Below are 113,500 nucleotides of genomic sequence, written 5' to 3'. Positions count from 1 at the left end.
AACGCCGACCGTAGATGAGCTCCGACGAGTCGAGCAGCCACGGTACGAGAGTGATCGACACCCCGTGCACGAGCATCAGCTGGTTCGCGAGGCGACGCGAGCGACGGTTGTGCAGGAAGGTCTCCCACCAGTGCCCCACGATGTATTGCGGCAGGTAGACGGTGACGACCGATGAGCCGTGCTTCTCGCGGTACTGCTTGATGAACTGCGACACCGGCTGAGCGAACGACCGGTACGGAGACTCGACGATCACGAGCGGGATCGGCACGAGGTGGTCGGCCCAGTCCTTCTGCAGCTGGGTGGCATCGTCGGATGCGACGGCGACGTGCACCGCGAGCGTCTTGCCGTGCTTCGCGGCGATCGCGTAGTCGATCGCCTTGATGACCGGCTTCTGCAGTCGGTTGACGAGCACGATCGCGAGGTCGCCGGTGGCGCCGAACCTGGTGGTGTCATCGATCGCGATCTCGTGCTCCACGTCGCGGTAGTACCGCTTGACGCCCATCATCAGGAAGGCGAGCACGGGGATCGCGAAGAACACCAGGTACGCGCCGTGGGTGAACTTGGTGATCGTCACGATCAGCAGCACCGTGACGGTCATCGCCGCCCCGACCGAGTTGATGACCAGACCCATCTTCGCCGAGCGGCGATCGGATGCCGAGGCGCCGTCGGTGCCCGATCCCGAGGTCGTGCCGACCGGGCCGCGGAGCAGGCGCCGCCAGTGCCGCACCATGCCGATCTGCCCCAGTGAGAACGACACGAAGACGCCGATGATGTACAGCTGGATCAGCGTCGTGAGCTTCGCCTGGAAGATCACCAGCACGGCGATCGCGGCGATGCCGAGCACGATCATGCCGTTCGAGAACACCAGGCGGTCGCCGCGGGTGTTCAGCGACTTCGGTGCGTAGCCGTCGCGAGCGAGCACAGACCCGAGCAGCGGGAATCCGTTGAAGGCGGTGTTCGCCGCGAGCAGCAGCACGCACGCGGTCGCCGCCTGGATGATGAAGAACAGGATGCTGCCGCCGCCGAACGTCGCCGAGGCGATCTGCGCCATCAGGCTCGGCTGCGGGTTGGAGCAGTCGAAGCCGATCAGGTCGCACGGGTTCTCGGCGTAGTGCACGCCGGTGATCAGGGCGAGTGCCGTGAGGCCGGCGAACAGGCAGGCCGCGATCGAGCCCATCAGTACGAGGGTGGTCTGGGCGTTGCGGACCTTGGGCGTGCGGAAGGCGGGCACGCCGTTCGACACGGCCTCGACGCCGGTGAGGGCGGAGCATCCGCTCGAGAAGGCGCGGAGGATCAGAAGGATCACGGCGGCCTGGCCGAGATCTTCGGAGTGCACTGCGAACTCGGCGCTCGACGCCACCGGGGCATCGCCGAGGAACGTGCGGAACAGTCCGGTCACGATCATGAAGCCGACCGAGGCGATGAAGACGTAGGTGGGGATCGCGAAGACGAGCGAGGCCTCGCGCACGCCGCGCAGGTTCACGATGATGATGAGGATCACGAAGCCGACAGCCAGCTCGACGCGCAGCGGATCGAGGCCCGGGACCGCCGAGATGATGTTGTCGACACCGGATGCCACCGACACGGCGACCGTCAGTACGTAGTCGACGAGCAGGGCCGCAGCCACGATGACGCCGGGGATCTCGCCGAGGTTCTTCGACGCGACCTCGTAGTCGCCGCCGCCCGACGGATAGGCCTTGATGAGCTGGCGGTAGCTGAGCACCACGACGATCAGCAGCACGACGACCGCGACGGCCACGAGCGGGGTGAACGACAGGAACGTCAGACCGCCGATCAGCAGGATCATCACGAGCTCCTGCGGCGCGTAGGCGACAGAGCTCAGTGCGTCCGACGCGAAGATCGGCAGTGCCATCTTCTTCGGGAGCAGCTGGTCGTCGACCTGCGCACTCGTCAGCGGGTCGCCGATGAGGATGCGCTTGGCGCGAGGAGGGGCGTCCGTGTTGTCGCGGGTTTCATCTGACACGTCGGGCGACACTACGCCCGCGAACGCCTTCCTCACGCGTTCCTCACGGAATCCCTACGGGGCGTATGCGCTGTCCTCACGCAATCCTTACGGCCTCGGCCGGTCTCCGTCAGCCCTCGTGCGGACGCGGCATGTACCACTCGGTGAACTCGGTCGCCCGCCCCTCATCATCCAGGCGCACGATCCAGAGGTTGAGGTAGTCGCGTTCGGAGGGATACTTCGTCCGCCCCTCGATCGCCACGAAACCGGCATCCTCCCGGACGATCCACCACTCGAAGGACCACGTATCCGGGTCGTCGAGATCCTCCAGCCAGCCGGCCACGATGTCGGCTCGACCGACGCGAGGCTCGGAATCGGGGCTCGTCAGGTACTTCGCATCGTCACTGAAGAGTGCCGCGATCTGCTGAGGATCGTTCGACTTCCAGGCTTCGACGTATGCCTCGGTCCACTTCTCTCCTGCGCTGGTCATGTCCTCCGTTCTAGACCTGGGCTCCGACATGGTCAACGGGGGTGCGACTCGATTTCTCATCGGCGATCCACAGCCGCTTCCGATCACGGACGCGTAACGTCGGATGCATGACGTCCCTCCAGGTCACCGACGACGCCATCCAGCAGACTCGGGAACTCCGCGATGAGTTCCAGCGCTTCCTGCGCGAATACGAGTTCGGGATGCGGGAGGTCGAGACGAAGATCTCGATCCTTCGTGACGAGTTCACCCACCACCACGCGTACAACCCGATCGAGCACGTCAAGAGCCGGCTGAAGACTCCAGACAGCATCGTCGAGAAGATCGCCCGCAAGGGCATCGCCGAGCCGGACTTCGAGCGCATCCGCGCCGAGATCACCGACATCGCCGGCGTGCGCGTGACCTGCAGCTTCGTCGCCGACGTCTACCGTCTGTTCGATCTGCTCACCGCGCAGGACGACGTGACCGTGGTCACCGTCAAGGACTACATCGCGACCCCGAAGGACAACGGCTACAAGAGCCTGCACGCCATCATCGAGGTGCCGGTGTTCTTGTCGACCGGTGCCCTGTCGGTGCCGGTCGAGGTGCAGTTCCGCACCATCGCGATGGACTTCTGGGCCAGCCTCGAGCACAAGATCTACTACAAGTTCTCGAACCAGGTGCCCTCGCACCTCGTCGAGAGCCTGACCGATGCCGCCGAGGCCGCAGCCGAGCTCGACAGCCGCATGGAGCGCCTGCACCGCGAGGCCCACGGTGTGCCCCAGCGCCAGCTCGCCCCGCCGCCGCCCCCGCACGTCGTGCAGGTCTGACGCGCCACCCGGCGCGGTGTTGCGCGGGGACGCGTGACCCTGGAGCATAGGCAGGTGGTGAAGACGCAGCAGCCCCCGGTCTCGGACAACGAGCGCACCCTCGTCGAACTCCCCGGGATCGACCGAGGCCGCCAGCTGTGCGAGTGCGACCACGGCGACGACGAGGCGTATGCCGCCTGTGGCCGCAAGGCCAAGTGGCGTGTGTCGGTCGACTGCGTGTGCGGCGAGAACCACCCGCGGCGCGTCGAGATCCTCTGCTCGAGGTGCCTGCGCACGTTGCGCGAACTGCAGGACCGCGACACCATCACCGCGCGCCGCCTCTGATCGCTGCGACTCTGATCGCCGCGCGGTGATCGCGCCGCATCCGATGCCGCGACCATCCGTTCGCGCGTCTGCTCCGAACAACCCGAGACCACACCGTCCTCGGTGCGAAGGAGCAGACCATGGCACAGCGCAGCACCGCAGAAGAGCGCGGCACGGGCACACGGCAGAGCAGGGGCAGGAGGTTCTTCTTCTGGGCGGCCCTCTCGGGCGTCATCAGCGGGCTCGTCTTCCTTGCGACCGCCGAGCTGTTCGCGCTGATCTTCGCGCGCTCGGCCAGCCCCATCCTCGCCGTCGGCGGATTCGTGATCGACATCGTGCCCCAGCCGTTCAAGGAGTTCGCGATCGCGACTTTCGGTGAGTACGACAAGATCGCCCTGCTGGTCGGTCTCGGTCTCGCGGTGGTCATCGCGTCGGCGATCGCCGGCATCCTGCAGCTGCTCCGTCCCCCGCTCGGCGTCATCGCCCTGGTGGTCGCGGGCGCGCTCTCCACCGCGGCGATCGTGACCAGAGCCGGTGTCACGCCGCTCGCCTTCCTGCCTCCCGTGCTCGGAACCATCGTCGGGTCCGTCATCCTCGTGTTGCTCACCCGTCGCCTTGTGGCGTGGAGGGCATCCGCGGTTCCCGCCGCGATGGTCGACCGCAAGGGCGAGACCGCCGAGATCGCGGATGCCGAGGCCGACACCGTCGACGGGAAGCCCGCGAAGGCGCTGGGTCGTCGACAGTTCTTCATCCTCGCCGGCATCGCCAGCGTCGCCGCGGTCGTGGTGGGCATCGCCTCGCGCACCGTGAGCATGACGGTCGCATCGGTCGCGTCGATCCGTGACGCCCTCAAGCTCCCGTCGCCGAAGTCGACGGTGACCGTCCCGAAGGGGGCCGAGCTCGACATCCCGGGCCTCACCAAGCTCATCACGCCGAACAAGGACTTCTACCGCGTCGACACCGCACTGACCGTGCCGACGATCGACCCCAGCACGTGGCGTCTCGTGATCGACGGCATGGTCGATCAGCGCGTCGAGATGAGCTTCCAGGACATCCTCGACATGGGCCTCGACGAGTACGCGGTCACGCTCACGTGCGTCTCGAACGAGGTCGGCGGCGGTCTTGTCGGCAACGCCGTGTGGCTGGGCGTTCCGCTGCGCGATGTGCTGAAGAAGGCCGGAGTGAAGTCCGGTGCCGACATGGTGCTGTCGAAGAGCGTCGACGGCTACACCGCCAGCACGCCGCTGTCGGCGCTGACCGATGACAACCTCGACGCGATCCTCGCCGTGGGCATGAACGGCGAGCCGCTGCCCCTCGAGCACGGCTTCCCGGTGCGCATGGTGGTGCCGGGGCTCTACGGCTACGTCTCGGCGACCAAGTGGCTCACCGAGCTCAAGGTCACCACGTTCGACAAGGACGAGGCCTACTGGACTCCGCGCGGATACAGCGCAGAGGCTCCGATCAAGTTCGCGTCGCGCGTCGACACCCCCAAGGTCGGACAGGCTGTCGATGCCGGTCGCATCCCGATCGCCGGTGTCGCGTGGGCGCAGACGGTGGGAATCGAGCGCGTCGAGGTGCGCATCGACGAGGGTGACTGGATGCCGGCGACGCTCTCGGCCCCGATCAACGAGAACACCTGGGTGCAGTGGTTCATGGAGTGGGATGCCACACCGGGAACGCACTACGTGGCCGTGCGCGCGATCAACAAGAACGGCGACATGCAGATCGAGGAGCGCGCGCCGATCGCACCGAACGGATCGTCGGGCTGGCAGCGTTCGCTCATCCGCGTCTCGTGATGCCTGTGCGTCGCTGCGGGGCACCACCTAGGGTGGAGCCATGACGTCGCTCCCCGCCTGCGTGATCACCGTCTCGGACCGCTCGTTCGCCGGGGAACGCGAAGACAGGGGCGGGCCGATCGCGGTCGGTCTGCTGCGGGAAGCCGGGTGGCATTGTCCTGATGCCGAGGTCATCCCCGACGGGGCGGCCTCCGTCGCCGATGCACTGCGCCGAGCGGTCGCGCGCGGTGTGCGGCTGATCGTGACGACGGGCGGCACAGGAGTCAGCCCCCGAGATGAGACCCCCGAGGGCACCCGTCAGGTGATCACCCGCGAGGTGCCGGGAATCGCCGAGGAGCTGCGTCGCAGCGGCCTCTCCGACACCCCGCTGTCGGTGCTCTCCCGCGGACTCGCCGGTGTCGTCGACCCGGCCGGAGCGCTCGTCGTGAACCTGCCGGGATCCACGCGTGCCGTGGCATCCGGAGTCCCCGTGGTGCTGACTGTCGCGAGACACGTGGTCGACCAGGTCGAGGGCGGTGACCACGCATGAACGAGGTGCGGATCGCCGCGATCTCCGACCGGCGTCTCGACGTCGACGCTCATCTCACCGCCGTCGAGGACCCTGCGCTGGGCGGCGTGACGACCTTCATCGGCCGGGTGCGCGACAACGACCCCGATGCCGAGACGCCTGTCGTCGGGCTCGAGTACAGCTCGCACCCCGACGCCGAGGCCACGCTGCGGCGAATCGCGGAGGAGGCGGCAGCGGATGCCGTCGGCGACGCCCGCGTGGCGGTCGCAGTGACCCATCGCATCGGACGGCTCGACGTGGGCGATGCGGCCGTCGTGATCGCGGTCGCCGCCGAGCATCGCGCCGAGGCCTTCGAGGTGTGCCGCGCGATCATCGAGGACATCAAGACCTCGCTGCCCGTGTGGAAGCGTCAGGTCGAGTCCGACGGATCGACGTCGTGGAAGGGCATCGGCGGCTGAGCCGACCTGCGGCCTAGCCTCCGGCGAACGGCGGGAGTACGTCGATCAGCTGAGCACCGTCGAGCGATCGGTCGTCGTCGCTGCGGACGCCGTCGACCATGACCGCGCAGCGCGGCAGGATGTCGGCGAGTGCCGGGTGCTCGGCCACGACCGCCGCGCGGAGCTGCTCGAGCGAACCTTCGCCGCGTTCCTCGGAGTCGGTGCCCGCAGCCTCTGCGGCGGCCGCGAAGTAGCGCACGCGGACGGTCGTCGTCAGCGGCGCGGTCATCGGATCTCGCCTTCGCGCACCCAATCGCCCGAGCGTCCGCCCGACTTCGCGACGATGCGCACGTCTTCGATGACGACCGAGCGGTCGAGTCCCTTGATCATGTCGACGATCGCGAGAGCGCTCACCGAGACGGCCGTCAGAGCTTCCATCTCGACGCCGGTGCGGTCGGCGGTGCCGACGGTCGCCTCGACGTGCACGCCGTCGTCGACGATGTCGAGCTCGACGTTCGCGCGGTGCACGCCGATCACGTGGGCGAGGGGCAGCAGGGCAGGAGTCGACTTCGCGGCCTGGATGCCGGCGATGCGGGCGACCGCGAGCACGTCGCCCTTGGGGGCGGTGCCGTCGCGCAGCGCCGCGATGACCTCGGGGCTGCAGCGCACGAAGCCGCGGGCGGTGGCTGTGCGGACGGTCGGCTGCTTGGCGGTCACATCGACCATGTGCGCATGACCGGCCGAGTCGAGGTGCGTGAAACTCATTCGACCAGCATGACATCGATCGCGTCGCCCACGGCGACGGCCTCGACCTCGGCGGGCACGATCGCGAACGCGCGTGCCCGGGCGAGGCCGCCGGCCAGGTGCGACCCGGATCCTCCGGCGGTCGCGGGGCGAACCGTCCGGTTCGCGAGGTCTACGACGGCGGGGAGGTACTGGCGGCGCCCGGGCGGGGGGGTCCACGCGGCATCCGCCGTGAAGGATGCGCGAGCGCGATGGATCTCGGAGCGACCCTGCAGCGCGAGCAGCGCTGGCCGCACGAAGACCTCGAACGAGACCGCGACGCTGACCGGGTTGCCGGGCAGCCCGAACACGAGCGTGCCGGAGTCGAGCGCGCCGAAAGCCTGCGGTTTGCCCGGTTGCATCGCGACGCTCGCGAATTCGACGGCACCCTGTCCGTCGAAGGCGCCGCGCACCGGCTCGTAGGCTCCGGCGCTGACGCCGCCCGTGAACACGATCACGTCGGCACCGCGTTCGACGGCGGTCGCGGTGACGGTGCGCACGGCGTCGGCGTCGTCCGTGACGCGCGCCACGAGAACGACCTCGGCATCGGCATCCGCGACGAGGAGTTCGAGCAGGGGGCCGTTCGAGTCGGGGATGCGACCACGGGCGGCGGGCTCTCCGGGCGACAGCAGCTCGCTGCCCGTCGAGACCACGGCCACTCGTGGCGCACGGGTCACCGAGACGGTCTCCACGCCGGCGGCGACGGCGGCCGCGAGCCGGAACGCTCCGAGGCGCTCGCCGGCGAGCACGACGACATCGCCCGCGTGCAGGTCGGCGCCGTGGCGGCGGATGAAGGCACCCGGTGTGGCCGGCGCTCGCAGCACCCGCACCTCGCCCAGCGAGTCGGCGAGTCCTCCGGCGGTGTCCTCGAAGGGCACGATCGCATCGGCGGCGCTCGGCGTCGGTGACCCGGTCATGATCCGCGCGGCCTCGCCGGCATTCAGAGGCGGGTCGTCGGACACCCCGGCGGGCAGATCGGCGACCACGCGCAGCACCACCGGGTTGTCGGCGGATGCTGCGGCGACGTCGGCCGCTCGCACCGCGAAGCCATCCATCGCCGAGTTGTCGAAGAGGGGGATGTCGTGGGCCGCCGTCGCGGGCTCCGCGAGGGTGCGATGGGCGGCGTCGCGAATGGCGCGACTCTCGGTCGGGAGGACGCGCACGGCGTCGAGAACGAGAGCGAGCTGCTCCTCGACCGTGCGGCGACTGCCGTTCGCGGCGCTCATGCCGACACCGCCGAACGGATCGCGATCTCGTGCTGCCTCGAGTTGAGGGCGTCGATCATGGCGAGGCGTCCGAGCAGCGGCTCGCCCGCGCCGGTGATGAGCTTCACGACCTCCCCCGCCAGCATCCCGCCCACCTGCACGCACAGGGCGCCGAGCACGCCGACCTGAGCGCAGCTGGGCGGCTCGCCCTCGGTGCCGAGGGGGAACAGGTCCGCGAGCACGACCGGCGCGTGTCCCTCGGGCGGATCCGACCAGAACACGGTCGCCTGCGCGTGCCACTCCTGCACGGCTCCCCAGACGAGGGGGATGCCGAGGGCTTCGGCAGCGGCGGCCACATCGCGTCGTGTGGCGAAGGAGTCGCTCGTGTCGACCACGATGTCGGCGCCGGCGAACAGGCGCTCGGCGTTCTCGGAATCGAGTCGCTCCGCCGCCGTCACGACCTCTGCCCCTGGCGACAGAGCGGTGATCGCGCGCGCCGCCGAAGCGGTCTTCGGTCTGCCGATGTCTTCGACGCGGTGGGCGAGCTGGCGCTGCAGATTCGTCAGTTCCACGATGTCGTCATCGATCACGGTGATGCTGCCGACTCCGGCCGCAGCCAGTGCGAGAAGCACGGGGGAGCCGATGCCGCCGGCCCCGACCACGGTGACGTGGGCTGCGGCGAGGCGGCGCTGCCCCTCTTCTCCGATGCCCGCGAGCACCGCGTGCCTGGCGGTGCGGACGAGTTCTGCCGGGTCGAGAGCGGGCGCGGGGGCGACGAGCGGCTGCATGTCCCCAGGCTATGCCCGGACGTGCGGGGGCGGGGCTGCGGTCACGATCCCGCACTCGCGTTCACGATTCAGCACCGGGGAGCGGGTTCCGGCGTCACAGCGGAGAGATGGGGGACGTTCCCGGGTGTCCGTGCTGAAGAGTGCACAGCGCCGTCGGGCGCCCCGCGGGCGGGTCACGACATGTTTTCCGCGGATGCGGATCTTTTTCGTCTCAGTATCCGCTCCTGCGGTAACGTTCACGCATGCAGACCTTTCGGATCTCCCGCGCCGCCCAGTTGCTGGGGGTGAGCGACGACACCGTGCGGCGCTGGGTCGATCAGGGCCTGCTGCCGACGACCGACGCTGTGCCTGCCGAGATCCCCGGAGACGCTCTCGCCGCCCGCGCTATGCAGCTCACCGAGGAGGTGCAGGAGGCGAATCACGCGCTCTCGAGCGCCCGCAACCGCTTCGTCGGCATCGTGACCCGCGTGCAGATCGACGGAGTCATGGCGCAGGTCGACCTGCAGTCCGGGCCCCACCGCGTCGTCTCGCTCATGTCGGCCGAGGCTGCCCGCGAGCTGAACCTCGAGGTGGGCTCGCTCGCCACCGCTTCCGTGAAGGCCACCAACGTCGTCGTCGAAGTGCCGAAGGGCTGACCCATGAGCCGCACTCTCCGCCGCGCCGTGTCGGTCGTCGTGACCGCCGCAGCGCTCGCCCTCACGGGGTGCGCCGCCGGTGCCGAGTCGCCGACCGCCACCGGCGAGGCATCCGGGAGCGCCGTGGGCGGTGAGCTCACGGTGTATGCGGCGGCCTCGCTCTCTGGCGCGTTCGATGAGATCGGTGCGGCGTTCACCGAGGCGAACCCCGACGTGGAGGTCAGCGGCGTGTACGACGGCTCTTCGACGCTGGTCACCCAGCTGCTCGAGGGTGCCCCGGCCGATGTGTTCGCCTCCGCCGACGAGGCGAACATGGACAAGCTCGAGGATGCCGCGGTCGACCCGACGCTGTTCGCGTCGAACACTCTGGTGATCGCGGTGCCGACCGGCAACCCCGGCGGCGTCGAGACCCTCGCCGACCTGGCCGACGTCACCACCGTGCTGTGCGCCCCCGAGGTGCCGTGCGGTGCTGCATCCGCCACCCTGATTTCGAACGCGGGCGTCACGGTCGAGGCGGCCAGCCTCGAGCAGAACGTGACCGCTGTGCTCACCAAGGTCGCAGCCGGCGAGGCCGACGCCGGACTCGTGTACGCGACCGATGCGATCGGACGAGACGACGTCGAGGTGATCGTGCCCGACGGGGCCGACGAGGTCGTCAACCACTATCCGATCGCGGCGCTGTCCGAGGCCCCGAACTCCGCGGCCGCCAAGGCGTTCGTCGCCTTCGTGCTGTCAGACAAGGGGCAGCGCATCCTGGCCGACTTCGGGTTCGGAGCGCCGTGAGTGCGGCCGGAGCGCGCGGATACGCGCCGCGTGCACTGGCCATCCCCGCGCTGATCGGTCTCGCGTTCCTCATCCTCCCGCTCGCGGCTCTGGTAGCCCGAGTGGAGTGGTCGACCTTCCTCGCCGACGTCACGTCGGAGGCCGCGCGCTCGGCGCTGCTGCTGTCGCTGGGCACCGGTCTCATCGCCACACTGCTGTGCATCGTGATCGGCGTTCCGCTGGCGCTGACGATCGCTCGTTCGGGGCCGCGCCTGGCTGCCGTGCTGCGTGCGGCGGTCACGGTTCCGCTCGTGCTGCCGCCCATGGTCGGCGGCGTCGCTCTGCTCTACCTCTTCGGCCGGGCGGGATGGTTCGGCGGGCTCGGGCTCTCGTTCAGCACGCCGGCCGTCGTCCTCGCACAGACCTTCGTGGCGCTGCCCTTCCTCGTGCTGGCCGTCGAAGGCGCCGTGCGCACCTCGGGGGTCGAGTACGAGCGCACCGCCGCCGCGCTCGGCGCCGGCCGTTGGACGATCCTGCGCCGCATCACCCTGCCCCTTGCCGCCCCCGGAATCGTGGCCGGCGTGGTGCTGTGCTTCGCGCGGGCGATCGGGGAGTTCGGTGCCACCGCGCTCTTCGCGGGCAACCGCCCCGGCGTCACGCAGACGATGCCCTTGGCGATCTACACCGCCTTCAACGGCGCCGGGGTGACCCAGGGGGCCGCGGTCGCTCTCGCGCTGCTGCTGCTCGCCACCGCGATCCTCGTGCTGCTGCTGGTGCGCGGGTGGCGTCCGGGGGCTGCGCGATGAGCGCCGTCGGCGGCCTGCACGCTCATGTGGTCGTGCCGCGGGAGCACTTCACGGTCGATGTCTCACTGCAGGTGGAGCCGGGTGAGACGGTCGCGGTGATGGGGCCGAGCGGTGCCGGAAAGTCGACGCTGCTGCAGGCGCTCGCCGGGCTCGAGCCGCTGGCTGGGGGAGAGATCGCCGTCGAGGGTCGCGTCGTCGACCGGGTCTCCAAGCCACGGGTGCGGACCGAGCCGATGCGCCGCGGTGTCGTGCTGCTCGGGCAGGAGCCCCGGCTGTTCCCCCATCTGTCGGCGCGCGAGAACGTGGCGTTCGGGCCGCGTGCGGCGGGCGTCGAAGCTCGTGCTGCGCGAGCAGGTGCCGACGACTGGCTCGCGCGGGTCGGGCTCCCCGGCTCCGGTGAGCGGATGCCGCACGAGCTGTCCGGCGGTGAGCAGCAGCGGGTCGCGGTCGCGCGTGCCCTCGCGGCATCCCCTCGCGTCGTGCTGCTCGACGAACCTCTCGTCGCCCTCGACCCCGAAACGGCAGGAGACATCAGGCGGATGCTGCGCGACCAGCTCGTCTCGACCACGACCGTCGCCGTCACGCACGATGCTGCGGATGCCGTCGCGCTCGCCGACCGGCTGATCGTCGTCGAGGCGGGCCGGGTGACGCAGGAGGGGCCGGTGCGCGAGGTGCTCGCCTCACCCGCATCCGGTTTCGTCGCCTCGATCGCCGGGGTCAATCGCCTGGTGGGCGTCGCGAGTGGCGGATCGTGGCGCAGCGGCGAGGTGCTGCTGACCAGTGACGATCCGGCCTCGCGTGCTCTCGCAGCGACGGATGGTGTCGCGCTCGCCGCGGTCTTCCGCCCGGGCGATGTGCAGGTTGCCGAGGCAGGCCCGGAGTCGTGGCCGGCTGTGGTCGCGCGCATCGAGCCCACGCTGGGAGGCATGCGCGCGCACACCGATGTCGGGGCGGTCGACCTGTCGCTGGATGCTGCCGGAGGGGTCGCGGTCGGTGACCGGATTCGGCTGCGGGTGGACCCGGCCCTGGTGCGGTTCGTCGCGGTGCCCTGAGCTGCGCCCAGCTTTCGTGATCAAGCATCGAATTCTCCGCTGACAGCGCTTCATATCGATATGCGTCGCGGTGGGTGTGGAGGAAGAAGGCTCGTTGCCGTCAGAGTTTCATTCGGACGCGGCCGATAAGACCAGAACTCGTCTCCGCACGGTAGCGATGGGACCTTGGGAGGGTCTTGCACCAGCGTCGGTGCGAGGAAAAGGAGATGGTGACGATGTCAGACACTTCGAGAGGGGCGACAGTGGGGGACACGGTTGCAGCCCGCGGACTCGTCCGCCACGACGAACACGACTCGTGGTTGATTCCGGTGGTCTCGCTGTCACCCGAGACCCGCCTTGCTATGGACGATGCCAGGATTCACCTGGAAGCATCTTCGGATCTCGATCGCTTGACCCACGGCTACGTCGAGGCGCGAGGAGTGTGGGTTCGCGAGGGAGCAGTCGCAGTTCGGGACATCATTCCGGTAGCTGAGAATGCCGCAGTCCTTGCGCCGCCGCCGTCATTGGGTACGCAGGCTCTTCTGTCTTTGCCTTCTGCTGCTGGCAGCCGGGCCGGGATCGATCTCTCCCTCGCTCGGTCGGTCGCTGGCGAGCTGGTCGAGAAAGAAGCAGCATTGCATTTCGTCGTGGTGGACGACGCCGAGCATTTCGCAGTCGTTGTCGCGGCCACTGATGTCGATCGCGTCGAGTCTGAGCTGGGGCCGCTTCTGGGCGCTTGCCTGGTCGTTGTCCACTCTCAGAACACCACGGCCATGCTCCGACGCGCGGACGAGATTCTCGCCAATGAGGACCGGGACAACAACCTCCTCATGGCAGGAGAGGCGATGAGTCCGAATGGTGACTACCGCGTCGTCGGCATCGTCAAACACTGGACACCGGCGCTGAGTGCGGCGCCTGCAAGCGCGCTCGAAGTGCGGGCGTGGATCCACCCATTTGAGTCAAAGGAGATCTCATGAACAAGAAGATGGCAGCGCTTGCGGTGCCAGCAGCCGCAATGCTGGGAATCGATTCTTCGACCCCAGCTCTTCTGGCTTTCACGGCCCCACAGCGACCGCAGCAGTAGACGGCGTCGCCGACAGGTGCGCGGCGACAATCACACGGGGACGAGTCGAAACCGTTGAGCACCCGCACTGGAGGTCTGCGACCTGGCAATATGCCGGTCGTCGTCGCCGCGCGGGCCTTGGCGCCGGAGTCGCGGGTAGTCTCGGAACATGTCGGGGAGAGGGATCGAGCGATGACGGCTGTGCCGGTCGTGATCGGGATGCGGGCGCCGAGCGCCGCGGTCATCGATGCCGCCGCGCCCGCGTCGCACGGACTCGTCGACACGCACGGTCGCGTGCACCGTGACCTGCGCATCTCGCTGACCGACCGCTGCTCGCTGCGCTGCACGTATTGCATGCCCGAGCAGGGCAACGAATGGCTCGCGCGCACGAGCATCCTCTCGACCGACGAGATCGTCGAGGTGGCGCAGGTCGCGGCCTCGCTCGGCATCCGCACCTTCCGGCTCACGGGCGGTGAACCGCTGCTGCGCGCCGACATCGTCGAGGTCGTTCGCCGCGTCTCCGCGATCCAGGGCGACGAGGGCCCCGTCGAGGTCGCCATGACCACCAACGGCATCACGCTCGCGAAGCACCTGCCCGCGCTGATCGACGCCGGGCTCACACGTTTGAACATCAGCATCGACACGGTCGACCGTCAGCGCTTCGCCGACCTCACTCGCCGGGATCGCATCGACGACGTGTTCGAGGGCATCGCGGCAGCGGCGGCATCCGAACTCCGCCCGCTCAAGCTCAACACCGTCGCCATGCGCGGTGTGAACGACGACGAGCTGCCCGACCTGGTCGCGTTCGCGATGGAGGTCGGAGCGCAGCTGCGCTTCATCGAGCAGATGCCGCTCGACGCCGGGCACACCTGGGATCGCGCCTCGATGGTCACGCGCGAGGAGATCCTTGAGAAGCTCAGCGCAAGATGGAGCCTCGAGCCCGTTCCCGGTCGCGGCGGTGCACCCGCCGAGAAGTGGCGCATCGACGGAGGGCCGCACGAGGTCGGTGTCATCGCCTCGGTCACCGCACCCTTCTGCGGCGCGTGCGACCGCCTGCGCCTGACCGCCGACGGACAGCTGCGCAACTGCCTGTTCTCCAACGCCGAGTACGACCTGATCGGCGTGCTGCGCGGCGACGGGGCATCCGACTCCGCCCGGCGTGCCGGCGGGATCGCCGACATGCTCCGCTCCTGCGTGCACGGCAAGCTGCCGGGACACGCGATCAACGACCCGTCATTCCTGCAGCCCGCCCGCGGCATGAACGCCATCGGCGGCTGAGTCAGCCCCGCTTCGCGTTCACAACGCAGCAGAGAACGCGCGTTCCGCTCTCGCGGGACACGAATCCGATCCGAGCCGACGCGTTCTTCCTGAATTGTGAACGGCGGCGCTGCCTGACGGCGGCGGCGTCGTGTCGGCTGTTACCGTGAGCTCGTGAGCAGCCCACCATCCGACGACTCGCGCCACGCCGGCAGTGACCGCCTCGCTCCGGCGCGCTCGCCTGCATCTGCCCGCGCGACCGGCGTCGTCATCATCGCCATGAGCATCGCGGTCTGGTGGCCGGCGTTCACACTGGGCGCGTGGGGGACCTTCTTCTTCGATCAGCTGCTCACTGTGTGGGCGGCATCGGTCGGTGCGCTGATCGTGGTGCTCTTCCAGCCTCGGGGGAGGCCGCGGGTTCTCAAGGCGCTCGCTCTGCTGGTGCCGTCCCTCTGGCTGGTGCTGTCGTTCGTGCCCCTGGACTCCGACGATGTGCTGACGGTCGTGATCGACCTCCTGGCCGTCTTCGTGGCGTTGCTGAGCGTGCCTGCCACGATCTGGGTGCTCGCCCGCGTCATGTGGCCGGAGTTCGGCGAGGACATCAGTCGAGGCCGGCGATTCCTCGTGGTGATCGCGGTCGTCGTGGTCGGCGTGGCCTCGTTCGCGCTCGGCGCGAACCAGGAGCATTTCCTGACCTGCGGCGACTTCGTCGTCAGCGGCAACTCCGAACCGCAGGGCTGCGTGCCGGGACCGCCGAGCTAGCGGAACAGCCTCAGTCGAGGAACTCGCGCGCCGCCGCCGACAGTGCCGTGACGCCGACCTCGATCGTCGGGTGGATCTCGGGCGCGAAGAACGGCGAGTGGTTGGTCGGGATGTCCTTGTCGAGGGTGCCGGCCGCCGCTGACTCAGCGAACTTCGCCGCATCGACGCCACCCCAGAACCAGAACACGAGCGGCGCTCCGGTGTCACGGGCGAACCACGAGACGTCTTCACTGCCGGTGAACATGCCGGGGTCGATCACCGACGCCTCGCCCAGCGCGCGCTGCAGCGCCGACGTGACGCGTGCCGTGGCATCGGCGTCGTTGATCGTGGGCGGCAGGGTGTGGTCGGTGCGGATCTCGGGCTCGCGCTCGGCGCCGGATGCCGCAGCCTCGGCGCGCACGATGCGCTCGACGCTCGCGAGCACCTTGTCGCGCATCTCGTCGTTCGGGTAGCGGAGGCTGAGCTCGAGCTTCGCCTCGGCAGGGATGATGTTGTTCTTGAGGCCCGCGTGGATCGATCCCACGGTCACGACGGCGACGTCGCGCGGGTCGACCTCGCGGGAGGCGATGGTCTGCAGGCGCATGACGGTCGCTGCGGCCATCACGACGGGGTCGATGGTCGAGTGCGGGCGCGAGCCGTGTCCGCCGCGTCCGTGAAGGGTGACGGTCAGGCCGTCGGATGCCGCCATCTGCGTGCCGGGACGCACGCCGATGGTTCCGGCGGGCAGGGGAGTGACGTGCTGGCCGAGCACGACGTCGGGATGCGGCACGAGGTCGCGCAGACCGTCGTCGAGCATCGCGCGGGAGCCGGCGCCGTACTCCTCAGCAGGCTGGATCAGCACGACCACGGTTCCCGACCAGTCCGCCTTCTCGGCGACGAGCTTCTCGACGGCGCCAATCATCGCGGTGACGTGCATGTCGTGACCGCAGGCGTGCATGACGGGAACCGTGTTGCCTGCGGGGTCGATGCCGGTCGCCGTGCTCGCATAGGCGAGTCCGGTCTCCTCGCCGACGGGCAGCGCGTCCATGTCGGCGCGCACCCACACGACCGGACCGTCGCCGTTCTTCAGAACTCCGACGACTCCCGTGACACCGATTCCCTCGTGCACCTCGAGCCCGAGATCCCGCAGGTGGCCGGCGGCGATGCCGGCGGTGCGCGTCTCCTGGAACGAGAGCTCAGGGTGCTGGTGCAGGTCGATGTAGAGCGCTTCGAGGTCGATCGTCATGGCCCCGAGCCTAGTCGCGGCGGTAGGACTCCAGTGTGGGTCCGGGGTGCAGCACGCCGTTCACGATGGCGCGGATCGCGAACTCGCTCGCCTCACCCAGGTCGACGACGTCGCGGTGCAGCAGCCACTGCAGCTGCAACCCGTCCATCACGGCGAGGATGCCGGCGGCTGCGGCAGCGACCGTCTCGGGCTCGCTGACGCCCTCCTGCGCGCACAGCAGATGGAATGCGTCGGTCACCTCGCGGCGCAGCGTCGTGTAGCGCTCTTCGAAGTACTCGCGACCGGGATGGTTGTCGGTCACGGATTCGGAGGACAGGACCGTGTACGCCTGCACGATGCCGGGGCGCCGCTCGTTGGCGATCGCCGTGCGCACCAGGTGCAGGAAGAGCTCGGGGCCACCGGGGATGTGCTTCTCGGCGAGCTCGGCCACGTCGGCCTGGTCGCGGTAGGCGAGCACCTCGAGCAGCAGCTTCTGCTTCGAGCCGAAGTGGTGCAGCACGCCCGCGTGGGTGATGCCGACCTGCTCGGCGACATCGGCGAGAGTGCCATTGGTCGAGCCCTTGTTGCCGAAGATCTCGACGGCTGCCTTGAGGATCTGCTCCCGCTTCTCGCGGGTGGCAGGCCGGACGGACGTGTGGGCGACAGCATCCTTCGACATGGTCCATCCTCTTCTGCACAGAATCCTGCACTGGATCGTACTTGCCAACTCTACTTACCAACGAGTAACCTCGCACCAGCTTACTTTCTCGCCAGTAAGCAAAGACAGGTCGGATGCCCGAGCACCGACAGCAACACAGCACAACGACCCGTGCCCAAGGAGAAGCAATGAAGCTCAGAAAGTCCCTGATCGCTGTCGCGGCGATCTCCGCCCTCAGCATCTCGGCCCTCGCCGGCTGCGCCGCCGGCGGATCGAACGACAGCGGCTCCGGAGACGGCGCCGCTCTGACGATCGCCAAGCCAGACGGCGCGATCACCACCGAGTCGAACAACCCGTACGTCGGCGACTCGTCGGCCTCGAAGTACGGCTACGGCAAGGTCATCTTCGAGACGCTGGGCCTCGTGAACCAGACCGGTGACCGCGAGGTCACGCCCTGGCTCGCCGAGAGCATCGAGTGGAACGACGACTACACCGCGGTCACGGTCGTGCCTCGCAAGGACGTCACCTGGAGCGACGGCGAGCCGTTCACCGCCGACGACATCGTCTTCACCTACGAGCTCGTCTCGACGCCGGAGCTCGACACCGCCGGCCTCAAGTTCGAGGGCGCGACCGTCGAGGGCGACGCCGTCACGCTCACCTTCGGGGAGTCGAAGTACGTCAACCAGGCCCGCGTGCTGCACGTGCCCATCGTGCCGAAGCACATCTGGGAGAAGTTCGACGAGCCCGCGACCGACCCGGTCAAGGGCGACGACCTGGTCGGCACCGGTCCCTACGCGCTGTCGAACTGGTCGACCGAGTCGGTCACGCTCGAGGCCCGCGACGACTACTGGGGCGGCGACCTCGCCGTGCCCGAGCTGCACTACGTCTCGTACGGCGACAACACGGCACTCACCACCGCGCTCGCGCAGGGCGAGGCCGACTGGGCGCAGGCGTTCATCCCGCAGATCCAGGAGCAGTTCCTCGACGCGGACCCCGAGCACAACAAGTTCTACGTGGCCCCGACCACCGGCTCCGCGACGCTGTTCATGAACCTGCAGCAGAAGCCGTTCGACGACGTCGCGTTCCGCAAGGCGCTCGCCTGGGTGATCGACCGCGACGCCTACGTCGACATCGCCCGTGAGGGTGCCAGCGAGCCGGTCTGGTCCGTCACCGGTCTGTCCTCGATCCTCGAAGACGAGATCCAGCCCGAGTTCGAAGGCCAGGACTACTCGGTCGATGCCGAGAAGGCGCGCGGGATCCTCGAGGATGCCGGTTACACCTGGAAGGACGACGCACTGGTCGACCCCGAAGGCACGCCCGTCTCGTTCACCCTCTCGGTCCCCTCGGGATGGAGCGACTGGAACACCGCGCAGGAGCTCATCGCCGAGGACATCACCGAGGCGATCGGCGCCGAGGTCAAGATCGACATGCCCGACTGGGGCGGCTGGGCCGGTCCCCGCGACGAGGGCACCTTCTCGGCGATCATCCACTGGCTCGAGGACAGCGGCACGGCCTACGGCCTCTACACCTCGACCATGGACCCGCGCTGGATCTCGCCCGAGGGCATCGCAGGATTCAACTTCGGACGCTTCGAGGACCCGGCGGCCACCGAGGCGCTGAACACCTACGCGAACGCGTCGTCCGACGAGGAGCGCACCGCGGCGATCACCACTCTCGAGCAGATCTTCGTCGACCAGGTGCCGGCGATCCCGCTCGGAGCGCACCCGCTGCTCGGCGAGTACAACACCCGCAACTACGTGGGATGGCCGTCCGAGGACGACCCCTACGCCTCGGGTGACCCGACGCAGCAGAACATCGTGATGATCCTCACGAAGCTGAAGCCGGCCGAGTAAGCAGTCCCGGCGGCGCGTTTCGTCTCGTCGCTTTGCTCCTCGCTCAACGACCGGCATCTCCCGGTCGTTGAGCGAGCGGAGCGAGACGAAACGCGCCGCTCCCGACCGACGAAGGACAACCCATGTCAGAACCCCTGCTCAGCGTGCGCGACTTCTCGGTCGTGTACGACGTCGATCCGCCCGTCGAGGCGGTGAAGAACGTGACCCTCGAACTGCAGCGAGGCGAGATCCTCGGCCTCGCGGGAGAGAGCGGATGCGGCAAGACCACGCTCGCCTACGGGGTGCAGCGCCTGCTGCGTGCCCCCGCGGTGATCGCCGGCGGCAGCGTGACGTTCCACGATGCATCCGGCGTGGACGTCGACATCAACGCCCTCGACGTCGATGCGATGCAGAAGTTCCGGTGGGACAAGGTGTCGATGGTGTTCCAGGGGGCGATGAACGCGCTCAACCCCGTCGCCACGATCGGGTCGCAGCTCGAGGACGTCTTCGAGATCCACCGCCCCGACATGACGCGTCGGCAGCGTCGCGCCGAGGCCGAAGAGCTGCTCGAGATCGTCAAAGTGGGGCGCCAGCGCACCCGCTCGTTCCCGCACGAGCTCTCGGGCGGCATGCGCCAGCGCGTCATGATCGCCATGGCCCTCGCCCTCCGCCCGCAGCTGATGGTCATGGACGAGCCGACCACCGCGCTCGACGTGCTGGTGCAGCGAGAGATCCTCAAGCAGATCTCGCAGCTGCGCCACGAGTTCGGCTTCTCGGTGATCTTCATCACCCATGACCTCCCCCTGCTGCTCGAGATCAGCGACCGCATCGCGATCATGCGCGAGGGCGAGATCGTCGAGCTCGCGCCCGCCGAGCAGATCTGGACGAATCCGCAGAACGACTACACGAAGACGCTGCTGTCGTCGTTCCCCCGTCTCACCGGTGCGCGAGGAGTGCTGACCCGATGACCACTCTCGAGTTCTCCCACGTCACCAAGACCTATAACGTCCGCGGAGCCGGTCAGCTCAAGGCGCTCGACGACGTCAGCTTCACCCTGACCTCAGGGCAGACCATCGGTCTGGTCGGACAGTCCGGCAGCGGCAAGTCGACCATCGCCAAGATCCTCACCCAGCTCGAGACGCCCACGACCGGAGAGGTGCGCCTCGACGGCAAGCCGATCCCCCGACGCGGCAAGGGACTGCGAAGGTACCGTCAGCAGCTGCGGATGGTGTTCCAGGATCCGTTCGCCTCGCTCAATCCGTACCACTCGATCAGGTACCACATCGAGCGCCCGATCCGCCTCGACGACGTCGTGCCGAAGAAAGAGACCGAGGCCGAGGTGCGCCGACTGCTCGAGCGCGTGCGGCTCGACGCGGATGCCGTGATCGACCGCCGCCCGCACGAGCTCTCCGGCGGTCAGCGCCAGCGCGTGGCCATCGCCCGCGCGCTCGCATCCCGCCCCTCGCTGCTCGTCGCCGACGAGCCGGTGTCGATGCTCGACGTGTCGATCCGCCTCGGGGTGCTGAACCTGCTCGCCGACCTGCAGCGCGAAGAGGGTCTCGGCGTTCTGTACATCACCCACGACCTCGCCACCGCCCGCCACTTCAGCGACAAGATCATGGTGCTCAACCAGGGTCGGGTCGTCGAGTACGGCGACGCCGACGACGTCATCCTCAACCCTCAGGATCCCTATACGCGCGAACTGCGAGCGGCGTCTCCCGACCCCGACAAGCACTTCGCGACGGCCGGCTCGCACGGAGGTGCACAGTGACCACCGCATCCCCCGATCTCGGTCAGATCGACCAGGAGAGCCGCGACGCGCTCGAGGTCGGCACGACGGCGACCACCGCGCAGAAGGGTCGCACGCTCGTGCCGTGGCGGTTCTTCGCCGGGCGGGCGGGCTTCTACCTGTTCACGCTGTGGGCCGCCATCACGATCAACTTCTTCCTGCCGCGGTTCATGAAGGGCGACGCGGTCAGCTCCTACCTCGCCCGCAACCGCAACATCAGCCCGGAGGCGGCGGACTCGCTGCGCGCTCTGCTCGGCATCGACACCGACAAGTCGATGTGGCAGCAGTACCTCGACTACTGGGCGATGCTGTTCCGCGGCGACCTCGGCATCTCGACTCTGCACGGTCTGCGGCCGGTGTCGGAGGTGCTGGCATCCGCCCTCCCGTGGACGCTGGGTCTCGTCGGTCTCGCGACGATCATCTCGTTCATGCTCGGCACGGTGGGCGGCGCGATCGTCGGCTGGAAGCGCGGCAGCAGGCTCGACGCGCTCATCCCGATCACGACGTTCTTCAACACCATCCCGTACTTCTGGCTCGGGCTCATCGCGATCGCGATCTTCTCGTCGACTCTCAAGTGGTTCCCGTCGTCGCACGCCTACGACAAGGGGCAATCGCCCGAGTGGAGCTTCGACTTCATCGGTCAGGTGATCGTGCACGGCACCCTGCCGGCCGTCACGATCATCATCGCGTCGCTCGGCGGCTGGATGCTGGGCATGCGCAACATGATGCTCACGGTGCTCGACGAGGACTACATCACTGTCGCGCAGGCCAAGGGCATGCCGAACAAGCGCGTCCTGTGGGCGTACGCCGCCCGAAATGCCGTGCTGCCGCAGATCCAGAGCTTCGCGCTGTCGATCGGATTCATCGTCGGCGGGACGATCGTCATGGAGATGGTCTTCAGCTACCCGGGCGTCGGCAAGCTGCTGCTCGATGCCACCAACGCGAAGGACTTCGCCCTGATGCAGGGGGTGTTCCTGGTGATCACACTGTCGGTGCTGGTCGCCAACATCCTGGCGGACGTCGTCTACGCGTACCTCGACCCGCGCACGCGCCAGACGGAGGCCTGACATGAGCGTTCCCACTTCGACCGACACCACGGCACCCGACGGCAGCACCATCCCCACCGGGATGCCGGAGACCGCGACGTTCCGCACCGCGAGCGACGTCGCGCCGACACGCAAGACCTTCTGGTCGCAGCTGGTGCAGGCGTTCGCGATGTTCCGCAATCCCAAGTCGATCGCGGGCCTGATCATCCTCGGGGTGTTCGTGCTGATCGCGATCTTCGCGCCGCTGCTCGCGCCGTACGGAGCCACGCAGAAGGACCGCACGGCGCTCCGCCAGCCACCGTCGCTCGACCACTGGCTCGGCACCACGCACATGGGCGAGGACGTGCTGAGCCAGCTCATCTTCGGCACCCGCGGCGTCGTCGTGGTCGGCTTCCTCTCGGCGATAATCGCGACGATCATCGCGATCACGATCGGCGTCATCGCCGGTTACGTCCGTGGGTGGAAGAGCGAGTCGCTGTCGGCGCTCACGAACGTGTTCCTCGTGATCCCCGGCATCCCGCTGATCATCATCGTGGCCTCGCAGTTCGAGAATCCGCCGCTCATCGTGATCGCTGCTGTGCTCGGGCTCACGGGCTGGGCCTGGGGTGCGCGTGTCCTGCGGGCGCAGACCATGTCGCTGCGCAACCGCGACTTCATCCAAGCGGCCCGCGCCAACGGCGAACCACTGCACCGCATCATCACCGTCGAGATGCTGCCGAACCTCATGGCGCTGATCGCATCGAGCTTCGTCGGCACGGTGACTGCGGCGATCCTGGGTCTCACGACGCTCGCCTTCATCGGCGTGATCCCGGTGAGCAACCTCAACTGGGGCACGATCCTTTTCTGGGCGCAGCAGAACGGCGCGTTCCCGCGGCTGTGGTGGTGGTACGTGCCCGCAGGGCTCTGCATCGCGATCATCGGCGTCGCCCTGTCGCTCATCAACTTCGGCATCGACGAGTACGTCAACCCGAGGCTGCGATCGGCGGGTGAGCGCGCCCGCGCGATGCAGAAGAAGGGCCTCAACGTGAACGACCCGGTGACGGCGGTGCGGAGCGTACCGACGACCGACTCGGGTACCGTGCAGAGCGAGGCGACAGCGACGACGACCCATACGAAGACCGATACGAAGACACAGAACGCCGAGTGATGACCTCTCAGACCCTGACCGAATCCCTGCCGTACCTCGACCCCGAACTGCCGATCGCGGCACGCGTCGCCGACCTCCTCGATCGCATGACGGTCGAGGAGAAGGTCGGGCAGATGCTGCAGCTCGACGCCCGCGACGACCTCGATGATCACCTGCTCGGCAAGCACGTCGGATCGATCCTGCACACCTCGCCCGAGCGCATCCTCCGCGCGAACGAGCTGACCTCGCAGACGCGGCTGCGCATCCCGCTGCTCGTCGCCGAGGACTGCATCCACGGCCACTCGTTCTGGCCCGGGGCGACGATCTATCCGACGCAGCTCGGCATGGCCGCGACCTGGGATGCCGAGCTCGTCGAGAAGGTGGCGAGGGCCACCGCGGTCGAGGTCGCGGCCACCGGCATCCACTGGACCTTCTCTCCGGTGCTCTGCATCGCGCGCGACCTGCGGTGGGGCCGTATCGACGAGACGTTCGGTGAAGACCCGTTCCTGATCGGCGAACTCGCCTCGGCCATGGTGCGCGGCTATCAGGGCGACGGTCTCGACGACCCGACCGCCATTCTCGCGACCGCCAAGCACTTCGCCGGATACTCCGAGACCCAGGGCGGCCGCGATGCAAGCGAGGCCGACATCTCGCGGCGCAAGCTGCGCAGCTGGTTCCTGCCGCCGTTCGAGCGCGTGGCCCGCGAGGGATGCCGCACCTTCATGCTCGGCTACCAGACCACCGATGGCGTGCCGATCACGGTCAACGACTGGCTGCTCAGCGACGTCCTGCGCGGCGAGTGGGGCTACACCGGCACACTCATCACCGACTGGGACAACGTCGGCCGCATGGTGTGGGAGCAGCACGTGCAGCCCGACTACGCGCACGCGTCGGCCGCCGCGGTGAGCGCCGGCAACGACATGGTCATGAACACCCCCGGCTTCTTCGAGGGTGCGCTCGAGGCGGTGTCGAACGGTCTCCTCGCGGAGGACGCCTTCGACGACGCCGTCGCGCGCATCCTGACCCTGAAGTTCGAGCTCGGCCTGTTCGAGAACCCGCGACTGCCGCAGGACGAGCTGGATTCCGTGGTCGGCAGCGCCGAGCACGCCGAGCTCAACCTCGAGACGGCTCGCCGCTCGATCGTTCTGCTCGAGAACGACGGTGTGCTGCCGCTCGACGCGTCCGCAGCGCTGAAGGTCGCCGTGGTGGGTCCGCTCGCCGACGACGCCCAGACGCAGCTCGGCGACTGGGCGGGGGGCTCCGGTCAGGCCGGCTGGCTCGACGGACAGCCGCGCGAGATGATCACGACCGTGCTCGACGGCTTCGCGGGCGTCGACGGATGGACGGTCACGCACGCCCGCGGCGCCGCGATCCTCACGCTCGAAGAAGACCCTCGCGGTTCGAAGTTCCCCGACGGGCAGCCTCGGCCCTCGGTCGTCGTGCCGGCGCCGGCCGACGACGTGCTCATCGCCGAGGCTGTGGCCGCGGCTGAGGCGTCCGACGTCGTCGTCGCCGTGCTCGGAGACCGCATCGAGCTCGTCGGTGAAGGGCGATCGACCGCGACCCTCGAGCTGATCGGTGGACAGAACGCCCTGCTCGACGCGCTGATCGCGACGGGGAAGCCCGTGGTGATCGTGCTGCTCGCATCGAAGCCGCTGGTGCTTCCGGCATCCGCCTCGCAGGCCGCCGCCGTCATCTGGGCTGCCAACCCCGGCATGCAGGGTGGTCGGGCGCTCGCCGAGATCATCTCGGGTGCCGTCGAGCCGTCAGGGCGCCTGCCGATCTCTTTCGCCCGCCACGTCGGCCAGCAGCCGACCTATTACAACCAGATCCGCGGACAGCACGGCGACCGCTACGCCGATCTCACCCAGTCTCCGGCCTGGGCGTTCGGCGAGGGGCTGTCGTACTCGACGGTGTCGTACGGCGAGCTGTCACTCGCATCGACGACGCTCGGCCACGACGACACGATCGTCGCCGAGGTGACGGTCACGAACACGGGCTCGCGACCCGCACGCGAAACCGTGCAGGTCTACGTTCGCGACTCCGTCACGAGTGTCAGCTGGGCGGACAAGGAGCTCAAGACGTTCCGCCAGGTCGACGTCGCTCCGGGGGAGTCCGTGCGCGTGCGCCTCGACCTGCCCGTAGCCGACTGCTCGATCGTGGATGCCGCCGGCATCCGCCTCGTGGAGTCGGGTGCGTTCGAGCTGCTCGTGGGCTCGAGCTCGCGTGACGACGCGCTGCTGGGCGCCGCGTTCACCGTCGCCTGAACCGACTCTCGAATCGCGCCGTGATGGGCGTCGTGACGAGGGCGCTCAGGCGTCCTCGTCACGCAGGCGCTGGGGCCCCGCGCCCTGGCTGCCGAGAGCGTCGCCGGGGTTGAGCAGGCCGCAGGCCTTCATCGACAGGCACCCGCAGCCTATGCATCCGGTGAGTTCGCGCTCGAGGCGCTCGATCCCCTCGCGGCGTTTCTCGAGCTCGCGCTTCCAGCGTCTCGACGCGCGCTGCCAGTCGGCGTGGCTCGGAGTCTGGGTCAGGGGAACGTCTGCGAACGCGTGTTGCACGTCGGAGAGGGGGATGCCGAGGCGCTTCGCCACCGTGATCAGCGAGACCCGCCGCAGCATGTGACGCGCGTAACGGCGCTGATTTCCGGCGGTGCGGGTCGACGCGATGAGTCCGAGGCTCTCGTAGAAGTGCAGCGCCGAGGGCGCGACGCCGGTGCGCCTGCTCATCTCGCCGATCGTCAAGGGTTCGTCTGGGCCGTGGACGCCGCGGTCCGCGTCGGTGTCTGCGCTCATCTCACCTCCTCGATTTGACCTCAAGTGTACTTGAGGTCGTACGGTTGCAACCGTGACCCGAACGGAGACCGCCACCCTATGACCTACGTGATCGCCCTTCCCTGCGTCGATGTCAAGGACCGTGCGTGCACACCCGGACGAATGCGTCGACTGCGGCGCGTGCGAACCCGTCTGCCCCGTCGAGGCGATCTACTACGAAGACGACCTGCCCGACGAGTGGCAGGACTATTACAAGGCCAACGTCGAGTTCTTCGACGAGATGGGATCCCCCGGTGGCGCCGCCAAGCTCGGCGTCATCGAGCGCGATCATCCGATCATCACAGCCCTTCCGCCCCAGGAGGCACCCGAATGAGCAGTCAGCCGCACCCCGCAGCCCCCGTCCCCTCCGAGGTCGGTGAAGGGCTCAAAGCCGCGTTCCGCGCGCATCCGGCCGGAGTAGCGATCATCACCGCGATGACCCCTGCGGGGCCGGTCGGGCTCACGGCGTCGAGCGTCGCATCCGTCGCGGTCGACCCCGCCGCGATCGTGTTCTCGGTCACCAGGGCCACCGGCAGTGCAGGGTCGATCCTCAACGCCGAGTCGTTCGTCGTGCACCTGATCGACGACGAGCATTCGGCGCTGGCGCAGAGCTTCGCGGTGAGCGGCGCCGACCGCTTCACCCCCGAGCAGGGGTGGAGCACCCTTCCGACCGGTGAGCCGTACCTCGCCGAGGCGCGCGCCGCGATGCGCGGACACACGATGTCTACGGTCGCGGTCGGCTCATCGACCGTCGTGGTCGCCGAGATCGACGAGGTGCTGCTCGGGCGGCCGGGCCGCCCGCTCGTCTACCTCGACCGCCGATTCCACACACTCCCGCACGACCAGAACGACTGAAAGGAACACGCATGACCACTCCGTACACCCTTCCCGAGCTGCCGTACGACTACTCGGCACTCGCCCCGCACATCTCGGGCAAGATCATGGAGCTGCACCACTCGAAGCACCACCAGGCCTACGTCACCGGCGCCAACACGGCCCTCGAGCAGCTTGCTGCGGCCCGTGGCTCGGGCGACTTCGCCGCGGTGAACAAGCTCGAGAAGGACCTCGCCTTCAACCTCGGCGGACACATCAACCACTCGGTGTTCTGGGAGAACCTGTCGCCGGACGGCGGCGGCAACCCCGAAGGAGAGCTCGAGGCGGCGCTGACCGACGCGTTCGGTTCGATCGACGCCTTCCGCGCGCACTTCACCGCGACCGCGCTCGGCGTGCAGGGCTCGGGCTGGGCCGTTCTCGCCTGGGACAGCGTCGGCGCCCGCCCGGTGATCTTCCAGCTGTTCGACCAGCAGGGCAACGCCCCGCTCGGGGTGACCCCGCTGCTGCAGCTCGACGTCTGGGAGCACGCCTACTACCTCGACTACCTCAACGTGCGCGCCGACTACGTCAAGGCGTTCTGGGAGCTCGTCAACTGGTCCGACGTGCAGCGCCGGTTCCAGGCTGTGCAGGAGAAGACCGCAGGGCTCATCGTCGCCCGCTGACCCACGCGCCTCCCGCTGACCTGCTCGTCGCCTCGGGAGGAGATCACCACTCGGGAGGAGGATGCCACGGCATCCGTCCTCCCGAGGCGCAGTTCTCCTCCCGAGGCGCAGCAGGCACGGCGATCAGATGGGCGACTCGCGGGTCAGCGCAGCTGGGCGAACTTCTCGACCTCACGCGTGGGCCCGACGACCAGGATGACGTCGCCATCGCCCAGCACCGTGGTCGCCTCGGCGTTGCGCCAGTCTCCGTTCATCGCGCGGTAGGCCGCGATCGTGACTCCATAGGTCGAGCGCACCGCGCCGTCGGTGAGGGTGATGCCCTGCAGGTGCGCGGGCGCGACCGTCTTCACGACGGCGTAGCCGCGATCGATCTCGAGGTAGTCGGCCGCGGCGCCGCGTACGAGGTGCGCGACGCGACGACCCATGTCCTTCTCGGGATAGATCACGCGGTGCACACCGAGCTGCTCGAGCACGGCTCCGTGGCGTTCATCGACCGCTTTCGCCCAGATCACCGGAACCCTCATGGTCAGCAGCAGTGAGGCGGTGAGGATCGACGCCGTGATGTCGCTGCCGATCGCGACGACCACCCTGTCGAACTCCCCGATCGCCAGCTGCTCGAGCACGTCGATGCGGGTCGAATCGGCGCGCACCACCTGCGTGAGCTGACCGTTGAGCGATTGCACCAGATCTTCGTCAGCGTCGATTCCGAGCACTTCGGTGCCCGATGCCATCAGCTCGAGAGCGAGCGAGGTGCCGAACCGGCCCAGCCCGATGACCGCCACAGAGTCGGCTTCGGCGATTCGCCGGGCATCCTGCCTGAAGGAGAGAAACCTGGACACGCGGGTCCTTTCGTGGATGGTGAGCGCGGTCGATCAGCCGATCGCGGGACGCTCTTTAGGGAGATCGTAGGCGGTGGGTCTGTCTCGGAAGGCGAGGGCGGAGCCCAGCGTCAGGGGTCCGAGCCTGCCCAGGAACATGAGCGCCACGAGGATCAAGTGCGCGGCCGGCGGCAGATCCGCCGTGATCCCCGCCGACATGCCGACGGTGCCGAAGGCCGACACCACCTCGAACAGCACGCGGTCGAGATCGAAGTCAGTGATCGCCAGGATCGCGATGACCCCAGCCATGACCGCGCCGATCGCGACGATGACGACGGTGATCGCTTCGCGGTGCACGGCGCGTGACAGCCGCTTGCCGAAGATGTTCACCGCCGTGCCGCCGCGGAGCTCCGTCCACATGATGAAGAACAGCACAGCGAAAGTGGTGACCTTGATGCCGCCAGCCGTGCCGGCCGGCCCGCCGCCGATGAACATCAGCACGTCCGTTCCGAGCCAGGTCTCATCGTTCATCTGAGTGATGTCGACGGAGTTGAATCCAGCCGTGCGCGCCTGCACCGAGTGGAAGAACCCGGCGAGGATCCGGTCGCCGGGTGAGAGCGCGCCGAGTGTGCCGGGGTTGTCCCACTCGAACAGCAGCACGTACGCGGTGCCGATCACGAGCAGGGCGATCGTCGCAGACAGCACGATGCGGGTGTTCATCGTCCAGTGCAGCGGGCGGCGGAACTCCCGTCGCAGCTGTCGCAGCACCGGGAATCCGAGGCCGCCGAGAATGATCGCCGCGCAGATGGGCAAACACACCCAGGGGTCGCCGACGAAGCCCATCAGGCTGTCTGTGTAGAGGGCGAATCCCGCGTTGTTGAACGCGGAGACGGCGTGGAACACGGCATGCCATGCCGCGCGCGCGGGGTCGTAGCCATAGCCGGTGAGGAAGCGGATGAACAGGACGAGCGCCACGATCACCTCGATCACGAGGGTGGTGACGAGGATGCCGGTGGCGATGCGCTTCATGCTGCCGCCACCAGAAGACTTCGTCTCGGTGCCGGCGAGGATCCGCGATCGCACCGAGAGTCGTCGAGCGAGCACGAGGCCGACGAGCGCGGCGAAGAGCATGATGCCCAGACCGCCCAGCTGGATCAGCGCCAGGATGATGACCTTGCCGAACGGGCTCCAGAAGACCGCGGTGTCGACCACGATCAGACCTGTCACGCAGACGGCGGAGGTCGCGGTGAACAGCGCGTCGATCGGCGGCGTCCAGGTGCCGTCGCTCGACGAGATCGGCAGCATGAGCAGCAGCGTGCCGATGACGATGACCCCTCCGAAGCCCGCGGCAATCACCTGGGCGGGGGCGAGACTACGACGCCGACCGGCGGTAGGACGGAGCAGGGTCACGGATGGACACTACCGGTATCCGAGGCCTGCGCGGGAGAAACGCCCCGGCTGCGTCAGGCACGTCGCACAGCCATGTCGGATGTTCGGGTCGGTGTCTGATTTGAACGCGGTGGAGTTCCTGTCACTGCTCATGCGAGCGGATGAGCTGGACGCGGGTGCGCAGGCGAGTGGGACGCAGGGGCGTCCGTCATGATTCACCGCGATGCGCGTCTTGACCTGTAGAGGCTGAACGCAGTCCGCGTTCTCCGCGACGACGAGGAGTCGACATGAGCAAGTTCCTGGTTCTGTACCGTTCGACCGTGAGTGCTGCCGACCAGATGGCGACGGCCGACCCTGATTCGGGGGCGGCGTCGATGAAGGCTTGGATGGACTGGGCTCAGCGCGCGGGCGATGCGATCATCGATCTCGGTTCGCCCACGCAGACGGTCGACGGCGGTGAGCCCGGGTCGTTCATCGGCGGGTACTCGATCATGCACGCGAGCGATGCGGAGGCGCTGCAGGACGTGCTCGCCGATCACCCGCACCGCGGGTGGGGTGGGACGATCGAGATCCTGGAGATGCTCGAGATCCCGGGTATGTGAGACGAGAAGCGCACCATCCACCGCGATGACGAGACTGATCCGGCACTCTGACGGGCGCAGTTCTCCTCCCGAGAGGTTGCGATCAGGCGAGCAGCTCGCCCGTCAGCTCCTCGATGCGGCGGCGGATCTCATCGCGGATCGGTCGCACGGAGTCGATGCCCTGGCCGGCCGGGTCGTCGAGCTTCCAGTCCTCGTAGCGCTTGCCGGGGAAGAACGGGCAGGCGTCGCCGCATCCCATCGTGATGACGACGTCGGATGCCTGCACGGCCTCGGTCGTGAGCACCTTGGGCTGCTCGGCGGTGATGTCGATGCCGAGCTCGCCCATCGCCTCGACCGCGATCGGGTTGATCTGGTCGGCGGGCATGGAGCCGGCAGAGCGCACTTCGATGCGGTCTCCGGCGATGTCGCGGAGGAAGCCCGCAGCCATCTGCGAGCGGCCCGCATTGTGCACGCACACGAAGAGGACGGAGGGCTTGGTGGTGGTCGTCATGATGTCTCCAGGGTAAGCGAGCGCGCGGGTTCGGGCGACGTCGACGGAATCCTGCCGATCTGGAGCACGCTCGGTGCGGCGCAGCAGCTTCCGGCATCCGCTTCACCGAAGTCGCCCGATCCGCCGCAGACGCCGGTGTCGGGGAGGGCGAGCTCTTTGCGTGCTGCGGCCTCGTGATCTCCGGCCAGGTGTGCGGCGACGCTGCGCACCTGCTCGTACCCCGTCAACGCGAGGAATGTCGGCGCGCGGCCATACGACTTCGCACCGACGATGAAGAGCCCGGGCTCCGGCTGCGAGAGCTCGCGTGCGCCGGTCGCCGACACCGAGCCGCACGATTGGATGTTGGGGTCGATCTCTGCGGCGATGCCGGCGACGGCCTCGAGGGAGGTGTCGAGGTCGATGCGCAGCTCCCGCAGGATGCCGGTGTCCGGCCGGAAGCCGGTGAGCGCGAACACCTGTCCGACAGCCGCCACCTCGCGGCCGTCCTCAGCGACGATCGTCATGCCGTCGCCCCCAGCGCGGAACTCCGCGACGCGGAATCCCGTGACCAGCTCGACCACGCCCGCGTCGATGACCTTGCGTGCGCGGGAGCCCAGTGCGGCGCGCTCCGGCAGCTCGTCGCCGCTGCCGCCACCGAAGACGTTCGCGGCGCTGCCGCGGCGCAGCAGCCAGGTCACGCGGGTTCCCGGCGCCCGGCGAGCGAGCTCGCTCAGGCGCAGCACTGCATGGGTGGCGGAATGGCCCGCCCCCACGACGACGACGTGCTCGCCCGTGAGCTCCGACACGTCGTCCGGGATGCGATACGAGATGAGGTCGGATGCCGCCCGCTCGCCGACCGCGGGGAAGCCGTCGGCGCCTGCGGGATTCGGCATGCCCCACGTGCCGCTCGCATCGACGACGGCTCGGGCGAGGATGCGGGACTCGATTCCGCCGGCGTCGACGGTGTGCACGACGAACGGCGAACTCTTGCGCCCTGCGTCGACGACCTTGTCGCGCCCCTGGCGGGCGACTCCCGTGACGGTCGTCGCGTAGCGGATCCGGCCTCCCAGCGCGCCCGCGAGCGGCGCCAGGTAGTCGCTGACCCACTCCGCCCCGGTCGGGTAGCCCGACGCAGGAGCGCTCCACCCAGTCGGCTCGAGCAGGCGACGGGCGGCCGAGTCGGTCAGCTCCGGCCATGCCGAGAACAGGCGCACGTGGCCCCACTCGGAGACGGCGCTCGCAGGCTCTCGTCCCCGTTCGACGACCACGAAGTCTTCTCCGCGTTCGACCAGGTGTGCTGCTGCGGCAAGGCCCTGTGGCCCCGCACCGATCACGACGACGGGCAGTTCAGACATCGCATCTCCCTCAGATCGACAAACTTCGATATGAAGACTGTCGTTCATCTATCGATGAATGTCAATGCGTGGCAGACTGAAGCGGTGAGCCTGCCGACCACCATCGAAGCGCGCGCCTGCTGCGTGCCGCGCGTCACATCGTCGTTGACCGTCGATGACGCCGAGCGTGTCGCCCGCGTGTTCAAGGCCCTCGGCGATCCCACGCGTGTGCGCCTGCTGTCGCTCATCGCCGCCGGCGAGGGCGGGGAGGCATGCATCTGTGATCTGACCGAGCCGGTCGGCCTCTCGCAGGGCACGGTGTCGCATCACATGAAGCTTCTCGCCGACGCTGGTCTCGTGACTCGTGAGCAGCGCGGCAAGTGGGCGTACTTTGCTCTCGATCGCGACGCCATGGATGCCGCGGCTGCAGCGCTCCGGCTGAGCTAGGCCAGCGAGAGGAAGAGCTTCTCGAGCTCCGACATCGAGACCTCGCCCTGCGTGCCGTCGGTCGACTCGCCGGGTTCGGCCAGACAGTCTTTCATGGCCGTCGCGATGATCTGGAATCCGGCCCGATCGAGGGCTGAGCTCACGGCAGAGAGCTGAGTGACCACCGTGCGGCAGTCGTCCTCGCGTTCGACCGCGCTGATCACTGCGGCGAGCTGCCCCTGGGCGCGCTTGAGTCGGTTGAGGATCTTCCGCTGCACATCGGGATCTGGGGTCGTCATGGGGGCCTTCCGCTCGACTGGACAGTCTCCACTATACCCCCTAGGGTATAAAGCAAGATACCCGCCGGGGTATACGGAGGAGAGACATCATGTGCCGTTCGGTAACCTGCAGGACCTGCGGAAAGACGACCTGGGCCGGGTGCGGTCAGCACGTGGACTCCGTGCGGCGCACGGTTCCCGCCTCGCAGTGGTGCTCCGGGCACGAGAAGACAGAGAGCAAGAGTGGCTTCTTCTCGAGTCTGTTCCGGCGATGACCGTGACTGAAGCGCTGAAGGTCGTCATCGTGGGTGGGGTCGCCGGAGGGATGTCGGCCGCCACACGGCTGCGGCGGCTCGACGAGCACGCGCAGATCGTCGTGTTCGAGCGCGGACCCGAGGTCTCGTACGCCAACTGCGGTCTGCCGTACTTCGTCGGCGGAGTGATCGCCGATCGCGAATCGCTGCTGCTGCAGACGCCCGAGTCGCTGCACCGTCGGTTCCGGCTCGATGTGCGGGTGCGACACGAGGTCGTGCGCATAGACACGGCCGCGCGCGAGATCGAGGTCATCGATCTGCAGACCGGTGAGAGGGCGACCGAGACGTACGACCGGCTCATCCTTGCCGCAGGGGCCCGCCCGCGGCGTGACGAGCCGACAGGGGGCGTTCTCGTTCGCAGCCTCCGCACCGTCGAGGACGCGGTCGTGATCGACGCGGCACTCTCGCGGCCCGGGGTGCCGGTCGTCGTCGTCGGCGGCGGATACACGGGCCTGGAGGCGGTCGAGAATCTCGTCGCGCGCGACGCAGCGGTCACTCTGGTGCAGCGCGGGCGGCAGCTCCTGTCACCGCTCGACGCCGAGATGGCCGAGCCCGTGCTCGAGGCGGTGCGCGCGCGTGGCGTCGACGTGCGGCTCGGAGTCGAGGTGTCCGCCGTGGGTGACGGCGTCGTAGAGCTCGACGACGGAACCACCGTGGCTGCTGAGCTCATCGTCGACGCGTCGGGGGTGGTCCCCGAGGCCCGTCTCGCCGCGGACGCCGGCATCGCGCTCGGCGAGACGGGAGGCATCCGCGTCGATGCGTCCTGCCGCACGAGTGACCCGCATGTCTTCGCAGTCGGCGACGGGGCGGAGAAGGCGGAGCTGATCGGAGCTGACCCCGCGCTAATCACGATGGCCGGCTTGGCCAACAGGCACGGGCGCATGGTCGCCGATATCATCGCCGGTCGCAGCGAGTCGGCGCGCGGCGCTCTCGGCACGGGCATCGTGGAGGTGTTCGGGCTGGTCGTCGCGAAGACCGGATGGAGCGAGAAGCAGCTGCGTGTCGCAGGACGAGACGTCCGTGTGGTGCATGTGCACCCCGGCTCGCACGCCGGCTACTACCCGGGCGCCGATACGCTGTCGATCAAACTGCTCGCCGATCCGGCATCCGACCGTATCCTCGGCGCGCAGATCATCGGTCGCGACGGCGTCGACAAGCGCATCGACGTGATCGCCACGGCCATGCACGCGGGTCTCCCCGCCGCCGAACTCGCCCACCTCGAACTCGCGTATGCGCCGCAGTTCGGGTCGGCCAAGGACGCCGTCAACATCGTCGGATACGTGGCGGAGAACAGCAGGAACGGCACGACCCCATCGCTGCAGTGGCACGAACTCTCCGAGGCGGTGCGAGAGGGGGCTTCGCTCGTCGATGTGCGATCGTCCGGGGAGTTCGCAGCCGGGGGCATCCCGGGAGCGATCAACATCCCGCTCGATGAGCTGAGGGATCGCCTGCACGAGCTGCCGTCGGGTCCGCTCGTCGTGCACTGCCAGGTCGGTCAGCGCGGGCATGTCGCGACGAGGCTGCTCCTGCAGCGGGGATTCGAGGCGCGCAATCTGGACGGCGGATACCGCACCTGGCAAGACGGTGCGAAGGCGGAATCCCGCTGGGTGTGAGCACCGCCGACGGGTAGGCTCGAACAGTGCCCGAAACACTCATCGCTGCTTCGACGCGCGCTCCGCATGAGCTGCGTTCGGCGACCCCGATGAGGAAGTCGATGCGGGTCGTCATGCACCCGGGCACCAACGGCTGGACCAGCGTCTGGGGCACACTCTCGCACGGTGAGATCGCGGGCTGCCCGCCGCCACGCGACTAGATCACGCCTCGATGGGGTGTGGTCTTCCGCGCCGTTCACCCCTTCTCCCGCGTGAGGTCTCTTCGTGTCCATTTCTTCCACCCGTTCCCGCTTCCGTCTGGCTCCGCATGAGTTGTGGCGCGGCATCCGCAACAACGCCCGCAGCGACGTCCTCGGTGGCTCGCTCCTGCTCGCCGCCACCGTCGCGGCCCTGATCCTCGCCAACACCCCCGCGGTGTTGTGGTACGAGTCCGTGCGCGACTTCACCTTCGGCATTCCCGAGCTGCACCTCGACCTGAGCGTCGGAGCCTGGGCGACCGACGGCCTGCTGGCGATCTTCTTCTTCGTCGTCGGCCTTGAGCTGAAGGAGGAGTTCGTCACCGGGCGCCTCCGCGATCCGCGTCAGGCGGCGCTGCCGATCGCCGCGGCTGTCGGAGGCGTCATCGTTCCCGCCGTCATCTTCGCGCTGATCAACATGGGCGACGGCGACGCGCTGCGCGGCTGGGCGATTCCGACGGCGACGGACATCGCCTTCGCCGTCGCCGTGATCGCCGTTGTCGGCAAGTTCCTCCCTCCCGCCCTCCGTGTCTTCCTGCTGACGCTGGCGATCATCGATGATCTGATCGCCATCACCATCATCGCGACGTTCTACACCGATTCGATCAGCTTTCCGTGGCTCGCTCTCGCGCTGTTGCCGCTCGCCGGGTTCGCGTTCCTCGTGCAGAAGCGCGTGCGTGCCTGGTGGATTCTGCTGCCCCTCGCGATCGCCGTCTGGGTCTGCATTCACGCGGCAGGCATCCATGCGACCGTCGCCGGGGTGCTGCTCGGGTTCGTCGTGCCGGTCGTGCCCACCGAGCGTGCCCGGGTGCCACGAGGAGAGGATGCCGGGGGAGAGCCGCTGTACGACGGCCTCGCGCCGCACTTCGCCGACCGGTGGGGTGTCGTCGCGACGCTGTTCGCCGTTCCGGTCTTCGCGTTCTTCGCCGCAGGCGTGACGATCGGAGGGCTCGAGGGGCTCGGCTCGGCACTCACCGACCCGATCGCGATCGGCATCATCGTCGGCCTCGTCCTGGGCAAGCCGATCGGGATCCTCGCGACCACGTTCCTGTTGAGCCGAGTGCCGGCCCTTCGACTCGACGAGACCCTGCGGTGGCCCGACCTCACGGGCATGGCCTTCGTCGCGGGGATCGGGTTCACCGTCTCCCTGCTCGTCGGTGAGCTCGCCTACGGGTCGAGTTCGGTCGCCGACGAGCACGTCAAGATCGGCGTGCTCCTCGGCTCGCTCATCGCGGCGGTGATCGGTGGTGCGTTGCTCGCGAGGCGCAGCTCGCGAGCCCGCCGAGATCAGCCGGCCGTCTTCTAGCGGCGCCGCGCTCGTTCCTCGCCCTGCACCGGGATCGGGCCGGTGACGCTCAGCTCGTTCTCCCAGCATTGGATACCGGTGACCTCGGGCATGCGAGCTCGGGTGAAGACCGGGTCGAGCCCCGCTCGTCGCTGATCGGAGTAGTCGCGCAAGAGCTTGAAGGCGATCCCGGACAGCAGGGCGATGGCGATGAGGTTCACGATCGCCATCAGACCCATGATGCCGTCGGCGGTGTTCCAGATGATGTCCGCCGAGGCGATCGATCCGAAGAAGATGATCGCGACGACCAGCACGCGGTAGGCGGTGAGGATCGCGGGCCTGTTGCTGATGAACTCGATGTTGGATTCGCCGTAGTAGTAGTTGCCGAGGATCGAGCTGAACGCCAGCAGGAAGATGATGATGCTGAGGAGGATGTTCGACCACTCGCCGAGGTTGCTCACGATCGCGTTCTGCGTGAGTCCGATGCCGCGGGTCGCGTTCGCGAGGTCCGGGGTGGATACGAGGATGATGAACGCCGTGATCGAACACACGAGGAACGTGTCGAAGTAGACGCCGAGCGTCTGGACGAGCCCCTGCTTCACCGGGTGCGTGACGGCTGCACTGGCCCCTGCGTTCGGCGCGGAACCGAGCCCCGCCTCGTTCGAGAACATGCCGCGCTTGACGCCCGTCATGATGATGGTTCCGAGCGCGGCACCGACGACCTCGTTGAATCCGAACGCCTGGGTGTAGATCGAGGCGAAGACCTCGGGAAGCCGTTCGAAGTTCATGCCGACGATCACGAGGCCGAGCAGAAGGTAGCCCAGCGCCATGGCGGGGACCACTGCCTGCGTCACGCTGGCGATGCGGCGGATGCCGCCGAACACGACGAGCGCGGTGAGGACGGCGAGCACGATTCCGACGACCCAGGGGATCCAGCCGACCTCCCCGCCGAAGCTCGACGACACGGTCGCGCTGATCGTGTTCGCCTGCAGGGAGCTGAAAGCGAACGGGAAGCAGACGATGAGGATGACGGCGAAGAGGATGCCCATCCAGCGTGCCTTGAGGCCGTGCTGCATGTAGTACGCGGGTCCGCCGCGGAAGCCGTCTTTGTCGCGGACCTTGAAGGCCTGGCCGAGCGTCGATTCGATGAAGCTCGATGCCCCGCCGATGAACGCCATCGTCCACATCCAGAAGATGGCACCCGGACCGCCGATCGCGATCGCGGTGCCGACACCGGCGATGTTGCCGACACCTACCCGCGACGCCGCCGAGATCGTGAACGCCTGGAAAGCGGAGACGGACTGCGGCTCGCCGTTCTCCTTGCGCGGGGTGCGATCGGTCAGGGTGCGGAACATCTCGGGGATCAGCCGGAACTGCACCACACCCGACCGCGCGGTGAAGTACAGGCCGAGGACCACCAGTATCGGCAGCACCACCCAGGTCCACAGCCCATCGCCGGCAGAGAGCACGAAATCGTTGAGCGCGTCCATCGCCTCAGTATGGCGGCATGTTGCAGCGGGCGGTGATATTCCGCTAGACCAGTCGCGCGGTCGTCCCTCGGACGTTCAGCTCATAGGGGAGTGCCGCAGGGATGCCGGCGGCGTCGCCCTCGGCAAGCTTGGCGAGCACGGCATCCGCCGCCCGCTCGCCCTGCCCGAGGGGGAACTGGTCGACGGTCGTCAGGCGGAAGAACTCGCCGAGCTCGTGGCCGTCGATGCCGACGATCGAGAGGTCTTCCGGCACCGCGAAGCCGAGGTCGCGCGCCGCGAGCAGGGCGCCGATCGCCATCTCGTCCGACGCCGCGAACACGGCGGTCGGGCGAGGGCCGGGGCGACCGAGCAGCTGCTTCGCCGCGCGGTATCCGCCCTCGACCGTGAAGTCGGCAGGCTCGAGGAAGGCGGGGTTCAGCGGGATGCCCGCCTTCGCCAGCGCCTTCTCGAAGCCGAGGCGACGGTTCGTGGGGATGTGGAAGTCGATGTCGAACTCGGGGTTCGCCCCGATGTGCGCGATGTCGTGGTGGCCGAGGCCGATCAGGTGCTCTGTCGCGAGCTGCGCGACCGCGACGTCGTCGACCGTGAGGGTGTCGAGCTTCGGATTCGGTCCGCCGATCGCGATCACCGGCAGCCCGAGGTCGAGCAGGTACTGGGTCTCGTCGTCGTCGAGCTCGATCGACACCGCGATCACCGCATCCACCCGCTGGCGGCGCAGGAACGTGTCGAACACGTGTCGGCGCACATCCTTGTCGGCGGTGATGTTGTAGAGCGTGATGTCGTAGCCCTCGCGCATCAGCGCGGACGACACCCCCGACAGCACGGTGCTGAAGAACCAGCGGTCGAGAAACGGCACGACCACGCCGATGTTGCGGGTGCGGCCGGATGCCAGACTCGACGCCCGGGAGGACACCACGTAGCCGAGCGCGGACGCTGCCTCCTGCACGCGCAGGCGTGCGGACTCCGAGACATGGCCTCGGCCGCTCAGGGCGCGCGAGACCGTGGCCGTCGAGACCCCGGCGAGCCGGGCGACCTCATCGATGCTCGCCATGTGATCCTCTCTGAGCCGCTCCGGTCGCAGTTCGTGCCGTCGGGCAGTGCCGTGGGCGGCGCGAACTGCGACTGGAATGTGATGCGACGTTATGCCTTGGTGTACCAGACCGCGGTGTCGACGGGCACTGCGCCACCGTCGAACGGCTGGCTCTGCAGGATCACGAACGCGTCGGTCGGCAGCGCCACGGGCTTCGTGCCCAGGTTCGCGAGCACGTGCACGTCGCCGCGGCGGAATGCCACCGCATCCGCTCCCGCGTCCTCCCAGACGAGCGATCCGCTGCCGAAGCCGTACTCGCGGCGTCCGGCGAGCAGGCGCTTGTAGAGCGCGAGCGTCGAGGCGGGGTCGACCTCTTCGACGTCCCTCGAGTACGCTGCCCAGTCGGCCGGCTGCGGCAGCCACGACGCGCCGGTCTCGTTGAAGCCGAAGGCCGGAGCGTCCGCCTCCCAGGGCAGCGGCACGCGGCATCCGTCTCGTCCGTACCGCTCGCCGTTCGTGCGGAACCAGGTCGGGTCCTGACGGAACGCGTCGGGGATCTCCATCGCCTCGGGAAGGCCGAGCTCCTCGCCCTGGTACAGGTATGCGGAGCCTGGCAGCGCGAGCATCACCGTCGTCGCCGCGCGGGCGCGGGCGAGACCGATGGCGGTGTCGGGCTTGTTCGGGGTGTTCGGGCCGATGCCCTCACCCTGCGGGTTGTCGTCGGTGAGTGCCAGGCGCGAGGCGTGGCGCACCACATCGTGGTTCGACAGCACCCAGGTGCTGGGGGCGCCGACGGCACCGAACGCGTCGAGCGACTCCCGGATGACATCGCCGAGCGCCTTCGCGTCCCACTCCGTCATCAGGTACGGGAAGTTGAACGTCTGGTGCATCTCGTCGGGGCGCACCCACAGAGCGGTCTGCTTCAGCGTCGGCATCCAGGCCTCGCCGCACAGCGCGCGGTCGCCGTCGTATTCGGCGAGCACCTTGTGCCAGTCGCGGTAGATGTCGTGCACGCCGTCCTGACCCCAGTACGGCACGTTCGCCTCGCCGCCACCCATCGAGTCGGCATCGGCCGGCGGGGTGTAGTCGGGCAGGCCGTCGGCCTTGATCATGCCGTGAGCCACGTCGACGCGGAAGCCGTCGACGCCGCGGTCGAGCCAGAAGCGCAGGATCGAGCGGAACTCCTCACGGACCTCTTCGTTGTTCCAGTCGAAGTCGGGCTGCGTGGGGTCGAAGATGTGCAGGTACCACTGGCCGGGGGTGCCGTCGGCCTCGGTGATGCGTTCCCACATGCCGCCGCCGAAGACGGACTCCCAGTTGTTCGGGGGCAGCTCGCCGTTCTTGCCCTTGCCGTCGCGGAAGATGTAGCGCGCACGCTCGGGGCTGCCGGGGGCGGCCTTGAGCGCCTCCTGGAACCAGGCGTGCTGAGCCGATGAGTGGTTCGGCACCAGGTCGACGACCACGCGGATGCCGCGGGCATGCGCCTCGTTCAGCATGGTGTCGAAATCGTCGAGCGTGCCGAACAGCGGGTCGACGTCGCGGTAGTCGGCGACGTCGTAGCCGGCGTCGCGCTGCGGGCTCGTCATGAACGGGCTCAGCCAGATCGCGTCGACGCCGAGCTCCTTCAGGGAGTCGAGGCGGCTGGTGATACCGGGCAGGTCGCCGATGCCGTCACCCGAGGCGTCGGCGAACGAACGGGGGTAGATCTGGTAGATGACCGCGCTGCGCCACCACTCGGAACCGGGGGCTGCGATCTGCTCAAGCTGTGCCATGGCAACAGATTAGTGCAAACGCTTACATGATTGCCAGAGATGCGTTCGAATCGATTCGGGCGAGAAGTATTCCGCGGCACTCCGCAGTGACTTGCAGGCCGGGAGTATGCTTCGGGCATCCGATGACTGGAGGCTGTCATGGTTCCCGAGATCAACTACTGGGCCGTTCTGCTCGCGACCGCTTCGAGCATGATCGTCGGCACGATCTGGTACTCCCCGAAGGTGTTCGGAACGCGCTGGTCGAAGCTCGCGAACGTCGACATGGACCGGCCGGGCTCGAGCGCGACGATGGCGATCATCACCACAGTGTTCGTGAGCTTCGCGACGGCCTGGGTGCTGGCCGGAGCATCCGCCATCGCCTGGCACTTCTACGACGGGTCGTTCTTCTGGGCCTCCGTCGTCACCGGTGTGCTGCTGTGGGCCGGATTCACCGCGGCCAGGTTCATCACCCACGATGCGTTCGAGGGGCGCCCGACCTCGCTGACCACCATGAACATCGCTCACGAGCTCGTCACGATCGTGGTCATGGCGCTGATCATCGGCGTCTGGCCGCCAGCGCTCGGCTGACTCGTCGCGGGTCTCGCGGGCTTCGTGGCTTCGCGGAGCTCCTGGGGCTGACACGCCGGGAGAGGCGAAGGACTAGACCTTCGCCACTACCGCCAGGTCTTCCTGGTATGCCAGCATTTTGCACGTGACCTCCTGGTCGCCTGCGGTCACCGACCGCGGTTCTGACCGAGGGGGTACTGATGCCGGGTTCATCGCGACGCTCGGCGCCCTGGATGATCGCCGCCGCGCTCGTCGCTGCAGCGCTGGTCGCGGGCGCGACGACCGCCGCATCCGGAGACGGCCCCGTCGACGACCCCACGGCTGCGCCTGACCCCAGCCTGTCGGTCGCACTCGCCTACGAGTTCCTCGACGCCCGTGTCGACGAGTTCTGCGACGCGGCCGGGCACTGCCTGCCCCGCAGCTACCAGGGCGGGTTCTTCACCGACCTCCCGACATGGGACTTCACTCCCTCCTTCGTCTACGACGACGCACTCGTCGTGATCGCGTACACGGCCCGCGGGCTGCCAGACGACATCCGCCGCGCGCAGACCGTCGGCGACACCCTGCTCTTCGTGCAGGAGAACGACCCGATCGGCGACGGGCGCGTTCGCACGTCGTACGAGCCCCACGGCATCCGCCAGGGGCGCGTCGAGATCACCGGCCCCGGCACGTTCACGGGCAACCAGGCATGGGCCGGAATGGCGTTGGCGCGTCTCTTCCATGCGACCGGCGAGTCGAAGTACCTCGATGGAGCGGTGCGGATCGCCGAGTGGATCCAGACCAACACCGCCGACATGGTGCGTGCACCCTTCGGCTACACCGGGGGTCAGCTCGAGAACGGCTCGTCACTGGAATGGAAGTCCACCGAGCACAACAGCGACATCGCCGGCTTCTTCACGCAGCTCGCCCAGCTCACCGGCGACTCCGTATGGGCCGACCGGGCTGCCGTCGCCGCGACCTTCGTGACGGCGATGCAGAGTGCCGACGGTCATGTCGACACGGGCACGCTGCTCGACGGCTCCACGGTCAACACGCGCCCGATACCGCTCGACGCGCAGACGTGGAGCTCGATCGCCACCGGCGACCCGCGCTACGACGTCTCGCTGGACTGGACCCTCGCCAACCTGATCGCCACCGACGGGCAGTACCAGGGGGCGTCGATCAGCGACGCCGACGTGTCGAAGGTGTGGTTCGAGGGATCAGGCCACCTGGCGCTAGCGCTCACACTGCGCGATGCCGTCGGCGACGCCGACCGGGTGGAGTCGCTGTTGAGCAGCATCCGCCGTGCCCAGCGCGATGCGCCCAACGGTGATGGCAAGGGGATCGTCGCGACGTCGACCGATGGTCTCGACTCGGGCTTCGGCGACCTCTACTACGCCAGCCTGCACACCGGCGCGACTGCGTGGTACCTGCTCGCAGCCGCCGGCGACAACCCGTTCAGCCTTCCCGCCGACTGACCGGAGAGAGCGCCGACTTCCGCCGGGCCCGTACGCGTCGTCGAGATGCATCCTCGTCCTGACGCGTCGTCGAACCGCATCCTCGGATCGATGCGGGGCCGATAATGCATCGGATTCGGTCGTTTCCGGTGCGGAGGTGGCCCCGGCTGCGTGTGGGGGTGCGGAAGTGGCCCCGGCCAGGGGTGCGGATGCCGCGTCGACTCGGCCCGGTGCACCGCAGACGGGCGCGCCTGCGCGGCGCAGTCCACGTGCCCTAGGACTGCGGGTGCTGCTTACGCGGCGACGCGGGCGACTGCGGCGATCGCGCTCGTGAAGAAGTCGAGTCCGTCGACGCCCGAGCGCATTGCGGCGGACGTGTCGGGGCCGAAGCCCGCCTCGGTGGCGTGCTCGGGGTGCGGCATGAGCCCCACGACGTTGCCCGCCTCGTTGGTGAGTCCGGCGATGTCGCGCAGCGAGCCGTTCGGGTTGACCCCCGCGTAGCGGAACGCGACCAGGCCTTCGCCCTCGAGGCGGTCGAGCGTCTCCTCGTCGGCGATGTATCCGCCGTCGGCGTTCTTCAGCGGGATCGTGATCTCCTGGCCGGTGCGGAACCGGTTGGTCCAGGCCGTGTCGGAGTTCTCGACGATGAGCTTCTGGTCGCGACGCACGAAGTGCTGGTGGTCGTTGCGGATCAGGCCGCCGGGCAGCAGGTGCGCCTCGACGAGCATCTGGAATCCGTTGCAGATGCCGAGGATCGGCATGCCCTTGGCTGCGGCGTCCTTGACCTCGGCCATGATCGGCGAGAGTGCGGCGATCGCGCCGGCGCGCAGGTAATCGCCGTAGCTGAAGCCGCCGGGCAGGACGAGCGCGTCGACGCCTTCGAGGTCGTGCGAGCCGTGCCAGAGGGCGACGGGCTCGGCGCCGGCGATGCGGACGGCGCGCTGCGCGTCGCGATCGTCGAGCGAACCGGGGAAGGTGATGACGCCGATGCGCGTGGTCCCTGCCCTGGATGTCACCGTGCGACCTCGATGCTGACGACGTCTTCGATCACAGAGTTGGAGAGCACCTCGTCGGCGATGCGGCGGGCCTCGGCAAGGATCTCGTCGGTGACCTCGCCCTCGACGGTGAGCTCGAAGCGCTTGCCGATGCGGACATCGGAGAAGCCCTCGACGCCCAGACGCGCGAATGCGCCGGACACGGCCTTCCCCTGCGGGTCGAGCAGTTCGGGCTTGGGCATGACGTCGACGACGATGGTGGGCATGAACGGCTCCGGAAGTCGCGGGCGGACGGGCGTGCTCAGTCTACCGGCTCGCGGAACGCTCGATTCCCGGGGCGTCGCGCCTCAGGCGTGGAAGACGGTGTGCAGGTCTCCGATGGCGTCGCGGCCGCCGAGCCCGTCGATCTCGAACAGCACCGAGATGCCGACGACGTGGCTGCCGAGGCGCTCGACGAGTTCGCGTCCGGCGGCCAGGGTTCCGCCCGTGGCGAGCACGTCGTCGATGAGCAGCACGCGTGATCCGGCCGGCAGATCGTCGTGCATCTCGATCGTCGCGGTGCCGTACTCGAGGGCGTAGTCGACGGATGCCGCGGGCCGGGGCAGCTTGCCCGCCTTGCGGATCGGGATGAGGCCGACTCCTGCCGCGATCGCTGCGGCCCCGGCGAGGATGAACCCTCGGGCCTCGATGCCGGCGACCACGTCGAACTGGCCGGCGAACGGGGCGATGATCGCCTCGGTGGTGGCCTGGAGCGCCTCGGGGTCGGCGAGGAGCGGAGTGATGTCGCGGAAGATGATCCCCGCCTCCGGGTAGTCCGGGATGCTGCGGATCAGCGATTCGGCACGGACGAGAGCGGGAGAGAGTTCGGTGTCGGGCACCGGACAAGGGTACGCCACCGCCTGAGGTTGACATTCGTGGGAGCGCTCCCATAGAGTCGCTGGACAGTGCGTGGGAGCGCTCCCACGGTGCACCACCACAGGAATCGCCACGCACTGTCCCGACGCACCACCCGCACCACCCGCACCACCACTGCACGACCCACCACAAAGGAGTGAACTGTGAACACACGTGCCCGCAAGCGGATCCTGATCACCGCAGCCGTCGCATCCGTCTCCGCCCTGGCCCTCGCCGGCTGCGCGAGCGGTGGCGGCGACGCCGAGGGAGGCGACGAGAAGATCACGCTGACCGTCACCACGTTCGGCACATTCGGATACGACGACCTCTACGACGAGTATGAGAAGGCGAACCCGAACATCACGATCGAGGCGACCAACATCGATACCGGTGGCAACGCCCGCACCGATGCCTTCACGAAGATCGCCGCTGGCTCGGGCCTGAGCGACGTCGTCGCGATCGAAGAAGGCTGGCTCGGCGCGATCATGGACGTCTCCGACACCTTCGTAGACCTGCGCGATTACGGCATCGAAGACCGCAAGGCCGACTGGGTCGACTGGAAGTACGGGCAGGCGACGGATGCCGAAGGCCGTGTCATCGGCTACGGCACCGACATCGGCCCGAGCGGCATCTGCTACAACGGAGCCGCGTTCGAGGCTGCGGGTCTGCCGAGCGACCGCGAGTCGGTCGCCGAGCTGCTGAACGGCGACTGGGAGAACTACTTCGCGGTCGGCGCCGAGTACACGGCGAAGACCGGGAAGGCCTGGTACGACCACTCAGGCTTCGTCTGGAACGCCATGGTCAACCAGCTCGACGAGGGGTACTACACCTCCGACGGCGAGCTGAACGTCGAAGACAACGCCGAGCTCAAGGAGCGCTTCGAACTGCTCGGAGCCGCGACCGAGGGCGGCCAGTCCGCCGCTCAGACCGCGTGGGACTGGAACGGCGGCAAGTCGTTCGTCGACGGCACCTTCGCCACGTTCGTCTGCCCCGGCTGGATGCTCGGAGTCGTTCAGGGTCAGGTCGAGGCCGGCGGCGGAGACGCCTCCACCGGCTGGGACTTCGCCGACGTGTTCCCCGGCGGCGCAGCCAACTGGGGCGGCGCGTTCCTGTCGATCCCCGAGAGCTCCGAGCACAAGGAAGCCGCGGCCGATCTGGCCGACTGGCTGACGCAGCCCGAGCAGCAGGTCAAGCAGTCCGCCGCCGCGGGCAACTTCCCCTCCACGGTGACGGCACAGGAGACGCTCGCCTCTGACGCGACGCCGAACCCGTTCTTCAACGACGCGCCCACCGGCGCGATCCTCGCCGAGCGCGCGAAGGGTGTCGTGGCGCAGTTCAAGGGCGCCGATGACTCGGTCATCCAGGAGAACGTCTTCGGCCCGGCCCTCAGCGGCCTCGACCGCGGCGACACCGACACCCAGGGTGCCTGGGATGCCGCGGTCAAGCTCCTGAACGAGCTGGTCGACTGACCCGAGACCTCTCCGGTCGTTGAGCGAAAAGGGCTCACCGCGTTTCGTCTCGGTGCTTCGCTCCTCGCTCGACGACCGGGGGTGGCCTCCGCATCCGGTCGTCGAGCGAAGACGACGAAGTCGCCTGAGACGAAACGCGTCACCCGAAGAAGGAACCCTCATGACTCTCACAGTGGAACGCCGCGAGACGGCATCCGAACTGCCGAAGACGGATGCCGCCGGCCGGCGTCCCTGGCGGCACCGCCTCTCGCGGTTCGACCAGAACGCCTCGCCGTACTTCTACATCTCGCCGTTCTTCCTGCTGTTCGGACTGGTCGGCCTGTTCCCGCTGATCTACACGGTGTGGGTCGCCGTGCACGAGTGGGATCTGCTCAAGGGGCAGGGGGAGTTCGTCGGAGCAGGCAACTTCATCGAGATCCTCGGCGATGCGATGTTCTGGAACTCGATCTTCAACACGCTCAGCATCTTCCTGCTGTCGGCGATCCCGCAGCTCGCTGTCGCCCTGGTGATCGCCTACCTGCTCGACCGCGGACTTCGTGCCCCCACCTTCTGGCGCATGAGCATCCTCATCCCCTTCGTGGTCACCCCCGTCGCCGTCGCGATCATCTTCTCCAGCATCTTCAACGAGGCCGACGGCCTGGCCAACAACCTGCTGAACCTTGTCGGCATCGCCGATCAGGAGTGGAAGCACGACACGGCCCTGTCTCACCTCGCGATCGCCATCATGGTGAACTTCCGCTGGACGGGCTACAACGCCCTCATTCTGCTCGCCGCGATGCAGGCGGTGCCGCGCGACCTCTACGAGTCCGCCGCGCTCGACGGTGCGGGAGCCGCCCGCCGCTTCTTCTCGATCACCATCCCCACCATCCGTCCGACGCTGATCTTCGTGATCATCACCGCGACGATCGGGGGTCTGCAGATCTTCGCGGAGCCCCGACTGTTCGACGTCTCGACGGCCGGCGGCATCGGAGGCAGCGATCGACAGTTCCAGACGACGGTGCTGTTCCTGTGGGAGCTCGCCTTCTTCCGGCGCGACCTCGGGGAGGCATCCGCCGTCGCGATCCTGCTGTTCCTGCTCATCGTCGGCATCGGAGTGATCAACTTCCTCATCTCGAGGCGGATCTCGACCGGGGACTCCCCGAAGAGCCGCACCGCCCGCCGCCGCGCACGCACCGCGGGTGCCGCTGCCGCCACCGCTGTCGCGGCCGCCGCCACCACGACGATCGCCACCACGACCGAGGAGAACGCGCGATGACCGCCACCCAGGCACTCAGCGTCCCTGAGAAGATCCGCAGGCGCCGCGGAGCCGTCGGCGGAAACGCCGGAATCGGCAGCCGCCCCGGATTCCTCACCTACGGGCTGCTCGCCGCGTTCATCATCGGCAGCGTCTACCCGCTCTGGTGGTCCGTGGTCGTGGCGAGCGGCACCAACGCGACCCGCGGCGAGACTCTGCCGCTGATCCCCGGCGGCAACTTCTTCGCCAACGCCGCCAAGGTGTTCGACGCGATCCCCTTCTGGCTCGCTCTCGGCAACTCCTTCCTCATCTCGGCGATCATCACGCTGTCGGTGGTGACTTTCTCTACGCTCGCGGGCTACGCGTTCGCCAAGCTGCGCTTCAAGGGCCGCGACGGGCTGATGATCTTCGTGATCGCGACCATGGCGATCCCGACGCAGCTCGGCATCATCCCGCTGTTCATGCTGATGCGCGAGCTCGGCTGGACGGGGTCGATCGGCGCGGTCATCGTGCCGACTCTGGTCACCGCGTTCGGCGTCTTCTTCATGCGCCAGTATCTGGTCGACGTGATTCCCGATGAGCTCATCGAGGCGGCACGCATGGACGGCGCGAACCAGTTCCGCACGTTCCTCACGGTCGGGATCCCGGCGGCGCGGCCCGCGATGGCGATCCTCGGACTCTTCACCTTCATGACGGCCTGGACCGACTATCTCTGGCCGCTGATCGTGCTCTCCCCGCAGAACCCGACTCTGCAGACGGCGCTCAGCCAGCTGCAGTCCGGCTATTACATCGACTACTCGATCGTGCTCGCCGGAGCCGTGCTCGCCACCCTTCCGCTGCTCGTCCTGTTCGTTGTGGCGGGTCGGCAGCTGGTCAGTGGCATCATGGCGGGCGCGGTGAAAGGATGACCCCTATGACCCGAGCCTTCCCCGAGAACTTCCTGTTCGGCGCCGCGACCGCGGCGTACCAGATCGAGGGGGCGGCTTTCGAAGACGGGCGCACCGCATCGATCTGGGATGCCTTCAGCACGGTGCCCGGTGCAGTCATCGGCGGCGACAACGGAGACGTGGCGTGCGACCACTATCACCGCTATCCGCAGGACGTCGCTCTGATGAAAGAGCTCGGACTGCAGACCTACCGATTCTCGACCTCCTGGTCGCGGGTGCGGCCTGACGGCGGGGCCGTGAACGCGAAGGGCGTCGACTTCTACGAGCGCCTGGTCGACGAGCTGCTCGCGAACGACATCCTGCCGTGGCTGACGCTGTACCACTGGGACATGCCGCAGGCGCTGCAGGAGACCGGCGGATGGACCAACCGCGACACCGTGAGTCGGTTCCTCGAGTACGCGGGGACGATGCACGACGCCCTGGGCGACCGGGTGAACGTGTGGACCACCCTGAACGAGCCGTGGTGCTCGTCGTTCCTCTCCTACACCGGCGGCGAGCACGCACCCGGCCACACGAGCGTCGCCGAGGGCCTGCTCGCAGCCCACCACCTCCTGCTCGCACACGGTGAGACGGTGCGCGAGCTGCGTGGGCGCGACGCGAGCCTGAACCTCGGCATCACGCTGAACCACACCGTCGCCGACCCGGCCGATCCCTCGAACCCGGCCGACGTCGACGCCGCCCGCCGCGTCGACGGCCAGTTCAACCGCTGGTTCCTCGACCCGATCTATCGCGGCGTGTACCCGGACGACATCATCAGGGACATCAGGGCGGTGGATGCCGACGCGGTGGCGCGCTTCACGGATGCCGTTCACGACGGCGACCTTGCTGTGATCTCGCAGCCCATCGACACGCAGGGCGTCAACTACTACCACGGCGACTTCCTCTCGGGCACGGCGCCCGAGGTCGCTCCGGTCAGCGGAGGACCCGCGACCGACCGTGTCGGACGCAGCCCCTACCCGTCGAGCGAGGGCATCCACTCGGTCGAGCGCGGTCTGCCGCGCACCGCGCAGAACTGGGAGGTGCAGCCCGAGGGGCTGACCCGCCTGTTGCAGAGGGTGTGGACCGAGTACGCCGAGCCCGCGGGCACCGTGCTCTACATGACCGAGAACGGCGCAGCCTATGACGACGTCGCGGTGGTAGAAGACGGCGAGACGCGCGTGCATGACGACGACCGCACCGAGTTCCTGCGCCTGCACCTCGCGGCGGTTCTCGATGCGGCGGAGGCCGGAGTCGACGTCCGCGGCTACTTCTACTGGTCGATGTTCGACAACTTCGAATGGGCGTGGGGGTATGACAAGCGCTTCGGCATCGTGCGCGTCGATTACGACACCCAGGAGCGGAGTCTGAAGGACTCCGGTCGGGAGTACGCTCGCATCATCGCCGCTCGCGCTCTCTGACGCCGGGCGGCGAACCAGGGAGCATCCGGCTTCGCCGTCGGACGGAGGGAGAGTCGTGTCACTACGAGCGACCATCGAAGAGGTGGCATCGGCCGCCGGAGTCTCGCGATCGACGGTGTCGCGCGTCGTCAACGGGTCGACCGCGGTGAGTCCTGAGGCGCTCGACGCCGTGAAGCGGGCCATCGACGAGCTCAGCTACGTGCCCAACCGCGCGGCGCGCTCGCTCGCCTCGCGGCAGACGCACGCGATCGCCCTGATCGTGCCCGAGGACACCACGCGCTTCTTCGGCGATCCGTTCTTCGCGGCGATCGTCGCGGGCATCACCGGAGCGCTCCGAGGTTCCGACTACCTGCTCAACCTGCTCATCGCGAGTGACGACCCGGGCGACAAGATGACGAGCTTCGTGCGCAACGGCGGCGTCGACGGCGCGCTGATCGTGTCGCACCACACCAGTGACGCGTTCATCGACAGGGTGGCCGACGCGGTGCCGGTGGTCTGGGGCGGCCGACCCGTGCGGATCCGCGAGGGCGACTATGTGGTCGACGTCGACAACGTCGCGGGTGCCCGCACGGCGACCGCGCACCTGATCGAGACGGGACGCACCCGCATCGCCACGATCTCCGGCCCACTGACGATGGTGTCGTCGGTCGATCGTGTGCAGGGGTTCCGCGGGGCGCTCGCCGATGCGGGGCTGTCGCCGTTCGCGGAGGAGGCCGGCGACTACAGCGAGGGAAGCGGAGCGGATGCCGCGCGCCGAATACTCGCGGCCGGTCGCCCCGACGCCATCTTCGTGGCCAGCGACCTCATGGCGCGGGGAGCGCTGACGGCGCTGCGCGCCGCCGGCATCCGTGTTCCCGAAGACGTCGCGCTGGTCGGGTTCGACGATTCGTCCGTCGCGCTGAGCACCGATCCGCAGCTCACGACCATGCGACAGCCGATGTACGCCCAGGGCGAGGCGATGGCCGGAGTCCTGCTGTCCCGCCTCGCGGGGCGCGACCCCGAGCACACCACGATCCTGCCGACCGAGCTGGTGGTGCGCGCCTCGTCGTAGCGACTTGCGGTCGCCGGATATCGCCGGCGGAGGGGGAGATGACACGGACGCGGACCGGACGCCCCTCCAGGTTGGTCCGCATCCGTGATTCCGGGCGGTCAGCCGATCGGGTGTGGCGACCTGAGTTCTATGGGGGCGGGCCAGGGGAGGGTCGCCCAGGGGCCGTGACGTTTCGCCGACGCAGCCTCCTTGAAGTCGTGCCACCCTCCGCCGTACTTCGCGAACGAGTCCTCGTCGAGGGTGCCGTCGCTCCAATGCATGATGCGGCCGGCGAGGTAGCTGAGTCCGAAGTCCGCCCAGGACACGAAGCACGGACGGGCGTCGACGTTTATCCGGTGGATGATCCTGCGGGCCTCGGCGAGGTCTGAGTATCCGAGCGCCACGCCCCAGGTCGTCAGGGCGACGGCCTGGCCCAGCGCATAGGCGTCGAGCGTTCGGACGTACACGTCCGAAGTCACGATGTCATCTCCGACGCGGCGGCGGAGCTCGCGTTCGATGTGCTCGATGCCCGCGACGAACGGATGCGCGTCACGCGCATCACCGCCGTCTGCGGCGATCGCGTCGAGCCACTCCCGTGTTCTCGGCGCGCGGCCCAGCCTGGTGGCGAGGTCGTTGCGCACGGCGAGATGCAGCATCCACGCGTGGCGGCGACGGCGCACCGTCGTCAGGTGCTCGATCATCCCGAGCCAGTCCTGCCGCGAGTGGATTCCCCACTGATCGATCAGAGCCTGCTTCTCGTCGTCACCGAGCTCTGAGGCGGTCGGATCGTTCCACGCACCGGACGGAACCGCACGGATCTGCAGGAACCCGAGCGCGATCTCGTTCGCCGCGGCATCGGAAGTCGCATATTCGCTCGACGCCGGAAATCTGGAGGCGGGCAGGATCCACGAGAGGGGATGCATCGCACTCCTTCCGTCGCTGCACTGCCGACACGCAAAGCTTGAATAGCCGTTCAATCAGTAATATATAGGTTTCGGATCCATTTTCCGAGTCGTCCAATCCTGGGGAGGTGGACTAGACATGACGCGCAACGACGAGCTGAATCGCCTGGCACGGGAGCGCTCCCGCAAAGTCATCCTGGAGGCTGCGATCGAATTGTTCGCAGAGCGCGGTGTCTCGGGTGCGAGCATCGCCGAGATCACTCGCCGCGCGGGCGTCGCGCAGGGTTTGGCGAACTACCATTTCGGTGGCAAGGACCAGCTGATCGCGGCTGTGCTCGACAGCTGGTTCGACGTGCTGTTCGGGATTCCCCAGGTCGAGGGCCCCGCCGATCTGCGTCTGGCCGGCATCATCGATGGCGCTCTCACGGCCACCGGTTATGCACTGCCGGTGCAGCGAGCGGTGTTCGCGATGCAGCAGCAGCCGAGCACCCACCGTCTGTACGCCGAGGCGGAGGAGCGGCATGCGGAGCAGGCGACCCTCTCGGAGAACATCGTGCGGGAGATCTTCCGGGAGCGCGGCGCGACAGACCCCGCACTCGAAGAGGTCATGCTGCGCAGCACCCTCGAAGGCATATTCATGAAGTACGCCGTCTACGGCGACACCTATCCGCTCGAAGACGCGAGGCGCTGGGTGCATCGGCTCTACGGCCTCCCCAGGCCGGACTCGCCCCTGCCGCTGCAGCTCGCTCCGCGCGACCCGGACGTACGAACGCGCGCGTCCGGCGCGCTCCGCTCGGAGGGCTGAGTGCGGAACGGGATCTGTCTCAGATCCTGTGGTTCACCCGGTTCGCTGCCCTGCGGAACAACTCACCCCAACTGCATGCGGGCGAACGCGCCGAGGACGACGCGCTCCGATTGCACGAGGTAGCGCTCGAGCTCGTCGGCTCCGGCCTGGGCCCCTTGCGTGAGGAACGTGTCGAGCACGGCGCGGTTCTTGCGGACGAACGGCTCGTGCAGCGATCGGGGGTCGTCGATCTTCAGGAAGGCCAGTCTCAGTTCTGCCGCCAGATCCCGATAGGTGCGCGCCAGCCGCGGGCTGTCGGCCAGAGCCACCAGAGCGACGTGGAACGCCATGTTCGCGCTCCCGACCGCGCGCCAGGTCTCGGAGTCGTCGAGGACCGCATCCTGGGCGGCCGCCTCTGCGGCGAGCACCGCCTCCTGCATCCGCTGGACCGCCGGATGCTCGGGCTCGGAGTGCAGGAGCGCGGTGCATTCGATGATGCGGCGTGCGCGATAGATGTCGATGACGTCGGCGATCGACGGCGAGGCGACGGAGACGCCGCGGTGCGGGACGTGTTCGAGGAGTCCCTGCTCGGAGAGGGCGCGGAACGCCTCGCGCAGGGTGTTGCGTGAGACGGCGAAGTGCTCGGCGATGGCCGACTCCGACAGCCGTGAACCGGGCGCGAAGGCTCCGTCGATGATCTGCTGTCGGAGCGCATCGGCGAGCATGCCCTGCTGGTTCATGCCTTCATCGTAGGCGGGGGTCGCTACGGATCGTTCGACCGCCGGTCTCGGCCATTACGCGAATGGAACTCCGTCGTAGCACAGCGGAAACAAAGTTGTTGAACAATATTGCTCAATCCGTTCTACACTGGGTGCACTCGACACCCACCAACGACGATGGGAAATCCCCCGCAATGTCTGAGAACACCGCAGCCCCGCTGTCCGCAGAAGACGAAGTCCGGCTCTCCGCCGCCAAGAGGCGCGCCGGCCGCAGTGCCGTGATCGGCGCGATCTTCCTGATGGCCACCAGCGCCATCGGCCCCGGATTCATCACGCAGACCGCCACCTTCACCGCGACGATGGGCGCGGCCTTCGCCTTCGCGATCCTGGTCTCGATCCTCGTCGACATCGCAGTGCAGCTGAACATCTGGCGCATGATCACCTCCTCCGGCATGCGTGCCGGAGAGCTCGCCAACCGTGCCATCCCCTTCTCGGGCCACGTCATCGCCGTGCTCGTCGTGATCGGCGGCCTGGCCTTCAACATCGGCAACATCGCCGGTGGTGGCCTCGGGCTGAACGCGCTGCTCGGCATCGACCCGAAGCTCGGCGGCATGCTCACTGCGGCCCTCGCCATCATCATCTTCCTGATCAAGAAGGCAGGGCCGGTGATGGACATCGTGTTGGTCGTGCTCGGCATCGGCATGATCGTGATGACCGTTGTCGTCGCCGTCATCGCTCAGCCGCCGATCGGCGAGGCGCTGCGGCAGACGTTCGTGCCGGATGAGCTCAACTTCGCCACCATCACCACGATCGTCGGCGGGACAGTCGGCGGATACATCACCTACTCGGGCGCCCACCGGTACCTCGACTCGGGTCACACGGGTCCCGAGCAGGCGGGCCCCGTGATGCGCGCCGCGGCGAACGGCATCCTCGTCACCGGCGTCATGCGCTACGTGCTGTTCCTCGCGATCCTCGGTGTGGTCGCCTCGGGTGTCTCGCTCGATCTCTCGAGCCAGGCGGCGAACCCCGCGGGTCAGGCCTTCGGTGCCGTGCTCGGCGACGCGGGACTGCGCATCTTCGGTGCCATCTTCTGGGCCGCCGCGATCAGCTCGGTCATCGGGGCGGCGTACACGTCGGCGACCTTCCTCTCGACCTTCACGAAGAAGCTCAAGGGCGGCTGGCCGCTGCAGCTCGCGACCGTCGCCTTCATCGTCGTCTCGCTGATCGTCTACCTCTCGATCGGCACCGCGCCGGCTGCGATCCTCGTCTTCGTGGGCGGCTTCAACGGATTGATCCTTCCCATCGGCCTTACGGTCTTCATGTACATCGGCTGGTTCCGCCGTGACCTCCTCGGTTCGAAGAAGTACCCGATGTGGCTGCTCGTCGCCGGTACGCTCGTGACGCTGCTCACCTGGTACATGGGCATCGTCTCGGTGGGCCCCATCTTCGCCTTCCTCGGAATCGGAGCGTGACCCCATGACATCGATCGACCTGAACTCCGACCTCGGAGAGAACGTCCCCGATCGGGTGGTCAGCGACGACGAGAGCATGCTGCGCCTCGTCACGAGTGCCAATGTGGCGTGCGGCTTCCATGCGGGCAGCCCGGAGGGCATCCGCGAGACCCTCGCGAGTGCTGTGGCCGGTGGCGTCGTGATCGGTGCTCACCCCGGATACCGCGACTACGAGAACTTCGGCCGCACGAAGGTCGAGATCGATTCGGCGTCGCTGCAGGCGCATGTCGAGTACCAGCTCGGAGCCCTGATCGGTCTCGCCTCAGCCGTCGGCGGTCGGGTCGCCTACGTCAAGCCGCACGGAGCGCTCTACAACACGATCGCCCGTGATGAGCGGCAGTCGAAGGATGTGGTGGCGGCCATCCGCGCGATCGATCCGAGCCTCGTGCTGCTGGGGCTGGCCGGAGGCGTCGTGCTCGACGTGGCCGAGCGCGCGGGCCTGCAGATCGCGGCCGAGGCCTTCGCCGACCGGGCGTATCAGCCCGACGGTCAGCTCGTCTCGCGCACCGAGCCGGGCTCCGTGCTGCACGATCCCACGGCCGTCGCCGAGCGCATGGTGCGCCTCGCCGGCGAGGGAGTGATCCGCGCGATCGACGGCACCGACGTCCCCGTCACCGCGCAGTCGATCTGCGTGCACGGCGACAGCCCGGGCTCGGTGGCGATGGCCGCGGAGACCAAGCGGATGCTGCAGGATGCCGGCATCACGATCGCACCGTTCGCGGGAGTCTGACGTGAGCGTTGTCGCCACCGCCGGGCAGCTCGCCGACGCACGGGCGGCGCGTGCCGCGATCCGTGCGGGGCACGCCGAGCCGACGAGCGGTGTCGCGGTCGGGCTGACGCAGGCGAACCTGATCTCCGTGCCGGCCGACTGGGCCTTCGAGACGTTGCTCTTCGCGCAGCGGAACCCGAAGCCGTGCCCCGTGCTCGAGGTCATCGAACAGGGCGAGGTCGAGTCGAAGCTCGCGCCCGGCAGCGACATCCGCACCGACATCGGTCGGTATCGCATCTGGCGCGACGGCGAACTGGCCGAAGAGGTCGCCGATGCGACCGCGGCGTGGGCGGAGCATCCCGACCTCGTCTCGTTCCTCATCGGATGCAGCTTCACGTTCGAGTCCGGTCTCGTTCAGGCGGGGATCCCGATCCGCCACCAGGAGCTCGGGCGCAACGTGCCGATGTACCGCACCGCTGTGCCCTGCACCCCGGCCGGCCGGCTGAGCGGCGAGATGGTCGTGTCGATGCGACCGATTCCCGCGGATCGCGTGGCGGACGCTGTGCAGATCTCCGGTCGAACCCCCGCCGTGCACGGTGCTCCGGTGCACATCGGCGATCCTGCCTCCCTCGGCATCGCCGACCTGGCTCGTCCCGACTTCGGCGATGCTCCCGAGGTGCGTGAGGGCGAGGTGCCGGTGTTCTGGGCCTGCGGCGTCACCCCGCAGGCAGCGATCATGGCCTCGAAGCCTCCCTTCGCCATCACCCACGCGCCCGGCTACATGTTCATCACCGATGTCCCCGATGCGGAGTACCTGGTCTGATGCGCATCCTCACGGCATCCGATCACGCGCTTCTCGTCGAGGCGGCCGACCTCGACGAGGCGATGCGTCTGAACCTCGCCTGGGACGGAGTGCACGGCGTTGTCGAGCGCATTCCCGGTGCCCGCACCGTGCTCGTGCGCTTCGATCCGTTGGCGGTGTCGGCCGCCGACCTCGCGCATGCGCTGGCGGCGACGGAGATCGACACGGCTCATCTGCCCACCACCGGTGAGGTCACGGTGCCGGTGAGATACGACGGGGAAGACCTCGACGAGGCCGCATCCCTGCTGGGCGTGTCTGCCGCTGAGCTCGTGAACCGCCACCTCGCGGCCGACTGGAAGGTCGCCTTCTCGGGCTTCGCCCCGGGCTTCGGCTACGTGGTGAGCAGCGATCCGCTGTTCGACGTGCCCCGCCGCTCGTCGCCCCGCACCCGCGTGCCGGCCGGATCCGTGGCACTCGCCGGACAGTTCACCGGGGTGTACCCGCGCGAGAGCCCTGGCGGATGGCAGCTCATCGGTCGCACGGATGCCCTGATGTGGGACATCGATCGCGACCCTCCCGCATTGCTGTCGCCCGGCACCACCGTCCGGTTCGAGCAGGCGCGGGCGCAGGTCGTGGTGTCGGAGAACGCAGATGAACGCGCCGTCGCACGGCCTGTCGCCGAACGACACGCCGTCGCAGGAGCGCCGGACCCGGGTTCTCCGGATGCCAGCGGGGCCGCGATCGAGATCGTGCGTCCGTCGCTGCAGCTGCTGGTGCAGGATGCCGGTCGCCCCGGCTTCGCGGCACTCGGCGTCTCGGCCTCGGGTGTCGCCGATCGTCGTGCGATGCGCGAGGCGAACCGTGCAGTGGGCAACGCGACCGGCGCCGCCGTGCTCGAGAGCGTCGGAGGTGCCGTGCTGCGCTTCCGCGGTCCGGGGGTCGCCGCCGTCGCGGGGGCCGTCGGCTCTCTCGACCTGATCGACGCCGACGGCGTGACGCGTCGTATCGATCACGGGGCGCCTTTCGCCACGGTCGACGGTGACGAGCTCACTCTGGGACATCCGACCAGCGGGCTGCGCTATGTCATCGCGGTCCGTGGCGGCGTGGCTGTGGAGTCGGCCCTCGACAGTCGTGCGAGCGACACCCTCGCCGGCCTCGGACCGGCGCCCCTGGCTGCAGGCGACGTGGTCTGTGTGGGCGATCGCGCACCGCATCCTGTCGAGCCGATCGCCGCCTCGCGCATGCTCCCCGCGCCCGGTGACCTCGTCGAGCTCGAGATCACCCTCGGGCCCCGCGACGACTGGTTCACGGCGGCGGCCCTCGCTACCCTCACCGGCCAGGAATGGACGGTCACCCCGAGGTCGGACCGCGTCGGCATCAGAATCGAGGGCGCCGTGCCGCTCGAGCGATCCGTCAGCGGCGAGCTGCCCAGCGAAGGGGCGGTGACCGGGGCGATCCAGGTGCCTCCGGACGGCCAGCCCGTGCTGTTCCTTCCCGACCACCCGCTCACCGGCGGATATCCGATCATCGGTGCGCTCACCGACCGCAGCCTCGATCTCGCCGGGCAGCTGCCGCCGGGCGTGCGCGTCCGTTTCACCGTCAAGGAGACCTCATGACCAAGGTGCTGATCGCGAATCGCGGAGAGATCGCCGTGCGCGTCATCCGTGCCTGCGCCGAAGCCGGCTACACGTCGATCGCGGTCTACGCCGATCAGGATGCCGATGCGCTGCACGTGCGGCTCGCCGATGAAGCCCTGGGCCTGGGGGGAGACACCGCGGCGACGACGTACCTCTCGATCGATGCGGTGGTGGACGCGGCTCGGAAGAGCGGCGCGGATGCCGTGCACCCCGGCTACGGATTCCTCTCGGAGAGCGCGGAGTTCGCGCGCGCGGTGGAGGGCGCGGGCCTCATCTGGATCGGCCCCTCGCCCGAGAGCATCGACGCGCTCGGCGACAAGATGACCGCGCGCCGCATCGCGCAGCGCGTCGGGGCGCCGCTGGCCGCCGGCACCGATCAGCCGCTGGCAGGCCCGGAAGAGGCCGTGGCCTTCGCCGAGCAGCACGGGCTCCCGATCGCGATCAAGGCCGCCTTCGGTGGGGGTGGCCGAGGCCTGAAGGTGGTGCGAGAGCTGTCAGAGGTCGCGGATGCCTTCGAGGCCGCGACGCGTGAGGCGATCGCCGCCTTCGGGCGGGGGGAGTGCTTCGTCGAGCGCTTCCTCGAGAGTCCGCGTCATATCGAGGTGCAGGTGCTCGGAGACGGACGCGGCGGCGTCGTGGTCGTCGGCGACCGTGACTGCTCGATGCAGCGCCGCAATCAGAAGCTCATCGAGGAGGCCCCGGCCCCGGGCCTGACGAACGACCAGCGCACGCGGTTCCACGACGCGGCCCGCGCGATCTGCGCCGAGGTGCAGTACCGCGGTGCGGGAACCGTGGAGTTCCTGCTCGCGGCCGACGGCACGATCTCGTTCCTCGAGGTGAACACCCGGCTCCAGGTGGAGCACCCGGTCACGGAAGAGATCACCGGCACCGATCTCGTGCGCGAGCAGTTCCGCATCGCCTTCGGCGAGGGGATCTCGTTCACCGAGACCCCGACGCCGACGGGACATGCCTTCGAGTTCCGCATCAACGCGGAGGACCCGGGGCGCGGCTTCCTGCCGAGCCCCGGCCGCGTCGAGTCACTGCGGATCCCCGGCGGACCCGGCGTGCGTTGGGACAGCGGCATCGAGGCGGGAGACGCCGTGCAGCCCGCCTTCGACTCGATGATCGCGAAGCTCATCGTGCACGCCGACTCTCGTGACTCGGCACTCGTGCGGGCACGGCGGGCACTGCGCGAACTCGCGGTCGAGGGGCCGGCCACGGTGATCCCGTTCGACCTGCTCGCTGTTGACGACGAGGCGTTCGCCACCGAGACCTTCGCGGTGCACACGCAGTGGATCGAGAGCACGCTGTTGCCTCGGCTGGAGCCGCAGCTGCGGCCGGCCCCCGCACCGGATGCGACCCTGCAGCGCTTCCCCGTCGAGATCGACGGACGCCGTGTCGTGCTCGGACTCCCGATCGCCTTGCTCGCAGGGCTCGGCGGGTTGACGGATCCCGGAAGCACGGCGCCCGCATCCGATCCGACCGAGCTGCGTGCGCCGGCACCGGGCACGCTCGTGCGCTGGCTCGCCGACGACGGCGCGAGCGTCGCGGCGGGCGATCCGGTCGCGGTGCTCGACGCGATGAAGATGGAGACCACGGTCACAGCTCACCGAGACGGAACTCTGTCGCACCGGGTGGAGGTCGCCGCCTCGATCGCGCCCGACACGGTGCTCGCACTCATCGCCTGAGAGCGGGTCGATCGCTGAGCACGATCCTCGACTGAACACGATCCTCGACTGAACACGATCCTCGACTGAACACGATCCTCGACTGAACACAGAGATCCCGGATGCCGCAGCGGCAGCATCCGGGATCTCTGTGTTCTCGAGTCGATCGTGATTACGCGGGGTCGCCACCCAGCGGGCCCACGGCCTCGAGTGGCTTCGGGTCGTCGGCGCCGGTCTTGCGTGCGCGGGCGATCGCGTTGCCCACGTGGTAGATCAGGAGAGCTGCGACCGTGCCGAGCACGATGCCGCCGAAGGCGAAGTCGCCGAGCTGCATCGAGAAGCCGGCGATGCCGATCACGAGCGAGACGGCCGCCGTGTACTGGTTGACCGGGCGCGAGAAGTCGACCTTGCTGTCGACCCAGATCTTGATGCCGATGATGCCGATCAGGCCGTAGAGCGCCGTGGTCGCACCGCCGAGCACGCCCGCGGGGATCGAGTTGAAGACCTCGCCGACCTTCGGCGAGAACGCGAGCAGGATCGCGAAGAGACCGGCGACCCAGTAGACCGCGGTCGAGTAGACGCGGGTCGCGGCCATGACGCCGATGTTCTCGCCGTAGGTCGTCGTACCCGAACCACCGAAGCCTCCGGCGATCGTGGTGGCGACACCGTCGGCGATGAGCGCGCGGCCCGTGTGCTTGTTGATCGCGGGGTCTTCCGTCATGGTCGCGACACCGCGCACGTGGCCGACGTTCTCAGCGACGAGCACCAGGACGACGGGCAGGAACATCGCGATGGTCGACCAGGTGCCCGGGGCGACGAAGTCGGGGAGCTGGAACTCGGGAAGGCCGATCCAGGGTGCATCCGCAATGAGTTCTGCCGGCGTCTTGCCCCCGCGCAGCGCGTTGGGAACCTCGAACGAGCCGGTGAAGGCGGCGTAGATGAAGCCCACCGCGACGCCGAGGAAGATCGAGATGCGACCGAGGAACCCGCGGAACAGCACGGCGAACAGGATGATCGCGACGAGCGTGATGGTCGCGGTCACCGGGTCGAGCTGGAAGTTGTTCCACGCGGTCGGCGCGAGGTTGAAGCCGATCAGGGCGACGATCGCACCGGCGACGACCGGGGGCATGAGGGCGTCTACCCAGCGGAGGCCGGCGAACTGCACGACCAGACCGACGACGGTGAGCAGGATGCCGACCGCGACGACGCCGGCCAGAGCCGAGCCGGTGCCGCCCGCGGCGACCGCGGCAGTGATCGGCGCGATGAACGCGAACGACGAGCCGAGGTAGCTGGGCAGCTGGTTCTTGGTGATCAGCAGGAAGATGAGGGTGCCGAGACCGCTGAAGAGCAGCGTGGTCGAGACCGGGAAGCCGGTCAGGGTCGGCACGAGGAACGTGGCGCCGAACATCGCGACGACGTGCTGGGCGCCGATCGCGATCGTGGCAGGCCAGTTCAGGCGCTCATCGGGCTTGACGACGGCGCCGGGTTCGACCGTGCGGCCGTTTCCGTGGGTCTTCCACAGGGGCATGCGGGCTCCTCAGGATCGGGGGAGGGGAGTGCTGGAGCAACACTACCGATTCCTGAATGTTCCCTGGGTGCGCTACGACGCCGCCCGACCTCTCACCGGTCGTTGAGCGAGGCCGGCGGAGCCGCCCGAGACGAAACGTGGCCAGGTAGGCTCGCGACGTTTCGTCTCAGTCGACTTCGTCGTCTTCGCTCAACGACCGGGCGGCTCGTGCTCCTGCTGGTCGTTGAGCGAGGGAGCGCGAGCGACCGAGACGAAACGCGTGCCGCTCAGGCCCCGAGGCGCTCGATCAGCTCGCGGTAGCGGTCGGCGGTGCGCTCTACGATGTCGTCGGGCAGCACGGGCGGCTCGCCCTGCTTGTCCCAGTTCGCGGCCAGCCAGTCGCGCACGATCTGCTTGTCGAAGCTCGCCATGCGCTCCTTCGGCGTCGTGCCGGTGCGCCAGGCCTCGGCATCCCAGTACCGCGACGAGTCGCTCGTGAGCACTTCGTCGGCCAGGTGCAGGATGCCCTCGGCATCCGTCCCGAACTCGAACTTGGTGTCGGCGAGGATCAGGCCCTTCTCCTCAGCGATCGCGGCAGCGCGTGAGTAGAGCGAGAGAGAGACATCGCGCAGCTCGGCCGCACGATCGGCGCCGACGAGCTCGACGGTCTGCTCGAAGGTGATGTTCTCGTCGTGCTCGCCCATCGGCGCCTTGTAGGCGGGGGTGAACAGAGGCTCGGGCAGGCGGTCGCCGTTCTGCAGGCCTTCGGGCAGCGGGATGCCGCACACGGTGCCGCTCTCGGTGTACTCGGCCCAGCCGGAGCCGGTGATGTAGCCGCGCACGACGCACTCGACCGGCAGCATCTCGAGCGACTGCGCGAGCATGGCGCGGTCTGCGACGCTCGCGGGTATCTCTCCCTCAGCGAGGTGGTTCGCGACGTCGTCGAGCTGGCTGAACCACCAGCGGCTCAGACGCGTGAGCAGGGCACCCTTCTGGGGGATGCCCGGCGACAGCACGAAATCGAAGGCGCTCACGCGGTCGGACGCGACCACGAGGATGCGGGTGTCGGCGGCGTCATCCGAGGCGTACAGGTCGCGGACCTTGCCCGAGTAGATGTGGCGCCAGCCGGGGATGGTCTGCGCGTTGCTGTCCGAAGGTGTGCTCACCCGCCCATTATCCCGGTAGACGTCGCCGGTGTCGTGTCAAGGGCTGGTGCGAGCCCCGCGGCATCGGCGGCCCCCGACGGGAGGGATAGGAGGGAACATGTCCGAGGACCTGACTGAGCAGTTGAGCGCACTGCGGTCGAATGGCCCGAGTGTCGGCGGGGCTGTCTAGCGTGGTGATGTGACTGACGACCTCCTCACCGACCGCCTCCGACTGTCGCGGGCTGTTCCCTCGGATCTCGACGCGGTGTTCGCGATCCAGAGCGATCCGCGGGTGTGGACGCACTATCCGAGCCTCCGCCACACGACCCGCGACGACTCGATCCGGATGATGGAGCGGTGGGAGCGCAGCTGGAGCACCGTCGGGCTCGGATCATGGGTCGCTCGGCTGCGAGACACCGGAGAGGTGATCGGCAACGGCGGATGCACGCTGCTCGGGGGCGAAGTCTGGAACGTCGGCTACCGGATCGCCGCCGACCACCACGGGCGCGGTTTCGCGACCGAGCTCGCCCGCGCCGGTGTCGAGCGTGCCCGGGAGATCGACCCCGACCGGCCGGTGATCGCGTACCTCGTCGAACACAACACCGGGTCGGCACGCGTGGCCGAGAAGCTCGGACTCGAACTCGTGCATCGGGCGCCGGACCTCGGCAATCCCGACCGGTCGGTGATGCGGCTCGTGTATGCAGACCGGGCACTCTCGCCGGCGCAGCTCCGGGCCACTCTCCAGTGAGCGGATGGACACCCCCGCGGCGTTGCCGGAGCTCATATCTCGGCGTATAGTCCACATGGACTATACGAAGGGATGCGCGTGACGAACGACACCACCGACCGCCTGACCCCGATGGCCGTCATGATCCTCGCGCTGCTGCGCGAGGGCGACATGCACCCCTACGAGATGGTGCGGCTCATGCGAGCCCGGCGCGACGAGCGCCTGCTCTCCATCACCAACGGCACGCTCTATCACACGGTCGGACGCCTCCAACGGGCAGGCCTCATCGACGAGGTCGGCAGCGATCGTGACGGCAACCGTCCCGAGCGCACGACCTACTCGCTGACGGATGCCGGGCGCGACGCTCTCATCACCTGGCTGCGTCGCGAGCTGTCGATCATCGACCGGCCGACCGAGTTTCGCATCGCGCTCGCCGAAGCCCACAACCTCGAGAGCGCTGACGTGATCGAAGCGCTGCGTCTGCGGCGTGCGGCTCTCGATGAGGGGCACGTTTCGCATCGCGACGGGCTGGTCATTGCGAGACGCACCGGCGTCCCCGAGCAGGTGCTCGTCGAGTTCGAGCGTCAGGAGGTGCTGCTCGACGCCGAGCTGCGCTGGCTCGATTCCCTCATCGACCGACTCGAGGCCGAGGAGTTCCCCTGGGGCCCCAGCACCTTCGAGTACTCAGACCGCTACCGCGCACAGCGAAAGGCCGCACAGCAATGACCGAACCCTCCTCGACAGGGCGCCCGCCCGGGGCATCCTCGTCTTCCGGTCCCTCGACCGGAACCTTCGCCGCAGGTCATCGACCTGCGAGCCCGTGGCCGGCGCTCTGGGCGCTCGTCATCGGCTTCTTCATGATCCTCGTCGACACGACGATCGTCTCGGTTGCGAACCCCGCGATCAAGGCGGCCCTCGACCCGACGACCAACAACCTCGACAACGTCGTATGGGTCACGAGCGCCTATCTGCTCGCATACGCGGTGCCGCTGCTGATCACCGGGCGTCTCGGCGACCGATTCGGGCCGAAGAACATCTACCTCATCGGCCTCGCGATCTTCACGCTCGCGTCGCTCTGGTGCGGGCTCTCGGGCTCGCTCGAGATGCTGATCGCGGCGCGCGCCGTGCAGGGTCTCGGGGCCGCGTTCATGACGCCGCAGACGATGGCCGTGATCACCCGCACGTTCCCGCCCGAGCGCCGCGGCGCGGCCATGGGGCTCTGGGGCGCGACCGCCGGTGTCGCGACGCTGGTGGGTCCGCTCGTCGGCGGACTGCTCGTCGACGGCTTCGGCTGGGAGTGGATCTTCTTCGTGAACATCCCCGTCGGCGTCGTCGCCTTCGTGCTCGCCTGGCGACTGGTGCCGAAGCTGCAGACGAGTCCGCACCGCTTCGACATCCTCGGTGTCATCCTGAGCGCGGCTGCGCTGTTCCTCATCGTCTTCGGGCTGCAAGAGGGCGAGAAGTTCGACTGGGGTGTGATCTGGGGCCCGATCTCGGTGTGGAGCCTCATCATCGCGGGGCTCGTGATCCTCGCGCTGTTCATCGTGCAGCAGGCGCGCACGCGCAGCGAGGCGCTGGTGCCCCTCGCGCTCTTCCGCGACCGCAACTTCTCGGGGGCCAACGTGGCGATCGCCGCCGTCGGCTTCACCGTGACGAGCATGTCGCTGCCGATGATGTTCTTCCTGCAGACCGCGCGAGGCCTCACACCGACGGAAGCTGCGCTGCTGCTGATCCCGATGGCCGTGCTGTCGGGCGTGCTCGCGCCGTTCGCCGGCAAGCTGCTCGACCGCGTCGACCCGCGCATCATCCTCATCCCTGGTCTGCTGTGCGTCGTCGTCGCCCTGATCTGGTACTCGGCGCTCATCAACATGGACACCCCGATCTGGATGTTCCTGCTGCCCTCGGCACTGATGGGCATCGGCAACGCGGGCATGTGGGGGCCGCTCGCGACCACCGCGACGCGCAAGCTGCCTCCTCGCCAGGCCGGTGCCGGCGCGGGCATCTACAACACGACTCGCACCATCGGATCGGTGATCGGCTCGGCATCCATCGCGACCTTCATGCAGTCCCGCCTCGAGGCGAACCTGCCGGGGCTCGCCGATGCGCCCTCGGGGATCAGCGGAGGTTCGCTGCCGCCCGAGGTGGCCGAGGGGTTCGCGGCCGGCATGTCGCAGGCGATCCTGCTGCCGGCGTGCGTGATGGTCGTCGCGCTCGTCGCATCGCTCTTCCTCGGTCGCTACGACAAGGCGGATGCCGCGGCATCCGACTGACGCACCGTTCGGTTGGGCGTTTCGTCTCGCTTCGCTCGCTCAACGACCAGTGTCAGCCCTGACCGGTCGTTGAGCGCGGCCGGCGGAGCCGCCCGAGCCGAAACGCGCTGACCGGTTTTGCGACAGACGGCCCCGGTGTGATCTCATCGTGCGATGACGATCGAGCTCACGAGGCCCACCACCGACCTGTTCGAGTCCTGGGCGGCAGCCGTCGCCGAATTCGGTGACGGGCACGTCGACGGATCGGGTCTCCAGGCGCCCGTCACCCCCGACCGTGCGACGCTCGAAGCCCTCATCGAGAAGTCGGACCTTCTCTCCGACACCACGGCCGAGCTGCCGGAGGATGCGGTGCACAACGACCTGTACTGGGTCGTCGACGACGGCGAGGTCGTCGGGTTCCTCTCGTTCCGGCACGAGCTGAACGCCTACCTGCGCGAGGTGGGCGGTCACATCGGCTACGCGGTACGGGAATCCCGGCGTCGTCAGGGCTATGCGTCCGCGGCGCTGCGGCTCGGACTCGAGCGTGCCCGCGAGATCGGACTGGAGCGCGTGCTGGTCACGTGCGACGACGACAACGTCGGGTCCTACCGCACGATCGAAGGCGCCGGAGGCGTGCTGCAGGACGTCAGCGACCAGTCCGCACGCGGCCACGCGATGCTCCGGCGGTACTGGATCGCCCTCTGACGCTCACCCCGCGAACCGCCCTCGGGACACGGCGACACGCCGTCGCCGGTTAGGGTGGATGGTCGACGACCATCCCGGTGGCAGCATCCTGTCGCCCATCCGATCCGAGGAGCATCCGTCGTGATCCGAAATCCCTCTTCCGCGTCTGCGCGTCTGCGCACGTTCGGACGCACCGTCGGGGCGATGGCGCTCACGGCGTTCATCGCGGCCGGTGCACTGCTCGGCGGCGCGTCCGCGGCCACTGCGGCCGACGACACCGAGACCTATGTCATCGGCACGGACACGACGTTCGCGCCGTTCGAGTTCACCTCGCCCGAGGGCGACCTCGTCGGCATCGACATGGACCTGCTCCGGGCGATCGCCGAAGACCAGGGCTTCGAGGTCGAGATCCGTCAGCTCGGTTTCGACGCCGCTCTGCAGGCTCTGCAGTCGAATCAGGTGGATGCCGTCATGGCCGGCATGTCGATCACCGATGAGCGTCAGCAGATCTTCGACTTCAGCGATCCGTACTTCACCAGCGGCATCCAGCTGGGCGTGCTCGATGCGAGCGACATCGAGTCGCTCGACGACCTCGACGGCGAGACGGTGGCGGTCAAGACCGGCACGCAGGGGCAGACCTTCGCCGAGGAGAACCAGGACGAGTACGGCTTCCGAGTCACGCCGTACTCCGACACGACGGACATGGTCGACGCCGTCAAGGCCGGTCAGGCCGTCGGCTACTTCGAGGACTTCCCGGTGCTCGCCTACGGCATCCAGCAGGGCTCCGGCTTCCGCCTGGTCGGCGATCCCGAGCTCGGTGGCGAGTACGGCTTCGCGGTCAACAAGGGGCAGAATCCCGACCTGATCGAGAAGTTCAACGAGGGACTCGCGAACCTCAAGGCCTCCGGCGAATACGACGAGATCGTCGACACCTACCTCGCCGGTGGCGAGGAGACCACACAGGCGACCGACATCTTCTCGGTCGCCGTGAAGTACTGGCCCGCGCTCATGGAGGGACTGTGGCTGACGATTCTCGCGACGCTCGTCGCCCTCGTCGCCGCGTTCATCCTGGGCATCGTGTTCGGATTCGGGCGCATCTCGAAGTTCCTCCCGTTCCGCTGGCTCGCGACCGCGTACGTGTTCGTCTTCCGCGGCACCCCGATCCTCGTGCAGGCGTTCTTCGTGTTCTTCGCCATCCCGCAGCTGTTCCCCGGGCTCACGTTCAATCCGTTCGTCGCCGGAGCCATCACGCTCTCGCTGAACACGGGTGCGTACATGACCGAGATCATCCGCGGTGGCATCCAGGCCGTCGACCCCGGCCAGAACGAGGCCTCGCGCTCGCTCGGCCTCGGTCACTGGAAGACCATGCAGAAGGTCGTGCTGCCGCAGGCGTTCCGCATCATGATCCCGTCGTTCGTGAACCAGGGCATCATCACCCTCAAGGACACGTCGCTGATCAGCGTCATCGGCCTCGCCGAGCTGACGTTCGTGTCTCGCCAGATCATCGCCTCGACGTACCTGTCGGCTCAGGTGCTGACCATCGTCGCCATCATCTACTTCGTCGTGATCACGCTTCTCACGCTGCTCGCGAACCGCCTGGAGAGGAAGTTCAACGCATGAGCAAGATCGAGGTCAGAGACCTGCACAAGTCGTTCGGCGACAACCATGTGCTCAAGGGCATCGACCTGACGGTCGAGGACGGCGAGGTCGTCGCGGTCATCGGGCCGTCGGGTTCGGGCAAGTCGACTCTGCTGCGCTGCCTCAACAAGCTCGAGGAGCCGACCTCTGGCCACGTCATCGTCGACGGCGTCGACCTGACCGACAAGAGCGTCAAGCTCGACGAGGTGCGCCAGCGCATCGGCATGGTGTTCCAGCACTTCAACCTGTTCCCGCACATGACCGTGCTCGAGAACATCACGCTCGCCCCGATCGAGCTCGGCAAGCTGTCGAAGGCCGCGGCGAAGGAGCGCGCGCTCGCTCTGCTCGACCGCGTGGGTCTCGCCGAGAAGGCGGATGCGAAGCCGGCATCCCTCTCCGGCGGTCAGAAGCAGCGTGTCGCGATCGCCCGTGCGCTCGCGATGGACCCCGAGATCATGCTCTTCGACGAGGCCACCAGTGCCCTCGACCCCGAGATGGTCGGCGAGGTGCTGCAGGTGATCCGCGATCTCGCCTCCGGTGGCATGACGATGGTTCTCGTGACGCACGAGATGGGCTTCGCCCGCGAGGTGTCGGGACGCACCGTCTTCATGGACGGCGGCGTCGTCGTCGAGGAGGCGCCGCCCGCCGAGCTGTTCGGCGCCCCGAAGAACGAGCGCCTGAAGGACTTCCTCTCGAAGGTGCTCTGAGCGGATCTCCGTGTCGAAGGCCCCCATCCGGTTGACGGGTGGGGGCCTTCGGCGTTGGCGGGCGGTGCAGGGTGACGGGCGGTGCTACTCGGCGACGCGGGCGGCGATGTCGGTGCGGAAGTGCGAGCCGTCGAGGCGGATGCGGCCGATGGCGTCATAGGCACGATCGCGGGCCGTGCGGAAGTCCGATGCCACGGCGACGACGTTCAGCACGCGGCCGCCCGTCGCGACGAGCGAGCCTCCAGGGGCGTCAGGGCTGGCGGTCGCAGCATGCACGAGACGGACGCCCTCGACGGCCGCCGCGTCGGCGAGACCCTCGATCGGACGACCGGTCTGCGGCGCCTCGGGGTATCCCTCGCTGGCCAGCACGACGGTGATCGCGACGTCGTCGCTGAAGACGGGCTCGGGCTGGTCTTCGAGCGTGCCGGATGCCGCGGCGAACAGCAGCGCCGACAGCGGTGTGACGAGGCGCGGCAGCACGATCTGCGTCTCGGGGTCGCCGAAGCGGGCGTTGAACTCGATCACGCGAACACCCGCGGGCGTGAGGATGAGGCCGGCGTAGAGCAGGCCGATGAACGGGGTGCCCTCGCTGTCGAGCTGGCGGATGACGGGAAGTGCGACGTCCCGCGTGACCTCCTCGACGAAGGCCTCCTCGCTGCCGAACTGATCGGCGAGCCACGGCAGCGGCGAGTACGCGCCCATGCCGCCGGTGTTGGGTCCCTCGTCGCCGTCGAGTGCGCGCTTGAAGTCCTGCGCGGGGCTGAGCGCGCGCACGGTGTCGCCGTCGCTCAGGAAGAACAGCGAGACCTCGGGGCCCGAGAGGAACTCTTCGATGAGCACGGGGCCGGACGGCAGGTAGTGCTCGGCGTGGGCGAGCGCGCCAGCGCGGTCGGACGTGACGATCACGCCCTTGCCCGCAGCCAGCCCGTCGGCCTTCACCACGTACGGGGCGCCGAGCTCGTCGAACGCGCCCTCGACCTCGGCGGTGGTGGTGGCGCGCACCGCGCGACCGGTGGGTACGCCCGCGGCATCCATGATCCGCTTCGCGAACGACTTGGAGCCCTCGAGCTGAGCCGCAGCCTTGCCCGGGCCGAACACGGGGATTCCGTGCGCGCGCAGCACATCGGCGACCCCGGCGACCAGCGGGGCCTCGGGGCCGACGACCACGAGGTCGATGGCGTGCTCGTTCGCGAACGAGGTCACCGCGGCGCCGTCGAGCATATCGACTGAGACGGGAGTCGCATCCTGCGCGATTCCGGCGTTGCCGGGGGAGACGAAGATCTCGTGCTCCGCCTGCTCTGCTCGCAGAGCGAGGATGATCGCGTGCTCACGGGCACCGGAACCGAGGACGAGAATCTTCACGTATCCAGACTACCGACGCGGGCGCGCGGGTTTCGGCGGGTTGCATTCCGCCCGCACATGCTCAGAGTTCGATCGGCCTCTCGACCGAGGGATCCCACTCCGCCGTCCAGCCGGCTGCGTCGAACAGCGCATCGAGCACCATCGCGGTGAAACCCCAGACGATGGTGCCGTCGATGTCGAAGGCGGGGCCGCGCCAGGTGCGCCCCAGGCGGTGGATGGTCGAGGTGAATCGGCTCGCGGGGTCGAGCAGCTGCGCCACGGGCACGCGGAACACGTCGACCGTCTCGGCGTGGTCGACGGCTGCGACCCGCGACGGTGAGCGCCACCAGGCGAGCACGGGCGTGACGACGTGGTTGCTCGCGGCGAGGGGCAGTTCGGGCAGCGTGGCCAAGATCTCGACGCCTGACGGGTCGAGTCCGGTCTCCTCCTCGGCCTCGCGCAGGGCGGTGGCGACGGCATCCGCATCCTGGTCCTCGCGCCTGCCGCCGGGGAACGACACCTGGCCGGGATGCGACGACAGGGTCGCGGCCCGGCGCTGCAGCAGCACGTCGAGGTCGGCCGCCACAGTCAGTTCGTCGGTCTGAGCGGGGATGCTGTCGAGTCGGCCGAACAGCACGAGCACGGATGCCGGGTGGGCGCTGCCGACGATCGGCGGGAACGGTCGCGCCCAATTCTCGCTGCGCTGCGTCGCGGCGAGCAGCTCGGCCCGCGCGCCGTGCAGGGTATCGGGATTCTGGCTCATCGCCTTGAGCCTATGCCTGTGTGCGACGGGCAGGGCGGGCGGCGTGTACGTCAGCGAAGTAGATTCGCGCTTCGGAAGGCCGAATTAGGGGAATCCGTCCTTTCGAGGCGCGTATTGACTTCGGAAGCGCACGCGAGGCCCGCGGGACGCGCACGGGAAGCGCACGCGAGGCGCACGGGACGCGCACGGGATGCCCGCGAGGAGCGCACGGCGAATGCGCCCGGCGTAGCCTGGTGCTCATGCCCTCCAGGAAGATCGACATCATCGACGGGCGCGCCGCTCTCGATGCGGTGCGTCGCGCGGATGCCGCCGGCGACAAGCCGCAGCGCACCGACCTCGCGACGGCCGTGCGGTACCTGCTGCAGCTGCTCGATGAGAAGGCCCCCGGCAACAGCGTCGAGGTGCGAGTGCCTCCGTTCGGTGCGGTGCAGGTCATCCAGGGGCCTCGGCACACGCGAGGCACGCCGCCGAACGTGGTCGAGATGGATGCGGCGACGTGGATCGCCGTCGCCACCGGCACGGAGCACTGGGCGGATGCCGCGGCATCCGGTCGTGTGAGCGCCTCGGGAACCCGCGCCGACCTCAGCGACGTGCTGCCGCTGCGCCCCTGACCGCGCGGTGCGATTCCGGTCGCACTTCGTGCCGCGTGAACGGTCGGTGGACGGCACGAACTGCGACCGCAGCCGAGGGGCGATTCGTCAGAGGCCGCGGCGTGCGACCACCAGGGGCACACCGGTGACGGGATGCGGGAACACGTCGACCGGCTGACCGTAGACGTCTTCGATCCTCTCGGCCGTGAGCACGTCGGCGGCCGCACCCGTCGCGGCCACCCGGCCCTCCGAGAGCAGCGTCACGCGATCCGCGTGGGCGAGAGCGGCGTTGAGGTCGTGCAGCACGATCGCGACGGCGATGCCGGCATCCGCCTGCCCGCGGATCAGGCGCATCACGTCTTCATGGTGCTTGAGGTCGAGGGCAGCCGTCGGCTCGTCGAGCAGCAGGATGCCGGTGCTCTGGGCGATCACGCGGGCGAGCGCCACACGGGCACGCTCGCCGCCCGACAGTGACGTCACCGCGCGCGTGGACAACGACAGCACCTCGGTCGAAGCCATCGCTGCGGCGACGGTCTCATCGTCGTCCTCCGCGGCCCCGGTGCGTGCCCACGGCGCCCGGCCCATGCGCACGACCTGCTCGGCACTGAACGGGAATGACACCGCGTTCTCCTGCAGCAGCACCGCTCGGGCTCGCGCCATGTCCTGCGCGCGGATGCCGGTGATCGGCGAGCCGTCGAGCAGAACCGCGCCCGCACTCGGGGTGACATCGCCGGCGAGAACTCCGAAGAGAGTCGACTTGCCCGCGCCGTTGGGCCCGACCAGTGCGTGGATCTCGCCCGCTCTGACCTTGATCGACGCGTCGTCGAGGATCGCGCGGTCGTCGCCGACGAGCACGGTGACGCCGCTCGCCTGCAGCCGGGCGGCGGTGTCGACGGCGCTCATGCCCATCCTCCCGCGCGTCGGCGCGTGCGCACGAGCAGCCAGAGGAAGAACGGTCCGCCGACGAGCGAGGTGATCATGCCGATGGGCAGATCGGCCAGTGGCACCGCCGTGCGGGCGACGAGGTCTGCGATCGCGATCAGCAGCGCACCGCCGAACGCGGAGGCGATCATGAGCGGCAGATGCGCGGGGCCGATGATCATGCGCATCAGGTGGGGCACGACGAGACCCGCGAATCCGATGATGCCGGCGAAGGCGACGGCGGCGCAGACCAGCACCGCGACCGTGACGATCACGACCATCCGCAGCAGCTCGACATTGACGCCGAGGTGTCGGGCGGTGCGCTCGCCGAGGGCGAAGAGGTCGAGCTGCGGCGACACGATCAGTGCGACGACCACGCCGATCGCGACGAGCGGAGCGACCAGCGCGACGTTCGACCAGAGGGCGCCGTTGAGTGAACCGAGCTGCCAGAACACGATCTGCTCGCGCGTCGACGTCGTGCCGAGAAAGGTGAGGAAGGCCATGCCCGCGCCCGCGATCGCGTTGATCGCGATGCCGGTCAGGAGGAGTGTCACGACTTCAGTGCGGCCGCCCGATCGGCTGATGAAGTACACGGCGAGCACCGCGATCAGCCCGCCGAGGAAGGCGAACGCGGGGGTGGTCCACATGCCGAACGAGGCGAGGCCCAGCGTGATGCTCGCGGCAGCGCCGAGGGCGGCGCCCGACGAGACGCCCACGACCCCGGCATCCGCGAGCGGGTTGCCGAAGATGGCCTGCATGAGCACGCCCGACACGGCGAGGGCGGCACCGACGAGCAGGCCGAGCACCAGGCGGGGGAGACGCAGGTTGTAGATCACGCCGTAGTCGGTCGCGTCGGTGGGGGCCCAGGCCGTATCGATGCCGATGCCTCGCAGCAGCACTCCGATGAGGTCGGTCGGTGAGAGCGAGTACTGTCCGCTCGTGATCGACGCGATGCAGGTCACGAGCAGGGCGGCGACGAGGCCGATGATGACGAGCGTGAAACGCAGCGCGAGGTGTCTCGACGGCGTGCGGGTGACGACCTCGCCGCTCACTTCGCGGGCTCGGCGGTCGCGGATTCCGACGGGGCATAAAGGGCGCGGGCGATCGCCTCGATCACGTCCGCAGATCGGGGGCCGAAGCTGAGGATCTCGCTGTCGGCCATGTCGATCACGCGACGGTTCGCTCCGGCGGGAGTCTCGGCGATCGCGGGGATGCGCTCGATCAGTCCGTCGATGCCGTCGACGGACTCGAGCCCGTCGGTCATCATCACGAGCACGTCGGGTCGGGCGGCGACGAGCGCCTCGGCGGTCATCGGCTTCATGCCGGTCCATCCGATCTCGGCGGCGACGTCGACCCCGCCGACGGCGTCGATGAGGGAATCGGCTCCTGAGTCCTCGCCGAAGATGTAGTAGATGTTCGCGTTGCCGCGCACGTAGAGGAACAGCATCCGTGCCCGGTCGTCGACCTCGGTCGGCACGACTTCGGCGATCTCGGCCAACGCATCGTCGAGGTCGGCGTCGAGGCGCTCGATCAGGGCCGCTCCGCGCGAGGGCACGCCGAGAGCTGTGGCGATCTCGGTGACCAGCTCGTCGGTGGTGTCGAGTCGGCGGTCACTCGAGATGACGACGATCGTGATCCCGGCGTCGCGCAGCTGCTGGCGGATCTCCTTGGGGCCGATGGTCGTGTCGGTGAGGATGACGGTGGGGGCGAGCTCGAGGATCGCCTCGGCGTTCAGCGTGTGCCCCGTCTTGGTGACCACGGGGAGGTCTTCGGTGCCGGCGAACATGGTCGACGAGTCCCGGCCGACGACCTGGTCGCCGAGGCCCAGGGCGAAGACGGTCGAAGCGATCGTGCCCGAGATGTCGATCGGCAGGATGCGGTCGACATCGGTGATCTCGACTTCGCGGCCCTCGCTGTCGGTCACGGTCACGGGGAGTTCCGGGGCGGTGTCGTCGGCCACCGGCTCGATCGCGTGGCTCGAGAGACAGGCCGTGGATCCGCCGGTCGCGCTGCGCACGTCGTCGACGAGATCCAGCTGGGCAAGCGGGACGGATGCCTGGGGGCAGGTGTCTGCGACGTCGCTCTTCTGCGGTGCGGCGGAGGCCCCAGGGTCTGCGCACCCGGCGAGGCCGATGGCCAGAACGGCAGCGAGAAGGAGGGCTGGAGCGCGGCGCATTAGGCAAGGCTATCCTAAAACTTGACTCGGCCTCGCGGCCGCCTCTATTCTCAGGAATGGAGCTTACTTAGCTAAGCCTAACCAACAATCACCCTCTCGCCCGACTGCATTGCGGCACCGCTGGCGCGCGTCCGTTCCTGCGCGCCCGGAGTCCTGGAGAATCGTGAACGCCACAGCCACAGCCACAGCATCCACGGGGAGCGGCCGCATACGCGTGCTGCTCGCCGCCCTCGTGTCCTTCGTCCTGATCGCGGCGGGCGCGGTGATCGTTCCTCCCGCGCATGCGGCAGGTGGATCCGTCGCCGCCTCGGTGACCTCAGCCGCCACCACCGGCATCACGGTGCAGGTCGACGCATCGGGTCTTCCCGAGGTCGCGAGCGTCTACGCGGCGCTGATCGTGAAGGGCACCGAGAGCGGACTCTCCGGCCCCGGTGGCGGGTACGCCGCGTTCGCGCAGCCGTTCCCGGCGGTGGCCGCGGGAGCGAGCTCGTTCACGCTGACCGCTCCGGCAGGATCCCTCGATCGCGCCAAGGCCTACGAGGTCCTGATCTGGCAGCAGCACTCGGTGCCCAACGCCGAGACGATCTACGCTCGCGGCGATGTCGCCATCTCGGGCGCGCAGTGGGATGCGGTCTTCGGCGCGGAGACGACCGACCCGGGAACGGACCCCGGGACCGACCCGGGAACCGATCCCGGGACTGACCCCGGTACCGACCCCGGGACCGATCCGGGCACTGACCCCGGCACTGACCCCGGGACCGACCCTGGTACCGACCCCGGAACCGACCCGGGAACCGACCCGGGCGAGGTCGAGCCCGCCGCTCCCTCGATCCAGGTGTTCCTCGCCGACGGCACCACGCCTGCCGGCACGACCGCACTGAAAGCGGGCGACAAGGTCGTCGTGAAGGGTTCGGGCTACGACCCGACCGCGAACGTCGGCGGCCGGGGCGTGCCGATCCCGGCGAACCTGCCGCAGGGCACCTACGTGGTCTTCGGCAACTTCGCATCGGCGTGGCAGCCCTCCACAGGAGCCGCGGGAGCGACGCGTTCGGTCGGTTCGCAGGCGTGGGCTCTCTCGGAGACCGTGCTCGACCAGGTCCCGGTTCAGTACCAGGCCGCGATCCGGTCGCAGTGGGTCGACATCGCCGCCGACGGTACGTTCCAGGCGACGCTGACGCTCAAGGACTCCACGGCCACTCCCGGTTCGTACGGTGTCTACACCTACGGCGCCGGCGGTGTCGCCAACGCCGCACAGGAGCAGAGCGTCGCTCTGAACTACACGATTCCGCCGAAGGTCACCGTCGCATCTTCGCTCGCCACGGGCGATCTCGGCATCACCACGAAGGTCACCGGCACCTCGTTCGGTTCGGCGACCGGCGTGTACGCCGCAGTGATCGAAGCGGGCACCGAGGCGAACGTCACGGCGGGCGGTGGATTCGCGGCCATGCAGTTCGTGCGCGGTGTCGCCGGCGGCGCGTTCACCGTCGACCTCACCGCCAAGGCGGCGGATCTCGATCGCACCAAGAACTACGAGGTGATCGTCTGGACGCAGCACACGCTGCCGACCGCCCAGACCATCCTCGCCCGTGCCGCCGTCACGATCAGCGACGCCGACTGGGACGCACTCGAGCCCGCGGCGCCTTCGATCCAGGTGTTCCTCGCCGACGGCACCACGCCTGCCGGCACGACCGCGCTGAAGGCGGGCGACAAGGTCGTCGTGAAGGGCTCGGGCTACGACCCGACCGCGAACGTCGGCGGACGCGGAGTGCCGATCCCTGCGGATCTCCCTCAGGGCACGTACGTCGTGTTCGGCAACTTCGCCTCCACGTGGCAGCCGTCCGCGGGAGCTGCAGGCACCGCCCGCTCGGTCGGCGCGCAGGCATGGGCCCTGTCGGCCGACGTCCTCGCGAAGGTTCCGGCTCAGTACCAGGCGGCGATCCGCTCGCAGTGGGTCGACATCGCCGCGGACGGCACGTTCCAGGCGACGCTGACCCTGAAGGACACACCGGCGACACCCGGCTCGTACGGCGTCTACACCTACGGCGCCGGCGGCGTCATCAACACCGCACAGGAGCAGAGCGTCGCCCTGAACTACGGACTCACGCCTGCGGTCACGTCGACCGTCAAGAGTGCCACCGCGAGCGACGGCCTCACCGTCACGGCTGCCGGATCGAAACTCGGCGACATCGCAGGGGCCTACGTCGCGCTGATCGAGAAGGGCGCCGAGGCCGACGTCACCTCGGGCGGTGGCTTCCTCGGCATGCAGTTCGTGCGCGGCATCACGGGCGGCGCGTTCGGCGTCGACCTGACGGCGGCGACCGACTCGCTCGACCGCACCAAGACCTACGAGGTCATCGTGTGGCAGCAGCACACGCTGCCGAACGCGAGCACGATCTACGCCCGCTCGACGGTCGCGATCACCGAGGCGCAGTGGGATGCGCTGAAGGGCGAGAAGCCCGAGAACCCGAACCCCCCGGTCACCAACCCGACGCCCCCCGCGGTCTCGGTCCCGGGTGGCTCGCTGCGCTGGGGCATCTCGACGTCGTTCACGGAATACGTGATCGGCCCGATCGCCAAGGGTGCGATCGACGTCTCGGGAGGAGCGACCCGATCGGGTGGACTCTTCCAGTTCGGTCAGACGGTCGGCGGCGACTACAGCACGGCGACCGGCCTCGGAAGCGTCGTGTACCGCGGTTCGGTGCGATTCACCGGCCACGGAGGAGTGCTCGACGTCACCGTATCGAACCCGCAGATCAGCGTCACCTCCGCGGGCGCTGCGACCCTGTACGTCACGCACGCCGGTGCCCAGGTGGCGTTCGCGACGCTCGATCTGTCGCGGGCCGTCGTCACCACCGCGAACGGCGCCGTCACCTATTCGGGTGCCCCCGCCTCGCTCACGGCGGACGGACGCAACCGAGTGCTCGCCGGCTTCTCGACGAACCTCGACCCCGTGTCCTTCACTATCGGGTCGGTGGCGGCAGCGCCGTCGGGCACGACCGGCACGGTGGCGGCCGCCGTGGTGAAGGCCAAGACGACTCTCCCGGCGACCCCGCCGGCGACCACGGGCATCGAGATCGACGAGCAGAGCCTGACCGCACTGCAGTCCGGCAAGAGCGCGACGTTCTCGGCATCCGGGTTCCAGCCGAACGAGTCGGGCATCAAGGTCGTCGTGTACTCGACGCCCGTGTTGCTCGACACCATCTCGGCGGATGCCTCCGGCGTCGCGACCTGGACCGGAACCCTGCCGGCGAGCCTCGAGGACGGCGTGCACACGCTGACCCTGCAGGGGTCCGTCGCGCGCGGCCTCGAGTTCACGCTGGCGCGGGAGACCGCAGCGATCGGAGCCTGCACCGTCGACGGCGCCACGCTCAAGTGGGGCTTCAAGGAGTCCTTCCGCACCTACATCGAGGGCATCGCCGCCGGTGGGTGGACGCTCACCGATGTCGTCTACGAGTACCCCGACTACGTGTGGTCGAGCGGCACCGGCTCGTTCGACGACGAGACCCTCACCGGACTCGTGACCTTCGGCGGCAGCATCGACTTCACCGGTCACAGCGGCGCACTGAACACCACGCTCGCGAACGCGCGGGTCGAGCTCGCCGGAGACACGGGCTACCTCGTGTTCGACGTGCTCGGCACCACGCAGGACGGCCAGAGCGTCGACCAGAAGGCGGTCCGCCTCGCGGAGTTCGCTCTGGCAGACGTCGCGGTCGTCGACGGAGTGCTCTCGCTCGAGGCGATTCCGACGACGCTCACCGAGGCGGGTGCCGCAGCATTCGGCACCTACGCCGCAGGCGACGAGCTCGACCCGGTGACCGCGCTGCTCCCGGTCGCGGCCGAGTGCGGTGTCGCGGTCGAGCAGGACGAGCCCGCAGAGTCCGAGGGCACGGCGGCCGCGGCATCCGTCACGACCGTCGTCGACACCGAGGGCGCCCCGGTCTGGCCGTGGATCGTCGGAGGCCTCGTGATCGTCGTGCTCGCCGTCGGCGGCGGCGTGCTGATCGGACGCCGCACCAGGGCGACGGCCGAGAACGCCGAGTCCATCATCGAGGTCTGATCGATCGTGGAACGGCGACGCCCTCCCCGCAGCGGACGCGGGGAGGGCGTCGCTCTGCGCAGGAGGGCGCGACCCACAGCCAACGGTGGGACAATGGATGCATGTCCTCCCACGATTCCTCCCAGACGGTCGAGGCGACCGTCCGACGCGTGCCGCGATTCGGCGTGTTCATGGGCATCGGCGTCGTGCTCGGCATCATCGCCGCAGGCATCCTGACGATGGTGGGCAGTTACGAGCCGTCCGACGCCGTGAACGTCGTCTACCCTCCCGGCCAGGTCTTCGGATTCCTGCTCCTGTGGACGGTGCCGATCGGCTTCGCGCTCGCGAGCATCGTGGCACTCATCCTCGAGCGCGTCGCGCGACGCCACGACCATGTCGTGAAGGTCGAGCACGAGACGATCATCGAGAACGACTGACCGCCGCGGTCTGACCGCCGGTCTTGTGACTGCGGTCTCCCGCCCTACGCCAGCTCGGCGATGATCGGGCGGATGGCGGCGTCGAACGACACCACGTCGCGGCGCAGACCGTCGGTCACCGCCACGGTGAGTGCGCCGATCCACCAGATCCCCCGCTGCGAGAACGGCAGCACCTGCACGTTGAGCTCGAACGAGTGCGCGCGGCGTCCGATCTCGCGTTCGAATTCGGCGATCGCACTCGCGTACGCGCGATAGGCCTCGCCGCCGATCGTGCCGTTGCCCGACCTGCTCGCCATCGAACTGCGGATCGATGCCACGTAGCGGTCGTGGGAGACGCGGGCATAGTGCAGGGCGGACGCCGCGTGCGGCATGATCGCCTCGGACAGCTCCTCGGATCCCGACGCAGGCAGAGCGACGAGCGTGTCGAAGCCTTCGATGAGCTCGAGCGGAACTCCGGACGGATGCGCGCGCGGCTCGACCGTCATGTCCCAGTACTCCCGCCACTGCTTCTCGAGCTCGGCGGTGACCTCGGTGGCGTCGGGCGCCCGGACGGGCAGATCACGCAGGCTCGGGAGGTCTTCGGGGGCGCGGATGCCGAGCGACTGCCGCAGCGCGAGCGCGACGAGCACCGGAACGCTCGCGTCCTCGCGGATCAACCACTGCGGCTTGTCGGCCATGGCCCCATCGTAGGAGATGGAGGGAGGGGAGAGGAGGTCTCCGCGGGCGGTAGGCTGGACGCGTGGCTGCCTCCCCCACCAATCCCTATTCCGAAGCCGGCGTCGATACCGCTGCAGGCGATCTCGCCGTCGAGCTGATGAAGTCCTCCGTGCGCGCGACGCACGGCCCTGAAGTGCTGGGCGGTGTCGGCGGATTCGCCGGACTGTTCGACGCGAGTGCACTGCGCGACTTCCGTCGCCCGCTGCTCGCGACCAGCACCGACGGCGTCGGCACGAAGGTCGCCATCGCGCAGGCCATCGACAAGCACGACACGATCGGCCAGGATCTGGTCGGCATGGTCGTCGACGACATCGTCGTGGTGGGTGCGAAGCCGCTCTTCATGACCGACTACATCGCGTGCGGCAAGGTCTTCCCAGAGCGCATCGCCGACATCGTGCGCGGTATCGCCGAGGCGTGCACCGCCACGGGCACCGCGCTCATCGGCGGTGAGACCGCCGAGCACCCCGGTCTCCTCGGCCCGCGCGACTACGACGTGGCGGGTGCGGCGACCGGTGTCGTCGAGGCCGACGGCATCCTCGGTGCCGACCGCGTGCAGGACGGCGACGTCGTGCTCGCCGTGGAGTCCAGCGGACTGCACTCCAACGGCTACTCGCTCGTGCGTCACATCGTCACGAACGCCGGCATCGGCTACGGCGACAACGCCGCCGATTTCGGCATGACCTGGGGCGAGGCCCTGCTCGAGCCGACGCGTCTCTACACGCTTCCGCTGCTGCGTCTGATCGAGCAGCTCGGCGGTTCGACAGGGGTGGGCGGCGTCCACTCGCTGAGCCACGTCACCGGCGGCGGCATCGCGGCGAACCTCGCCCGCGTGCTTCCGCAGGGCAGCTGGGCCGAGGTCGACCGCAGCACCTGGTCGCCGAGCCCGGTCTTCCGCGTGCTCAGCGACATCGCGGGGTCGACGCTCGAGTCGGCCGAGGGCACCTGGAACCTCGGCATCGGATTCCTCGCGATCATCGCGGCGGACAAGAAGGATGCCGCGATCGCGGCCCTCGCGGCCGAGGGGATGCCGGCATGGCAGGTCGGAACCGTGGGCTTCGGCGCACGCCCGGCAGGAGAGTTCGAACAGGGCGCCAAGGGCGTCGACGGTGGAGCAGTGCGCCTGGTCGGCGCCTACGCGGACGGAGCGAAGTAAGAGCCCATGTGCGGCATCGTCGGAATGGTGGGCTCTGCCCCGGTCAATCAGGACATCTACGACGCACTCCTGCTGCTGCAGCACCGCGGCCAGGATGCGACGGGAATCGCCACAGCTGAGGCGAACGGCGTCATGCACAACGCCAAGGCGCAGGGCATGGTCCGCGAAGCGTTCCGCACCCGCGACATGCGTGGGCTGCTCGGAAACGTCGGACTCGGTCATGTGCGCTACGCGACCAAGGGCACGGCCTCGAACGAAGAGGAGATGCAGCCGTTCTACGTGAACGCGCCATACGGCATCATCCTCATCCACAACGGAAACCTGACGAACACGCGTGAGCTCACGGCTGACATGGCCAAGCGCGACCGCCGTCACCTCAACTCCTCGAGCGACACCGAGCTGCTCCTCAACGTGCTCGCCGGTGAGCTCCAGAACACGACCTCGACGGTCGACCTCGACGCCGAGCGCATCTTCGAGGCCGTCGAGCGCACACACGAGCGCATCGAGGGTGCGTACGCCGTCATCGCGGTGATCGCCGGATACGGTCTGCTCGCCTTCCGCGACCCGTTCGGCATCCGCCCCCTCATCCTCGGCCGTCGTCCCTCCACCGTCCCCGGCGCTGAGGGCCGCGACGAGTGGGTCGTGGCAAGCGAGTCCCTCGTACTCGAGAACGCCGATTACGAGGTCGTCCGCGAGGTCGAGCCCGGTGAGGCGATCTTCATCACGAGCGAGGGAGAGCTGCACACCAAGCAGTGCGCCACCGAGACCACGCTCGCGCCCTGCGCGTTCGAGTACGTCTACCTCGCGCGTCCCGACTCGGTCATGAACGGCGTCTCGGTCTACGAGTCGCGTCTGCGCATGGGCGACCGCCTCGCCGACACCATCGCCAAGCACGTGCCGATGGACAAGATCGACGTCGTCATGCCGATCCCCGACTCGGCCCGGCCCGCTGCCATGGAGGTCGCCCGGAAGCTCGGCATCGAGTACCGCGAGGGCTTCTACAAGAACCGCTACGTCGGCCGCACCTTCATCATGCCCGGCCAGGCCGTGCGCAAGAAGAGCGTGCGACAGAAGCTCAACGCCATGTCGACCGAGTTCCAGGGCAAGAACGTGCTTCTGATCGACGACTCGATCGTGCGCGGCACGACCTCGAAGCAGATCATCCAGATGGCTCGGGATGCCGGCGCCACCTCGGTCACGTTCGCCTCGGCGGCGCCGCCCGTGCGACACCCGCACGTCTACGGCATCAACATGCCGTCGCGCCATGAGCTCATCGCGCATGGCAGGACGATCCCCGAGATCGCCGAGGAACTGGGCTGCGACCATCTGGTCTATCAGGAGGTCGACGACCTCAAGGCAGCGATCATCGAGGGATCCGTGCTCAGCGATCTCGACATGAGCTGCTTCGACGGCCGGTACGTCACCGGAACCGTCTCGGACGAGTACCTGGCGTGGGTGGAGGGGTCGCAGACCTCGTGACCTCGCGTGCGCAGCCGCTCTGGCGCGGACGTGCGCTCGCGCTGATCGGCATCGTCCTGGTCGCGTTCTCGCTGCGATCCGCCGTCGCATCGCTGTCTCCGGTCATCGATCACATCGCCGAGGAGTTCACGGTGTCGTCGGTCGTGGTCGGACTGATCGGCGCCGCCCCGCCGGTGTGCTTCGCGGTGTTCGGCCTGCTCACCCCCATGTTCGAGCGTCGATTCGGGCTCGAACGCGTCGCGGTCGTCGCGATCGGTCTCATCGCGGCCGGGCTGCTGCTGCGAGGCCTCGCCGTCGATTCGACCTCGCTGCTCGCAGCGACCGCCGTGGTGTTCGCCGGCGTCGGTTCGGGCAACGTGCTGCTCCCGCCGTTGGTGAAGAAGTACTTCCCCGATCGGCTCGGACTGATGATGACGGTGTACTCGACCACCATGGCGGTGTCGACCTTCGTGCCGCCACTGGTCGCGGTGCCGATCGCCGACTCCGCCGGATGGCGGGTGTCGCTGGGTCTGTGGGGCGTGTTCGCCGCGATCGCGCTGGTGCCGTGGGTGGCGATGCTTCTCGCTCATCGGACGGATGCCGTCGCCGCAGCGCCGACCACATCTCGCACACCCGGGTCTTCCGACGCCGCGGAGGCAGCGGACGAGTCTTTCGATGCGGCATCGATGGCGACGGGACCGATCGCCACGACCCCGGCGAACCCCCGGGTCTTCGGCCGGCTCTGGCGGCTGCCCATGGCCTGGTCGATCGCGCTGGTCTTCGCGTCCTCCTCGACCATCGCCTACGTGTCGTTCGCCTGGCTGCCCACGATCATGATCGATGTGGGTGGCGTGTCGCCCGCCAACGCCGGACTGCTGCTCTCGCTGTTCGGACTCATGGGTCTGCCGTGCTCGCTGCTGGTGCCGATCCTCATCGTGCGTTTCCAGGCGACACGTCCGGTCTTCTTCAGCGCGATCGCCTCCGGGCTCGTCGGCCTCTCGGGCATGCTGTTCTTCCCGACCGTGGGTATGCCGCTGTGGGTGGCGTTCTTCGGCCTCGCGGCCGCGCTGTTCCCGCTCGCGCTGGTGCTGCTCAGCATCCGTGCCCGCACTCCTGAGAGCGCCGTCGCGCTCAGCGGGTTCGTGCAGAGCATCGGCTACGCGGTGGCCGCGGTGTTCCCGCTGCTCATCGGACTGCTCCACGACGCGACCGACAGCTGGCTGATCCCGCTCTGGCTGCTCGTGGGCGTGCTGATCGCCGTGATCCCCGCAGGGTGGATCGCGGGTCGCCGCCGCACGATCGAAGAGGACTGGGAGCGCCGGCACGGTCGGTGGTGAGCTCGTCGGACGGGTCGCGCACGGAGCATCGCAGCGCGCGGTGACTTCAGCGTGAGGTGACCTCAGTGCGCCGTGACGGCATCTCCGAGACGGATCGTGCCGCCCGCCCAGGGGGTCTGCCCGCCGTCTGACGAGGAGCCGGGGAGGAGCAGCCGCCCGAGGGTGGGCTCGGCCTGCGAGAACGCGGCGGTGAGGGTCGTCAGCACTTTGGCGTCTCGCACGCCGGTGTCGGGATTCGCGTGCGTCGCCAGGCACCGCACGATGGGGCCGGCCGCGTCGAACGAGACGTCCCCGATGGTCACCTCACCTGTCCAGTCGAGCTCCGACCACGCAGCGGCATCGTCGATGACGATGTTCGATCGGAAGCGACGGTCATCGACATCCATGCCGAGAGCATCTCCCAGAACGCTCACGCTGTCGCTGCTGTGCACGGAGACGTAGCCGCGCGGCCGATCCTGGAATCTCGAGGTCACACCGTCTCCGACCAGGACCAGCGGCAGCCGCCCGGGGCGCCGGAGCCTGCGGCCCTCAGCGCTCGCGAGGACGAAGTCCGTCACCGCATCCGTCAGCTGCGTGCGACCGTCGTCGTCGAGTCCGGCCTCCACGAGGACGGACCCGTCATGCTCGATCCGCACGCGTCCGGCGCGGTCATCGAAGTGGGTGCGCAGCGCGGCGAGCGTCGGGAAGTCCTGAAGCGAGAGGCCCTTCGCCTTCGGCCAGTAGTCGAGGCCGTCACGCTCCTCGGGCGTCGTCGCGTCCGCGAAGCGGAACGCGAGGACCCTGTCGCCCGCGATCCGGCCGTCGGGCTGCACCGCGAGCTCGGAGACGGACTCGGCCGTGAAGCCTTTGATCGGATGCCGGTAGAGCGAGACGACGTGTGCCATGGGGCGATTCTCTCAGGTGCGAGACGACGCACCGCGGTCGACGACTCAGACCGTGCCACGGTGTTCCGGGATTCTTGACACGACGAAACCCCCGTGCGGTGCACGGGGGAGACGACAGACGAACGAAAGGGCGGTCAGGCCTTTTCGAGTTCGTCCTCGTCTTCGTCTGCATATTCGTCGGCCCACTTGTCGACGTATGCGTCTTCAGAGTCGCTCGGGTGCGCGAGTTCGCGCTCGAGCGCCGAGTAATTCACCGACGGACTGAACGACTTCAGTTCGCGGGCGATCTTGGTGTGTTTCGCCTTTTGACGGCCACGGCCCATGCCTGAGACCCCCTCACGAGTTAAGCTGCGGGCAACGACAGGCCCGAGTCATTCACGACACCGGCTGAGGGCCGGTAAGAGTAGCATTCAGAATAGCACGCGGCCAGACCGCACTGGCCCGTTGGCAGCTGGTGAAGGGAGCGATCCTCATGACCGACAACACCTCGACGCCCTCCGACGAGGCCGCGCAGAACGCGACACTGCAGAAAGCCGTGATCGTCGGGATGCAGCCAGGACAGCCCGCGCGGGTGATCGAAGAGGCAGCCCGGTTCGCGCGACTCCTGCGCGTGCCGCTCGTGGTCGCCCATGTCGATGTCACGCGCTTCGTCACCTACGAAGATCCTGACGGCTACGTGCATTCAGCGCCCATCGACATCAACTTCGACGCCGGCACGGCAGAGTTCGAAGCCGTGCAGGCCGAAGCATCCGCCGCGCTCGACGGCACGGGCCTCACCTGGACGGCCCGTCAGCTGGTCGGTGACCCTGCGCTCGCCATCAAGGCGCTCGCGAACAAGCTCGACGCGCAGCTGATCGTGGTCGGCACGCGCAAGCGTGGCATCGGGGAGTCGATTCGCGAGTTCTTCACCGGGTCGGTCGCCGCACGCCTCGCGCATCGTCAGCATCGATCGGTGCTGGTCGTTCCGCTGCAGGATCCTGTGCCCGACACGCAGCCTGAGATCTGGACCGAGTAGGCAGCGCGTTTCGTCTCGTCGCTGCGCTCCTCGCTCAACGACCGGAGTTGATCTGTCCGGTCGTTGAGCGAGCGGAGCGGTTTCTCCCGGTCGTTGAGCGAGGAGCGGTTTCTCCCGGTCGTTGAGCGAGCGGAGCGAGTCGAAACGTATGAGGTGTGTCAGCGTCCGAGCGACGCCAGCGCGGTGGTGATGCCGCGAGCGGCGGCATCCAGTCCGTCCTCCAGCTGTGTGACCACGGATGCCGGCAGCGTGCCGCCTTTCGCGATGTGCGTGCGCAGGTCGGTGCGCACCCGTGCGCGGAAGGCGTTGATGACGGCATCCGCTCGGTGCATCTCTTCTCGCGTGATGATGCGCTCGTCGTCGCCCGCAGTGCGGGGGCGGGACTTGGAGGCCGCGCGGTCGTCCTTCTCGGCGGTGGCGAGGTCGGCGCGGAGGCTCTTCATCGCTTCCTTGACGCTCTGACGTACCTCGTTGGCGATCAGGCGCACCGAATCGGTGAGCCCTGCCTCGATGCCTGCGAGATCGCCCTCGCGGGATGCGAGCTCGGTGCGTCCGGCGTCCGTGATCGCGTAGATCGTGGTGCGGCCGTCGATGGTCTTCGAGACGAGCCCCTCTTCCTCGAGCTTCGCAAGCCGGGGGTAGATCGTGCCGGCGCTCGGCGTGTACGTGCCACCGGTGCGGTCGGTCAGGGCCTGGATGATCCCGTATCCATGCTGAGGAGCCTCGGCGAGCAACGACAGGAGGTACAGCCTCAGGTCGCCGTGGGAGAAGACTGCGGGGCTCATGCTTCCCACTCCGCATCGTTCGTGATCGAGGCGGGGGTGCGGCGCAGAACGGTGACGCCGCCGGAGACGGAGTTCGCTCGCAGGTCGACGAAGCGTCCTGCGAGCTCGCCGGTGGAGCCGGTGTAGTTGCTGGGGCCCGAGGCGCTGCGCTCGATGCCGTCGATCAGCAGGCGCCCGCTCAGGGATCGCACGACGTAGTTGGCGGCGAGCGACTCGTCGAGGCGCACGGTGGTGCCGCCCGAGACCGAGTTGACGTTGATGGTGTTCACATCTCCCGTGGCATCGACGAGCGTAGAGCCCGAGACGATGTCGACGGTCGCGCGGCGGACGGTACCGGTGACGGCCACATCTCCCGAGACGCTGTTCGCGCTGATGGATCCGGTGAGACCGCGCACCTGCACGTCGCCCGAGACCGAGTTGACGGTGAGATCGCCGATGAGGGTGTCGACGATGATGTCGCCTGAGACGGTGTTGAGGCGGGCGTCGTTGCGGATGCCGGAGACCAGCGCGCCGGCGCTGACGACGCCGAGGTTGAGGGCGATCGAACGGGGGACCGCGACGCTCACCTCGGCCTTGGGGCCGCCTGAGCCGAAGTTGCGGAAAACCTCGAGGAAGTTGTCCCAGCCGAGCTGCGGGTGGTCGATCTCGACCTCGCCGTCGTTCGACTCGATGCGGAGGTCTTTGGTGGTGACGCCGTGAACCTCGATGCGGATGCCGGGTTCGTCGTGCGCGATGACATCGACCTGGCCGCCGACCAGACCGATCTTCAGCCGGGTGACGTTCTCGATGTCGATCACGCGTTCTTCGCCCGGGGCGATGAGCCACTTCTCGGTCATGTCTGCTTCTCCTGTGTTGAGGGAACACGATATATCGTGTGTGGACACAGTAACACGATATATCTCGACTTTGTCAAGAGGGGGTGCGTGGGTGTGCCGTTTGCAGGATCCCGGCACGTCTGCAGGAGCGGCAGGCCGGGATGCTCCTGCAGACGTGCTTCGGTCCTGCAAACGGGCCAGGGGTCCTCAGATGAGGGGCGGGGTGTGCCAGATGCGGTCGATGTAGTCGCGGATCGAGCGGTCGGACGAGAAGAACCCGGTGCGGGCGACGTTGAGGATCGCTGAGCGGGTCCACGCATCCGGGTCGGCGTACGCGGCATCCACCCTGCGCTGTGCCTCGATATACGACGCGTAGTCGGCGAGCACCATGAAGCGGTCTTCGTAGAGCAGGTTCGAGACCACCGGCTCGAACACCGAGCGGTCGCCGCGTGAGAAGGCGCCGGATGCGATCAGATCGATCGCCCGACGCAGGCCCTCGTCAGCCTGGTAGAACTCCTGCGGGCGGTAGCCACGGATGCTGAGCGCCTCGACCTCGGGCTCGCTCATGCCGAACAGATAGAAGTGGTCATCGCCGACGAGTTCGCGGATCTCGACGTTCGCCCCGTCATCCGTGCCGATCGTGAGAGCGCCATTCAGGGCGAACTTCATGTTCCCCGTGCCCGACGCCTCTTTGCCGGCAAGCGAGATCTGCTCCGACAGGTCGGCGGCGGGGATCACGCGCTCGGCGAGAGTGACGTTGTAGTTGGGCGGGAAGACGACCTTCAGCTTGCCCTCGAGGCGAGGGTCGGTGTTCACGACCTCGCCGACGGCGTTGATCAGGTGGATGATGCGCTTCGCCATCGCATATCCGGGCGCCGCCTTCGCCCCGAAGATCGCGGTGCGAGGAATGACGTCCGACACGGCGATGCGCCCCGAGATGACGCCCTCGTAGGTGGTGACGATGTGCAGCACCTTCAGCAGTTGGCGCTTGTACTCGTGCAGGCGCTTGACCATGACGTCGAGCATGTGGCCGTCACTGATCTCGACGCCGTCGCGCTCGCGCAGCACCTCGCTGAGGCGGCGCTTGTTCGCCGCCTTGACCCCGGCGAACGCCGAGCGGAATTCGGCATCCTCGGCGAACGGCTCGAGCTCATGCAGCCGTTCGAGGTCGGTCGTCCAGCCGTCTCCGATCGCCGCGGTGATGAGTGACGAGAGCTCGGGGTTCGCGAGACGCAGGAACCGCCGAGGCGTGACGCCGTTCGTGACGTTGGTGAACTTGCCGGGGAAGAACGCGTCGAAGTCGTGGAGCACCTTGTCGCGGAGCAGCTGCGAGTGGAGCTCTGCGACGCCGTTGACCTTCGCGCCGGCGACCGTCGCGAGATACGCCATGCGCACCGAGCGGACCGGATGCTCGGCGATGATCGACATGTTGCGCACGAGCATCTCGTCGTCGCCGAAACGCTCGCGCACGGCCAGGAGGAATTCGTCGTTGATGCGGTAGATGATCTCGAGATGGCGGGGCAGCAGCCGGCCGAGCAGCTCGACCGGCCAGACTTCGAGCGCCTCGGGAAGCAGCGTGTGGCATGTGTAGGCGAAGCACTGCCGGGTGATCGCCCACGCGGCGTCCCATTCGAGGTGCTTCTCGTCGATGAGCACGCGCATGAATTCGGGCACCGCGATCACGGGGTGGGTGTCGTTGAGCTGGAAGATCACGCGTTCTGGGAGGTTCGCGAGATCGAAGCCGTCGGCGAGCATGTTGTCGAGGAAGTCGTGGATCGAGGCCGCGACGAAGAAGTACTGCTGCTGCAGCCGCAGTTCCTTGCCCTGCGGGGTGGAGTCCTCGGGGTAGAGCACCTTCGAGATATTCTCGGCGAAGGTCTGCGCCCGCACGGCCTCTTCGTAGTCGCCCGAGTTGAAGATCCGCAGGTCGAAGGCGCTGGTGGCGACCGCGCTCCAGAGGCGCAGCGTGTTGACCCGGCCGTTCCGGAACCCCGGGACCATGTAGTTGTACGGCACGGCCTGCACGTTCCAGGCGGGCACCCAGCGGCTGCGGGTGATGCCCTCGTCGTCGTACTTCTCGGTGTGGCCGCCGAACGCGATGGTCTGCGCGTCTTCGGGCCGGGCGAACTCCCACGGAGAGCCGAGCGCGAGCCAGGCGTCCGGCTGCTCGACCTGCTGCCCGTCGACGAACGTCTGGCGGAAGATGCCGTACTCGTAGCGGATGCCGTAGCCGATGCTCGGCACCGCCATCGTGGCGAGCGAGTCGATGAAGCAGGCCGCGAGGCGCCCGAGCCCTCCGTTGCCGAGGCCCGGCTCGACCTCGTGGGCGCGCAGTTCGTCGAGCGAGACGCCGCACGAGGCGAGGGCTTCGGCCGCGACCTCCGTGAGATCGGCGGCGAGCAGGTTGTTGTCGAGCTGACGGCCGAGCAGGTACTCGGCCGAGAGGTAGCAGACGCCCTTCGCCTGCACCTCCTTCTGGTGCCGTACGTCTTCGAGCCAGCGGGCCATCAGGTAGTCGCGCACCGTGTGGGCGAGGGCCAGGTAGCGATCGTTCGCGCTGGATGCCGACAGGGCGACGCCCCGGTCGAAGTTGAGGTTGTGCAGGAAGCGCTTCGCGAACTCGTCTGCCGTGCTCGGCGGGGCGATCACGGGGGCGAGGGCGAGCGGGTGCAGGGAAGAGTGTGATTCGGGCACGTGACGACCGTAGCGAGAGCCGGGCTGATTCGTGTGACAGGCGGATGAAGAATATCGGTTGGTCACTCCTGTCGGCGGGATGGGGTGGCGCTCCGGGCCCGCATGGCGGTGAGCAGGATCCGGCCGTCGTTGAAGAGCGGGATGAGGAACACCGCATGCGCCAGATACCACCCGTGCACCTGCAGCTCGGGGATGACGAGCCAGAGAATGCCGCCGGCGACGGCGCACATTCCAGGGCCTGCCAGTGCCGCGAGCGCGGCGTCGCGGCGCGTGATCCGCCCGTGGGGTGCGATCGAGATCCGCCAGGTCGAGCGTTCGAGAGTGAGCGCCGTCACCCCTCGTGCTCGCGAGAGCACGATGAGGTGTCCGAGCTCGTGCACGGCGAACGATCCGCCGAGCCCGACGACGTAGTGCGCGCCGAGCGTCGCCACCGCGCTGAGGATCGCCTCCTGCTCCGTGATGACGGCGACAGAGACGACGACCGCGCTCAGGGCGGCGAAAGCGGCGTGCATCGGCCAGGCGGCGAGCAGCAGCCAGCGGCACACGAGTCCCGCGTCGATGTGCGAGGTGCGGACCGACCACACGTCATTCCGCCTGCGCGAGGAGGTGCCTCCGCCGCTCGAGAAGACTGTCGTGCACCGCGAACACGGCGAGGATGAAGACGGTGGCGACGACGACTGCGAGAACCAGGGGGAGGGGGTCGTTGATCCCCGTGCCGAGCTGGGTCGCTCCGTCGGCGCTCTGACGGACCTCGACGAAGACCGAATCGAAGAATCCGAGGCGGCGACCCTCGGTGGAACCTCCCGCGAACATCAGCCAGATCGCGGTGGCCACCGCGGATCCTGCGGTGAGGACGAGAGCTCCGACCGCGCTGACGGCGACCCTAAACAACCACTTCATGACGAGCGGTCCTTTCTATCCTGTCCATCCCGGTGATGGAGAGAGCGGCGGCGACGAGAGTGAGGATGAGCATCACTCCGATCGTGAACAGTGCGGGCAGGCCCAGGAGGTTCGTGCCGAGCATGATCGTCCCGGTCACGAGTCCTGCGACAGCCGCCCCGGCGATCACCGAGAACGGGTTGCCCTTCTCCGGCGGGAACGCGATTCCCGCCAGCGTGAGCACGACGATGTTCGACACCGCGAAGCCGACGACGGAGATGATCTCCGCGGCCTGCGAACCCGTCAGGGCCGACAGTGCGCTGATCGGCACGGCGATGATCGCGAGAGTGGCGAGCTGGGGTGCGAGCACCAGGACGTATCGTCGGGTCGGGCCATGGCGGCGGGGCCCGCACGCGCGCAGCGGCTCCGTCGAGACGAAGGCATAGACCGACTGCACGGTGACGGCCAGCAGCAGGAGCGGGGGGAGCCGGATGTCGGCGAGGAAGAGCGCGTAGGAGCCGGCCAGGGAGATGCCGCAGACCGTGATCGTCTCGATGCCTCGGATGTGTGCGGCGAAGTACGAGCCGAACTCCGAGCCGCCGAAGAGGCGGGGGACGATCGCGAAGCGTCGAGTCGGATCGAACTGCCGAGGGGCCATCGCGAGGACGACTGCGACCAGGAGCGCGATCGTGGCGAGCCAGGCGAGCGTCGTGACGATCATCCCGTGCTGCGCGGCGATGTCGGCGAACAGCAGCGGGATCGCGAAGTGGTCGTCGCCCTGGCCGATCGCCGCGAAGAGCACGCGCTCCGACTGCGAGGACACGCCGAGGTAGACGGCCACCAGAGTCGCGGCCAGGACCACCGGCACGAGGAAGGCGCGCAGCCGTGCGAGACGGAGGCGCAGCAGCAGTCGCTCCATGCCGAGGTAGTAGGCGCTCGCCGCCAGGTAGGCGATGACCAGGGGCATGACCAGGCAGGTGGTGACCTCGTCGAGGATGCCGACGCCGCCGATCGCGACGGTCCCGGTGACCAGCGCTCCGAGCATGACGGTGGCGCCGATGCCCACGACCAGGGTCTCGAACAGCATGAACCCGAGTGTTCGCGCCCTGTTGGTCAGGGGGAATGAGAAGGTGAGCTCGAGCAGGTCGCCGGACTTCAGGAACAGCACTCGCACGACGGTGAACACCGTCAGGACCCACAGCGGAGTGGACACCCCGACGACGCGCAGGAGGGGTGACAGCTGCTCGGGTTCGCTGATGAGCTGACGCAGCGCGATCACCCCGAATCCGCAGAACCCGATGAATGCGGCGAGGGCTGCCAGCCCGATCGTCCAGCGGACGGACGGCCTCCGCAGCACGCCGCGGCGGGCGATGCGCCGGATCAGGAACACCGAGAGGAACGATGCGAGCTGCAGAGACGGGTTCATTCGCGCGCCCTCGACCGCTGGGTTATCGCGCGCTTGACCAGGGCGTCGACTGAGCCGAACTCGTGAAGGATGCGGGAGAGCGGCAGGTCGAACGCGATCTCGCCGCCACACAGCACGATGATGCGATCGCAGACCGCCTCGAGGAGCCGGAAGTCATGGCTGCACAGCAGCAGCCCTCGCGACTCTCCGAATCGGGATGCGTCGGTCTCGAATTCGAACAGCGCATCGACGTCGACGCCGTTGAGCGTCTCGTCGATGATCGTGAGAGGGCGCTCGAGGAGAAGCGTCGAGATGAGCTGGATCTTCTTGCGCATGCCGTGCGAGTAGTCCTCGATGAGGTCGAACTGGCGTCCCTCCATCTGGTACCTGGCGAAGAGCTCGTCGGTCTGCGAGGCGTCCGGGCTGTGTCGGTACAGCCGGTGCATCAGATCGACGTACTCGCGACCTGTCAGGAACTGCGGGAGGTAGTCGTTGCTGGCGATGAACGCCAGTCGCTCGCGCGATTCACGGACCTGATGAGAACGACCGGCGATGCGGATGCTCCCGTGCGTGAGCTGAAGCAGGTCGGACGCGAGTCGGATGAGCGTCGACTTTCCCGATCCGTTCGGTCCGACCAGGCCGACCTTCTCGCCTCGTTCCACGACGAAGGACACATCGCGCAGTGCCGGAGCACGTTTCGAGTACGCGAACGAGACGCCCGGACATCGACGTCGATGTCCGGGCGCGACGTGGGCTTAGACGCATTCGACCCACACGGAGACGCCGCTCTTGCCCCACTGCCAGTTGCCGGTGAAGCGCCTGCCGCCCGCCTTGAAGAAGCACCACAGCGCCAGTGCCGCGAGGAACGCGACACCGAACACGAGGATCGCTGCGATCAGCACCAGCCACCAGGCATCGAGCCGCAGGATCGCGTCGTCGAGTGCATCCTGAGCGCGACGCTTCATCAGCGTCGGCTCGATCATCGCCATCAGGGACATATAACTACCTCCATCTATTCGTGACAAGGTGAGGCTGTCACCCGATGGCTACTAAAGCTAGTCATATGAGTGCAGAATGCCGACATTCACAAATGGTTGACATTGACGCTACGTCAACTTCTACGCTGGAGTCATCGACGGACCGAGCTGACGGAAGGAGGACGCGATGACCGGTCGTGATTGGTCGATCCAAGAGATCGCCCGACTCGCGGGCACAACCAGCAGGACACTGCGCCATTACGACGACGTCGGACTGCTGCGCCCGTCACGCATCGCGCGCAACGGCTATCGCCACTACGACGAGTCCGCCCTCGTGCGGCTGCAGCGCATCCTGCTGCTGCGCGAGCTGGGACTCGGGCTGCCGCAGATCGCCGAGGTGCTGAACCCGACGAACGCGCGGCAGAGCGAGGAGTCCGCTCTCGAGACGCACCTCGCTCTGCTGCGCGAGGAGCAGAACCGGCTGGCGCGACAGATCGCGTCGGTCGAGAGCACCATCGACGCATTGAGAGGAGGTGAAGAACTCATGGCAGAGAACATGTTCGACGGTTTCGACCACACCCGGTATCGGGAGGAGGTCGAGCAGCGTTGGGGTCGCAAGGCCTACGCCGACAGCGACCGCTGGTGGCGCGGGATGACCGACGCCGAGCGCTCGGAGTGGAAGCAGCGTGTCTCCGACCTCGGTCGGGACTGGATCGCCGCCGCAGAGGGTGGCATCGACCCGGCATCAGCTGAGGCTCAGGACGTCGCCCGTCGCCACGTCGAGTGGCTGACCGGCATCCCGGGAACCCCCGCGGCCGTACCCGGCGGCGCCGTCAAGGCGCACGTGCTCGGGCTCGGCGATATGTATGTCGCCGATCCGCGCTTCGGCGCGAACTACGCGACGTCGGCCGGCGGCACGCACGGTGCCGAGTTCGTCCGCGACGCGCTCCGCATCTACGCGGACGGCAACCTGTAGCCGCTTCCCTCGGCGTTTCGTCTCGCTCCGCTCGCTCAACGACCGGCAGTCGCTCCGCTCGCTCAACGACGGGCAGTCGCTCCGCTCGCTCAACGACGGGCAGTCGCTCCGCTCGCTCAACGACCGGGCCCTCCCCGGTCGTTGAGCGAGGAGCGCAGCGACGAGACGAAACGCCGTGCGTCGCACACTTCCAGACACCAGGGCAAGACCGAGATCGGATGCCGTGGCGGGGCGTATGGTCGGGACATGGCCCCCCGCCGCAGACGCACCGATGCCGCGCCGCTGTTCGCCGCCGCAGCTGTCGCCTACACCGCGAACGTCGCGTTGGGCACAGCCGTCGCGACCAAGGTCATCGACACGAGCAGCTACCGCTGGCTGCACCACGCGATGTACATCGCCACCTGCGTGACGTCTGCCGCCGCGTTCTCCGCCGTGCTCTGGGGCAGGCCGAGGTTCGCGAGCCGCCGCGCCGCACTGGCGCTCGCGCCGGCCGCCGCCCCGCTCGCCGCCATTCCCTACCTGGGAACGCACAGCCGACGGCATCCGATCGTCGCGCTCGCCGCGGCCCCCTTCATCGTCGCGGGCTTCATCTGCTCGCGCCTCGCCACCGACCGGAAGTGAACGCATGGAACTGCTCGACGCCATCCGCCGCCGCAAGACCACCAACGGGCCTTTTCTGCCCGACGCCGTGTCGGAGGAGCACCAGCGCATCCTGCTCGAGGCGGCCGGTCGCGCACCCTCGCAGCTGAACAGCCAGCCGTGGCGGTTCGTGGTCATCGAGAACCGCGAGACCATCGACAGGATCGCGCGCATCTCGGGCGAGAGCATGACCGAGGCGATGTCGAACGGCACGTTCTTCGAGCGCTACAAGCCTTACTTCCGGTTCAGTCAGGCCGAGATGGAGGAGAAGCGCAGCGGGATGCTGTTCGACAAGCTTCCCGCAGCCCTTCGCCCGTTCACGAGCCAGGTGTTCACCAAGCGCGGCCAGAAGCTGATGAACACCTTCGGGGTGCCCAAGACCCTGGGCGAGGAGAACCACAAGCTCGTCGCCGGTTCTCCGCTGCTGCTCGGTGTGATGCTCGACCGCAGCGAGTATCGGCCGGGCCAGCTGTCGTCGTTCTACTCGGTGTTCAGCATGGGCGCGGCGATGGAGAACGTCTGGCTGAGCACCGTCGAGCTCGGCATGGGCATCCAGTTCATCTCGTTCCCGATGGAGGTCCCAGGGCGCTGGGACGAGATCGTCAAGCTGCTGCGCGTGCCCGATGACCTCGAGCTCATGGCCGTCTACCGCCTCGGTTACCTGCCGCCCGAACAGCGCCGCCCGGCCATCGACTGGTCGAGTCACCAGCGCAAGCTCGCGTCGCAGTACGTGTTCCGTGAGAACTGCGACGAGCCCCAGCAGGGCTGGGACGCGCCGCCGCCGGGCGCTGACGCGCCGCGGGCCTGACCGGCATCAGCCCCCGCTCTTGCGCGGGAGGACCTTCAGATCCTCCACCGCGGGGCCCTCGATGCGCGTGCCGTCCGCCTCGAATCGCGATGCGTGCAGGGGGCAGTCCCAGGTGCACTCCGCGTCGTTCCACGCGAGCACACCGCCCAGGTGCGGGCACACGGCCGACACGGCACGGGTGACCCCGCCGACGGTCGAGATGGCCACGGGGTGTCCGCTGCGGTTCGCGACAACGCCTTCGCCCTCCGACGGCTTCGGGACGGGGACGCGTCGGCGCTCGGCCTCGACCCATCCGGTCGTCGCCGCGGCCGCCACCTTCGCGCCCTCGACGGCTCCTCGCGCGAGGTCGGCGGGGACCGTCAGCCTCGTCCCGATCTTGACCATCCACGACGGGCGGTCGTGCCAGTTGGCACCGAGGATCTCGGCAGTCAGGCGCAGGGCGGCGGCCGGAGCGTTCGACAGCCCCCACTTCGCATAGCCCGTCGCGAAGCGGATGACGCCGAGTCCGCGCGGCATCGCGCCGACGAACGGGATCTGGTTGTGCGACTCGTAGTCCTGCGCAGACCAGCGGTGGGTCTCCTCGGCGTCGGGGAAGTACTGCCTCGTCCACTCGACGAGGCCGTCGACCGCGGCGCCCTCGCCGTCGGAGCGCCCGACCGGATGCCCGTTGCCGCCCACGACGAGTCGCGCGTCGCCGCCGGGTCCGTCGGCGTCGGAGACGGGGCGGATCGAGCGTGTGGAGCCGTCGACCGAGATGAACGTCGACGTGGGCAGATCGCCGCTCACGCGGAACGAGACGCAGTACGACCGGAACGCCCGCATCTTCGCGAAATACAGTCCCCGATCGAGGATCGGGGACCCCGTGGCGATCACGATGTGATCTGCGAACATCGGTCCGACAGGCGTCTCGACTCGGGGATCGGGAAGCACGTGGGTCGCCGTGACGCGCACCCCGGTGTGCAGCGTCCCGCCGGTGGCGAGGAGTTCCTCGGCGAGCGCCTGCGTCACCAGTGCGGGGTCGATCGTCACCTGCTCATCGAGTGCGACCGCACCGAAGACCGGGAACGGCAGGGAGGAGAGCTCGTCACGCGTCAGCATCCGGGTGCGGAGCCCCGCCTCCTGCGCTGCGTCATGCACCTCGCGCACCGCGTCCAGCCCGCTCGGTTCCTGCGCGTAGGAGTGGTCGGTGCGCCGCTCATACGAGACTCCCGCGTGATCGGCGAAGCCGAGCAGCCACTCCATGCCCTCACGATTGCCGTCGACGTAGGCGTGAACGAGCGAGGCGGGGTGGTGCGCGCGGATCTCGGCGAGGCGCTTGCCCTGCAGCAGCGACAGCTTGCCGGTGTTGCCGCCGGTCGCGAGCTCGGCCACCTCTCCCGCTTCGATCACCGCGACGTCGAGACCCGCTCGGGTCAGCATGACGGCGGTGGTCAGGCCCGTGAGGCCTGCGCCGACGATGACGACGTCGTGCCGTGCTCCCGGGTCGAACGGCGTGCCGGTGGGCGGGGTCCGGTCGAGCTTCCACAGTGGCTTCATGGCGTCAGTCTTCGCCTCGGCGGCGCTGAGCCACACCGGGTTGACATTCGACGGGTGCACCGCAACGACGAGACTAGAGTGGCGGCGTGACCGCTCGCCGCCTGCTCCTCGTCTTCGCCGGCGGGAGCATCGGCACCGCCGCGCGACTCGCGGTCGGGCTCTGGATGCCGGATGCCGGCGGCATCCCGTTCGCCACCCTCGTGGTCAACGTGCTCGGGTCGCTGCTGATCGGCATCCTCGCCGCGCGTCTGCCGCAGACCACCGGCCTGCGGCTGTTCCTCGGCACGGGTGTGCTCGGCGGTTTCACCACTTACAGCGCGTTCATGACCGGAACGGTCGCCCTGTGGACCGCTGCTCCCGTGCTCGCTTTCGCCTATGCCGCCGGCAGCCTCGTGCTCGGCCTGGGCGCGGCAGCGCTGGGCCTTCGGCTCGGCCGACCGCGCGCGACGTCTCTCGCAGGGGCCTCGTCGTGACCCCGCTGCTGTTCGTCGCGGCCGCACTCGCCGGAGGGGTGGGTGCCGCGCTCCGCTACGTCGTCGACCTCGGGGTCGCGAAGGTCGCGGGCCGACGCTTTCCGTGGGGCATCCTCGTGGTCAACCTCAGCGGATCGTTCGCGCTCGGCCTCGTGACCACGGCGCTGCCCGCAGAGGCTTTCCTCCTCGGGGCGGGTCTCCTCGGCGGCTACACGACGTTCAGCACCGCGATGCTCGATGCCGTCGCGCTGTGGCGGGAGGGCGAGCGCGCGGCATCCGCGTTCGATGCGATCGGGATGCTGCTGCTCGGCCTCGGGGCTGCCGGCCTCGGGCTGGCGCTCGGCTCGGCGCTCTGACCGGCACCCCGCCCGCGCAGATCGACATCGGCCCCCGCATATCGGTGCTTGCGCGCTCCGCCTCTGTCGGGTTAGTCTCCTGCTAATCGTTTAACTGCTAATCGTTTAACACGCCCGATTCAGCTGCCACGATCTCTTGCACCCGTCAAAGGAGACACCGATGCCCCGCACCTCCCGTCGCGCCCTCGGCGCCCTCGCCGCCTCTGCGGCTGCCGTCCTCGCGCTCAGCGCCTGCTCGTCTTCGAGCGGAGGTGAGAGCTCGTCCGGTGGAGACGTCACCCTCAGCTACGCCATCTGGGACGAGAACCAGAAGCCCGCGATGGAGGACATCGCGGCGGCGTTCGAGAAGGAGAACCCGAACGTCACGATCGACATCCAGGTGACGCCCTACAAGGAATACTTCACCAAGCTGCAGACCGCGGCCACCGGTGGATCCGCCGCAGACGTGTTCTGGATGAACGGCCCGAACTTCCCGCTCTACGCCTCGAACGGCCAGCTCGCCCCGCTCGACGACGTCGGCATCGAAGCGGCCGACTACCCGCAGGGCCTCATCGACCTCTATACCTTCGACGGAAAGCTCTACGGGGCCCCCAAGGACTTCGACACCGTCGCCCTCTGGTACAACAAGGAGCTCTTCGACGCCGCCGGTGTCGAATACCCGACAGCCGGCTGGACGTGGGACGACTTCACCGCGGCTGCCGCGGCTCTCACCGACCCGGCCACCGGGCAGTTCGGGGTCGCGGCGAGCCAGTACGGCCAGGAGAACTTCTACAACTCGATCGCGCAGGCCGGTGGCGAGGTCATCTCGGCCGACGGCACCGAGAGCGGCTACGGCTCTCCCGAGGCGCTCGCGGGCATCGAGCTGTGGACCGATCTGATCGAGGCGGGGTCGTCTCCGACCGCACAGCAGATGACCGACACCAACCCCGAGGACTTCTTCCTCTCGGGCAAGGTCGCGATGTTCCAGAACGGCTCGTGGGCGGCCATCGCCTACGGGGACAACGCCGACATCGCCGACAGGGTGAACGTCGCGCCGCTCCCCGAGGGGCCGGAGGGCAACCAGAGCGTGATCCACGGCGTCGGCAACGTCGCCAACGCGAAGAGCCCGCATCTTGCCGAGGCCCAGGCGTTCGCCGCCTTCGCGAGCGGCGAGGAGGCGGCGAAGATCCAGGCCGAGTCCGGCACCGTGATCCCCGCGTTCAACGGCACCCAGCAGGCGTGGGTCGACGCCCTGCCGCAGTACGACCTGCAGGTCTACATCGACGCCCTCGACACCGCCGTGCCCTACCCGGTCTCGAAGAACACCTCGGCGTGGACGAGCGTCGAGAGCGAGGTGCTCTCGCAGGTCTGGTCGGGTGCCGTCGCCCCGGCGGAGGGACTGAAGGACCTCGCCGAGCAGATGCAGACGGCGCTCGATGCCGAGCAGGAGTAACCGGACATGACAGCCGTCGCGTCACCCCCGCGTGCGCAGGCGGAGCGGATGCCGGAGGCCAAGAGCCCCGGCATCCGCCGCCGCCGGCGCAACCCGGGCGCCTCCCCGTGGTGGGCCCTGGTCTTCATCGGACCCACCGCTCTCGGCATCGCCGTCTTCTACCTATGGCCGACCGTGCGCACGCTCATCATCTCGTTCACGAAGTCGGGGCCGTTCGGCGGCGCGGAATGGGTGGGGATCGAGAACTACGTCCGCCTGTTCCAGGACCCGGAGCTGATCGGGGCGCTGCGCAACACCGCCCTCTACACGGTCATCGCCCTCATCGGCATCCCGCTGGCCGTCGGGATCGCCGCCCTGCTCAACACCGCGGGGCTCAAGGGGCGCAGCGCCTATCGGACGCTGTACTTCATCCCCGTCGTCACGATGCCCGCAGCGATCGCGCTGGTCTGGCGCATGATCTACAACGGCGACTACGGCGTGCTCAACGCCGCTCTCGGCTCTGTGGGCATCGAGGGCCGGAGCTGGCTCACCGATCCGAACACGGCGCTCGTGGCCATCGCGGTCGTGGGCATCTGGGCGGGTCTCGGCACCAACATCGTGATCTTCCTCGCCGGCCTCCAGGGCATTCCCGACACGATCATGGAGGCGGCCGACCTCGACGGGGCGGGTCCGGTGCGCAAGTTCTTCTCCATCACGATCCCGCTGCTGTCGCCGTCGATCTTCTTCGTCAGCGTCATCAGCGTGATCGGCGCGCTGCAGGTGTTCGACCTCATCTACATGATGCTCGGACGCAGCAATCCGGCCATGCCCAACACCCGCACCGTCGTCTACCTGTTCTACGAAGCCGGGTTCCTCGACAACGACCGGGGCTATGCCGCCGCCGTCGCCTTCCTGCTGCTCGTGATCATCCTGGTGCTCACGGTCGTGCAGTTCCGTCTGCAGAAGAAGTGGGTGCACTATGAGTGAGGTCTCGCTCGACACGCGCGCCGTCGTCGGCGCTCCGGCCGGTCGCTCGCCCGGCCGCCCTGGCAAGCCTCGCAACAGGGCGCTCTGGATCGTCCATGTGGTGCTCCTCGTCGGCGCCATCCTCATGGTCTTCCCGTTCATCTGGCAGCTGCTGACCTCGTTCAAGACGCTGTCAGACTCGGTGCAGGTGCCGCCGAGCCTGCTGCCGCGCGAGTGGGTGTTCACGAACTTCGCCGAGGTCTTCGACTCGATGCCGTTCGCGCAGATGTTCGCCAACTCGGTGCTGCTCACTGTGGGGCGCACGGTCGGGCAGGTCGTGCTGTGCACCATGGCCGGCTACGCCTTCGCCCGCATCCCGTTCCCTGGCCGCAACGCGCTGTTCGTGGTGTTCCTGTCGGTGCTGATGGTGCCCTCGCAGCTGTACCTGCTGCCGCAGTACGAGATCATCCAGTCGCTCGGGTGGCTCAACACCCTGCAGGCGCTGATCGTGCCCGGGATCTTCAGTGCTTTCGGCACGTTCCTGATGCGTCAGTTCTTCATGTCGATGCCGGCGGAGCTCGAGGAGGCGGCCCGCATCGACGGGGCGAATCCGTGGCAGACCTTCTGGCGGATCATGGTTCCGCTCGCGAAGCCTGGCATCATCGCTCTCGTGGTGTTCACTGTGCTGTGGTCCTGGAACGATCTGCTCTGGCCGTTGATCGTGACGACCGACCCCGCCAAGATGCCGCTGTCCGTCGGGCTCTCGCAGCTCGTCGGCATCCACGGCACCGACTACCCGGTGCTGATGGCCGGAGCGCTGCTCGCGACCCTGCCGATGCTGGTGACCTTCATGATCCTGCAGCGGCAGTTCATCCAGGGCATCGCCTTCAGCGGATCGAAGGGCTGACCGATGGCAGAGCGCAGACAGCAGTCGACGACCTCACGACGTCCGACCCTCAGGATGGTCGCAGAGCGCGCGGGCGTATCGACCGCCACGGTGTCGTACGTGTTCTCCGGGCGTTCGGGTGCGGCGACGGGGGCAGGCGTCGCCGAGGCCACCGCGGCCAGGGTGCTCGCGGCCGCCGACGAGCTCAACTACCGGCCCAACATCGCGGCGCGGACGATCCGCACCGGGCGCAGCGGCATGGTGCAGCTTTCGCTGCACATGCTCAGCGACCCGTGGTCGCTCGCGGTGGCCGACGCCGTGAACGTCGAGGCCAACAGGCACGGCCTCACGACGCTCATCCTCGCCGACGGAGACTGGCACGCAGCCCTCGACCGCGTCGAGAGCGACGTCGCCTATCTCGACGGTGTGGGGATCGACGAGGATGCCGAGCGCAAGCTCGCTGATCTCGTGCAGCGCGGACAGCGGCTCGTCGTGTTCTCAGAGCATCTCGAACCCGCCGGCTTCGACGTCGTGCGCTCGGATGCGATCCCGGGGTGCGAGCTCGCGATGGAACACCTGCTCGAGCGGCACGTGCGGATCGGATGCCTGGCCGCCGAGGGCGCCGTGCGCCTCGCGCCCACGCAGATCACCCGGTACACGCCGTACCTCGAGAAGATGGCGGATGCCGGATTCGAGGTCGATCCCGAGTGGACGGTGACCTACACCGAGGGGCAGGCGAGCGCCTTCGCCGCGGCGGTGCGGCTGCTCTCGCGCGACGATCGACCGGATGCGATCTACGCGACGACCGACTTCGCGGCCATCGCGGCGATCAATGCGGCGCACATGCTCGGACTCCGCGTGCCGCACGACGTCGCGGTGATCGGAGTGGGCAACACCCCCGACGCGCAGCTCATCGCACCCACCCTGACCACGGTCGGCCCGACCGACTTCTACGACCGGCAGGCGCGCATCATCATCGACCGAGCGCTCGCCGCAGACGGTTCTGCCGGGCAGCTGCACGAGTTCGCCTGGTCGCTGTTCCCCGGGGCGTCGACGGACCTCGACGCCCCCATCTCTCACGCGCGCTGACGCAGGCGTCCGCGCACACACGATTCGACTCTCAGAAGGACCACCGTGGATCTCACCATCGGAATCATCGGCTTCGGCGCGCGCGCCACACTGCGCGAGGAGGTGCACCGCCCCGGCCAGGGGTCGCGCATCACCGCGATCTGCGACCCGTCGGAGCGTGCGCGTGACGACGCCCGGCGTCTGCTCCCCGAGGCTTTCGTCACCGACTCGCTCGATGAGCTGCTCTCCTCAGGAGTCGACGCCGTCATGGTGCTGACGCCCGACGACACGCACGCAGCTCTCAGCATCCGCGCCCTCGAAGCCGGTGTCGCGGTGTTCTGCGAGAAGCCCCTCGCCATCGACCTCGCCGACGCCGACGCCATGCTCGAGACGGCCCGGCGCACCGGCAGCCGGCTCTACATCGGTCACAACATGCGCCACATGCCGGTGATCACCCTGATGCGCCAGCTCATCCAGGACGGGCGGATCGGCGACGTCAAGGCCGTGTGGGTGCGCCACTTCGTCGGACACGGAGGCGACTACTACTTCAAGGACTGGCACGCCGACCGTCGCCGCACGACGGGATTGCTCCTGCAGAAGGGGGCGCACGACATCGACATCATCCACTGGCTGGCAGGCTCCTACACCGAGCAGGTCGCCGCCATGGGCGAGCTCAGCGTCTACGGCGGCATCGCCGACCGCCGCGATCGCACCGGAGAGCGGATGCCCGACTGGTTCAGCGTCGACAACTGGCCGCCCGCATCGCTCACCGGCCTGAACCCCGTGATCGACGTCGAGGACATCTCGATGGTGAACATGCGACTGTCAGGGGGCATCCTCGCGTCGTACCAGCAGTGCCACTTCACGCCCGACTACTGGCGCAACTACACGGTGATCGGCACCGAGGGGCGAATCGAGAACGTCGGCGACACCGCCGGCAGCGAGGTCAGGCTGTGGAACCGGCGTCATCGGGGCGCGGCAGAGGCCGACGAGACGTTCATCGTTCCCGAGGCTGAGGGCGCAGGGCACGACGGCGCCGATGCTCTCCTCGTCGCCGAGTTCCTGCGGTTCGTGCGCGACGGGGGAGTCACCGAGACGTCACCCGTGGCCGCTCGCGAGGCAGTGGCCGCCGGCATCCTCGCCACCGAGTCCCTGCGCGGCGACGGTTCGGCGATCACGGTCCCCCAGCTGGACGACGACCTCGTCGCCTACTTCGAGCGCGGTCAGGTCGAGTAGCTCGGATGCGGCATCCCCTGCCGGGTGAATCTCCAGGTTCACCGAGCAGAATGTACAAACGTACATGTACGTGCGTACAGGCATGACAGCACAGGGGGATCCGCATGAGCGAGGGCACACGCCGCCGCCGCGACCCTGAGGCGCGCCGTCTGGAGATCGTCACCGCAGCCGCAGAGCTCATCATCGAGATCGGCGTCGATGCGCTCACCCACCGCAAGGTCGCCGCGCGTGCAGGAGTGCCGCTCGGTGCGACGACGCAGTACTTCGCCACGCTCGACGACCTGCGCGAGGCAGCCATCGGCGCGCTCGCCGCCGAGATCGAGGCGCGCATCGACGAGACCCGCCGTGCGGTGGTGGTCGAGGGCGTCACCCCCGCGGGCCTCGCGAAGCTGGTGCATCGGGGCCTCACAGATGCACGGGCGATCCAGGCAGACCGTGCCGTCGTCACCGCCGCCGTGCACGACCCGCGGGTCCGACAGTTCGCACGACTCTGGTCCGACGAGATCGTCGGCTTCATCGCCCCCGTTCACGGAGTCGACAGGGCCAGGGCCGCCGCCGTCTTCATCGACGGCGTACTCTGGCACTCTCAGATCCACGACGAGCCGCTCGACGAAGAGCTCATCCGCGACGCCCTCGCCGGGATCCTCACTCCTCCTCCGGCGTCCCCCTCCGCATCCGCCGCCGCAGCATCCGCCTGATCCGATCGAGAGAGAATCCGCCTTGTCGAACCTCGCCGTCCTGAGTCTCAAGAACCGCGCCCTGATCGCACTGATCACGATCGTCGCGGCCGTGTTCGGCGGACTCGCTCTGACGAACCTCAAGCAGGAGCTCATCCCGTCGCTCGAGCTGCCCAACCTGATGGTCATGACGACGTACCCCGGTGCGTCGCCCGAGGTCGTCGAGAACGACGTCTCGACGCCCATCGAGTCGGCGATCCAGGGTGTTCCCGGGCTCGAGGGGACCACCGCGACGAGCACGACCAACGCGTCGATCGTGCAGGCGACCTTCGCCTACGGCACGAACCTCGCGACGGCCGAGCAGAAGATCCAGCAGGCGATCAACCGCATCTCGGGTCAGCTGCCCGACGACCTGAGTCCGCAGGTGCTCGCGGTGTCGATCGACGACTTCCCCGTGATCCAGGTGGCTGTGACCGGATTCGACGACGCCGAGAACGCGCAGGCCGAACTCACGAGCGTGGCCATCCCCGAGCTCGAGGACGTCGACGGCGTCAACGCCGCACAGCTCATCGGAGGCGTCGGACAGCGCATCACGATCACGCCCGACGTGGCCGCGCTGGCCGCGGTGGGGGAGAGCACCCAGGCGATCAGCACGGCCCTGGAGCAGAACGGCACGCTGTTCCCGGGCGGCGACATCACCGAAGACGGCCAGACCCTGACGGTGCAGACCGGTGCGAAGATCACCTCTGTCGAGGAGATCGCAGCCCTTCCTCTGGTCGGCACGACCGCCACGGTCGGGGACGTCGCGACCGTCGTGCAGGAGACCGACCCGATCTCGTCGATCTCGCGCGTCGACGGCGAGGACGCCCTCTCGATCTCGATCACCAAACTGCCCGCCGCGAACACGGTCGAGGTGTCTCAGGGTGTCATCGCCGCGCTCGACACGATCGAAGAGGCCTTCCCCGACGCGAAGTTCACCATCATCTTCGACCAGGCGCCCTTCATCCAGCAGTCGATCGAGACGCTCGCGACCGAGGGTCTGCTCGGGCTCGTCTTCGCGGTGATCGTCATCCTCGTCTTCCTGCTGTCGATCCGCTCGACTCTCGTGACGGCGATCTCGATCCCGACGAGCGTGCTGATCACCTTCATCGGGCTGCAGGCCTTCGGCTACTCGCTCAACATCCTCACCCTCGGCGCACTCACGATCGCGATCGGACGAGTGGTCGACGATTCGATCGTCGTGATCGAGAACATCAAGAGGCACTACGTCGGCGATGCCGACAAGGGTGACGCCATCCGACTCGCCGTGCGCGAGGTGGCGATGGCGGTGACGTCGTCGACCATCACGACGGTCGCCGTGTTCCTGCCGATCGTGTTCGTCGGTGACATGGTCGGAGAGCTGTTCCGGCCGTTCGCGATGACGGTGTCGATCGCGATGGTGGCCTCGCTGCTCGTGTCGCTGACGATCGTCCCGGTGCTCGCGTACTGGTTCCTGCGCCCGGGCAAGCCGCTGCTTGACGAGAACGGCGTGCAGATCGATCCCGAGCACCCGGATGCTCCGCCGACGCGCCTGCAGAGCGCCTACCGCCCGATCCTGGGGTGGACGCTGAAGCACTCCGGTCTCACCGTGATCCTCGCCGTCGTGGTGCTCGGAGCCACGCTCGCCGCGGCCCCGCTGATGAAGGTCAACTTCCTCAGCGACTCGGGCCAGAACACCATGACCGTCACGCAGGACCTCGGTCCGACCGCGAGCCTCGAGACCAAGTCGGAGGCTGCCGTCGCCGTCGAGGACGCGCTGCTCGAGATCGACGGCGTCACCACCGTGCAGGCCTCGATCGGCTCGAGCGGATCGGCACTGCGCGACGCGTTCTCGGGCGGAGCGGGCGTGACCTACTCGGTGCTCACCGATGCGGACGCCGACCAGGAGAAGCTCCGTACAGCTGTGCAGGACGCGATCGAAGACCTCACGGATGTCGGAGAGGTGTCGGTCGCCGCATCAGCCGGTCTCGGCTCCAGCGACATCGAGATCTCGGTCACCGCGTCGAACGCCGACGACCTGCAGACCGCCACCACCGCCGTGGTCGACGAGCTCGAAGGACGCGACGGCATCGGCAAGGTCACCGACAACCTCGCGGCCGCGCTGCCCTACCTGGCCGTGGTCGTCGACCGCGACGCCGCAGCCGCGCGTGGACTGTCCGAGGTGGCCGTCGGCGCACTCGTGTCGAACACGATGCGTCCCCAGCAGGTGGGCACGGTCGAGATCGACGACACCGCGCTGACGATCTATCTCGCCGCCGCCGAGCCGCCGACCACCGCGCAGGCGCTGCGCGAGCTCACGATCCCGAGTGCGCTCGGCGTCGTGCAGCTGCAGGACATCGCGACGGTCGAGGAACGCAACGGCCCGACCTCGATCACCACCGAGCAGGGACGCCGCACCGCGACGATCACCGTGCCCCCGGCATCCGACAACCTCGCCGTGGCGACGCAGTCGGTCACCGAGGCGCTCGCCGCCGTCGACCTGCCAGACGGTGCGTCCGCCGAGGTCGGTGGCGTCGCGACGCAGCAGGCCGACTCGTTCTCGCAGCTCGGTCTCGCGATGCTCGCCGCGATCCTGATCGTCTACGTCGTGATGGTGGCGACGTTCAAGTCGCTGCGCCAGCCGCTGCTGCTGCTCGTATCGGTGCCGTTCGCAGCGACCGGCGCGATCCTGCTGCAGATCGTCACGGGTGTGCCGCTGGGGGTGGCCTCGCTGATCGGTGTGCTGATGCTCATCGGCATCGTGGTCACGAACGCGATCGTGCTCATCGACCTGGTGAACCAATACCGAGAGAAGGGGCTGTCGACCCTCGACGCGGTCAAGGCCGGTGGTGAGAAGCGTCTGCGCCCCATTCTCATGACGGCGCTCGCGACGATCCTCGCACTCACTCCGATGGCGCTCGGGATCACAGGTCACGGCGGCTTCATCTCGCAGCCGCTCGCGATCGTCGTGATCGGCGGACTGCTCTCGTCGACGGTGCTCACGCTGATCGTGCTTCCGACGCTCTACAACCTCGTCGAGGGCGCGAAGGAGCGGCGGCAGGCGCGCAAGGCGGGTTCGGGTGGCGACGGCTCTGCGCCGGTCGACGGTGACGAGCCGACCGGCGGCCCTGTGCCCGCGGGCGCTCTGGCGCCGGCCGGTGCTGGTTCCGGTGCCGGTGCCGGTTCCGGTGTCGGTGCGGGTTCCGGTGTCGGTGCCGGTGCCGGTGAGTCCGGCCTGCCGCACGCGCCGCAGCTGACCCGTCGGGAGATGCGCGAGCGCGGCGAGTAGCCGCCTGCCCGTGTTCCGTTCTCAGCACGACTGAGCCTGACGCCCACCCGGAATCGTTTTCCGGGTGGGCGTCAGCCGTTTTCTGCTGAGTTGTGCACGCGGTGCGCGCCATAACGCGGAGATCCGGGGCCGGGTCGGTGCAGAGCGGGGCGGGCGCGGCCGAGCTCAGTCGAGCGTGATGCCCCACTCGAGGGTCCAGGTCTCGCCCGGGGCGAGGCGCCGCAGGCCGACACCGCTGTTCAGTGCATCGGCGGGAGCGGTCATGGGCTCGATCGCCACCGCAAGGGACTGCCCGGGGTACTTGTCGGTCGTGTAGACCTGCACGAAGTCGAAGCCCGTGCCCTGCCAGAGGGTGAGGCGGCGGCCGTCGGGGGCGGTCAGCGAGTGCCGCACGAGTCCGTCGGGGTCGCGCTCGAGGTCGGTGAACCCGGTGTCGAGGTCGACGTCTCCGAGGCGGGCGCCGTCGCGCAGCGCGGCATCCGCGGGCTGCGCGCCCGTGGGCAGCATCCGCTCGTCGGTCGTGATCTGGGTGTGAGCCGGCACGCGCAGCACGAGATCGTGCGGGTCGACGTCGCCGATGGTGACGAACGGATGCGTGCCGAGAGCGACCGGTGCCGCCGTCGCCGAGAGGTTCGTCAGCGCGTGCGTGACGTCGATGCCGTCGGAGCGCAGCACATAGGTGACGCTCGTCTCGATCAGGTAGGGGTAGCCGGTCTGCGGCACGATCGTGGCGCTCAGCGTCGTCGCAGACGCGGTCTCCTCGATGCCGTAGGCGGTGAAACGCAGAAGCCCGTGACTCGCGTTGCTGAACTTCGGCTCGGTGATCGCCAGCTGACGCTCCTTGCCCTCGTCGTTCCAGCGGCCGTCTCGTACGCGATTCGGCCAGGGCGCGAGCACGACTCCCGAGCACGATGGCGTCGGAGAGTCGGCCGGATACGGCGAGATCAGGTCGACCGAGCCGATGCGGAGCGATCGGAGGGATGCGCCGACCTGGGCGATCTGGGCGCTGACGTCGCCGAGCTGGAGGTGCACCTGGGTGCCGGTGGGGGATGCGGAGTTCACCCCGCAATCGTATGGCGAGGTGTGAGTGCCAGTGGACTGGGCGGATTTTCAGGAGCGACCGCTACACTTGATGGGTCGGCTTCGGACACCCGTGCAATGCGCGGACGTTTTTGTGTAAGAAGTGTGAGTCCAGGGGCCGATGGTGAGCGTCGCTCGACGCTAATCAACCATCACATGAATGGCCCCGGCCGCTGACAGTCCGGACAACCCCGCGTGGTCGCATCCGATCGCGCGCAGGGATACCGCGCGTGTGCGCGGCGCCGTTCTCGTGCGAGAACTCAGAAGGACACACCCATGCCCAAGAACAAGAAGCCGCGCGGCGGCCGTCCCGCCGCCAACTTCGAGCCGCGCTATGGCGCGAACAAGACCTCGTTCCACGATCGCCACGCCGGCGGCCGTGACGCCGGTCGCGACACGCGCGATTCCCGCGACGTTCGCGGCGGACGCGCGGATGCCGGTGAGCGCCGCACCGCGACCTCCGGTTTCGACCGTCGCCCAGGCAGCCGCAGCGCGAGCCACCGCGGCTACCGTCCCGCCGAAGAGGGCGCGCCCAAGCAGCGCTGGAGCGCTCAGGAGCGTGCGGGTCGCGACGAGTCGCGCGGCATCCGCAACCGTGCCGAGTCGGGTCGCCGTGAGGCACCGCACAATCGCGACGACCGCCCGCGCTACAGCGACCGCTCCTCCGCGGGCTTCGACCGTCCGCGTCGCGATGACCGCGGCGGCCAGCGTCCGACCGGTCCCGGTACGTACCGCGACGAGCGCGGCGGCCAGCGTGACGAGCGTCCGCGCCGTGACGACCGCGGTGCGGGCACGCAGCGCCAGGGCTTCCGCGACAACGATCACCGCGATGGCGGACGCCCTGGCCGTGACGACCGTCGTGACCAGCGCTCCGGTGGCTTCCGCGATGATCGCGGCGGCCAGCGCTTCAACCGCGACGACCGCCCGCAGCGCGATGACCGCGGCGCGTCCGAGCGTCCGCGCTTCAACCGCGACGACCGGCCTGCCCGTTCGGGCGACCGCACCGAGCGTCCGCGCTTCGACCGTGCGGCATCCGAGCGTCCCCGCTTCGACCGTGACGACCGTCCTCGTCGTGACGACCGTGGCGCAGGCCCGCGTCGTGATGACCGCGGTGGCTCTGAGCGCTCCTACGACGCCGACCGTGCGCGTCGTGCCTTCGACCGCGACCGCACCCAGCGTTCGATCGAGGGCGGCCGCGACGAGCGTTCGCGTCCCTCGACCGGTGGCGCGTACCGCACCGAGCGTCCGCGCCCGCTGACGTCGGACACCCGCGGGCGACCGGCGCGCAACGAGCGACCCAGCCGCAACGACTGGAACGCCACATCGAGCGCGGCACCCGCCAAGAAGTTCGAGCCGACGGATGACGTCGTGCACGAGCGCCTCGAGGCGAAGTCCGTCGCTGCCGTCGAGGTCGACGGTGTGACCTTCGGCGACCTCGGTCTCGGATCGAACATCGTCGAGACACTGGTCGGCATGGGCGCGGCGACGCCGTTCCCGATCCAGGCCGCCAGCATCCCGGCCGTTCTGGAGGGGCGCGACGTCCTCGCTCGTGGCCGCACCGGCTCCGGCAAGACCATCGCCTTCGGCGCACCGCTCGTCGAGCGCGTGCTGCAGTCGCAGGCCGGCAAGCGTCGTGAGTTCGGTCGGTCGCCGCGCGCGATCATCCTCGCTCCGACGCGTGAGCTCGCGCTGCAGATCGACCGCACGATCCAGCCGATCGCCCGCAGCGTCGGCCTCTTCACCACGCAGATCTACGGTGGCGTGCCGCAGGGCCGTCAGGTGGGTGCGCTGAAGAAGGGTGTCGACATCGTCATCGGCACGCCCGGTCGTGTCGAGGACCTCATCAACCAGGGCAAGCTCGACCTCTCGGACTGCCGCATCGCGGTGCTCGACGAGGCCGACCACATGTGCGAGCTCGGATTCGTCGAGCCTGTGCAGCGCATCCTGCGTCACACCGCCGACGGCAGCCAGAAGCTGCTCTTCTCGGCCACCCTCGACCGTGAGGTCGCGGCTCTCGTCGACGAGTTCCTCGTCGACCCGGCCGTCTACGAGGTCGCCGGTGAGGACCAGGACTCGAGCACCATCGAGCACCGTGTGCTCGTGATCGAGCACCGCGACAAGGCCGACATCCTCACCTCGCTCGTCGACCGCGAGGGCAAGACTCTGGTCTTCGCCCGCACCCGTGCGTATGCCGACATGCTCGCCGAGCAGTTCGACGACGCCGGCATCCCCGCGGTCTCGCTGCACGGTGACCTCAACCAGGCCAAGCGCACGCGCAACCTCGAGCGTCTGACCTCGGGGCGCGTGAACGTGCTCGTCGCGACGGACGTCGCCGCCCGCGGCATCCACGTCGACGACATCGACCTGGTCGTCCAGGCCGATGCTCCCGACGAGTACAAGACGTACCTGCACCGCTCGGGCCGTACGGGCCGCGCCGGTCGTTCGGGCCGCGTCGTGACGCTGATCACGCGTCAGCGCCAGCGTCGCATGACCGAGCTGCTGGAGCGCGCCGAGATCGACGCCCCGTTCGAGAACGCGCGCATCGACGATGACCTGATCGAAGAGATCGCCGGTCGCGTGCCGACCGCGGCAGACCTCACGGCCTGACCCGTCACGCTCGAAGGCCCCGTCCCCGCATCTGCGCGGGCGGGGCCTTCGTCGTACGTCGCGTGGCGCGGCGTGGGCTGGCTCGGCGTGGCGTGGGCTGGCTCTTATCGGAGGGTCGGTGCGAAGGAGAACTCACGCTTCGCAGGACGGATGCGCGAGATCGCTCCTTCGGAGCGTGAGATCTCCTGCAGAGCGTGAGATCTCCTGCAGAGCGTGAGATCTCCTGCAGAGCGTGAGATCTCCTTCGGAGTATGCGGTCTCTTGCAGAGCATGCGACCTATCTCGGAGCCCTGCGTCGGAGCGCGCGGAGTGCGACACCTCCTCGGGAGGAGATCTGCTCCTCAGGCGGAGGATTCGGCGCGGAATCTCCTCCCGAGGCGCAGTTCTCCTCCCTGGGGAGAGGCGCGCGGACCGGGGAAGAGGCGACGGCAGGAGGCAGATGCTGCGCGGCTACGGATGCCGCAGGCTGCGGCTCGACTCAGCCGAGTTCGTGCTCGTGGATCGCCGTGGTCAGGGTCGTGCCGTTGAGGTCGAGGTAGAGCACCTGCTCGGTGACGGTGAGGGTCATGGTGTTGCGGCGCTCGATGAGCGGTGCAGCCGAGTCGATGAAGCCGGGGTCGAAGCTGTAGACGCGGATGTCCTCGGAGCGGTGGATGCGCTTGTCGGCCCACGGGGCCATGACCTTCACCGGGTCGCGGTGCGTGTAGACGACGGTGCGCTCGGCGAGGCGGCTGCCATAGTGCAGCCGCTCGGCATCGGGGGCTCCGATCTCGATCCACGCGGTGGTCTGTCCGGTGAGGTCGCGCACCAGAACCGCCGGTTCGTCGGTCTGCGAGATGCCACCGCCGAACGTGATGCCCTCGGTGAACTCGAGCCCGTAGGCGAGCACGCGGGTGAGCATGTACGCATCGGTCTCGGACGGATGCCGTGCCACGCGCAGTGAGAAGTCGTCGTACACACCACGATCCATGTCGGCCAACTGGACCTCGAACGTGTGCATTGTGGAGCCGATAGCCATAACGTCCGAGCCTACGCGCCCCGGAGGCACCGTACGAACCTCGCCGGCTCGCACTCGGCGCCTCGCCGAACGCGCCGATCGGCGGTCAGAACAGCATCGGCTGCGCCGGGGAGGGCGCAGGAGCGAACGCGGGCGCCGGGCGTCCGTGCGGGGCGGAAGCCCGGATGCCCCGCACCGGGTAGTCGTCTTCGTGCTGCCCGTCGAGCCCGTGCATCCGGATCAGAGGCCGGGCCCGTTTCGCGAGCCACTGCCGATATCCCTTCGGCGCCTCGGCCGAGACACCGGGATAGAGCCCTCGATACGACGAGACGAGATCGGGTCGGAACTCGCCGAGCCACTGCATGAACCAGGGCTTCACGCCGGCGCGGAGGTGCAGCGCGCCGTAGATCACGCGACTCGCTCCGGCCTCTTTGATGCGGCGCAGAGCGGCGTCGATCGCCTCGACCGAGTCGGTCATGTGCGGCATGATCGGCATCAGGAAGACGGTGACCCGGAAGCCCGCATCCCGCAGCGCTCGCACGGTGTCGAGCCGCGCCTGTGTCGTCGGGGTGCCGGGTTCGATCGCCTTCTGCAGCTCGTCGTCGTACATCGCGATCGACATCTGTATGTCGACGGGCACCCGCTGCGCGGCCTTCACCAGCAGGGGGATGTCGCGCCTGATCAGCGTGCCCTTCGTGAGGATCGACATCGGCGTGCCCGAGGCGGCGAGGGCGTCGATGATCCCCGGCATCAGCGTGTAGCGCCCCTCGGCGCGCTGATACGGATCCGTGTTCGTCCCGAGCGCGACGGTCTCGTGCTCCCAACTGCCCTTGCGCAGCTCTCTCTGCAGCACGTCGACGACGTTGACCTTCACGACGATCTGCGAGTCGAAGTCCGATCCGCCGTCGAGGTCGAGATACTCGTGCGTTCCGCGAGCGAAGCAATATACACATGCATGACTGCATCCGCGGTAGGGATTGATGGTCCACGCGAAAGGCATGCGCGAAGCGCCCGGAACGTGGTTGAGTGCGGACTTCGACAGCACCTCGTGGAAGGTCATGCCCGCGAAATCGGGCGTCGTCACCGTGCGGAGGACGTTCGAGCGGTTCTCGAGTCCGGGCAGCGCTGCGGCATCGACGTCACCGAGCTTCTGTCCCTGCCACCGCATGACAGACATTCGAACATAGAAACGACAGTGGCGTCAACCCGGCTGGGATATATGTTCTATCGGACTTAAGGGACAATGGGAGCATGTACTTCGCGCCGCAGCCTCAGCATGCGGCGCCGCGTTCCCCGATTCGCGGACCCGCGCTGCCCATCGGTCTTGCGGTGACCGCCGTCGGCATCCTGCTGTCGATCGCCGGCGCGCCCATCGCGAACTCGGCGGCGGAGGAGGCGGCGATGCCGCAACCGCTCGTCGTTCAGGAGGTTCCCTCGGTCGAGGTCGGCGCGACCACGGCGGCCGACCCGTGCTCGGAACCGAGCGTGCTGGAGGCGATCGCGGTGGCCGATGATGCGGCGATCATCGCCGGCTTCGGCGGTGCGGAGAGCTTCCGCGCAGCCGTCATCGCCGGCAATGCGCCGTGCGTGGCGCTCGACGACCCCGCCCATGTCTGGGTGGTCGTGAACAAGGCGCGTCCGCTCGCACCCGTCGCCTTCGCCCCGCAGTCGCTCGCGGACATCCCGCTGCAGATGACGACCGCGTCCGGTCAGGCGCGCGCCGATGTCGCCTCGGCGGTGGGTGAGATGGCCGCTGCCGCGGCAGCCGAGGGTGCGGGGCGCATCGGGGCGAACAACGGCTACCGCTCGTACGATCTCCAGGTGGCGACCCATGCCTCGCACGTGCGCAACAGCGGGCAGGCCGGTGCGGATGCGTCGTCGGCGCGGGCCGGGCACAGCGAGCATCAGACCGGGCTCGCCATCGATCTCGTCGCCTGCGATGCCCGGTGCGGGGCGATCGAGGCGTTCGGCTCCACGGCGCAGGGGGAGTGGATCGCGGCGAACGCCTGGGAGTACGGATTCATCGTCCGCTACGAGCAGGTCGGCTCCGGCATCACCGGATACAAACCCGAGCCCTGGCACCTCCGGTACCTCGGGCGAGACCTCGCAGCCGCGTACCACCACGGTGGATATCACACGCTCGAGGAGTTCTTCGGGCTCCCCGCAGCACCCGACTACACGCACTGAACGCAGGGCCGAACGTCGTCTGGACGGTCGCATTGCGGCATCCGACAATCGCGGTACCCAGTCCCACTGATTGTGGGATGCATTCTCACAACGGGCTGTCCCGGTGTCGGTGAACCGGCATAGAATCGCCGGAGCAATGACGCACGAACGTTCAGG

109 protein-coding genes and 1 pseudogene (1 of these 110 running past the window's edge) are annotated in these 113,500 nt (G+C 68.4%); 66 read left to right on the top strand and 44 right to left on the bottom strand.

Going from position 1 to position 113,500, the window contains the following annotated elements:
* Positions 1-1,996, bottom strand: partial view of an APC family permease gene (locus ASF63_RS05555; protein ID WP_056510558.1) — the 5' portion only. The gene continues 92 nt to the left of window position 1, outside the view; the window shows 1,996 of its 2,088 coding nt (coding positions 1-1,996); its start codon is at positions 1,994-1,996; its stop codon lies off the left edge, out of view.
* A gap of 97 nt (positions 1,997-2,093) precedes the next feature.
* Positions 2,094-2,453 (bottom strand): nuclear transport factor 2 family protein, encoded by a 360-nt coding sequence (locus tag ASF63_RS05550; protein ID WP_056510555.1) that lies wholly within the window; start codon positions 2,451-2,453, stop codon positions 2,094-2,096.
* A gap of 107 nt (positions 2,454-2,560) precedes the next feature.
* On the opposite strand from ASF63_RS05550, the gene ASF63_RS05545 reads away from it, so the two are divergent.
* From ASF63_RS05545 to ASF63_RS05525, 5 genes are all read left to right on the top strand, one after another.
* Positions 2,561-3,259 (top strand): GTP pyrophosphokinase family protein, encoded by a 699-nt coding sequence (locus ASF63_RS05545; protein ID WP_056310262.1) that lies wholly within the window; start codon positions 2,561-2,563, stop codon positions 3,257-3,259.
* Between the two features lie 54 nt (positions 3,260-3,313).
* Positions 3,314-3,583 (top strand): hypothetical protein, encoded by a 270-nt coding sequence (locus ASF63_RS05540; RefSeq protein ID WP_056510552.1) that lies wholly within the window; start codon positions 3,314-3,316, stop codon positions 3,581-3,583.
* A 119-nt stretch (positions 3,584-3,702) separates the two neighbouring features.
* Positions 3,703-5,358: a molybdopterin-dependent oxidoreductase gene (locus ASF63_RS05535; protein WP_056510549.1), complete on the top strand. Its 1,656-nt coding sequence runs from the start codon at positions 3,703-3,705 to the stop codon at positions 5,356-5,358.
* A 40-nt stretch (positions 5,359-5,398) separates the two neighbouring features.
* Complete coding sequence (locus ASF63_RS05530; RefSeq protein WP_056510546.1) at positions 5,399-5,887, top strand: molybdenum cofactor biosynthesis protein B; 489 nt, start codon at positions 5,399-5,401, stop codon at positions 5,885-5,887.
* Complete coding sequence (locus tag ASF63_RS05525) at positions 5,884-6,324, top strand: molybdenum cofactor biosynthesis protein MoaE (protein ID WP_056510543.1); 441 nt, start codon at positions 5,884-5,886, stop codon at positions 6,322-6,324. The genes ASF63_RS05530 and ASF63_RS05525 overlap by 4 nt, the downstream gene beginning before the upstream one ends.
* Before the next feature lie 13 nt (positions 6,325-6,337).
* Here ASF63_RS05525 and ASF63_RS05520 read toward each other — a convergent pair whose 3' ends face one another.
* Genes ASF63_RS05520 through ASF63_RS05505 form a run of 4 tightly spaced genes read right to left on the bottom strand, consistent with a single transcriptional unit; the run spans position 6,338 to position 9,079 of the window.
* On the bottom strand, positions 6,338-6,592 hold the full coding sequence (locus tag ASF63_RS05520) for a MoaD/ThiS family protein (protein WP_056510540.1): 255 nt from the start codon (positions 6,590-6,592) through the stop codon (positions 6,338-6,340).
* On the bottom strand, positions 6,589-7,068 hold the full coding sequence (gene moaC, locus ASF63_RS05515) for a cyclic pyranopterin monophosphate synthase MoaC (RefSeq protein ID WP_056510537.1): 480 nt from the start codon (positions 7,066-7,068) through the stop codon (positions 6,589-6,591). Before moaC ends, ASF63_RS05520 begins: the two co-directional genes overlap by 4 nt.
* On the bottom strand, positions 7,065-8,312 hold the full coding sequence (gene glp, locus ASF63_RS05510; RefSeq protein WP_056510526.1) for a gephyrin-like molybdotransferase Glp: 1,248 nt from the start codon (positions 8,310-8,312) through the stop codon (positions 7,065-7,067). The genes moaC and glp overlap by 4 nt, the downstream gene beginning before the upstream one ends.
* On the bottom strand, positions 8,309-9,079 hold the full coding sequence (locus ASF63_RS05505; RefSeq protein ID WP_056510523.1) for a HesA/MoeB/ThiF family protein: 771 nt from the start codon (positions 9,077-9,079) through the stop codon (positions 8,309-8,311). Before ASF63_RS05505 ends, glp begins: the two co-directional genes overlap by 4 nt.
* Before the next feature lie 242 nt (positions 9,080-9,321).
* Here ASF63_RS05505 and ASF63_RS05500 point away from each other — a divergent pair, with 242 nt between their 5' ends.
* From ASF63_RS05500 to ASF63_RS05470, 7 genes are all read left to right on the top strand, one after another.
* On the top strand, positions 9,322-9,714 hold the full coding sequence (locus tag ASF63_RS05500) for a TOBE domain-containing protein (protein ID WP_056510520.1): 393 nt from the start codon (positions 9,322-9,324) through the stop codon (positions 9,712-9,714).
* A 3-nt stretch (positions 9,715-9,717) separates the two neighbouring features.
* Positions 9,718-10,497 (top strand): molybdate ABC transporter substrate-binding protein, encoded by a 780-nt coding sequence (modA, locus tag ASF63_RS05495; RefSeq protein WP_056510513.1) that lies wholly within the window; start codon positions 9,718-9,720, stop codon positions 10,495-10,497.
* Entirely contained in the window at positions 10,494-11,282 is a 789-nt protein-coding gene (gene modB / locus ASF63_RS05490) for a molybdate ABC transporter permease subunit (RefSeq protein ID WP_056510511.1), read from the top strand. The genes modA and modB overlap by 4 nt, the downstream gene beginning before the upstream one ends.
* Positions 11,279-12,334, top strand: a complete 1,056-nt coding sequence (locus tag ASF63_RS05485) for a sulfate/molybdate ABC transporter ATP-binding protein (protein WP_056512706.1) — start codon at positions 11,279-11,281, stop codon at positions 12,332-12,334. Before modB ends, ASF63_RS05485 begins: the two co-directional genes overlap by 4 nt.
* 215 nt (positions 12,335-12,549) lie before the next feature.
* Positions 12,550-13,290, top strand: coding sequence for a hypothetical protein (locus tag ASF63_RS05480; RefSeq protein WP_157534243.1), 741 nt, complete (start codon positions 12,550-12,552; stop codon positions 13,288-13,290).
* A 278-nt stretch (positions 13,291-13,568) separates the two neighbouring features.
* A complete protein-coding gene (gene moaA / locus ASF63_RS05475; protein WP_056310236.1) occupies positions 13,569-14,654 on the top strand; it encodes a GTP 3',8-cyclase MoaA in 1,086 nt (361 codons plus the stop codon).
* A 153-nt stretch (positions 14,655-14,807) separates the two neighbouring features.
* Positions 14,808-15,395 carry a hypothetical protein gene (locus ASF63_RS05470; protein WP_235559930.1) on the top strand — a complete coding sequence of 196 codons (588 nt, stop codon included), beginning with the start codon at positions 14,808-14,810 and terminating at the stop codon, positions 15,393-15,395.
* Between the two features lie 10 nt (positions 15,396-15,405).
* On the opposite strand, the gene ASF63_RS05465 is transcribed toward ASF63_RS05470, so the two are convergent.
* Complete coding sequence (locus tag ASF63_RS05465; protein ID WP_056510503.1) at positions 15,406-16,620, bottom strand: amidohydrolase; 1,215 nt, start codon at positions 16,618-16,620, stop codon at positions 15,406-15,408.
* 10 nt (positions 16,621-16,630) lie between these two features.
* Positions 16,631-17,278 (bottom strand): TetR/AcrR family transcriptional regulator, encoded by a 648-nt coding sequence (locus ASF63_RS05460; RefSeq protein WP_056510500.1) that lies wholly within the window; start codon positions 17,276-17,278, stop codon positions 16,631-16,633.
* Between the two features lie 167 nt (positions 17,279-17,445).
* Here ASF63_RS05460 and ASF63_RS05455 point away from each other — a divergent pair, with 167 nt between their 5' ends.
* From ASF63_RS05455 to ASF63_RS05430, 6 genes are all read left to right on the top strand, one after another.
* The gene (locus ASF63_RS05455) at positions 17,446-19,110 is read left to right on the top strand and encodes an ABC transporter substrate-binding protein (protein WP_056510497.1); all 1,665 of its coding nucleotides are present in this window, start codon (positions 17,446-17,448) and stop codon (positions 19,108-19,110) included.
* 122 nt (positions 19,111-19,232) lie between these two features.
* The gene (locus ASF63_RS05450; protein ID WP_056510494.1) at positions 19,233-20,057 is read left to right on the top strand and encodes an ABC transporter ATP-binding protein; all 825 of its coding nucleotides are present in this window, start codon (positions 19,233-19,235) and stop codon (positions 20,055-20,057) included.
* Entirely contained in the window at positions 20,054-20,860 is an 807-nt protein-coding gene (locus ASF63_RS05445) for an ABC transporter ATP-binding protein (protein ID WP_056510491.1), read from the top strand. The genes ASF63_RS05450 and ASF63_RS05445 overlap by 4 nt, the downstream gene beginning before the upstream one ends.
* Positions 20,857-21,945 carry an ABC transporter permease gene (locus tag ASF63_RS05440; protein ID WP_056510486.1) on the top strand — a complete coding sequence of 363 codons (1,089 nt, stop codon included), beginning with the start codon at positions 20,857-20,859 and terminating at the stop codon, positions 21,943-21,945. Before ASF63_RS05445 ends, ASF63_RS05440 begins: the two co-directional genes overlap by 4 nt.
* Position 21,946: 1 nt before the next feature.
* Positions 21,947-23,071: an ABC transporter permease gene (locus tag ASF63_RS05435; RefSeq protein ID WP_235560705.1), complete on the top strand. Its 1,125-nt coding sequence runs from the start codon at positions 21,947-21,949 to the stop codon at positions 23,069-23,071.
* On the top strand, positions 23,071-25,317 hold the full coding sequence (locus ASF63_RS05430; protein ID WP_056510483.1) for a glycoside hydrolase family 3 N-terminal domain-containing protein: 2,247 nt from the start codon (positions 23,071-23,073) through the stop codon (positions 25,315-25,317). The genes ASF63_RS05435 and ASF63_RS05430 overlap by 1 nt, the downstream gene beginning before the upstream one ends.
* A 45-nt stretch (positions 25,318-25,362) precedes the next feature.
* Here the strand turns inward: ASF63_RS05430 and soxR are convergent, their stop codons facing one another.
* Positions 25,363-25,845, bottom strand: coding sequence for a redox-sensitive transcriptional activator SoxR (gene soxR / locus ASF63_RS05425; protein WP_056510478.1), 483 nt, complete (start codon positions 25,843-25,845; stop codon positions 25,363-25,365).
* Positions 25,846-25,923: 78 nt separating this feature from the next.
* Between soxR and ASF63_RS05420 the strand changes: the two are divergent.
* The 3 genes and pseudogenes from ASF63_RS05420 to ASF63_RS05410 all read left to right on the top strand — a co-directional run bounded on the left by ASF63_RS05420 (position 25,924) and on the right by ASF63_RS05410 (position 27,359).
* A pseudogene (locus ASF63_RS05420) lies at positions 25,924-26,197 on the top strand (ferredoxin family protein).
* On the top strand, positions 26,194-26,718 hold the full coding sequence (locus ASF63_RS05415; protein WP_056510474.1) for a flavin reductase family protein: 525 nt from the start codon (positions 26,194-26,196) through the stop codon (positions 26,716-26,718). The pseudogene ASF63_RS05420 and the gene ASF63_RS05415 overlap by 4 nt, the downstream one beginning before the upstream one ends.
* 11 nt (positions 26,719-26,729) lie before the next feature.
* On the top strand, positions 26,730-27,359 hold the full coding sequence (locus ASF63_RS05410; RefSeq protein ID WP_056510471.1) for a superoxide dismutase: 630 nt from the start codon (positions 26,730-26,732) through the stop codon (positions 27,357-27,359).
* A gap of 143 nt (positions 27,360-27,502) precedes the next feature.
* On the opposite strand, the gene ASF63_RS05405 is transcribed toward ASF63_RS05410, so the two are convergent.
* Together ASF63_RS05405 and ASF63_RS05400 are read right to left on the bottom strand one after the other, a co-directional pair.
* Positions 27,503-28,198, bottom strand: a complete 696-nt coding sequence (locus ASF63_RS05405) for a potassium channel family protein (protein ID WP_200933974.1) — start codon at positions 28,196-28,198, stop codon at positions 27,503-27,505.
* A gap of 33 nt (positions 28,199-28,231) precedes the next feature.
* Positions 28,232-29,587 (bottom strand): TrkH family potassium uptake protein, encoded by a 1,356-nt coding sequence (locus tag ASF63_RS05400; RefSeq protein ID WP_157534242.1) that lies wholly within the window; start codon positions 29,585-29,587, stop codon positions 28,232-28,234.
* 266 nt (positions 29,588-29,853) lie between these two features.
* On the opposite strand from ASF63_RS05400, the gene ASF63_RS05395 reads away from it, so the two are divergent.
* Complete coding sequence (locus ASF63_RS05395) at positions 29,854-30,168, top strand: hypothetical protein (protein WP_056510468.1); 315 nt, start codon at positions 29,854-29,856, stop codon at positions 30,166-30,168.
* Positions 30,169-30,250: 82 nt separating this feature from the next.
* Here the strand turns inward: ASF63_RS05395 and ASF63_RS05390 are convergent, their stop codons facing one another.
* Together ASF63_RS05390 and ASF63_RS05385 are read right to left on the bottom strand one after the other, a co-directional pair.
* Positions 30,251-30,658, bottom strand: coding sequence for an arsenate reductase ArsC (locus ASF63_RS05390; RefSeq protein WP_056510466.1), 408 nt, complete (start codon positions 30,656-30,658; stop codon positions 30,251-30,253).
* Positions 30,655-31,992, bottom strand: a complete 1,338-nt coding sequence (locus tag ASF63_RS05385; RefSeq protein ID WP_056510464.1) for an FAD-dependent oxidoreductase — start codon at positions 31,990-31,992, stop codon at positions 30,655-30,657. The genes ASF63_RS05390 and ASF63_RS05385 overlap by 4 nt, the downstream gene beginning before the upstream one ends.
* Positions 31,993-32,076: 84 nt before the next feature.
* Between ASF63_RS05385 and ASF63_RS05380 the strand changes: the two genes are divergently transcribed.
* On the top strand, positions 32,077-32,418 hold the full coding sequence (locus ASF63_RS05380) for an ArsR/SmtB family transcription factor (RefSeq protein ID WP_056512697.1): 342 nt from the start codon (positions 32,077-32,079) through the stop codon (positions 32,416-32,418).
* Here ASF63_RS05380 and ASF63_RS05375 read toward each other — a convergent pair.
* Complete coding sequence (locus ASF63_RS05375; protein WP_056510461.1) at positions 32,415-32,696, bottom strand: metal-sensitive transcriptional regulator; 282 nt, start codon at positions 32,694-32,696, stop codon at positions 32,415-32,417. The genes ASF63_RS05380 and ASF63_RS05375 overlap by 4 nt on opposite strands.
* A gap of 250 nt (positions 32,697-32,946) precedes the next feature.
* On the opposite strand from ASF63_RS05375, the gene ASF63_RS05370 reads away from it, so the two are divergent.
* From ASF63_RS05370 to nhaA, 3 genes are all read left to right on the top strand, one after another.
* Positions 32,947-34,602 (top strand): FAD-dependent oxidoreductase, encoded by a 1,656-nt coding sequence (locus tag ASF63_RS05370; protein WP_235560704.1) that lies wholly within the window; start codon positions 32,947-32,949, stop codon positions 34,600-34,602.
* A gap of 26 nt (positions 34,603-34,628) precedes the next feature.
* The gene (locus tag ASF63_RS19285; protein WP_200933973.1) at positions 34,629-34,802 is read left to right on the top strand and encodes a hypothetical protein; all 174 of its coding nucleotides are present in this window, start codon (positions 34,629-34,631) and stop codon (positions 34,800-34,802) included.
* A 64-nt stretch (positions 34,803-34,866) separates the two neighbouring features.
* A complete protein-coding gene (gene nhaA / locus ASF63_RS05365; protein WP_082477844.1) occupies positions 34,867-36,144 on the top strand; it encodes a Na+/H+ antiporter NhaA in 1,278 nt (425 codons plus the stop codon).
* Here the strand turns inward: nhaA and ASF63_RS05360 are convergent.
* The 3 genes from ASF63_RS05360 to ASF63_RS05350 all read right to left on the bottom strand — a co-directional run bounded on the left by ASF63_RS05360 (position 36,141) and on the right by ASF63_RS05350 (position 40,415).
* On the bottom strand, positions 36,141-37,613 hold the full coding sequence (locus tag ASF63_RS05360; protein WP_056510460.1) for an alanine/glycine:cation symporter family protein: 1,473 nt from the start codon (positions 37,611-37,613) through the stop codon (positions 36,141-36,143). The genes nhaA and ASF63_RS05360 overlap by 4 nt on opposite strands.
* A 43-nt stretch (positions 37,614-37,656) precedes the next feature.
* A complete protein-coding gene (locus ASF63_RS05355; protein ID WP_056510459.1) occupies positions 37,657-38,664 on the bottom strand; it encodes a LacI family DNA-binding transcriptional regulator in 1,008 nt (335 codons plus the stop codon).
* A gap of 89 nt (positions 38,665-38,753) precedes the next feature.
* A complete protein-coding gene (locus ASF63_RS05350; protein ID WP_056510458.1) occupies positions 38,754-40,415 on the bottom strand; it encodes a glycoside hydrolase family 13 protein in 1,662 nt (553 codons plus the stop codon).
* Between the two features lie 138 nt (positions 40,416-40,553).
* Here ASF63_RS05350 and ASF63_RS05345 point away from each other — a divergent pair, with 138 nt between their 5' ends.
* Both ASF63_RS05345 and ASF63_RS05340 read left to right on the top strand, forming a co-directional pair.
* Positions 40,554-40,982, top strand: coding sequence for a DUF1761 domain-containing protein (locus ASF63_RS05345; RefSeq protein WP_056510456.1), 429 nt, complete (start codon positions 40,554-40,556; stop codon positions 40,980-40,982).
* Between the two features lie 179 nt (positions 40,983-41,161).
* A complete protein-coding gene (locus tag ASF63_RS05340; RefSeq protein WP_056510454.1) occupies positions 41,162-42,418 on the top strand; it encodes a hypothetical protein in 1,257 nt (418 codons plus the stop codon).
* A 272-nt stretch (positions 42,419-42,690) separates the two neighbouring features.
* Here ASF63_RS05340 and purQ read toward each other — a convergent pair whose 3' ends face one another.
* The 3 genes from purQ to ASF63_RS05325 form a co-directional block, all read right to left on the bottom strand.
* Positions 42,691-43,413, bottom strand: a complete 723-nt coding sequence (gene purQ / locus ASF63_RS05335; protein WP_056510453.1) for a phosphoribosylformylglycinamidine synthase subunit PurQ — start codon at positions 43,411-43,413, stop codon at positions 42,691-42,693.
* Entirely contained in the window at positions 43,410-43,658 is a 249-nt protein-coding gene (gene purS, locus ASF63_RS05330) for a phosphoribosylformylglycinamidine synthase subunit PurS (protein WP_056510451.1), read from the bottom strand. The genes purQ and purS overlap by 4 nt, the downstream gene beginning before the upstream one ends.
* A gap of 81 nt (positions 43,659-43,739) precedes the next feature.
* Positions 43,740-44,270: an adenine phosphoribosyltransferase gene (locus ASF63_RS05325; RefSeq protein WP_056510448.1), complete on the bottom strand. Its 531-nt coding sequence runs from the start codon at positions 44,268-44,270 to the stop codon at positions 43,740-43,742.
* Between the two features lie 180 nt (positions 44,271-44,450).
* Here ASF63_RS05325 and ASF63_RS05320 point away from each other — a divergent pair, with 180 nt between their 5' ends.
* From ASF63_RS05320 to ASF63_RS05300, 5 genes are all read left to right on the top strand, one after another.
* A complete protein-coding gene (locus ASF63_RS05320; RefSeq protein ID WP_056510447.1) occupies positions 44,451-45,755 on the top strand; it encodes an ABC transporter substrate-binding protein in 1,305 nt (434 codons plus the stop codon).
* A 160-nt stretch (positions 45,756-45,915) separates the two neighbouring features.
* Positions 45,916-47,010 carry a carbohydrate ABC transporter permease gene (locus ASF63_RS05315; protein WP_056510445.1) on the top strand — a complete coding sequence of 365 codons (1,095 nt, stop codon included), beginning with the start codon at positions 45,916-45,918 and terminating at the stop codon, positions 47,008-47,010.
* Positions 47,007-47,897 (top strand): carbohydrate ABC transporter permease, encoded by an 891-nt coding sequence (locus ASF63_RS05310; protein ID WP_056310182.1) that lies wholly within the window; start codon positions 47,007-47,009, stop codon positions 47,895-47,897. The genes ASF63_RS05315 and ASF63_RS05310 overlap by 4 nt, the downstream gene beginning before the upstream one ends.
* A gap of 5 nt (positions 47,898-47,902) precedes the next feature.
* Positions 47,903-49,333 carry a GH1 family beta-glucosidase gene (locus tag ASF63_RS05305; protein ID WP_200933972.1) on the top strand — a complete coding sequence of 477 codons (1,431 nt, stop codon included), beginning with the start codon at positions 47,903-47,905 and terminating at the stop codon, positions 49,331-49,333.
* A gap of 55 nt (positions 49,334-49,388) precedes the next feature.
* On the top strand, positions 49,389-50,384 hold the full coding sequence (locus ASF63_RS05300; protein ID WP_056510441.1) for a LacI family DNA-binding transcriptional regulator: 996 nt from the start codon (positions 49,389-49,391) through the stop codon (positions 50,382-50,384).
* Positions 50,385-50,482: 98 nt separating this feature from the next.
* Here the strand turns inward: ASF63_RS05300 and ASF63_RS05295 are convergent, their stop codons facing one another.
* The gene (locus tag ASF63_RS05295; protein WP_056510438.1) at positions 50,483-51,286 is read right to left on the bottom strand and encodes a DUF1266 domain-containing protein; all 804 of its coding nucleotides are present in this window, start codon (positions 51,284-51,286) and stop codon (positions 50,483-50,485) included.
* 118 nt (positions 51,287-51,404) lie between these two features.
* Between ASF63_RS05295 and ASF63_RS05290 the strand changes: the two genes are divergently transcribed.
* Positions 51,405-52,070, top strand: coding sequence for a TetR/AcrR family transcriptional regulator (locus tag ASF63_RS05290; RefSeq protein WP_056510436.1), 666 nt, complete (start codon positions 51,405-51,407; stop codon positions 52,068-52,070).
* A gap of 62 nt (positions 52,071-52,132) precedes the next feature.
* Here ASF63_RS05290 and ASF63_RS05285 read toward each other — a convergent pair whose 3' ends face one another.
* The gene (locus tag ASF63_RS05285) at positions 52,133-52,789 is read right to left on the bottom strand and encodes a GntR family transcriptional regulator (RefSeq protein ID WP_056510434.1); all 657 of its coding nucleotides are present in this window, start codon (positions 52,787-52,789) and stop codon (positions 52,133-52,135) included.
* 173 nt (positions 52,790-52,962) lie between these two features.
* On the opposite strand from ASF63_RS05285, the gene ASF63_RS05280 reads away from it, so the two are divergent.
* The 5 genes from ASF63_RS05280 to ASF63_RS05260 are packed head-to-tail and all read left to right on the top strand — an operon-like array spanning position 52,963 to position 59,115.
* Positions 52,963-54,240 carry an NRAMP family divalent metal transporter gene (locus tag ASF63_RS05280; protein WP_056510432.1) on the top strand — a complete coding sequence of 426 codons (1,278 nt, stop codon included), beginning with the start codon at positions 52,963-52,965 and terminating at the stop codon, positions 54,238-54,240.
* Between the two features lie 4 nt (positions 54,241-54,244).
* Positions 54,245-55,009: a LamB/YcsF family protein gene (locus ASF63_RS05275; protein ID WP_056510430.1), complete on the top strand. Its 765-nt coding sequence runs from the start codon at positions 54,245-54,247 to the stop codon at positions 55,007-55,009.
* Position 55,010: 1 nt separating this feature from the next.
* Complete coding sequence (locus ASF63_RS05270; protein WP_056510428.1) at positions 55,011-55,811, top strand: putative hydro-lyase; 801 nt, start codon at positions 55,011-55,013, stop codon at positions 55,809-55,811.
* On the top strand, positions 55,811-57,406 hold the full coding sequence (locus tag ASF63_RS05265) for an urea amidolyase family protein (protein WP_056510426.1): 1,596 nt from the start codon (positions 55,811-55,813) through the stop codon (positions 57,404-57,406). Before ASF63_RS05270 ends, ASF63_RS05265 begins: the two co-directional genes overlap by 1 nt.
* A complete protein-coding gene (locus ASF63_RS05260; RefSeq protein ID WP_056510424.1) occupies positions 57,403-59,115 on the top strand; it encodes an acetyl/propionyl/methylcrotonyl-CoA carboxylase subunit alpha in 1,713 nt (570 codons plus the stop codon). The genes ASF63_RS05265 and ASF63_RS05260 overlap by 4 nt, the downstream gene beginning before the upstream one ends.
* 151 nt (positions 59,116-59,266) lie before the next feature.
* Here the strand turns inward: ASF63_RS05260 and ASF63_RS05255 are convergent, their stop codons facing one another.
* Positions 59,267-60,622, bottom strand: a complete 1,356-nt coding sequence (locus tag ASF63_RS05255) for a uracil-xanthine permease family protein (protein ID WP_056510422.1) — start codon at positions 60,620-60,622, stop codon at positions 59,267-59,269.
* 266 nt (positions 60,623-60,888) lie between these two features.
* Positions 60,889-61,767, bottom strand: a complete 879-nt coding sequence (locus tag ASF63_RS05250; RefSeq protein WP_056510421.1) for a phosphoribosylaminoimidazolesuccinocarboxamide synthase — start codon at positions 61,765-61,767, stop codon at positions 60,889-60,891.
* A 178-nt stretch (positions 61,768-61,945) separates the two neighbouring features.
* Between ASF63_RS05250 and ASF63_RS05245 the strand changes: the two genes are divergently transcribed.
* The 6 genes from ASF63_RS05245 to ASF63_RS05220 all read left to right on the top strand — a co-directional run bounded on the left by ASF63_RS05245 (position 61,946) and on the right by ASF63_RS05220 (position 67,751).
* Entirely contained in the window at positions 61,946-62,494 is a 549-nt protein-coding gene (locus ASF63_RS05245; RefSeq protein WP_056510420.1) for a GNAT family N-acetyltransferase, read from the top strand.
* A 78-nt stretch (positions 62,495-62,572) separates the two neighbouring features.
* The gene (locus ASF63_RS05240; protein WP_235560703.1) at positions 62,573-63,199 is read left to right on the top strand and encodes a PadR family transcriptional regulator; all 627 of its coding nucleotides are present in this window, start codon (positions 62,573-62,575) and stop codon (positions 63,197-63,199) included.
* Entirely contained in the window at positions 63,196-64,743 is a 1,548-nt protein-coding gene (locus ASF63_RS05235; RefSeq protein WP_056510417.1) for a DHA2 family efflux MFS transporter permease subunit, read from the top strand. Before ASF63_RS05240 ends, ASF63_RS05235 begins: the two co-directional genes overlap by 4 nt.
* A 153-nt stretch (positions 64,744-64,896) precedes the next feature.
* A complete protein-coding gene (locus ASF63_RS05230; protein WP_056510415.1) occupies positions 64,897-65,427 on the top strand; it encodes a GNAT family N-acetyltransferase in 531 nt (176 codons plus the stop codon).
* 120 nt (positions 65,428-65,547) lie between these two features.
* Entirely contained in the window at positions 65,548-67,026 is a 1,479-nt protein-coding gene (locus tag ASF63_RS05225; protein WP_056510413.1) for an amino acid ABC transporter substrate-binding protein/permease, read from the top strand.
* Entirely contained in the window at positions 67,023-67,751 is a 729-nt protein-coding gene (locus ASF63_RS05220; protein ID WP_056510411.1) for an amino acid ABC transporter ATP-binding protein, read from the top strand. The genes ASF63_RS05225 and ASF63_RS05220 overlap by 4 nt, the downstream gene beginning before the upstream one ends.
* Positions 67,752-67,835: 84 nt before the next feature.
* On the opposite strand, the gene purD is transcribed toward ASF63_RS05220, so the two are convergent.
* Positions 67,836-69,113: a phosphoribosylamine--glycine ligase gene (purD, locus tag ASF63_RS05215; protein WP_056510409.1), complete on the bottom strand. Its 1,278-nt coding sequence runs from the start codon at positions 69,111-69,113 to the stop codon at positions 67,836-67,838.
* A 61-nt stretch (positions 69,114-69,174) separates the two neighbouring features.
* Positions 69,175-69,855, bottom strand: a complete 681-nt coding sequence (locus tag ASF63_RS05210) for an NUDIX hydrolase (protein WP_056510407.1) — start codon at positions 69,853-69,855, stop codon at positions 69,175-69,177.
* A gap of 239 nt (positions 69,856-70,094) precedes the next feature.
* Between ASF63_RS05210 and ASF63_RS05205 the strand changes: the two genes are divergently transcribed.
* Entirely contained in the window at positions 70,095-70,466 is a 372-nt protein-coding gene (locus ASF63_RS05205; protein WP_056512688.1) for a sterol carrier family protein, read from the top strand.
* 87 nt (positions 70,467-70,553) lie between these two features.
* On the opposite strand, the gene ASF63_RS05200 is transcribed toward ASF63_RS05205, so the two are convergent.
* The 3 genes from ASF63_RS05200 to ASF63_RS05190 are packed head-to-tail and all read right to left on the bottom strand — an operon-like array spanning position 70,554 to position 73,542.
* Positions 70,554-71,348 (bottom strand): heme ABC transporter ATP-binding protein, encoded by a 795-nt coding sequence (locus ASF63_RS05200; RefSeq protein ID WP_056510405.1) that lies wholly within the window; start codon positions 71,346-71,348, stop codon positions 70,554-70,556.
* Positions 71,345-72,418 carry a FecCD family ABC transporter permease gene (locus ASF63_RS05195; protein ID WP_056510403.1) on the bottom strand — a complete coding sequence of 358 codons (1,074 nt, stop codon included), beginning with the start codon at positions 72,416-72,418 and terminating at the stop codon, positions 71,345-71,347. Before ASF63_RS05195 ends, ASF63_RS05200 begins: the two co-directional genes overlap by 4 nt.
* Positions 72,415-73,542 carry a heme/hemin ABC transporter substrate-binding protein gene (locus ASF63_RS05190; protein ID WP_056510401.1) on the bottom strand — a complete coding sequence of 376 codons (1,128 nt, stop codon included), beginning with the start codon at positions 73,540-73,542 and terminating at the stop codon, positions 72,415-72,417. Before ASF63_RS05190 ends, ASF63_RS05195 begins: the two co-directional genes overlap by 4 nt.
* 163 nt (positions 73,543-73,705) lie before the next feature.
* Between ASF63_RS05190 and ASF63_RS05185 the strand changes: the two genes are divergently transcribed.
* Positions 73,706-77,599 (top strand): HtaA domain-containing protein, encoded by a 3,894-nt coding sequence (locus ASF63_RS05185; RefSeq protein ID WP_157534241.1) that lies wholly within the window; start codon positions 73,706-73,708, stop codon positions 77,597-77,599.
* A 101-nt stretch (positions 77,600-77,700) separates the two neighbouring features.
* Entirely contained in the window at positions 77,701-78,015 is a 315-nt protein-coding gene (locus ASF63_RS05180; RefSeq protein WP_056310133.1) for a hypothetical protein, read from the top strand.
* A gap of 44 nt (positions 78,016-78,059) precedes the next feature.
* On the opposite strand, the gene ASF63_RS05175 is transcribed toward ASF63_RS05180, so the two are convergent.
* A complete protein-coding gene (locus ASF63_RS05175) occupies positions 78,060-78,692 on the bottom strand; it encodes a hypothetical protein (protein ID WP_056510397.1) in 633 nt (210 codons plus the stop codon).
* Between the two features lie 62 nt (positions 78,693-78,754).
* Here ASF63_RS05175 and purM point away from each other — a divergent pair, with 62 nt between their 5' ends.
* From purM to ASF63_RS05160, 3 genes are read left to right on the top strand one after another with little or no spacing between them, the layout of a single operon-like run.
* Entirely contained in the window at positions 78,755-79,885 is a 1,131-nt protein-coding gene (purM, locus tag ASF63_RS05170) for a phosphoribosylformylglycinamidine cyclo-ligase (protein WP_056510396.1), read from the top strand.
* Between the two features lie 6 nt (positions 79,886-79,891).
* Positions 79,892-81,364 (top strand): amidophosphoribosyltransferase, encoded by a 1,473-nt coding sequence (purF, locus tag ASF63_RS05165; protein ID WP_056510395.1) that lies wholly within the window; start codon positions 79,892-79,894, stop codon positions 81,362-81,364.
* Positions 81,361-82,680, top strand: coding sequence for an MFS transporter (locus ASF63_RS05160; protein ID WP_056512685.1), 1,320 nt, complete (start codon positions 81,361-81,363; stop codon positions 82,678-82,680). The genes purF and ASF63_RS05160 overlap by 4 nt, the downstream gene beginning before the upstream one ends.
* A gap of 62 nt (positions 82,681-82,742) precedes the next feature.
* Here ASF63_RS05160 and ASF63_RS05155 read toward each other — a convergent pair whose 3' ends face one another.
* Both ASF63_RS05155 and ASF63_RS05150 read right to left on the bottom strand, forming a co-directional pair.
* On the bottom strand, positions 82,743-83,564 hold the full coding sequence (locus ASF63_RS05155; protein WP_056510394.1) for an MOSC domain-containing protein: 822 nt from the start codon (positions 83,562-83,564) through the stop codon (positions 82,743-82,745).
* Positions 83,565-83,698: 134 nt separating this feature from the next.
* A complete protein-coding gene (locus ASF63_RS05150; RefSeq protein WP_045254362.1) occupies positions 83,699-83,887 on the bottom strand; it encodes a DUF3073 domain-containing protein in 189 nt (62 codons plus the stop codon).
* A 149-nt stretch (positions 83,888-84,036) separates the two neighbouring features.
* On the opposite strand from ASF63_RS05150, the gene ASF63_RS05145 reads away from it, so the two are divergent.
* A complete protein-coding gene (locus ASF63_RS05145; RefSeq protein ID WP_056512682.1) occupies positions 84,037-84,579 on the top strand; it encodes a universal stress protein in 543 nt (180 codons plus the stop codon).
* A 158-nt stretch (positions 84,580-84,737) separates the two neighbouring features.
* Here the strand turns inward: ASF63_RS05145 and ASF63_RS05140 are convergent, their stop codons facing one another.
* The 8 genes from ASF63_RS05140 to ASF63_RS05105 form a co-directional block, all read right to left on the bottom strand.
* The gene (locus ASF63_RS05140) at positions 84,738-85,364 is read right to left on the bottom strand and encodes a PadR family transcriptional regulator (protein ID WP_056510392.1); all 627 of its coding nucleotides are present in this window, start codon (positions 85,362-85,364) and stop codon (positions 84,738-84,740) included.
* Complete coding sequence (locus ASF63_RS05135; protein ID WP_056510390.1) at positions 85,361-86,200, bottom strand: DUF4097 family beta strand repeat-containing protein; 840 nt, start codon at positions 86,198-86,200, stop codon at positions 85,361-85,363. Before ASF63_RS05135 ends, ASF63_RS05140 begins: the two co-directional genes overlap by 4 nt.
* 186 nt (positions 86,201-86,386) lie before the next feature.
* Complete coding sequence (locus ASF63_RS05130; protein ID WP_414843720.1) at positions 86,387-88,828, bottom strand: glycogen/starch/alpha-glucan phosphorylase; 2,442 nt, start codon at positions 88,826-88,828, stop codon at positions 86,387-86,389.
* A 107-nt stretch (positions 88,829-88,935) separates the two neighbouring features.
* On the bottom strand, positions 88,936-89,457 hold the full coding sequence (locus ASF63_RS05125; RefSeq protein ID WP_056510386.1) for a hypothetical protein: 522 nt from the start codon (positions 89,455-89,457) through the stop codon (positions 88,936-88,938).
* Between the two features lies 1 nt (position 89,458).
* On the bottom strand, positions 89,459-89,773 hold the full coding sequence (locus tag ASF63_RS05120; RefSeq protein WP_157534240.1) for a hypothetical protein: 315 nt from the start codon (positions 89,771-89,773) through the stop codon (positions 89,459-89,461).
* A complete protein-coding gene (locus ASF63_RS05115) occupies positions 89,757-91,178 on the bottom strand; it encodes a hypothetical protein (RefSeq protein WP_056510382.1) in 1,422 nt (473 codons plus the stop codon). Before ASF63_RS05115 ends, ASF63_RS05120 begins: the two co-directional genes overlap by 17 nt.
* On the bottom strand, positions 91,175-91,831 hold the full coding sequence (locus ASF63_RS05110) for an ATP-binding cassette domain-containing protein (RefSeq protein WP_056510380.1): 657 nt from the start codon (positions 91,829-91,831) through the stop codon (positions 91,175-91,177). The genes ASF63_RS05115 and ASF63_RS05110 overlap by 4 nt, the downstream gene beginning before the upstream one ends.
* 81 nt (positions 91,832-91,912) lie before the next feature.
* Positions 91,913-92,146, bottom strand: coding sequence for a hypothetical protein (locus ASF63_RS05105; RefSeq protein ID WP_056510379.1), 234 nt, complete (start codon positions 92,144-92,146; stop codon positions 91,913-91,915).
* A 175-nt stretch (positions 92,147-92,321) separates the two neighbouring features.
* On the opposite strand from ASF63_RS05105, the gene ASF63_RS05100 reads away from it, so the two are divergent.
* The 3 genes from ASF63_RS05100 (at position 92,322) to ASF63_RS05090 (ending at position 94,557) form a co-directional block, all read left to right on the top strand.
* Complete coding sequence (locus ASF63_RS05100) at positions 92,322-93,110, top strand: MerR family transcriptional regulator (RefSeq protein WP_056510377.1); 789 nt, start codon at positions 92,322-92,324, stop codon at positions 93,108-93,110.
* A gap of 246 nt (positions 93,111-93,356) precedes the next feature.
* Entirely contained in the window at positions 93,357-93,731 is a 375-nt protein-coding gene (locus ASF63_RS05095; RefSeq protein ID WP_056510375.1) for a hypothetical protein, read from the top strand.
* Between the two features lie 4 nt (positions 93,732-93,735).
* Positions 93,736-94,557 carry a nitroreductase family protein gene (locus tag ASF63_RS05090; protein ID WP_056510373.1) on the top strand — a complete coding sequence of 274 codons (822 nt, stop codon included), beginning with the start codon at positions 93,736-93,738 and terminating at the stop codon, positions 94,555-94,557.
* A 6-nt stretch (positions 94,558-94,563) separates the two neighbouring features.
* On the opposite strand, the gene ASF63_RS05085 is transcribed toward ASF63_RS05090, so the two are convergent.
* Positions 94,564-96,093 carry an FAD-dependent oxidoreductase gene (locus ASF63_RS05085; protein WP_056512680.1) on the bottom strand — a complete coding sequence of 510 codons (1,530 nt, stop codon included), beginning with the start codon at positions 96,091-96,093 and terminating at the stop codon, positions 94,564-94,566.
* 86 nt (positions 96,094-96,179) lie between these two features.
* On the opposite strand from ASF63_RS05085, the gene ASF63_RS05080 reads away from it, so the two are divergent.
* The 9 genes from ASF63_RS05080 to ASF63_RS05040 all read left to right on the top strand — a co-directional run bounded on the left by ASF63_RS05080 (position 96,180) and on the right by ASF63_RS05040 (position 106,473).
* The gene (locus ASF63_RS05080) at positions 96,180-96,566 is read left to right on the top strand and encodes a fluoride efflux transporter FluC (RefSeq protein ID WP_056510371.1); all 387 of its coding nucleotides are present in this window, start codon (positions 96,180-96,182) and stop codon (positions 96,564-96,566) included.
* The gene (locus ASF63_RS05075) at positions 96,563-96,922 is read left to right on the top strand and encodes a fluoride efflux transporter FluC (protein WP_056510370.1); all 360 of its coding nucleotides are present in this window, start codon (positions 96,563-96,565) and stop codon (positions 96,920-96,922) included. Before ASF63_RS05080 ends, ASF63_RS05075 begins: the two co-directional genes overlap by 4 nt.
* Before the next feature lie 160 nt (positions 96,923-97,082).
* Complete coding sequence (locus ASF63_RS05070; RefSeq protein WP_056510367.1) at positions 97,083-98,354, top strand: ABC transporter substrate-binding protein; 1,272 nt, start codon at positions 97,083-97,085, stop codon at positions 98,352-98,354.
* A gap of 6 nt (positions 98,355-98,360) precedes the next feature.
* Positions 98,361-99,320, top strand: a complete 960-nt coding sequence (locus ASF63_RS05065; RefSeq protein ID WP_056510366.1) for a carbohydrate ABC transporter permease — start codon at positions 98,361-98,363, stop codon at positions 99,318-99,320.
* Complete coding sequence (locus tag ASF63_RS05060; protein WP_200933970.1) at positions 99,313-100,206, top strand: carbohydrate ABC transporter permease; 894 nt, start codon at positions 99,313-99,315, stop codon at positions 100,204-100,206. The genes ASF63_RS05065 and ASF63_RS05060 overlap by 8 nt, the downstream gene beginning before the upstream one ends.
* A gap of 3 nt (positions 100,207-100,209) precedes the next feature.
* Positions 100,210-101,274: a LacI family DNA-binding transcriptional regulator gene (locus ASF63_RS05055; RefSeq protein ID WP_056510363.1), complete on the top strand. Its 1,065-nt coding sequence runs from the start codon at positions 100,210-100,212 to the stop codon at positions 101,272-101,274.
* A 45-nt stretch (positions 101,275-101,319) separates the two neighbouring features.
* Positions 101,320-102,489, top strand: coding sequence for a Gfo/Idh/MocA family protein (locus tag ASF63_RS05050; protein ID WP_056510361.1), 1,170 nt, complete (start codon positions 101,320-101,322; stop codon positions 102,487-102,489).
* Between the two features lie 104 nt (positions 102,490-102,593).
* Positions 102,594-103,187, top strand: a complete 594-nt coding sequence (locus ASF63_RS05045) for a TetR/AcrR family transcriptional regulator (RefSeq protein WP_056510359.1) — start codon at positions 102,594-102,596, stop codon at positions 103,185-103,187.
* Between the two features lie 22 nt (positions 103,188-103,209).
* On the top strand, positions 103,210-106,473 hold the full coding sequence (locus ASF63_RS05040) for an efflux RND transporter permease subunit (protein WP_056510358.1): 3,264 nt from the start codon (positions 103,210-103,212) through the stop codon (positions 106,471-106,473).
* A gap of 165 nt (positions 106,474-106,638) precedes the next feature.
* On the opposite strand, the gene ASF63_RS05035 is transcribed toward ASF63_RS05040, so the two are convergent.
* Positions 106,639-107,535 (bottom strand): aldose 1-epimerase family protein, encoded by an 897-nt coding sequence (locus tag ASF63_RS05035; protein ID WP_056510356.1) that lies wholly within the window; start codon positions 107,533-107,535, stop codon positions 106,639-106,641.
* A gap of 294 nt (positions 107,536-107,829) precedes the next feature.
* On the opposite strand from ASF63_RS05035, the gene ASF63_RS05030 reads away from it, so the two are divergent.
* Complete coding sequence (locus tag ASF63_RS05030; RefSeq protein WP_056510355.1) at positions 107,830-110,160, top strand: DEAD/DEAH box helicase; 2,331 nt, start codon at positions 107,830-107,832, stop codon at positions 110,158-110,160.
* Between the two features lie 478 nt (positions 110,161-110,638).
* On the opposite strand, the gene ASF63_RS05025 is transcribed toward ASF63_RS05030, so the two are convergent.
* Together ASF63_RS05025 and ASF63_RS05020 are read right to left on the bottom strand one after the other, a co-directional pair.
* Positions 110,639-111,178 carry a YaeQ family protein gene (locus ASF63_RS05025; RefSeq protein ID WP_056510353.1) on the bottom strand — a complete coding sequence of 180 codons (540 nt, stop codon included), beginning with the start codon at positions 111,176-111,178 and terminating at the stop codon, positions 110,639-110,641.
* A gap of 85 nt (positions 111,179-111,263) precedes the next feature.
* A complete protein-coding gene (locus tag ASF63_RS05020) occupies positions 111,264-112,325 on the bottom strand; it encodes an Rv2578c family radical SAM protein (RefSeq protein WP_056510351.1) in 1,062 nt (353 codons plus the stop codon).
* Between the two features lie 83 nt (positions 112,326-112,408).
* Between ASF63_RS05020 and ASF63_RS05015 the strand changes: the two genes are divergently transcribed.
* Positions 112,409-113,344 carry a D-alanyl-D-alanine carboxypeptidase family protein gene (locus ASF63_RS05015; protein ID WP_056510349.1) on the top strand — a complete coding sequence of 312 codons (936 nt, stop codon included), beginning with the start codon at positions 112,409-112,411 and terminating at the stop codon, positions 113,342-113,344.
* Positions 113,345-113,500 lie beyond the last annotated feature (156 nt).

Origin of the sequence: Microbacterium sp. Leaf320, assembly GCF_001423485.1 — a bacterium.
Taxonomy (GTDB): domain Bacteria; phylum Actinomycetota; class Actinomycetes; order Actinomycetales; family Microbacteriaceae; genus Microbacterium.
This window is presented reverse-complemented; position numbering and strand designations above follow the sequence as displayed.

Coding starts and splice junctions, on each gene's coding strand:
- ASF63_RS05550 (WP_056510555.1), bottom strand. CDS start 2,453: ATGACCAGCGCAGGAGAGAAGTGGACCGAGGCATACGTCGAAGCCTGG.
- ASF63_RS05545 (WP_056310262.1), top strand. CDS start 2,561: ATGACGTCCCTCCAGGTCACCGACGACGCCATCCAGCAGACTCGGGAA.
- ASF63_RS05535 (WP_056510549.1), top strand. CDS start 3,703: ATGGCACAGCGCAGCACCGCAGAAGAGCGCGGCACGGGCACACGGCAG.
- ASF63_RS05530 (WP_056510546.1), top strand. CDS start 5,399: ATGACGTCGCTCCCCGCCTGCGTGATCACCGTCTCGGACCGCTCGTTC.
- ASF63_RS05525 (WP_056510543.1), top strand. CDS start 5,884: ATGAACGAGGTGCGGATCGCCGCGATCTCCGACCGGCGTCTCGACGTC.
- ASF63_RS05520 (WP_056510540.1), bottom strand. CDS start 6,592: ATGACCGCGCCGCTGACGACGACCGTCCGCGTGCGCTACTTCGCGGCC.
- moaC (WP_056510537.1), bottom strand. CDS start 7,068: ATGAGTTTCACGCACCTCGACTCGGCCGGTCATGCGCACATGGTCGAT.
- glp (WP_056510526.1), bottom strand. CDS start 8,312: ATGAGCGCCGCGAACGGCAGTCGCCGCACGGTCGAGGAGCAGCTCGCT.
- ASF63_RS05505 (WP_056510523.1), bottom strand. CDS start 9,079: ATGCAGCCGCTCGTCGCCCCCGCGCCCGCTCTCGACCCGGCAGAACTC.
- ASF63_RS05500 (WP_056510520.1), top strand. CDS start 9,322: ATGCAGACCTTTCGGATCTCCCGCGCCGCCCAGTTGCTGGGGGTGAGC.
- modA (WP_056510513.1), top strand. CDS start 9,718: ATGAGCCGCACTCTCCGCCGCGCCGTGTCGGTCGTCGTGACCGCCGCA.
- ASF63_RS05485 (WP_056512706.1), top strand. CDS start 11,279: ATGAGCGCCGTCGGCGGCCTGCACGCTCATGTGGTCGTGCCGCGGGAG.
- ASF63_RS05480 (WP_157534243.1), top strand. CDS start 12,550: ATGTCAGACACTTCGAGAGGGGCGACAGTGGGGGACACGGTTGCAGCC.
- moaA (WP_056310236.1), top strand. CDS start 13,569: ATGACGGCTGTGCCGGTCGTGATCGGGATGCGGGCGCCGAGCGCCGCG.
- ASF63_RS05465 (WP_056510503.1), bottom strand. CDS start 16,620: ATGACGATCGACCTCGAAGCGCTCTACATCGACCTGCACCAGCACCCT.
- ASF63_RS05460 (WP_056510500.1), bottom strand. CDS start 17,278: ATGTCGAAGGATGCTGTCGCCCACACGTCCGTCCGGCCTGCCACCCGC.
- ASF63_RS05455 (WP_056510497.1), top strand. CDS start 17,446: ATGAAGCTCAGAAAGTCCCTGATCGCTGTCGCGGCGATCTCCGCCCTC.
- ASF63_RS05450 (WP_056510494.1), top strand. CDS start 19,233: ATGTCAGAACCCCTGCTCAGCGTGCGCGACTTCTCGGTCGTGTACGAC.
- ASF63_RS05445 (WP_056510491.1), top strand. CDS start 20,054: ATGACCACTCTCGAGTTCTCCCACGTCACCAAGACCTATAACGTCCGC.
- ASF63_RS05435 (WP_235560705.1), top strand. CDS start 21,947: ATGAGCGTTCCCACTTCGACCGACACCACGGCACCCGACGGCAGCACC.
- ASF63_RS05430 (WP_056510483.1), top strand. CDS start 23,071: ATGACCTCTCAGACCCTGACCGAATCCCTGCCGTACCTCGACCCCGAA.
- soxR (WP_056510478.1), bottom strand. CDS start 25,845: ATGAGCGCAGACACCGACGCGGACCGCGGCGTCCACGGCCCAGACGAA.
- ASF63_RS05415 (WP_056510474.1), top strand. CDS start 26,194: ATGAGCAGTCAGCCGCACCCCGCAGCCCCCGTCCCCTCCGAGGTCGGT.
- ASF63_RS05410 (WP_056510471.1), top strand. CDS start 26,730: ATGACCACTCCGTACACCCTTCCCGAGCTGCCGTACGACTACTCGGCA.
- ASF63_RS05395 (WP_056510468.1), top strand. CDS start 29,854: ATGAGCAAGTTCCTGGTTCTGTACCGTTCGACCGTGAGTGCTGCCGAC.
- ASF63_RS05390 (WP_056510466.1), bottom strand. CDS start 30,658: ATGACGACCACCACCAAGCCCTCCGTCCTCTTCGTGTGCGTGCACAAT.
- ASF63_RS05385 (WP_056510464.1), bottom strand. CDS start 31,992: ATGTCTGAACTGCCCGTCGTCGTGATCGGTGCGGGGCCACAGGGCCTT.
- ASF63_RS05375 (WP_056510461.1), bottom strand. CDS start 32,696: ATGACGACCCCAGATCCCGATGTGCAGCGGAAGATCCTCAACCGACTC.
- ASF63_RS05370 (WP_235560704.1), top strand. CDS start 32,947: ATGACCGTGACTGAAGCGCTGAAGGTCGTCATCGTGGGTGGGGTCGCC.
- ASF63_RS05360 (WP_056510460.1), bottom strand. CDS start 37,613: ATGGACGCGCTCAACGATTTCGTGCTCTCTGCCGGCGATGGGCTGTGG.
- ASF63_RS05355 (WP_056510459.1), bottom strand. CDS start 38,664: ATGGCGAGCATCGATGAGGTCGCCCGGCTCGCCGGGGTCTCGACGGCC.
- ASF63_RS05350 (WP_056510458.1), bottom strand. CDS start 40,415: ATGGCACAGCTTGAGCAGATCGCAGCCCCCGGTTCCGAGTGGTGGCGC.
- ASF63_RS05345 (WP_056510456.1), top strand. CDS start 40,554: ATGGTTCCCGAGATCAACTACTGGGCCGTTCTGCTCGCGACCGCTTCG.
- ASF63_RS05340 (WP_056510454.1), top strand. CDS start 41,162: ATGCCGGGTTCATCGCGACGCTCGGCGCCCTGGATGATCGCCGCCGCG.
- purS (WP_056510451.1), bottom strand. CDS start 43,658: ATGCCCACCATCGTCGTCGACGTCATGCCCAAGCCCGAACTGCTCGAC.
- ASF63_RS05315 (WP_056510445.1), top strand. CDS start 45,916: ATGACTCTCACAGTGGAACGCCGCGAGACGGCATCCGAACTGCCGAAG.
- ASF63_RS05310 (WP_056310182.1), top strand. CDS start 47,007: ATGACCGCCACCCAGGCACTCAGCGTCCCTGAGAAGATCCGCAGGCGC.
- ASF63_RS05305 (WP_200933972.1), top strand. CDS start 47,903: ATGACCCGAGCCTTCCCCGAGAACTTCCTGTTCGGCGCCGCGACCGCG.
- ASF63_RS05295 (WP_056510438.1), bottom strand. CDS start 51,286: ATGCATCCCCTCTCGTGGATCCTGCCCGCCTCCAGATTTCCGGCGTCG.
- ASF63_RS05290 (WP_056510436.1), top strand. CDS start 51,405: ATGACGCGCAACGACGAGCTGAATCGCCTGGCACGGGAGCGCTCCCGC.
- ASF63_RS05285 (WP_056510434.1), bottom strand. CDS start 52,789: ATGAACCAGCAGGGCATGCTCGCCGATGCGCTCCGACAGCAGATCATC.
- ASF63_RS05280 (WP_056510432.1), top strand. CDS start 52,963: ATGTCTGAGAACACCGCAGCCCCGCTGTCCGCAGAAGACGAAGTCCGG.
- ASF63_RS05275 (WP_056510430.1), top strand. CDS start 54,245: ATGACATCGATCGACCTGAACTCCGACCTCGGAGAGAACGTCCCCGAT.
- ASF63_RS05265 (WP_056510426.1), top strand. CDS start 55,811: ATGCGCATCCTCACGGCATCCGATCACGCGCTTCTCGTCGAGGCGGCC.
- ASF63_RS05260 (WP_056510424.1), top strand. CDS start 57,403: ATGACCAAGGTGCTGATCGCGAATCGCGGAGAGATCGCCGTGCGCGTC.
- ASF63_RS05255 (WP_056510422.1), bottom strand. CDS start 60,622: ATGCCCCTGTGGAAGACCCACGGAAACGGCCGCACGGTCGAACCCGGC.
- ASF63_RS05235 (WP_056510417.1), top strand. CDS start 63,196: ATGACCGAACCCTCCTCGACAGGGCGCCCGCCCGGGGCATCCTCGTCT.
- ASF63_RS05230 (WP_056510415.1), top strand. CDS start 64,897: ATGACGATCGAGCTCACGAGGCCCACCACCGACCTGTTCGAGTCCTGG.
- ASF63_RS05220 (WP_056510411.1), top strand. CDS start 67,023: ATGAGCAAGATCGAGGTCAGAGACCTGCACAAGTCGTTCGGCGACAAC.
- ASF63_RS05210 (WP_056510407.1), bottom strand. CDS start 69,855: ATGAGCCAGAATCCCGATACCCTGCACGGCGCGCGGGCCGAGCTGCTC.
- ASF63_RS05205 (WP_056512688.1), top strand. CDS start 70,095: ATGCCCTCCAGGAAGATCGACATCATCGACGGGCGCGCCGCTCTCGAT.
- ASF63_RS05200 (WP_056510405.1), bottom strand. CDS start 71,348: ATGAGCGCCGTCGACACCGCCGCCCGGCTGCAGGCGAGCGGCGTCACC.
- ASF63_RS05190 (WP_056510401.1), bottom strand. CDS start 73,542: ATGCGCCGCGCTCCAGCCCTCCTTCTCGCTGCCGTTCTGGCCATCGGC.
- ASF63_RS05180 (WP_056310133.1), top strand. CDS start 77,701: ATGTCCTCCCACGATTCCTCCCAGACGGTCGAGGCGACCGTCCGACGC.
- ASF63_RS05175 (WP_056510397.1), bottom strand. CDS start 78,692: ATGGCCGACAAGCCGCAGTGGTTGATCCGCGAGGACGCGAGCGTTCCG.
- purF (WP_056510395.1), top strand. CDS start 79,892: ATGTGCGGCATCGTCGGAATGGTGGGCTCTGCCCCGGTCAATCAGGAC.
- ASF63_RS05155 (WP_056510394.1), bottom strand. CDS start 83,564: ATGGCACACGTCGTCTCGCTCTACCGGCATCCGATCAAAGGCTTCACG.
- ASF63_RS05150 (WP_045254362.1), bottom strand. CDS start 83,887: ATGGGCCGTGGCCGTCAAAAGGCGAAACACACCAAGATCGCCCGCGAA.
- ASF63_RS05145 (WP_056512682.1), top strand. CDS start 84,037: ATGACCGACAACACCTCGACGCCCTCCGACGAGGCCGCGCAGAACGCG.
- ASF63_RS05140 (WP_056510392.1), bottom strand. CDS start 85,364: ATGAGCCCCGCAGTCTTCTCCCACGGCGACCTGAGGCTGTACCTCCTG.
- ASF63_RS05135 (WP_056510390.1), bottom strand. CDS start 86,200: ATGACCGAGAAGTGGCTCATCGCCCCGGGCGAAGAACGCGTGATCGAC.
- ASF63_RS05120 (WP_157534240.1), bottom strand. CDS start 89,773: ATGAAGTGGTTGTTTAGGGTCGCCGTCAGCGCGGTCGGAGCTCTCGTC.
- ASF63_RS05115 (WP_056510382.1), bottom strand. CDS start 91,178: ATGAACCCGTCTCTGCAGCTCGCATCGTTCCTCTCGGTGTTCCTGATC.
- ASF63_RS05105 (WP_056510379.1), bottom strand. CDS start 92,146: ATGGCGATGATCGAGCCGACGCTGATGAAGCGTCGCGCTCAGGATGCA.
- ASF63_RS05100 (WP_056510377.1), top strand. CDS start 92,322: ATGACCGGTCGTGATTGGTCGATCCAAGAGATCGCCCGACTCGCGGGC.
- ASF63_RS05095 (WP_056510375.1), top strand. CDS start 93,357: ATGGCCCCCCGCCGCAGACGCACCGATGCCGCGCCGCTGTTCGCCGCC.
- ASF63_RS05090 (WP_056510373.1), top strand. CDS start 93,736: ATGGAACTGCTCGACGCCATCCGCCGCCGCAAGACCACCAACGGGCCT.
- ASF63_RS05085 (WP_056512680.1), bottom strand. CDS start 96,093: ATGAAGCCACTGTGGAAGCTCGACCGGACCCCGCCCACCGGCACGCCG.
- ASF63_RS05070 (WP_056510367.1), top strand. CDS start 97,083: ATGCCCCGCACCTCCCGTCGCGCCCTCGGCGCCCTCGCCGCCTCTGCG.
- ASF63_RS05065 (WP_056510366.1), top strand. CDS start 98,361: ATGACAGCCGTCGCGTCACCCCCGCGTGCGCAGGCGGAGCGGATGCCG.
- ASF63_RS05060 (WP_200933970.1), top strand. CDS start 99,313: ATGAGTGAGGTCTCGCTCGACACGCGCGCCGTCGTCGGCGCTCCGGCC.
- ASF63_RS05055 (WP_056510363.1), top strand. CDS start 100,210: ATGGCAGAGCGCAGACAGCAGTCGACGACCTCACGACGTCCGACCCTC.
- ASF63_RS05045 (WP_056510359.1), top strand. CDS start 102,594: ATGAGCGAGGGCACACGCCGCCGCCGCGACCCTGAGGCGCGCCGTCTG.
- ASF63_RS05030 (WP_056510355.1), top strand. CDS start 107,830: ATGCCCAAGAACAAGAAGCCGCGCGGCGGCCGTCCCGCCGCCAACTTC.
- ASF63_RS05025 (WP_056510353.1), bottom strand. CDS start 111,178: ATGGCTATCGGCTCCACAATGCACACGTTCGAGGTCCAGTTGGCCGAC.
- ASF63_RS05020 (WP_056510351.1), bottom strand. CDS start 112,325: ATGCGGTGGCAGGGACAGAAGCTCGGTGACGTCGATGCCGCAGCGCTG.
- ASF63_RS05015 (WP_056510349.1), top strand. CDS start 112,409: ATGTACTTCGCGCCGCAGCCTCAGCATGCGGCGCCGCGTTCCCCGATT.